This is a genomic window from Arthrobacter sp. 10L430 (assembly GCF_056395245.1).
Window position 1 is genome coordinate 1 of the sequence record NZ_JBFTJD010000004.1, and the last position, 110,424, is coordinate 110,424.

The window sequence follows — 110,424 nt, forward strand, 5'->3', positions numbered from 1 at the left end:
CCATCCAACGCCAGATCCAGGCTCTCTGCACGGAGCTACTGACCCTGACCACCGCGAAACAAGGCCCAAAAAAGCAGCCCGCCATCCGGGCAAAATCAAATGAGTCCACGAATCAACCCAGGCGGGCATCTTGACATGATTCCTCGGGGCGTTCTTTCAATATCCGGTGAGAGACTGCTGGCCGGCGCAGCCTCCGTGAAGCTGCCGTGCTCGCGCCCGCATAGCCTGTGCCTGGCGCACCGCCCAGTAAGGAATGACATGAAGCAGCCTCCAACCTCGGTGACTCCCCTGCACCTGCCCGGACGCTCCTGGTGGCTGCTTGCGGGATCTGCGTTCCTGTACGCCGCAGCGATCACGCTGGGCAGCGTGGCGAAACTATACGGCTCGCCCGGCCCGGACCTCCTCTGGGACGAAGGCATGGCGAGAGATCGGACCACCGCACGGACCGGCCTATCGCTGGCCCTGAACACCCTGTTCTCGCCGGCGGGCAACATCACCATCCTGCTGCTCGGCTGCGCCGTTTTGGCGTTTGTCTTCCGCAGGCCGCTGGCCGCGCTGGCCTTCGGGTCCCTCACCAGCGTCGGCTGGCTGTCCTCGGAAATCGGGAAGCTCACGGTCTCGCGGCTCAGGCCGCCCTCCGGGGCCACCCATGCGCTGCTCCTCGAGTCCGGCCACACCAGCTTTCCCAGCGGGCACACAGCGTTTGCAGCGTCCCTGGGCTGGGCCGTCCTCCTGGTGCTCGCGCGGACCCGGGCACAGCGCGTATTTGCCGCCATCGGCGGGACGGTCCTGACCGCCGTCGTCGGGCTCTCCCGCCTTTACCTGGGCGTGCACTATCCCAGCGACGTGATCGGCTCCTTGCTGATCGGCACAGCGGGCATTCTGCTCTGGCTGCCCCTCTGGAACAACGTCATCGAACCCCAGCTCCGCGGCAACGCCCTGATCCGGAAACTGACGGCTCCCGGGCCTCTGGAGCACCGGCTGACCGTCCCCACGAGGCGCTGACCCGGAGGTTTCATGGAGCACCCAACGCTCAATCACCCGTCACCCGGCCGCCAAGCAGCCTCCTGCCATACCGCCGGGAACAGACCGCCTATGAAAAATCGGGGTTTTAGGTGCGCCACCGGCGGCAAACAAGCTGGTGGCTGGGGTGTCCGCGTAACCAAGTAGTGGGCGAGGCCGAAATTCGAGTATTCATTGAGGGTGCGCTCATGTTGTATGTCCCATATGGTAGGTAGATCTCAAGTCCTCTAGTTACTAGGGGCAAAATCGCGGCAAGGCTGGCTGGAGCCTTTGCGTGGATCGAGTGCCGATTCCGCGCCTTCTCCCTCTTAGACGTACATCTGCACGCTCAGGTGCAGTCACAATAAAAGCAAAAGCATGAACGTTCCGAACCTACGACGTTCGGATACTTGCCTCCTTTACTACGCCGCTTTCACCGAAAAAACCGAAGGTGGCGGGGGTGCTGTTCAACCCATTGGCTTAGGTCAGCATTGACCACTCCACTGCTCTTGATCAGATATCCCGTCGGGCACGCGATTGTGCTCACTCGAAACCATTGCTCTTCAAAACAACAGGCATCAAGTTGTTGCCCGACGTTTGATGGGGGCATGGGAAAACTATCCAAGTGCGGTGTTGAAGTGCACCGTAATAGAGCGCGATAAATTGAGCGCCGTGATCAGGCTTGGATTAACAAAGGCAGACAGCACCTACAGGGTGAAGTGCGCCCAGATGACGCACGCCGCAATGATGCACCCTTCTGCTCTGCGCCTCCTTTTGTATAACCACTCCCTAGGAAAAATTCCCATGAATACAGCATCTCGCGTTATCAGCACCACCGTTCTAGCCGCAGGCTTGACCTTCGGCGGCGCGGCACTCACTGCCGGAGCCGCTTCTGCGGACACAGGGTCGAAGACGACCCAGAGCTATTCGTCCACGCAACACAGCGGGTACGACAGGGACGGCTACGACCGGCAGGGTTACGACCGCCAGGGTTACGACCGCCACGGTTACGACCGCCACGGCTGCGACCGCCGGGGTTACGACCGTCATGGCTATGACCGCCACGGCTACGACCGGCATGGCTATGACCGCCACGGCTACGACCGGCATGGCTATGACCGCCACGGCTACGACCACCGGGGCTACGACTGCCACGGCAAGGACCGGCACGGTCACGGCCATGGCTGGGGCGACGACCACAACAAGGGCAAGGGCCACGATCACAGCAAGCCGGTCCATCCCCGCCGTCCCTAGTCCCTCGTAGCGAATTGGGCATGGCACGGCAGGTTTTAGACCGGCAGGCCTGTTCGCACCACCGTTCCCGCCGAATCAAATAAAGAGAAGCGGGCGCCGCCGAGATCAACTGCTCCCCGAAAGTTGGACTAAGAATTTAGTTCTGACTTTCGGGGAGCAGTTTTATCTAAGAGGGCAGTTCGTCAGGTCGAGTCGACTGGTTTCGTGGCCGTCAGCGCCAGAATTCAGTGAGCTGCCCGGCAAGGGCTCTGCCTTGGGTGTAACCAGCCCGCGCAGCGGGCGGACGCAGCGACAGATCCATCGCATTGGCGAACATGTGCGCGCACTTCGTCGACCTGTGTTGCGAGCGCCCCCGCAGTGCCGACATTCTGGGGGTTGGACCCCAGCTTTTTCCAAGCATGGAATGTAAAAGTTGAGTGTCCGGCAGCCAGAAAATCCTCACACATTTTCGCTGCAGGACTGTCGGGTCCGGCCGCATTCCCCCCAGAACTGCCGGACCCGGCGCACCAATGAGGCCGGGCCGTCCGGCAACTCCCGTGATTCTCCCGGGAGGCACGACGGCGGCCACTACTCCCAGCCGCCTCTCACCGTTTTCCGCACGGCGGGCTGTCGCGGGCACCTTCTTGATGAACGTCTGCGTGGGCGCCTCGTCTTGATCAGATCTTGATCAAGTGCTGATCCGTTTTTGACCCGAAGCAGCCCTTTTCCTGAGCAGCCCCGGGCATCGTTGGTCCTGTTCCACCCAACGGTCTCGAAGGAAACGGAAAACGTCCCCATGGGCAATGCATCCAGCTCAGCCACCGCCACCGGCACCACCAAGCCGGTCACGGGCCGGTTTGCTGCGGTGCGCCGAGCGGCAAACATCGTCCTCGGCACGGCAGCCACGCTGCTGTTCGTGGGCGCGTGCATCGCGGCCCCGCTGCTTCATCTCGGGTTTTCCCCCGTGCTGACCGGGAGCATGCGGCCCGCCTTCGCCCCGGGTGACCTGCTCATCACCGCCCCGGCGGCCGTGAGCAGCCTGCGGCCGGGACAGATCGCGGTCTTCACGCCGCCTGGTGAAAGCACTCCCTTCGCACACCGCATCACCGCCGTCGTCGGAAATCCTGACCATCCGGTGATCACCACCAAGGGTGACGCGAACCCTGCTCCCGACCACTGGCGGGCCACGCTGCACCAAGACCAGGTGCCGGTGGTGGTCACCACAGTCCCTTATGCCGGCAACTTACTTCTCTGGACGCAGAATCCGGCCCAGCGGGCCATCTTCACCGCCCTGTTCGGGCTGGCCGTCACCGGGGCCAGCGTCCGCTGGATCCTCCGGGCACCACCAGCAATGACCAGCCCGTCCCCCACTGCTTAAACCTTTTCCCCACCCCTCCAAGTAAGGATCTGTCATGTCTGAAACCCCAGCCCGCTCCGTCCGCCGCCCCAACCCGCGCCTGCTCGCTGCCTTCGCAGTGGGCGCCGCGGGCCTGGCCATCACCGGCGGCGGCGTGTTCGCCGCACTGAACGCGACTGCTTCCAACACCACTGCCCAGAACGCCACCAGCGGCATCCTCAGTCTGACCATGGCCAACAACGGAACCGGCTTCAGCCAGGCGGTTTCCAACCTCGCCCCCGGCGACGTGGTGAACCGGTACGTCAACCTGACCCAGGGAGCGGACCTGGACGGCAAGGACCTGACCCTCGCCGTCGCCGACGCGACGCCGACGCTCCTCACCACCAGCGCCACCAAGGGACTGCGCGTTACGGTCACCCAGTGCTCTGGCGCCTGGACGCCCGGAACCGGAGCCGGCTCCTGCAGCGGCACCGCCACCCCGCTGCTCACCAACACGACACTGAGCGCACTCAGCACGGCGCCGGTATCGATCAAGGCAGGCGCCAACGCGGTGAACAGCACCGTGAACCTGCAGATTTCCCTGAGCCTGCCGGACCAAGCTGAGACCACGGTCAACGGGGCAGCGCCAGTCGGTACTGTCCAGGGCCTGTCTTCGTCCCTGACCTGGACCTTCGGCGAAACCCAGCGCACCGCCACCACCACCGGAAGCTGAGTGCAGTGAGCGTGCACGCTCCAAGCGGCAGAGCGGGGGCCGCTGCGGCGGCCACCGCCCTGCTGCTGTGCACCTCACTTGCACCGGCAGAGGCGGCGGGCGCCGCACACGCGGCGTCGCCCGCCAGGACCGTCAGCAGCGCCCACTGGGGAGCGGTGGCTACAAGCAGTGTGGCGGCTCCCTTCGGCACCGGCCAGCTGGTGCTGACATTCTCTAACACCGGCAACAACGGAAACCCGGTTTACCCGGCCAAGTACTTCACGGTCGCGAACACGGGCACCCTGAGCATCGCGGGTGCGAGTTACTCGGCAACGGCACCTACCGGTTTCACCTTCCGGATTGAAGCCTGCTCCGGCGGATGGAACGAGGCAGCCGACACCTGCGCGGCAGGCCGCACCACCGTTCTGGACACACCAGCGGCGAATCTACTTTCCTCCACGGTCCCCGCGGCCGCCGGATCCAGCATCCGGTTACGTGCCAGCGTTACAGCCTTTACGAAACACCAGCCCGACCCGACGCTGACCGTGGACGTAGGCGTTCCCAGGGCCCAGGTCCGCGCAGCCACCGTCACCGGAAGCTGATCCCATGCCGGCCGGACTTCGCACACTCCAAGGAACCCGACGCACCATTCTCATCGAACGGAAAGACCATGGCACTCCAAGGCAATGAAGCCGTGTTCTCCGCCGCCCGGCTGCGTCGGCTCGCTGAGGACGTCGAGAGCGATGCCGTCGCCATCAGCTACGCCGCCACGTTCCTGCGGATGCTGCCGGGAAGGGTCGGGCGCGTCCTCTCCGCCGTCCGAGACGAGGACATCCCCGCGGCCCTTGACGCTGCGCTCAGCCTCAAAGTCCGGGCCCACATGGTGGGCGGGCTGGCGATGGAACGGGACTGCCGCGCCCTGGAGGAGTGCCTCCGCCACGGAGATTACGATGCCGCAGCCAGGTCCGCCGGCGAAGTGGCAAAGGACTGCCTGCCGCTGACCCGGGCCCTGGAGCAATTCCTTCAAGGCTGGCAGGACCTGGAGGACTCAAAGAGTAAACAGCCGTGATTCGGGCTGCGCGCTTCGAGCCCTTCACGAGAAGACCGCATTTCTACCGGTGGATCTGTCCTTACCCTGTGCTGGGCCGGAAGACGACCGGGCCGGCTGACGACGTCGCGAGGTAGATTTCCGCTGCGCTCCCGGCTGCGGCCACCCGCAGGGCTGATACCTTGAATTGCCCGTCAGCCGAGCTTCCCGCAACTGCGGCACTGACGGGCGCGCCCGGCTGGTCTGGCCGGACATTCACGGTCAGCGACAAGGTGTCCGCCAATGGGGTCAGCGACGCTGTCGCGGCAGTCACCACCGGAGTGACAGCGGACTGGATGGCGGCTGACGCGGTGGGCAACAATGCCCCGGGGCCTAAGAGTGCGCCATCGAGCGCACCCGCCACAATCTTTCCTGTTCCAGAGAGCAGGGCTCCGGTGATGGGACTGAGCAGTCCCTGCAGGCCGGAGAGTTCGGCACCCAACACCGACGCGGTAACCGACGGCGACGGCGGCGTCGTCGACCGGAAGGCTCCGACGGTGGTGGCGTAGCGGACGGCTACTTCAGCCACATCGATTTTTCCGACGACAATACCGAGGAGAAGAACCTCCGTCCGCAGGATCACCTTCGTGTCCACGGTGACGGCGGTGGCGGCGAGCGCCTTGTCGACCTCGGCGGTGACGGCCTTGCGCCAGGTATCCAGCAAGGCCGCCGTCCGTTGCGTGAGACTTTGAACCGTCCCGGCGTCGAGGATAACGCGGGTGTTCGGTGGCAGGTTGTTGAGGCCCGCTGGCCCGGAGGTGAGCTTGGCCAGATCGAACAGGATCCGGGAGTTGACAAGGTCCACCGTGACCACGCCGTCCGTCAGCGGTGTGGTGAGCAGCGGCTTCACCGCGGAAAGGTCTGGGGTGCCGAGGGTGATCTTGGTAGTGATTGGCCCCACAAGCAGGCCTGTGGTCGCTTTCGAGACCAGATCGGTGACGCCGCCGGTGACCGCTGTGGTGAGCGAACCCGTCGGCGTGGCGATAGCGGCCAGGTTCCCAGCGATGCCGTCCACTGTGGCACCCACCCCGGATGTCATGGTCCGCACCGAGTCCGCGGACATGTTCAGCCGCAGCCCCGCAATCCCGTAGCTTCGGGCCACAACAGGACTTGCGCTCTGCGTCGGCCAGCCGTTACGGAGCGTGCAGGCATCCACCGCGGAGGAGCTGGCCACAGCTCCTACGTCCAGGGTCATCGCCGCACTCGACGACGGGACAAAGGACGCGAGGTTGATGCTGGCTGCTGTAGGCGAGGTGGTGGACCCGTTGGCCGTCCCCGTCCCATCGATGGCGCCGGACTGGTCACTGACCAGGCCGGCGGCTCCGGCCGCCCGGCCGCTGGCGGTTGCCCGCGCCCACTGGGTGTAAGCCCCGGCGGTTCCAGCCGGTTGGTTCAGACCCAACGCCGCCGAGAGCAGCGGAGAGCCGAGGGCTCCTGCCTCCACAGCCGCCGTGTAGGTTACCGGGTCCACCTGCGTGGCGGTTGCCGGTTCCACTGCCACGCTGCCGCGGGTATTGCGGACGGTCAGACCCTGGACGGCAGCCAGGGTGTCCAGGTCCTGCCCGCCCACGGAGCCGGACACCTGCCGCGCCGCGGACTCCGTCTGGAACAGGGTGGAGGTGCTGCAGTCGCCGGCCACCATCACTCCGGCGGACGCGCTGACGTATTCATCGTCGGTCCACGCGGCGAGCGTGCCCGCGGTTGAGCTGAGCAGGGCAATTGACGCCGCGGTGAGCGCTGCCACCGGCGCCAGTATCCGGAGCCGCGGGCCAAAGCGTTTCACGTCAGCCTCCGACGGCGGCCCACGAGTATGCCTGCGCCGGCGGCAACCAGCGCGAGGCCGCCCGCGACGTAACCGAGGAGATCGGCACCGGTGTAGGCGAGCGGCTGACCCGCAGGCTCGTCCCCGCCGCCGGCCACCACCCCGATGCCGAAGTTCAGGGTACCGGTCTCCGGGCCGGCGGAAGGCGGGCGTTCCAGGGTGAACAGCACCCAGGGCGCGTCGCGGGCGGTGAAATCGCCGAGGGGATAGCTCAACGTGCCGGCCGCCGAAAAGTTCTCGGCCGCCAGGATCCGGCGTTCGGCAGCGGGACAGCTCAGGGCAGCGTTCCTGCCGCTGGTTCCCAGCCATTGGACGTGACACGAGTGTGCCGTGATCCGGTAGGCATCGGGTCCAGCCGCCAGGGAGCCGGCAGCCTGCACTTGGAGAGTGGCGGAGGCGCTCTTTGGACCGTCCAGCAGCACGCCCACCTGCCAGCTGAATGATTCGCCGGCAGAAAGGGGCGGAATGTCCAGCGGGTAGACCGACGACGTAAGCCGCAGCATGCCCTCCCCGCCCGTCTCGGGCACGGGCACCACGGGGTCGGCGGCAGCCGTGCCCGCCCCTGCCTGAAGCAGGATCTGGAGCAGGAGCAGGACCGCGGCGGCAAGCACGGCACTCCGACGGCGTTCCCGTCCCATCACCCTCACCCCTCCCGTGGCGCCGCTTGACTCTCAAGGGGCGGATCGACGTCGTACTCGGCGGCCTCCTGTCGCGGCCAAAAAACCCAGCCCACCAGCGCGGCCAGCAGCACAGTGCTGGCCCCGATGGCCCAGGGTGAGCGCAGTCCCATGACCCAGGAACCGACCGACGGAAGGGAAAAGAGCACCCTCCGTGCTGACTGGACCCGGTATTCCACCGGGTCCTCGGAGCTGTTGGCGTCGCCCTTCAAAATCAGGACCGCGCCCTCTTTCGACGCCGGGTCCAGCGTCACCGACACGACGCGGTGCGTGACCGGCATGGCGCCTGCCGTCCGCTGCACGGTTGCGACGTCCCCGGGCGTTAAGGACGACGCCGGGACCTCCTGCACCGCTGCCATCGCACCAACGGGATACACAGGTTCCATCGAACCGGTACGGAAAACCACGAAGGTGACGCTGAAGATCGCCGCGGCAGCGATGCTGGCGATGCAACCGGCACCCAGCACCGCCAGCAGCGTCAGTCCCCAGGAGGACGCCCTGCCGAAGAATCGGTTCACCGGAACGCGCTAGGACCCGTTGATGCTGGTGAAGCGCCAGAGTGGAACCACGTTCTTACCCTGCAGCGTGACGTCGACGGTGGTGGCCGGCAGGGTCATGGCGAAGCAGATGTTCACCGGGGCACCGGCTGCGCCGGATGCGCCGGCGGCGAGCGAGAATTCGTTCAGACCGAGGGTATCCAGCTCGGACCCTGCCGGGACCAGAACCGTTCCCGCGGTTTTGTCTCCCAAAGCACTGCAGTCCGCGGCGTCCAGACCGACCCACGCCTGGTAGCGCATGGCGGCGTAGAGTGCCGTGCTGTTGGCGTTGCCGACGGCAGGATTCGTGGCCTGCCTTGCCTCGGTCAGCGACACGTCAAGACCTTCCGACCCGGCCTTGGCACGGAGTTGGAAGGGTGCGTAGACCGTTTCCCCCGGCAGCAGGTCAGCTGCCTCCATGGTGAAATCCAGCCGGCCGCCGTTCGCGTTCGGCTGGTCAGTCCAGGAGCCGTCAGCGAATGGAGCGACCGTATTCTGTTCCATGGCGTAGGTTTTGGTGCCCGGGTTGTTCGCGGGGCCGGCGCCGCCGAACACCCATTCGTTGTCGGTCCACGCGGCGAGCGTGAAGGCAGCCCCGACGCCGAGGACCAGGCCTGCCGCCAAAACGGCGCGGACCTTCCCGGGACGAGAAACGGATTTTGTGGCAGTGGTATTGCGAGCAGACATTTATCCCCCAGGACAGTCCGCTGCCCGGGCGCCAAGCGCGGTGCGTGGGGCACCGCGCTCAGGCAGGCGCGCCCACGCAGGGCAGCGGATAGACGACGTTGAATTTCCAGTGCAGAAACTGTAATTAGCCTATTACTTCCTATTTGCGACTTGAGGCGCTTTTGATCAACGTAGGCCAAGGATTTGCGCAGGAATGATGGGAACAACAAACGGGACCCGTTATTCAGGACCGAATCGGCCGGAGCAGTAGCGTTCCGCTCTGCGGCCGTCACATCCTTGACCTTGGACGCCGGCACGGCTCATGCTGGGTTTCTGTTTTGCCGAGACACGACCGGAAGGCCGACGATGTCACACAAGTACCCAGCCGCCCCCACGCGGCGTTTCCGGTTGGTCCTTGCCGCGGCCGCCGCCGCAGCCCTTCTGACGGTGGCAGCCCTGCCGGCCCAGGCAGCCGCAGCTCCCGGCGCCGGCAACGACGTGTCGTGGCCCCAGTGCGGCAAAGCCTTGCCGAAAGCTCAGACCTTCGGCATCGTCGGCGTGAACAATGGCCTGGCCAACACCACGAACCCGTGTCTCAGTACGCAGCTTTCATGGGCGGGCACATCGACAGGCGGTGCAGGCCAGCCGTTGGTGGCCCTGTACGCCAACACGGCAAACCCGGGTGCAGCCGGGTCATGGTGGCCCACCAGCAATACCTACGGCGGCACCACTGTAAGCAACCCCTACGGCCAATGCACCCAGGGATCCTACGGAGCGGCCTGCTCCTACATGTACGGATACGCCAAGGCCTACGACAATGCGAACATCCGGGGCGTCAGCAACCCGTCTTCCTACCTGTGGTGGCTTGACGTGGAGACCGGCAACAGCTGGTCAACGGACACCACGGCGAACCGTGCCGATCTGGAGGGCATGGCAGCCTATTACGCCAGCATCGGAGCCCGGACCGGCATCTACTCCACCGCGACGCAGTGGCGCCAGATTGCCGGTACGGTGCCGTCGTCCAGCAACCTGTACAGATTGCCCAGCTGGCTCGCCGGCGCCAACTCCCTCGCCGTCGCCAAGCGCAAATGCGCCGACGCCCCGCTGACCGCCGGCGGCACGGTCACGCTCACCCAGTACGTTTCAGGCGGATTCGACTACGACCACTCCTGCATCTAAAAGGCGACGGCGCCAGCCCGCCTTGGCAGTCCGACGGCGGCAGCCGGCTTTCCGCTGTAAGGCGCCGGAGGCCGGGCTGCTGGCCGCGCTGAAGTGTCAACTCTGTTTGACTCCCCCCGCTCACCCAGTCAGGAACACACCTGACTCTGGCGCGGGTTACCCTTCTTCGGCAGAAGCGGCGTCAGCGGTTGCTGCCTCGATGATCCAGGCCGACCAATCCAAGGGATGCACGGAAGGCCGTCCCAGTAAGTAGCCTTGCGCGGCAGTCATACCGGCCCCCGTGACGGCGGCCAGTTCCTCCTGGCTTTCGATGCCTTTGGCGAACAGCACTGCTCCTGTCTGCTTCGCGAGCTCGACCATGTCCGTCCCCAGGGACTGTGCCGGGTTGGGATGAATGATTCCTTCAATAAAGCTGCGGTCGAGTTTGATGATGTCGGGGACCAGCTGCAGGATTTGGTCCGGGGAGGTAGCATCGGCGCCGGAGCCGTCAACCGCAATGCGCACACCCAGCTGCCGCAGCCTGCCCAACACACACATCAGATCATCCAGCTCCTGGCTCGCAAGCTGACCCACCAAATCGATGACGACTCTGTCCAGGGCCACATCTCCGCTCTCCAGCAGCGCCAGGACCCGCGGGTCCGTGCAGGATGCCGGGCTGAGGTTGAAGGCAACGAACAAGTGGGCGGGAATCTCCCGCGCAGCCGACAGGGCACAATGCAGGGCGGCAATTTCCAGGTCCGGGCCCAACCCGAGGGCGGCGGCTTCCCGGAACCAGGTGTCGGCGCTGGCCCCGTCACGGCTGACGAAGCGTGCCAGCGCCTCGAAGCCGGCCACGTTTCCTGCCGGCAATTCCCGGATGGGTTGGAAAGCAGTCAGCAGCATCCTGTTCCCCAAGACGGCCCTGATTCGTTTTCTGCCCCTCCGGTCGAGGGGCCCGGGCACCGCCCGGCGCTTCTCAGGCACAGACGGGTGCTGACCCGGTTCCAGCCGCTGGTGGGGTGTTGGGCTTTCAGCTGGGGGTTCTGTGTGATCCGCGGTCGTGACCGTGATGAGGTGCTGCAGCAGCGCGCGCTCGGGCTCGTCCGGGTTCGCAGCCAACAGATCCCGCAGCTGCGTCCTGGCCCACTCCCCTTCCGGCGCCGTATCTGTCAGGACGTCGTTGATAAGCTCCAGCACTTGGCGGCGCAGCGTCATCCCGTCCACGTCCTGTGGCGGTGAGTCCGTGCCCCCCGGCTCCGGACTTTGTTCTGCGCCGGTGCCTGCCGGAGGAGAGGACTCGTCCTTGGACATCGGCTATTCCTTTATGTCGGCGCACCGGCTGAGCCCGGCGCTGGCCAAGAACCCCTTCCCTTGGGCGGTATAAGGCCCTGACCTGCGAAAAGACTACAACGCGAAGTACGCATCGTGGCCGTTCCGACAATTAAATTTCATTTCCCCCGGCAACGTGCTCGGTAATGGCCCGGGGGCTATGAGAGTCGTTTAGCCCGCGGCGCTTGGAGGTAACTACCTTCCGGAGCGTCGTCCGGGGCACGACGAGCGTGGAGTTTGCCGTTTTCCTCGGCACCGGCGCTTAGACCCACCCGCGGGCTTGCCTGTTGGACGTTTCGAGGTCAGGTGCGCCGAAGGACGGCTGTGGCAGGAAATATCGTGCGCAGAGCTTGCCGAAGTCCTGCGGAAACTGTGCAGTCATCCGTCGCGAGTCTTGATCAAAGCCGCCCATCCTTGACTCAGCAGACAGCGACACACCAATCGACAGTGAAAGTGAAGGCAGTCAAAGTGGCAACGAGGGCAGAAAAATCCAACTATCGCTACGGTGACTTTTACTGCTTTATGTCACTGGCGGACTTCACCGCATACATTTCCGTTGATGACGGCGAGGGGGACGGCTGCGTTTCGATCAGCCACCGCAACGCCCCTGTCACATAAGGCACGCACGTCGAAGGCTCGCAACGGATAGTCCCACCGGTCTTCCGCCAACGGAAACATCGGTTTCCATACGGTCACGCTCGAAAGTCCGACGACAGCAATGCCGTTCCTACTGTGCGGGACTCCGTGATCGCCGGAGCCGGGTTCGAGGAACCCTAACCGCCGCGAAAAGGTCCCGTCTGGGCTACTTCGCTGCCAGACTTTCCTCGGGCTCATGGGCGTCCGCCACGGGGCCGCGACGCAGGAACATGCTCCTCAACCGCGCCTCAATGGGCCGTTCAAACAGCGTGAAGAGGGCACCCGAAATCGGGATGGATACCGCAACGCCGACGGCGGCGAAGGCCGCGCGTTCGGCTAGGGTCACGGGGCCGAGCTCTAAAGCTGTCCGCAGAACCAGCTCGTGAACCAGGTAGAGGGCGAATGACCATTCACCCAACCTCACCATGGCAGGAGAACTGGCGAAGGTGGGGCGGCCACGGCTGCGGTCGCGGTTGGCGAAAGCAGAGATCAGGAGGGCGAAGCCTGGAACGCAGAGCGTGCTCGCCAGCGCCGGGCCGATGTGCCACGGGACGTTGGCGGCGACGACTTCGAGCAGGAGAACAGAACCGATCGCTGCGGCTGCTCCGACGCCCACACCGAACTTGGGCTTCCAGCCTTTCCTGAACGCGACGGCCAGGCAGACACCCACCATGAACTCTGACACCCGGTACGCCGGGAAGGTGTACAGCAGGGCTCCCCAATCGAACCCCGGCACCAACGCGAGCAGTGCCGACAAGAGAGCCGCGGCGACGACAACAAGCACGCAGATGCGAAAGAGTCGTTTTGCTCGAAAACGCGAAAGCCAGACGGCCAGGAACGGGAAAACCGCATAGAAGAAGGCTTCGCAGGAGAGCGACCAGGACACCCCGTTGTAGGCATAGACCCAGCTCGGGTCCGCCTGCCAGGACTGTACGAGAAGAAGCGAGGCGATGAGCTGGGGAACGGACTGCTCCCTCTGGGTGGCCAGAATCAGCACGAACGCAGCAGCCGTGGTGAGCGCATGCAGCGGCCAGACCCTGGCGAACCGGCGCCAGTAGAACTGCCTTTTGGGAATATTAGGCTTCATGGACCAGGCGAGCACGAATCCAGAGAGTACGAAAAAGAATGTCACGCCGGTCTGTCCCATGGACACCAGCCGGAACATTTCCGGCACCAACGTCACAGACGCGTGATACACGACCACGAGCATGGCGGCCAGAAACCGCAATCCTGTCAGCGAATCCAGCCGAGTGCGCGTAACGCTCATCCTTCCCCCCAAGTGAAGCGGCGATGAGCGCCCATCATACAAGGTCAGTGGATTCCACCTGCAGATGCCGCAAAGTGCCGCTTATTCGGCGTCGCCCCCCCACGACCGTCAGCAGCGCCTGCTGGGGGCCGTGGCTACAGCCAGCGCAACGGCCCCCATCGGTACTGGCCAGCTCGTGTTGACCTTCACGAACACCAGCAACAACGGTCAGCCGGTCTTTTCCGGCAAAGCTCTTCACTGTCGCGAACACGGGCACCCTCGGTGTCACGGGCGCGATCCACCCGACGACCGCAACGCAGCTGTTCACGTTCAGGATGGAGGCCTGTGCCAGCGGATGGAACTAGGGCAGCGGACGCCTGCGCGGCGGGCCGCACCACCGTCCTGGACCCCCCGGCGAATCTCGCCTTCCTCTACCGTCCCGGGGACGGCGGGTCCGGTATCTGGTTGGGAGCTGGCGTCACCGCCCATCCTAAGAGCACGATCAACCCGACGCTGATGGTAGGCGTGGACGTTCCCCGGGCCTAGGTCAGTTACGCCGTCATGTTCCTGCGAATGCTGCGGAAACGGGGCGGGTGCATCCTTTCCACCGTCCGCGAGGATGACACCCCGCGGCCTTTGACGCAGCGCTCAGCCTCAAGCTCCGGGCCCACATGGTGGGCGGGCTGGCGATGGAACGGAACTACCGCAGCCTGGAAGAGGACCTTTTGCAACGGAGATCGCGTTGTCGCAGCCCGCTCCGCCGGCGAGGTGGCCAAGGACTGCCAGCCGCTGACCCGGGCGCTGGAGAAATTGCTTTAAGGCTGGCAGGACCTGGGGGCCTCAAAGAGCAGGTGGCTGTGATCGAGTCAAGGGCCGGTGGCGGAAGGGGTCCTCTACCTCCTCCGAACCGGACAGGAAACGGCCGCCGCGTGACTCACGCGGCGGCCGTTTCCTGTCATGCCCTGGGCTACGGCTTCAGTTCCAGCCGGTTCCTGCCTGCACGCGGCCGAGCCAGCCACTAGTGCCGTTACCTCGGTAGAGCCACAGGAACCGGCCATATCCACCGCCAGGACGTCGTTCCTGCCATCGCCGTTGAAATCTCTGACGCCAACGATGGAAGTCATGGCGCTCCAGCTGGGGCCTGCGCTAGTCCGTGACAGGAATCCAGGGCAGGGAACGCCGAGGCCTTCGGCACCGGCACGGCGACAGAGGTATCTGTCCAGTCGCACCCGCTCGCGCACCCAAACACGCACGGAATTTGGGCCGCCGATCTCATCGCCTTCGTGAAGCGGTGCTTCGCCTAACGCAATGCGTTCAGCGCGGCCACGAGATCGGCAGCAAGGGTCTTGTGGCCCGCAAGGCTCGGGTGATTCGTCCCCGCGTCGATGATAGTTTCGACGGTTTCGGGCGTAGTCCATTCGAGGTCCACAGGTGAGATGTAGTTGATGGAACGCTCTCGGGCGACCTGCTGCATGAGCGAGTCAATGTGGCCGATCATGCCCGGGTCTGTCTTGAGATTCTTCGTCGGGCCAACGACAACGATCTGCGCCCTAGGGAACTTCTTCTTTGCCTCATCAAGTGTCTTGCGCATGGCGTCCGTCAGGTCCACCGGGTTTTGGTTCTGGTCGTTCAGGCTCCCTTGGATGACCAAAAGGCCGGCGTCGGAGCCAGCAAGCTGTCGCATGCGGGTCAGGTACGTGCCCTGGTTCTTGATGCCAGTGTTCAGATACCCCGTGCCCGCCTCGCCGAACACCTCGGCGTCAAGCCCGAGAGTGCTCGCCGTGACGTACGGGAAGGCTTGTAGCGGATCAATTCCAAGACCAAGTGTCCACGAGTCCCCGAAGAACACCGCCCTCGTTCCCTCGCTAAATGTCAACTTTGGAGCTTTTGTGTACGTCGGAGCGGGCGTCGGCTTCGGTGATGGCGGGAGCGTCGCCCCGGCGCGGTACGCCGCTGCGATCTTTTCGGAGACGGGAGGGGGCTCAGGAGGATTCATACCAGCAAGCACAGCTGCGGCCGTAAACCCAACTAAGGCGACGCCGGCAAGCGAAAGGCCAGCGATCCTGAGACGGCGGCGAGTACGACGGCCAAGCTTCACGAATCCCCCAATATGAGTGCAAAAGTCAGGCCCAATTCTACGGCCAGTTGAAGGCACAGTAAGACCGGCGGGTTTCAGTCGTCGTCGCATGCAGGCTTGTCGAAGCCTTCCAGGTGCATCGACGCTATCTCCTGCAGTGTTCCGATTTCCAGCTGCTCCGAGTTCTCATCGAGCGGCAGACGGATTGTCTTCTTCTCCTCGGTCCCATGGCCCGGAGTTTAGGGGCCGGTAAGACCGGCCAGGTGGCCTAACTGGAAATGTCTGTTATTCATTTCGGGGACGCTAAAACCGGCCATTTTCAGAGCATCTGGAGAGGTTGGCTTTATGCCTACCAAGGCTATATCCGGCTAGCTTCTGTCTCACCGTAGGGTTATCAGGAGCGGGCAATGGGCCGCCCGTGGAAGGGACTCTACCGGTACCCGTCCACAATCGCTGCAGCAATCTCCTTGTAGGCCCGCCGCGTCTCAGGCTTCAGATGGTCGAGGGTCACCAGGTCCCCGTCGGCCACTCCCCTGTCATGCGGCACGGCGATGAGCTGGCGGCACATCCCGGCGAGGTGCTCCTCGATCGCGTCCTTGTCCACGCGGCTGGACACCTCGTCCTTGTCCGTGATCACCACGATCGCGTTGCGGGCCAGGTCCTCGTAGCCGTGGCTGGCGAGCCATTGCAAGGTGCTGCGGGCGCGCTTGGCGCCGCTCACCGCGTAGCCGGCGGCGATGATCAGGTTGTCCGCCGACTGCAAGATGCCCTTCATCGCGTTGTGCGTCACGCCCGTGCCGCAGTCGGTAAGGGCTACGGAGTAATAGCTGGAGATCAGCTTGCGGATCCGCAGGTACTCCTCGGCGGTGAGCGAGTCGGAAACCTCGGGGTCCTGCTCCCCCGCGATGAGGTGCAGCCGGCCGGAATGGTGCATGTACCGGGACAGCCCGGTCAGCGAATCGATCGAGTCGATGTTCTTGAGCAGGTCCGTGATGGTACGCGGCGTGGCCTGCTGGTAGATCCCCTCGCCAAGAGCGCGCTCCACAAGGTCGCCGGAGTCCGGGTTTGCGTCGATCGCGCATGGCGGGTCGCCGCGGAATTCGGCGAGGGTGAGTCCCACGCCCACCGTAGTGGACGTCTTGCCGATGCCGCCCTTCAGGCTGAGCACGGCCGTGTTGAAGCTGCCCTGCAGCTGGCGGGAGATGCGCCGGGCCAGCTCGTCCTCCTCGCGCTCCTGCGCGCTGGGGCCCATGTTCCAGGAGCCGCCGGTCGCTCGGTACAGGAAACCGCGGAAGCCGCCCTTGGGGCGGGGCTTCTGCTCGCGGACGAACGACGTCGGCATGGCAGTGATGTCCGACCCCGGAACTTCTGTCTTCTGCGCAGGTTCCGGAGCGTACGACGGCGGTGCTCCCGCCGGCTTGCGAGCCGGAGCCGGCGGGGCGGGGGTTTTGTCGGCAAGGGCGTCCGCAACGGCGGCCGCTTCGGCCCAGGATGAGCTGCGGACCGGGAGCGCGGGCGCGGTGGTGGTGTCGGGAGTCACGGCGTCGAAGGATCCTGTCCAGTCGTCGGAGGAACCGCCGTCGCGGCGGCGGGAGCGGCGGCGCCGGAGCTCGGGCTGCTCCGTGTCGGTGTCTGCTTCAGCCAATTGGTTATCCGCTGGTTTGGGCATGTTTGGTCCCCCAGGACTCACAGCAGGGTGAGCTGCGCTTCTCGATTGGATTGGTTCAAACAGCCATTCTAGGCGCTGCGGATACTTCGGCCGATTTCAGCCCCGGATCAGGGCGGCCGCCACCACTGCTGCGGTGAGGACCAAGAGGACGCCCAAGATCACGTAGCTCCACCATTTGGGGCGGTTGCGGTGGGGGTTGATGTCGACGTAGGGCACGGCTATTTCACGCGGACCGCAGCAACTGGAGGGAGAGTGCGCCGCTTGAGGCGGAGCATCCAGTAGAGCCCGGCGAAAGGAATGAGCAGGCTGCCCAGCAGGCCGGACAGCGAAAGCACAAAGTCGGTGACAGCCACGTTTGAACCTCCAGGAAACGGCGACACTGTCGGCGCGTTGCAAAGCGTTCAGCCTGGCCACGTCGTCAGTAACTAGCGGTGGAATCCCCCATTTGGATTTCCCACGACCCTACCCAGAGGTCATGCATTCAACAAATCCTGTCAAAGCACGGCGCGTCATCAGATTTGCAGCAGCCTCAATGCTGGAGGGCGAGCACCACTACAACTACCGTGGCCGCCGCAAGCACCGCCAGCCCTACGTAGGACACAACCCGAAGCCGTCGGCGGCGGATCTCCCGGCGAGAGTCCCTGGCGACTTGACTACCTGCATAGCTACCCATGGCGGCGATGATACACACTCAAACTTGGAGCAGGATCAAGTCACGTCCTTTATGTCGGCCAGCGTCCCCTGAACAGCTCATCCGTGGGCCGGTCCGCAAGGTCACTGTCGTCATGAAGCGCGGGCATCGTCTGGCGCCCGCGCAGTCGGTTGAAGGGGTGGGCCCAGCGGTGCCCGAAATGCCTGCCAAGCAGCGGCCACAGCGGCACGACCGGCAGTCCTGACGCAGCCTCGGGGACCGGCACTGCCGGCCGTGGCATGTCCCGCGCATCCAGCCAGGACCGCTCTGGGTGGGGATCGTCGGCGACGATGTTCTGCTCGATGAAACGGCGGATAGCTGCGCTGATACCGGTCTTCATGACCCCAACCTAGAGCGGGCCGCCCGCCTCCCCCAGAGTAGTCAGTACCTGTATTTTATACGGCGTACAGCGGGCTACTTGGATTCAGTGCTGCGGCCGGGTCTCCCGCAGGCGCTTGATGAACCAGCGGGACTGCTCCGGACCATAAGGCAGGACCGGAATAGCCTTAGTGGCGTCGCTGGGCGTGTCCCGGATGGACTGCCGGGCCTGCCGCACAGCGGTGGTCATGGTGTCAGCCATCGTCTTGACGAAGCGGTCGCTGCACGGCTCCCCGTGCCCAGGAACCAGGAACTCGTAGCGGTGTCGCAGCGCGGACAGGTGGCGAAGGGCGCCGGCCCATTCCTCCGGGTAGGAGTCTTCGAAGGACGGGTGAGACCCCTGCTCCACGAGGTCGCCGGCGTAGAGCGTCGTGGTTGTGCCGACCAAGAGGTCGCCGTCGGTGTGTCCGCGGCCGAGGTAGAACAGGGTGGCGGTCTGCCCGCCGAGGTCCACCAGGACCGGCTGGTCCCGGACGATAGCGTTAGGTACGACGAGTTCCACGTTGTCGCCTTCGCCGGCAGCCATCTCGGGCTCCAGCCCAGTCACGGCGGCGCGCTGCGCATCACCGTTTTCGCCGATCTCCTCGGCGCAGTTTTCGTGCGCCCAAAACTCGATGGATCCTTCGTCTGCGAACACTGCGTTGCCGAAGAAGTGGTCGTAGTGCGCATGCGTGTTAACTACGACCAAAGGCAGCGGGGTCTTCTCCCGGACAGCATTGAGGATTTCCTGTCCCTGCCTGGGTCCGCATCCGGTGTCGATGACCATTGCCCGCTCCGTTCCTATGATGAGGCCGGTATTGAGCTTCGAGCCTTCGGTGGCCAGCACATGGTTGCCTTGGCCGACCTCCATCCATCGCGACATTCTTTTCTCCGTATTCATACGTTCCGGCGATCTTAGGCCTCGATTCTACCCACGCCTTGCTGCCAGGACCCTGAGCAAAGGCCGGCGTCCACGGAGCAAAACGGGTCAAACGGGGCAGCCATCGCCTTGTCCGGCACAGCGAGTAACGGTGACTTCAGTTGCCCTGTCGCGGAAACGTAGGTGCCCCATGGAATCCGGCACGTCACTGGAGCGGATGGTGTTCTTCAGCGAAGCCGTTTTTGCCATCGCCCTGACCTTGCTGGCCCTCGACCTGGAACTGCCCGAGGGCATCCCAGCACTGCAGCTGGACGCTGCCTCGTTGTGGGCCCTTCCACCAGCTCTTCGCCTATGCGTTGCCGTTTGTGATCATCGCCAAGAGGTGGCTGTCCCACCATTCGGGATGTAGAGCTGGCGTGACCGGGCATCGTGTGGTCGGTGCAGTACTGGCGCTGTGCTCTCCGGAGCGTCGGCCGGTTCGAGCGCGACGGCTGGAAAGTAGCGACCGCACTGACCGCCGTCACGTTCATCGTTTGGTCCGCGCAGCTCGTGGCAACGGGCGTGGCGCTCCTTCTGCGATGACGCTGTTTGACGTCCTGTGGATCTGTGGACGGCAGCAACGGCATCTCGGTGAAACGAGGCAGGGGGCTGAGCACCCGGAACTAACCGTCTAGACTTCAAGCGCCGGAGCACGGCAGACACATGCGAGCTCCATGACTAAATGGATCGGGGTCTTAGACGCGGCGGGAGCAAGCCTCGGTTTTGTGCCTCTGTGCGCGTCATATCCAGATACCGCCTCTGACCCTTCGGCGTGTAACGTTGCGTCCCATGGGGAACTTAAGTGCGTTGGCTGTTGAAGTAAAGTCAACTGCGAGGCGAATCGACTCATGGGATCTTTTGCGGGGCTTTGCCGTGGGATTCGTTCTGTTGCGGCACGCATGGCCCGATGTGTTTGCTGGTGCAGGCGTCACGGGAGTGACCATGTTTTTTGGTCTGTCAGGATTCTTGATAACCGACATTATCCGATCCGAAATCCGAAAGACCGGGAAGCTGTCGTATAAACGGTTCTACCTCAACCGCGGGTTCCGCCTTCTTCCCGCATTGGTTGCAGTCCTGCTCGTTTACGTCGTCGTGGAACTCATAACGGGGCGCATGGGTGACACCAACCCGGTCCTTAGCTTCTTCGTGGGTCTCGGGTACATTGCAAACGTGCCGGGGGTCCACCTCGGGCCGGGTCTCGGGCATCTGTGGACCCTAGCCGTAGAGGAGCAGTTCTATCTCTTGTGGCCTCTGCTCCTTATTTTCGCGCTGCGCAAGTCTAAGGTCGGCCTGGTTGTTGCATCCGTCCTGGTCGGGTGCATGTTCCTGACGGTCGCTGCGCTACTTGTGGCTCCCACCACCGCCACGGTGTACACATTGCCGACATCATGGGTGCCCGCTCTCATCATTGGTGCGGCTTCCCGTATGTACCTGGAACGGGTTCGCCGTCTCGCCAACTGGCGCTGGCTTCAAATCATCGCGGCCGCAATCCTTACCGGATTCTGTTTCGTGCCCCAAGCGAAAGACCTGCCACTCACGTACTTGCTTTTCGGGCCGATCATTGCAGCCAGCGTCGCAACCCTGGTGGTGGCGGGAATCTCCTGCCCACGCATACCGCGGATGCTCATGCCATTGAAGTTCCTGGGGCGCATTTCCTACGGCACCTATCTTTGGAACTTTGTTATCGTCTGCTGGTTGCGAGGCAGCGTTGACGGGGAAGGCTACGCGCTTGAGGGTATGTTCCTCACCCTGGCCGCGGCGGTTACTTCGTGGTTCCTGATTGAGCAGCCTTCGCAGAAGCTCAAGAAGGCGATCATCAACCGAAGTCAACGAGACTCCAAAAGAGAGTCGAGTCTGGCATGACGAGACTGACCGGAACGAATTCAGCGCTCACTCAACCCCGGCAATTCGGGGGGTGGCCCGTCGCCATTATTCTGGTGATGCTGCTTATCATTGGCGCCGTTCCTGCGGCCGTCCTGTTGATGCCGCATCCGGGACCATTGATCCAAATACTGGTCGGGGTATTCCTCGTCGTGCTCTGGTTGGGCGCTGACTCCAACGCGACGGTGATCCCAACCATCCTGAGACCCGCTCCGATCGTCTTCGGATCCTTGACAATCGCTTCAGTTTCCGCAGGGTCGCTGGGTGCCGATCAATACGAAGAATACTTCGTCTTATGGCTTCTCCAAGCGCTCGGAATGGCAGCGGGCTTCCTTCTTGCCGCGAACCTCACTCGCTCTTCTGCGAAGGCACCCAGGCCCCTATCCGTAAAGCGCTATTGGTCCTCGGCAAGAATATTCTTTTTCCTGTTTCTGCTCGCGGCGCTGGCCTATTTCGCAACTCAGGGAGTCCCCGCCTTGCAGTCAGACCTTGAGCAAGCCCGCGTGGACGCGGCGGAAGGCGGGCCTGGTTTCATCCGAATGTTCGCCTTCCTCCTGCCTACGGCCACGGCCGCGGCTGTAGCAATCAAGGGATGGCGCAAGACCTGGCTGCTCGTGGCAATAACACTGGTCATCATGCTCGGCTACGGCAACCGCGTTCCCTTCATCTACTTCGTGTTCCCCCTCGCGGTCATGGTCGCTGTGACAACAAAGAAACTTGGATCCGGCAGGATCATCGCCATCGCCACATCCCTACTGGGACTCATGGGTGCGCTCGCCGCGTGGCGCGTATACAACACCGACGATATGGCAAGCTCCTACCAGTACCGCGACGCTGTCGCGAGCGGAGACAGCCTAGCTATCGCATGGTCGGCGATCTCGCATTATACGCAGGTCGTTCCCGAGAATGCGATGCTGGTCAAGGATGTTATTGATTCCGGCGCCATGCCATTGCAGTTCGGTAGCACGTACTTCACCTTGTTCGCTTCCGTTCTCCCAGGCAAGCAGATCTCGCCTGACATGATGCTTAAGGAGCTTAACGGCGTCCAGTTCCTCGGGGGCGGGATTCCTCCGACTCTCGCGGGCGAAGGGTACATGAACTTTGGCTACTTCGGGGTATTCCTAAACGCTCTGCTCGCGATGCTTCTGCTTCGCTACTGGGCATCGGTAGTCATTCGCACGAGCGAGATTCGTGGCACAAGCCAGACTCGGGTTGTTGGTCTTATCTACGGATATGCGTTGACCTGGGTTTGCTTGGCGCAGATCTCAGGTTTCGCAGGTTCCGCAACCGTATCGCTCGCTGGCTTCCTGCTTCTCCTAGCCATCACATGGTTCAGTCGGGATAACGAGCCGCTACCACCTGGGCTGTCGGTTGCCCGTACTTCTCGAGTCGGTCGAACTGCGGTCCCCTCAAATGAATCGGCTTCGTAGACCGCCCGTTGCACTCGAAGCCCCTCTCTCGACGCCTCATGTCCGCGACAGGTGCGTTTCTTCTGCGTTTGGAGATCGCTGACACCGCCCAACGGTTCCCGCTCAAGACTTAGATCGGGCCGGTGTGGCCGACGGGTGTCCCGCCGGTGGCCAGCACGGGTAGGTCTGAGCCGTCTCACTCATCACCGCTTGCCATCCAAATACGTGGGGGAGCCGACGCCAGCGGGACCGTCCGGCAGTTCGCCGGGGATTCGCTGAGGGCAACCGTGGCTTCTGACGGCGGATGGCTCAGCGTTACGGTGTCCGGAATCGTCGACGAGCGGTGGGCCGCTGATCTCGTGGACCTCACCGCGAGGGCCGGGTACGAAAAGACCGACTATGTGTGCAAGTCTAGGGGCAAGGCCTAAACCCAACTCGCTCCTTCCTTCATACGCGGCGTCATGACCAGCCCCAAAGCGAGTGGTTCGGCGTGCGACGCTCATCATCGAAAGACCACACGCCGGGTTATTTCCTGGTGTGATTCGACTTGCAGCCTTGTCGTGGAAGTAGAGGCCCAGGTACCGCGAAGTGACTTTTCCAGTGTTCCGGTTTACTTCGAGGAAAACGGCCGTCAGTCTCCGTCAACCTCCACCTCACAGTCCGGATTATGAACCCTGGACACGCTTCCAGCTCACCCAATGTCGATTCCCACTGCGTGCCCTGGTCACATATCAGCCAACGCAGACCCTGGGTTCTCGATGGCGTCGGCAACAAACCGCAGGAATCCACCTGCCGTGCCTCCATCGCACACCCGATGGTCGAAGGTGAGGGTCAGTTCGGTGACCTTGCGGACTCCGAGTTCGCCGTTTACAACCCAGGGCTTGTCGATGATCCGGCCCACACCCAAGATCGCCACCTCGGGGTAATTGATGATGGCTGCCGAACCGTCGACACCGAACACGCCATAATTGTTCAGCGTGAAGGTGCCGCTGCCCAGTTCTGCTGGCGTCGCCTTGCCGTCGCGTACGACGGCGGTGAGCCGACGGATCTCCGCGTCCAGCCCTCGGGTGCTGAGTTTGTCCGCGTTGCGGACCGAGGGAACCATTAGCCCTCGGTCGGTTTGGGCGGCGAACCCGAGGTTGACGCCGTCGAAGGCGACAATCTCCTGGCTCTCCCCGCCGGCAGGGTCCTCGGTGGTGACGATCCGTGTATTCAATTCCGAATACCTTTTTAGCCCGGCTGTGATAAAACGCGCGATGAAAGCCAAGAGACCAGGTGTGTTGTGAGGATCGGTCTTCTTGAGCGCGGCACGCATGTCTACTAGCGCTGTCGCGTCTACGTCAACCCAGACGGTGGCTTCCGGGATTTCGGAGCGGCTGCGTGTCATGTTGGCGGCGACGGCTTTGCGTACGCCCCGGATGGGAGTGCGGCTTGCTATTCCGAGGCCGGTGCGCGGGTCGATGGCGTGAGCGCGAGTTTCGACAGGTGCAATCGACGGACGGGACGTGGTTTCGACAGGCTCAACCACCGGGCGTGGATTTGTTTCGACAGGCTCAACCGGCGATGTTTCGGCGGCCGCGGTCAGCAGGGGTTTCGTGATGGCAGCTTCTACGTCTCGGCGCATGATTAGCCCGCTGTCGCCCGAGCCCTGCAGGTGACCTAGGTCAACGCCGTGCTCTTTGGCCATACGGCGGACTAGGGGCGAGATGACCGCTCCTAGTTTGCCGGGTACGCGGGTGCGCATCAGGAGGAGGTCGTCGGCGGAGGTGGTCAGCTTGGGTTCGGCGGTCCTGGTTGCAGCGCTTTTGGTCTCGACAAGCTCGACCGGCGCAGTACGCCGGGGCCTGGTTCGGCGAGCCTGGCCGTGCCCGCCTGGCGTGCCGTAGCCGATGAGCACATTGCCGGAGCCGGCCTTTTCTTGGGTGCGGTAGGCCTCAGACTCGGTGTCGGCGGGCTCGACCGGGGGCGTCTTGGTTTCGACAGGCTCAACTACCGGCTCCTGTTCGGCCAGCGACCCTACCGGAGTCACCGAGATGAGCGGCTTGCCGACGTCCAGCGTCTGGCCGGGCTCTCCGTGCAACTCCGCCACGGTGCCAGCGTATGGGGACGGGACCTCGACCGTGGACTTGGCAGTCTCGACTTCGGCGATGGGCTGGTCCACGCGGATTTCGTCGCCCACGGCTACGAGCCAGTTCACAAGCTCGGCTTCTGTGAGGCCTTCGCCGAGGTCGGGCAGCAGGAACACTTTCGTTTCAATCATCTGATCAGTCTTCCCACTGGAGGTCGTCCACGGCGTCGAGGATCCGGTCCACGCCGGGCAGGTAGTAGTGCTCGAGTTTCGGGGCCGGGTACGGGACGTCGAATCCCGTGACCCTGCGGATCGGCGCGACCAGATAGTGGAAGCAGCGCTCCTGGACCCGGGCCACGATCTCGGAGGACACGGACGCGAAGCCATGGGCCTCCGCTATCACAACGGCACGCCCCGTCTTGCGGACCGAGGCGCAGACGGTCTCGTCGTCGAAGGGCACGATCGATCGGACGTCGATGACTTCCAGCGAGCGCCCTTCCTGTGCCGCAGCGGAAGCGGCGGCGAGCGCCGTCGGCACGGACGGGCCGTAGGCGATAAGCGTTGCGTCCGTACCGGGACGGGCGACAGCGGCGCGGCCCTCGGTGGATGTCCCCCGCGCGGCGTTGACTTCGTGTTCCTTTCGGAGCGCTTCGAGGTCCACCAGGTCCTTGGACCAGTAGAGCTTCTTGGGCTCCATGAACATCACGGGGTCATCGGAATCTATGGCTTCGCGGAGCATCCGGTAGGCATCGGCCACGGTGGCCGGCGTGTACACCTTCAGGCCGGCAGTGTGGGCGTAATAGGACTCCGAGGAGTCGCAGTGGTGCTCCACTCCCCCGATCCCGCCGGCATAGGGAACACGGATGACCATGGGCAGCTTGAGAGCGCCCTTAGTGCGGTTGTGCATCTTGGCCACGTGGCTGACGATCTGCTCGAACGCCGGGTAGGCGAAGGCATCGAACTGCATCTCAATCACGGGACGCATGCCGTTGATCGCCATGCCCACCGCCATGCCCACGATGCCGGACTCTGCGAGCGGGGTGTCGAAGCAGCGCTGCTCGCCAAAGGTCTTGGTCAGACCGTCGGTGATGCGGAATACGCCGCCCAGCATGCCGACGTCCTCGCCAAAGACCAGGACGGACTCGTCGGCGTGCATGGCATCGGCCATCGCCGTGTTCAGTGCTTTAGCCATGGTGACGAGCTGCGGACCGGTTGCTTCCGCGGTCGCCGCAGCCGAAGCGGCTGCGCGGGCAGTGGCGGAGCTGACGTTGCCGTTGGCTTCGGAGGACGTGGTGATGGTGGGGCTCATTTTGGGGCCTCCGTGGTGGTTGAGGTGCCCACGCCGGCGTCGCGTGCAAGTTCGTCGGCGAGCAGGGCGGACTGTTCCATGAGCTGCGGCGTTGGTTCGGCGAACACGTATTTGAAGAGGTCCTGCGGGTCTACCGGGACGTCCTCGCTGAGGCCGTTGCGGAGCTGCGTGGCAACTGCTTCCGCTTTCTCCGCGATGCGGGAGTCGCCATCGTCGTCCAGCACGCCCTTGTCGGTGAGGTAGGTCTTCATCCGTGCCAGCGGGTCACGGGCTAGCCACTGGGCGACTTCGCTGTCCTGGCGGTAGCGCGTGGCGTCGTCCGCGTTGGTGTGGGCCTGCATGCGGTAGGTGTGGGCCTCCACCAGCAGAGGTCCCGAGCCTTCGCGGGCCAGTTTAACCGCGCGGTCCAGCACGGCGAGGAGGGCGACAATGTCGTTGCCGTCCACGCGTTCGCCGGCCATGCCGTAGCCGACCGCCTTGTGGGCGAGCGACGGCGCGACTGACTGATGCGCCAGCGGCACCGAGATGGCGTACTGGTTGTTCTGCACGAAGAAGACGACGGGCAGGTGGAAGACAGCCGCGAAGTTCAGGGCCTCGTGGAAGTCACCTTCGCTGGTGGCGCCGTCGCCGCACATGGCCAGGACCACGGTGTCCTCCCCGCGCAGCTTGGCAGCATGAGCGACGCCGACGGCGTGGAGCAGCTGCGTGGTGAGCGGGGTGCACTGGATGCCGACCTTGTGCTTGGCGGGGTCGTACCCGCTGTGCCAGTCGCCGCGGAAGAGCGTCATGGTCTCGACAGGGTCAACGCCGCGGGCCATGACCGCGACGGAGTCACGGTAGGTCGGGAACATCCAGTCGTCGTCCGAGAGGCAGAGAGCGGCGGCGACCTGGCACGCCTCCTGGCCATGGCTGGACGGATACACGGCCATGCGGCCCTGGCGGACCAGGGCGGAGTTCTGATCGTTGACGCGGCGGCCGACGACGAGCTGCTCGTAGGCGGCCAGCAGTTCCTCATCGCGTGGCAGCGGGTACTCGTGCCCGGGCTCGGCACCCTGTTGGGAGTGTGGCTTGAGGTTGCCGTCCTGGTCGACCATCTGGATCTGGTGGCGGGCCGGCAGCATGTAATCCTCGACCGTTATGCCGAATTTGCGCACAGCCTCGGCAACGGGGCCTTCTATTCGCGGGTCCTGGGGCTGGTCCGGCGCCTGCCGGCCCTGCGCTGCCTGGTCCCGGGCAGTGTGGTCCGCGGAGATCGTCATTGTCCATCCTTCTGTAGCCACTATTCGATTTCAGTATCGTCCTGAAAGATGTTTCGTATCCAGTCCCAGTGAGAATCGTGGAGAAGTTTGAGTTATTGCCCTAGCCTGAAAGACGAAACGTAAGTGTGAGCTGGGTTACCGACGGGAGTTGTGGACAAATGGCAAGGGCCGAGCCAGAGCAGGCTGCAGTGCCACTGGACGATGTGGACCGCAAAATCATCGCGGAGCTGACGCGGGACGGCAGGATGTCGGTGACGCAGGTGGCAGAGAACGTCCACATTTCCCGGGCGCACGCCTACACGCGGATTGCCCGGCTGACCGGCGAGGGGGTGCTGACCAAGTTCACGGCGCTGGTGGACCCCATCAAGGCCGGCCTGAAGTCGTCCGCCTACGTGACGTTGAAGGTGCGTCAGCACTCCTGGCGCGAACTTCGGGAGCTGCTGCGGGCGATCCCCGAGGTACATCACATTGCTTTGGTGGGTGGCGACTTCGACGTCATCCTGCTGGTACGGGCTGTGGACAACGTTGACCTGCGGAGGGTGATTTTTGATCAGCTGCAGTCCATGCCTGGCGTGCTGGACACGCAGACGTTCCTGGTGTTTGAGGACGTGGACACGCGCTGAGATACGCAGTGTGAGCCCGGACCTCTTACCAGAGGCGAAGGGCAACTCGAGGCCGCCCGGTGGCGGGAGGACCTGGATTCATCCAAGCTGCTTGGCACGGTACTCTTCGCCCGCCGTGGAAAAGCCGGATCCGCAAAGATGCACGTGATCCCCATCCAGAGAACAGCAGAGTATATCCGTTCCGGTGACTCTGAAATCGCACCATTACCACGGCGGCGTCGTGTACGGGCGTTTTCCTCCGGACAGGTAGAATGAACGAGACCGCACGAATATTGCCGTTCCGGGGCAGGCCGTTTCGCGGCCCCGGTAATTTCACCACAGGGGGACCCCGGCTTGGACATACGCGATTACCTGCGCATTCTCCGTCGCAACTGGATTTTAATTGTCGCTGCGGCTTTGACGGGCCTGCTGTTAGCGGGGGGCTCCTCCATGCTCACCAAGCCGATCTACACTGCAGAAACACAGTTATTTGTCGCAATTCAAAGCTCGGGTTCAGTTCAGGAGCTTCAGCAGGGGAATACTTTTAGTCAGGCCCGAGTGCAATCCTATGTAAAGACCGTGGACTCACCCGTCGTGCTTCAGCCCGCAATTGATGTCCTTGGGCTGGACATGACAGCAGAACAACTGGCAGCCAACGTGGTGGCGACCACGGAACCGAACACAGTGCTGATCGATATTTCTGTCGTGAACACTTCGCCAGTACAGGCCGCAGCCATTGCGCAAGAGGTAGCAGGAAGCCTAATAAAAGCCGTTGACACCTTGGAAAAGCCCAAAAACGGAGGCACCTCGCCCGTTAGCCTCTCCGTCATAAAGCCGGCCGTCGCACCAACCATTCCATCGGCGCCCAATACACGGATGAACTTACTTCTTGGCCTGATACTTGGCATCGCAGCCGGAGTCGGCATCGGCGTACTCAGGACGGCCCTTGACAATAGAATTCGGGGAGAAGCCGATCTCCGTCACATAACAAATGCGCCGCTATTGGGCAGGATTTCTTTTGATCAGGACGCTACTCGCAAGCCGCTCCTGACTCAAGTTGCTCCGCAAAGCCCCCGCGCCGAGTCGTTCCGGCAACTGAGAACTAACCTCCAATTCGCCGACGTTTCGGGGAAGGCAAAGACCGTACTCGTGACCTCGTCACTCCCAGGCGAAGGCAAGAGCACAACCGCCACTAATCTGGCTATTGCACTCGCTCAGGCTGGCAAGTCAGTATGTCTTGTGGATGCAGACCTCCGTCGTCCGATGATCAATGAATATCTGGGGTTGGATCGGTCAGTCGGCTTGACGACGGCCTTGGTCGGCGCAGCCGACGTCAATGACCTACTTCAGCCGTGGGGCGACGACAACTTGTACGTACTAGCGTCGGGACAGATCCCGCCGAATCCCAGCGAGCTACTCGGATCGGGTGAAATGAGACACCTAGTCGAAAGACTTGGCCATGCATTTGACTCCGTCATTATTGATGCTCCGCCACTGCTCCCAGTAACGGACGCAGCCGTACTGTCCCAACACGTTGGGGGCGTGGTTCTCGTTGTGGGCTCACAGAAACTCAAACATCAGGATCTTCAGAAATCTATCCATGCACTGGAGATGGTCGGATCGAACATCCTAGGGATTGTACTTAATAGGCTTCCCGCTAAGGGCCCGGATGCTTACGCCTATAGCTACTACAGCACTGACGAGAAGCCCCAATTGAAGGCCGTCAGCTCGAAGGAACGCGCCTCGAAAGTCGATAACCGTGACCCTTCGGAAGCCATGGATGAATTTGGACAAACGCTATTTGAATCGGACGCCCAACCAGCCAAAGTGTTTCCAGCGAGCCGTTTTGGACGCCAGTAGCCCGCAACATGTCCGTCCTGCCGTGGTGTTTCAAGTCAAGATGCTCGCGGAACGGGGGACGCCCCACGAACTTTCGCTCGCGTGGGAGACTGACACATCACCTGGGTCTTTATCGGCGGCGAGGCTCTTGAGTCGGAGCTGGATTCCGTGATTCCGCGGGTGTAATCGGCGGGATTTTTCGGGTTGAACAGAGCCTCGAGTTCTACTGACTTCGGGGGGTGAGCACACCGGCGTCGTTGACCCGCTGATAGGTGGCGGAGTCTGTCCCAGATGCGGGTGTTGTGCCCGGACCAACAGGGGCCGGTGGTAATGCCCAGCGGCCTCGATGCCAGCTTCACCTGCGCATCTGTCCCGGCCAGCCTGCTGCGGATCAGAGCAAGGACACCCTTCAGTCCGCATCCGGTCATCTCGAAGTCCACCGGGCCCAACGGCCGCCGCCGACCGGCATCGGTGACCGACAATGGGACCAACTTCTTGCCGACATCAACAGCAACAATCACGGGTAAAACTGCAGTCACCGCACCTTGAACAGGGCCTACAGACCAAACCGGCTTGTATCTCTTAAGTACCCCCTGTTGAGGTGGGGTGGTCGTCGTTTACGGTGGCCTTGGGAGGGGCCGGGGTGGTTCCGGTTTTCGGCTGGGCGTCATGGCTCGTGAAAGAGATCGTCGCCCCCGGCCTGTCTTCCAAGCAGACCCGATTGAGGGAATTGGTGGCCGGAAGAAGACGGTGCGCAGCACCGGGTTTCGTCCGGGCGGGCACCGGATGACTCTCAAGCGCGGGAACTGTATCCGACGCTTCCTCAGCAGTTGCGGGCGTGTGAGGGAGGTCGCCGCTGGCGCTCGGGTTAGCGCATGACGGTTCTCCCCAGGGGTGGGAAGCCCGGCCTGGTGACTCGGCTGGTGGACCGGCAACGACGGGTTGTCCCATCGCACGTATTCGATGCGAGGAGGAGAACCATCATGCAAAATCAGGATAAACCCGCCGGAGTCGTGCGGGCAGTGGCAGGTATCGACGCCGCCATCACGGCACGGCACCATATCGCGGTGCGGGAGTTTTTCGACGACGGAACAGAACATCTGAGCCGTTTCACGATCGACCCAACACTGGCCGGGCTGGAGAGACTCTCGCAGCGGCTGGCCGCGGTTCCGGCACCTGTGACAGCGATTGTGGAACCGACCTCGATGACCTGGCTGGCGCTGGCCCTCGCGGTCGAACGGGCCGGCGGCCAGATGGAAATGATCGGCGCCCGACACTCCTCACGGCTGCGCGGAGCCATCATGGGCAAGAACAAATCCGACGTCATCGACTCCGAAGTGCTCACCCATGCCGGGGAGATCTTCGACCCGCCGCCCTTGGTACTGGCATCTCCGGGACAGCTGGCGCTACGGCGGGCCGTGGTCCGACGGGCAGGCGCCGTGATTGACGGCAACCGCTACTGGCGGCGGCTGCTGTCGCTGGCACGTTGGGCCTTTTCCGATGTGTGGACCGCGTTCGCCGGATCCGAATCAACAGCCCTCGCCGTGCTGGGCCGGTGGCCCCACCTCCGTTCCCTGGCATCGGCGCGCGCGGCGACCCTGACGGCTGTGGTCGCCGAGCACACCCGCGATGTCGCCGACACACCCGCCCGTGCCACGGCGATCAAGACCGCGGCAGGGGGATGGGCGGACTTCTGGGACGGTCACCTGGACCTGGACGCGCTGGCCGTCGACGTCACCGAACACCTCGCTGACCTGCAGAAATCCCGGGCAAGGGTGGATCGCTTCACATCGCATGCACGGCAGTGGTGGGAACATCTCTACGGCGATGACCCGCTGATCCTTTCCCTGCCTGGTGTGGGCCCGGCAACCGGTCCCTGTATCCGGGCCTACTTCGGCGACGGAACCGGGTTCGACAGCGCCAAAAAAGCAGCGAACTATGTCGGCATCACCCCTTCGAACTGGTCCTCCGGGACGATGAACCAGGCACGCCGGGCCATCAGCAAGGAAGGGCCTGCACCGTTGCGCCTTGCGTTCTACCAGGCCGGCAGCGTCGCCCGGACCTTGGATCCCCAGCTGGCCGCGTTCTATCACCGGCTCATGACCGAACACGGCCACTGCCACACCCAGGCCACTATCGCGGTCGCCAGGAAACTGGCCGAAAGGACCTGGAAAACCCTCACGACAGGGCAAATGTATGAGCTGCGGGACCTCGAGGGGCAGCCACTCACCAAACGGGCAGCGAAAGAACTCATTGCCTCCCGCTATACCGTCACGTCCAAGCAACGCAGCCAGTCGCGGTCCCACACGATCGAAGCGAAACGGGCACGCCTGACACGGTAAATATCGCCGATCACCGCTACCGTTTGGCCCACCCGGCGCCAGAGGCCACTGACCGCTCTTCCGCCCACCAGCCCGGGGATGTCAGTCAACGGCCCCCAACGACGGTCCCGTCCCGGATCGACGGCACTTTCCGTCACTGCACAACACGCGGTGACGGTGCACTCACCCTGCCTGCCGTCCAGAGCTAAAAAAGCGTTGACAAGCGTTAGGGAATCTCTTCCACTTTTAGCGTGGCGGCAGGTGTTCAGCAGGCTTGTTGGGCTGCCGTGTACAACAGTAAACGGAGCCTGTAATGGTCGTGGTTCCGGTATCCGCGTGCCGCCCGTTTCAGGTTTTTCGCGCTGAGGTTCGCCGCTTCGCTGCGGACGTTCGTGACCCGTGTCCGGCAGAACGTGAGCAGCTCCCTGCGCCACATCTTCAGTGTCAGAAACACTGATTTGGCCTCGCGCATCCTGGTTGCCTTTACGGCGTGTTCGAGTTCGGCCCAGGCGCGGTGGAACGCGTCAATGTGCTCGGTCTTCAGCAGCTGACGGACGTGTTCTTTGATGCCCCAGACGACGCCGAGTTCGATGTCTGATCGATGATTTCCAGCATCCGTCCGCGCTGGGCGCCGGACATGTTCTCCTGGTTGCAGGTCAGCAGTTTCCGGTACTTCCAAGCCGGATCCGTGGCCCGGCCGCGTCGGCCATACAGGTCGTGGGCGCGGCGCCGACAGACCTCGGTGACCATCTGGTTCGCCCGGGCGACCACATGCCAGTGGTCCACGGTGATCGCCGCCTTAGGCAGGGCCTTGCGGACGGCCCGGCGGAACTCGGTGGACATGTCCATCGCCACCAGTTCGACCCTGTTCCGCCACCACCGCGGTCGGGCCCTGATCCAGTCCCGCACCGCCTGGCCGCGGCGGCCGTCCACAATATCGAGGATGGCCCCGGTATCCAGATCCGTGAAAACAATCGACCAGGGCTCGACCCGGGTGACCTTGCCAGCATCGTCTTTGAGATACCGGACCCGCCGGAAGCGGTGTTCATCCACACCCAACCGGCGAACGAGTCTTCGGTCTACGCCGCCGTCCAGGACAGCCGTGTCCGCCGTGACGCGCATGACGGCTGTCCAGGACACGCCGGCGGCTGCAGCGACACGGGAGACCGCACGAAGCTCAGTGGACAGCCCGGCGACAATGCCGGCCACGAGCCTGCTGGTCAGGCGCGAACGCAACGGAATTTCATCGGAGGTCTGCACGAAGGACCTCCGCACACTCCGGTTCCAAACAGGCCAGACGCCGCTTCCGGACCCGGACTTCCACGGGCGCTCCGCCGCACTGGACGTCGCGGACGCGGTGGACCGGGCGGGCCTGGACCCGGGAAGACAGCACACCGCAGTCCGGGCAGGCGCCTTCCCGTTCGACGGGCTCGACCAGCACCGTCCGGGTCTCGCCAGCACGCTCCGCAGAGAGCACAACATGGCCCTCCAAATTGAACAGAATCGACGCGGCATCGCACGTCTGCGTAATCTGTAACAAGGCTCGTAGTCCTCAGCAATAGATGTCTCGACAACACCTATGCTCGCAGGGCTACGAGCCCCTTCATTTGAAGGACACCACGCTAAAAGTTGATGAGCCACCAAACCCAGGTCCTCAACGGAATCTGATACATCCGACCTGACATCTCCGGAGTGTTTGGGGAAGGACTAACTCAACATATATCAGCTGACCGTCTGCCTGCGGTGGAAGAATTTGGACCTCCTCGTCGTCGCCGGCGCCACCACTGCGACAGTCGAGGGCAACAACACTACGGTCAACCACGTCAAAGGAACAGGCCGGGGATTCACCAACCTGGACAACCACAAAACACGTATCCTTTAGCGGAGCACCGCAGGCACAGCGGCATAAACTTCCGGCAGCAGTTCGTTCGCCACGAAAATTGAAGAGCGAATAGACTCACTTCGCCGCATTGACCATTTCACAAATAGCCATATTTGGGTTGAATGCCTCGCTCTCACAACCAAACCCGACGGTTCTTTAGCCTCGTCGTAGCGGCTAGTTGACCTTCCTGCCGGCAATTCGGCGCCAGTTACGACCGCGGTAGCTCGCGTATCGCCTAATGGCAAAAGCGTCCCTAAGTCCTGGAAAGCTGCTACGTTCTACCAGCAACGATGCCAAAATCACAAGACCGTCGCGAGCCCCCGCCATGAGACGGTTCCCAGGACGGAAACCGCCCAATGACCAACGCAAGAGGAATCGGTTGCGAACGCCTAGTAGGTCCGCAAGCCTATTGCCCCGCGCATAGCCCCTTACGCTCCTCACATGCGCAAATCCTTCCAGATGGACTACGGCGGAAGGAATCCCCAACTTGTTGGCCCGGATACCAAGCTCAGCGTCTTCACGATAAGCAAGGAACAAATCGTCGAAGAAGTGGCCAGACTCGCTACGGATCTGGTCGAATGAATTCCTACCAACTACCAAGCAAGCTCCCGTGACGCCGCTGACGACATCCTGCTGGCCGCTGCGGATCTTCCAGTGATCACCCTGAAACTTATCGAAGTGGCGTCCCGACCTCGTCCAATCGATTCCGGCGCTGTCAAAGGTCTGAGTCGAAACCCCAAGCTCTGTAACTCGACTGAGAGTGGGCCCGAAAAGGATGGCTTGCTCTTGCAGTTCAGTCGTGGCCGCAAGTCTCCTGAGCGACCCTGGCTGCAGCACAACGTCGGGGTTCAAGACTAGTACGGCGTCCGCGCCAAATTGAAACGCATTTTCCAGGAGATAGTTGTGCCCAGATGCAAATCCAAGATTGTCGAATCTATGATGCAAAAAGCATTTCGTTGCTCTACTCAATTCCTCCGTCAAAGACTCAATGGCAGAGAATTCTGTTCGCGTGCCGGACACCAGGATGTGTACTGAGGCGACATCATTCGCGTTTGTCAGAAGAGACTCCACCGTTCTGCTGAAATCATCTGATTTGGGCCTAAATAGTACGATCGTTACGCTCAGCAATGAACTTCACCAATCAGTCCGGCAACCTGTACTGCGCGAGTCTGCCAAGAGTGCTCGTTTCCGATCCGCTGCCGCCATTCCAGGCTGGGACCAGGGTCATCAAGCCACTCCGCGAGCGTGTCCTCAAGCTTTACCCCGTAGTCCAGAAGGTACGCGAAATCCTTCGGCAACGCGTGTGGCCAGAGCAATCGCGGGCAAATGACTCTCATGCCCAAGGCCGAGAGTGTGTACACCTTCATCAAATCCTGGCTCAAGGTATAGTCGCTTACCACGTGAGGCACAATAGCTGCGGTCTGCCGTCCGGCGAGTGCGGCCAAATCATCAACGGAAAGCCAGTCATAGACCTGCAATGCTGAACCTAATCGGTGCCTGAGACGGTCTAACAAGGCCAGCATTGTCGGATCCGATCCGGGCGCACCTATAACTACTTGGTCGAAATATTCCCGCGTACAAATTCTTTCGATGAGACCAAAGTCCGTGCGCCCCGCGAAAAAGTGGCCCAAAAGGATAAGCCGACGAGTCGGATCGTCGGCAGTTTCCAGTGCGGCGACGTCGGGATCAACCCCATTGGGAACTATGGCTGAGGATGGCAACCCTAATTTTGCGGCCATATAAGGGCTATTACACGTTACTCCGGATACTGTTACGCCCCCCCTCGCCACAGCCCTGTAGGATAAAGCACTAAGCGTTCGGTGCCATACATTGATATCTGGCGCGAGTGACCAATCATCGTAAAAGTCAATCCATTTTGAGCTTGGTTCGATCAGGGAATAAAAGACCGGCGAGAGCACCGCTCGCGTACTTCCGGCCCCGCGGAATCGACCTCCCGGCCACCACCTGCCGGCATTGACGTGTCCGGAAGCTGATGTCTGCCGCCCATGGAATAGGGTCTCATAGCTTTCATTAATGACACCAAGCTTAACCAGCTCGCGGGCCAATAGCACCGGCCTGGTATTTGTTTTGCCCCCCGGCGGTACCGCCCAAGCAACTTGATTAATCACGCGAAACTTCCCCTCTGCGGAAACTGCTGAGACTGATACACATGCCGAACGAGCCAGAGCGTTAGCGCCCCCGCCCGCGGGAATCTGCATGGGCCGGCCAACTCTGCCCCCTGCAATATGCAAGCCGAAGTCAGCATGCGTCCGCCGATTGCTGAGGGCCGTCGGAACCAAGTTGCAAAGCGGTAATTGAGCCGATAATTATTGAAGGGGCAACCGCCATTCCCGGCGACATGAGAAATGGAACCCCGCTATTTCGCTTCCATTCGAGAGCGCTAGTTAGGGTAGAAAAAACAAACATCGCAGGCAAAGGACCTGGAAGCAATATGCTTGGCAATGCCAGATCCCAATGGACTGCCAGTCCGCATACGATCAGGCCGAGAACGAATACAATAGCTCCCTTGAGGCGCGAATCCCGCATCTTTCGTGACAATGGCTGCCGCCTATCAAAGTTAACTGACATACGCAGGCGCATCCTTGCGGAAAAATAGGATGCACAGGAGCAAGACAAGTATCACTGTCTCTGCCAAGACTATTGTTGTCGCGGCCCCTTCAGCGTGCCACGAATTGATAAACGGTACCAGGGCCAGAACCCCAACGACTGCCCCTGCGAAGTTGGCCGTTATGGGCACCCACAGTCCCTTCCTCACTCTCAGCGTTGCCACCATCAGTGGATTTATCCAAAGAGGGATCGCAGACGCAGATAAAACAAGAATCGTTGACAGTACGTTTGACGCGATCAAGGTGTCCAGGGGAAGCGCCATGGCAACGAGGGCGCTTCCGCCGATCACACAGGTGCAAACAAGCCCTGCAACTGCTCCATTTCGAACCGTAGAGAGGGGGTTTGAACTATGGGCTCCTCCCTTGACGAGCAAGAGAGGGGCGCTAAGAACCGGAATCGATGTCAGGAGGATGATGGGATAGGAGGCCAGAGCCAGATATCCAGCTTCTGCCAACTGTCCAGTCTGTCCAAGGACAAACGTCGGAAGGCGCCAAATTAAGGCACTACATGCAGTTGTGGCCACAAAGGGGAATGTCGCCGACGCTAGTCGACGGACATCCGACCACGATGTTGACCACTCCCCGCGATTCGGGGACCGGCTAGCCACAAGTCCACCGATGACAGTAGCAATGCCGTAGCCGACAAGAATCCACTGAGGGTCGGCTGGCACCATCCAGGTCAGAATCATAAACAGAATTCCGATACCAGCCTTCTCCAGCAAGATGGACCGTTTTTCGCCAGTAGCATCAATCCTCAATACGATTCGATTGCTACTGTTCCTGGCGCTAAGCATATTGCCCAAGCAACACAAGATCACGATGATCGCGTTCCAGGGATCGTCGCCATCGATAACTTGGATCTGAGTACCAACCAGAATGGCCGTAGCACCTCCGGCCACTAACCCCCTATAGTAGGTCAGCGCAGAAATGACGGGGGCGCGACCTTTGGCGACGGTCCTGGACAAGAGCCACGTTGCAGCGCTATCAGTGCCGGAGTCAGCAAAAAGTGCTGCCGTCGCTGCAGCTGTTACCAACACAGCCACTTGTCCAAATTTATCGTGTTCTAGCCGCAGACTCGCAAAAAGTAGCGCCAATATCGGCAATCCGCGAGCAAAAGCTAGGACTCCACCATAAACGAGAGGGGATGACTTACTCATGCGGGTTTACAATCTGGTGCCCAAGATGGTTGCAATGTAGTTCCAAAGTTTCAAGCCTCTGTCTGTTTTCCCACATAGTCACATGCCGGAGCATCGGAGAAGTTCGAGCGGAGCGTCGACTCATAGCTCGAAAAAGCATTGGCCGTCATGATGCTCACGATCGCGCCAGATACGGGGTTGTCAGCACGATGACCCACTTGCGCAAGATGCAAACATATCCCTGCAAATCCAACGTTCAACTCCCCCGTTTTCCCAGTGACGCCCCCGCGGGCGGCAAGAGATCATTTCTTATACTTTAATGGACGGACCAGTTCTAAATGTCCAGATCGGCTTTGCCTCTAGTATCGGATCTTACGAGGACATTGCAATGGCCAAACCGGTGTGCTGGTTATCCTCGTGAAGGACCTCGTCATCATTGGTTCGGCTTGTGGCCGAGCGCAGGCTCTGCGACCTGGACTTCCAACCGTTCACGGGCGTGCCCTTTAGTCCAACGCCCAGCTAGCGCTTCATATCGATCGCAAACATCAGCCCAGGAATATTCAGATCGGGCCCGCCGTACCAAGTCCGCTGAGACATTTCCTTGGTCCACATCAATCATCGCACTGCGGATTGTCGCCGCTATGCTGGGCGCATCGGGTTCGACAAAAATACCCAGGTCCCCCAAGACTTCCCGATTGTAGACAGTGTCCCTAGCGACGACAGGTGCTCCGCAAGCCATGGCCTGGACTAAGGCCGGGTTAGTGCCGCCGACACTGTGTCCATGGAAGTAGACTCCAGAGTGCTGCCAGAGTGAGAGCAGCTTTTCGTCGTCGTTGACGTGCCCCATCCACGTCACATTCGAATACCTGCTCGCGAGGTCGGCCGCAGCCTCGTCGAATGCTCCTCCGTATCCGGAAGAGCCAACAATGACGACTTGATGATCGGCTGCTATATCAGGAATGGCTTCGAAAAACTCTCCAATGGTGTTTTCAGGAACAAATCTTGCCACAACTAGAACATAGTCGCGGCGCCTCAGGCCGGGCTCGATCGGGAGTGTTCCTGGGACGTCGCCACCATAGGGAATGAAAACGGAGTCGCGTTTAAACTCGCTTTTCCATATCCTCCGTATTTCAAGGGAGTCCGAGACTAGTTCATTGGCAAACCAGCCCGTGAACTTTGCACCCAGCCTAAATACCCTCTTGGCCGCACGGCCCCATTTCGCGCGGTTCCATTCAATACCGTCAACATTTACAATGGTCGGGACACCCCGCAGTCGCAATAGCGGCAGCCAAAACCCATTAGCCACGTTCATGACAATCGCTACATCGGGTTTGTGCACCAAGGCGTGAAGCACGGCGGTAAGTCCATATGAAAGTGTGCTGAGAGACTTAGTTTCGAACCCTCGAGTCGTCACACGGCTGATTCGCTCGTCCGTATCTGGGTCATCGTCCCGAGTCGAACCTGGCCGGCCGTAGACAGTCGTATTCCAGCCTGAATCAGCCAAATGGGGCGCCAACTTGCGTACTGCGGTCTCAAATCCCCCGTAGTAACTCGGGTAGCCTCGCGTTCCAATTATGGCCACCGACTTTGAAGTGCCCGTCCGTTTCTCAGGTTTCATAGTTCCCCACGCTTCCGAATTGTTATTCGATCATCCGCAAAAGCAGTCGCAAATAAAGTGCCAGGTTTCTCCATTCGCTGCGATCCCTCGACAGCGCGCACACTGAGTGGGAATCGGGCGGGCCGGCTCCTCATCAGGATGACATTTCGTCAAGTCAAACTGCACCTGCAGGACACTCCATTGGGCACGCCAGCGGCCCCACCCTAACACAACACGTAACTCGACACCGGTTCAGCGACGCCATGCACTCAAGGACTTCTCGGCTGAACGAGTCAGGCCGGGAGCCCGAGGAGGCATGCCACGGAACCACTCTTGACCAACGGTTCAGCCCGTCGTCGCACGTCATCGTCAGTAAGAAATCCTTGGCGTCAGGCGCGTTCTTTAGGTGCACCCACTTATTGACCTTTTCGTGCTCGGGTCACTTCCGCAGACCGGTAAAGTCATACTTCATGGGGAACGTGTTAGTCATAGGCGGCACCGGCTTCGTCGGTTCCAACTTTGTCCACTACGTTCTCTAGAGCACTGAGGATCACGTTACTGTCCTGGACGAGCTGACATAAGCGGGCAACCTGGAATCCGTGAGCGGTCTCCCGGAGGAGCGCTTCCGCTTCACGCCGGGCGATATCTGCGACGGGGGACTGGTTAGCGGGCTCGTTGCCGCCTGTGACGTCGTGGTTCCATTACGCGGCCGAGTCATACAAAGACAACTCCCTGCACGACCCACACCCCTTCTTGGACACGAACGTCATGGGCACCTACACTCATCGAGGCCGCCCGGAAGCACAACAAAGGCTTCCACCAAATCTCCACAGACGAAGTGCATGGAAGACCTGGAGGTCGATGACCCCGAAGTGTTCACCGAAAGGACCCCATTCAATCCATCCAGCCCGCACACTTCCATGAAGGCCGGCTCGGACTGTGATGCACGCTTGGGCCGCTCCTTCGGACCGCAGGCCAACGGTAACTGCTGCACAACTACGGCACATACCAGACCGTGGAGAAATTCGTCCCGCGCCAGATCACCAACGTGGTCAACGGAACCCGCCCCACGCTCTACGGCACCGGCGTGAACGTCCGCGACTGGATCCATGCCAACGACCACTCCTCCACCGTCCTGGCCATCCCCGCCAAGAGCCGCATCGGCGAGACCTACCTCATCGGCGCCTATGCGGCGAAATTGCGAACCGTGTCGCGGCCGGCTGTATCCTAGCGGTGGAACGCGCGCGGCGATTCATGACTTACTACAAATGGGGAATCTAATTGGGGACGATGCCGGATTGGCGCGTGCGGATATCCCGCAGACTGCGTGTTGTTGACGCTTTCGTCATTATTTGGGCTATTGCTGGAGCCTACATCGTTAGATTCGGGCTGGAGCCTAACTCCGTTGTGCAGGGCCAAGAGATAACGTACGTGTGGCTGTCGGTGGCTCTGGTCCTGGCTTGGTGGCTCATGCTCGGGGCTTGGAACTCAAGGCAGAGTCGTATCTTGGGCTCCGGTGCTGACGAATACAAAAGGGTTGCCGCTGCGTCCCTCTGGCTATTTGGGCTTGTGGCGATAGTTTCGTATGTGTTGCGAATCGATACGGCTCGCGGCTACGTGGGCATAGCCCTTCCTGCCGGTTTGTTCGGACTTATTCTCGCGCGTTGGCTACTCCGTCAACATCTAAGTGTCGACCGGCAAGTCGGAGACAGCATGTCGCGGCTTATCCTGCTCGGAGGCCCAAGCGCGGTCGCCCACCTGGCAACAACTCTGGCTGGAGCTAAACACGCAGGTTACCTACCTATAGCCGCCTACACTCCGGGCGTAGCGGACACGCTGCCTTCAGAGACCGTATCCGGCCTTCCGGTTCTCGGCCATGATCCAGACATCCATGCAATTCTTCGAGCGATCGACGACAGCATGGCGGACGCGGTTGCCGTATCCGCTGGCGTCCAACTTCACCCCCAGACACTCCGGCATCTTGGTTGGGAGCTGGCAGCTCGAAACGTGGGCCTGATAATGGCCCCCGCCCTAACAGATATTGCCGGCCCACGAATTCACACGCAGCAAGTCGCCGGCCTGCCTCTTATCCACGTGACTACCCCGACGCTGGAGGGCGGACAACGGGTCGCCAAACGACTATTTGACGTCGTCGTGTCCGGGATCCTAATTCTTCTGGCGGCGCCGCTTATGGCGGTCCTAGCCGTCTTCGTAAAGCTTGACAGCCGTGGGCCCATACTCTTTAGACAGGAGCGAGTGGGTATCGAAGGCGCCCATTTTGGGATGCTCAAGTTCCGCTCGATGGTCGTAGACGCAGAACAGCGCCTAGCCGAACTCGCCCATCGCAACGAAGGCAACGGTGTGCTGTTCAAGATCAGGAATGATCCCCGCGTCACGCGTGTGGGCGGATTCCTGCGGAAGTACAGCTTGGACGAACTACCGCAACTCTTCAACATCTTTGCTGGTTCGATGAGTCTCGTTGGGCCCCGTCCCCCTTTGCCCCACGAAGTAGAGGCTTATGAGCACGACGTTCGGAGGCGGTTGTTGGTCAAGCCTGGGCTTACCGGCCTTTGGCAGGTCAGTGGACGTTCCAATCTGTCATGGCAGGATTCGGTTCGTCTCGACCTCTACTACGTGGAGAACTGGTCCTTGGCCGGGGACCTCGTAATCATTCTTCGGACAGTCCGCGCCGTGTTTAACAGCACGGGCGCCTACTAAATACTTTCAAAGTCGGACGACTGCCCTCTTGGGGAAGGAACTAGAACAATGCGTATTTCAGTAATCGGCTGCGGTTATCTCGGAGCAGTACATGCAGCCTGCATGGCCAAACTTGGCCACGAAGTGGTCGGCATAGACGTGGATGCTCGCAAAATTGCTGAGCTCTCTGATGCCACGGCGCCTTTTTACGAGCCTGGTCTGGAAGAACTTCTGCGCGATGTTCAAGACACAGGCCGATTGACATTTACAACGGATATGTCCGCTGCCGAGGGGAGCGACGTCCATTTTATCTGTGTTGGAACACCCCAGAAGAAGGGCGAAAATGGGGCTGACATGACATACGTAGACGCCGCAACCCTGGCGCTCCTACCTCATATCTCGTCAGGAAACATCGTAGTTGGCAAGTCCACAGTTCCCGTCGGGACGGCATCACGCTTGGCGGGCCTGGTCCACGCACAGGAAGCGACAGCCCACTTAGTGTGGAATCCAGAGTTCCTCCGCGAGGGTCACGCTGTGTCTGACACGCTGAGTCCGGACCGCTTGGTCTACGGAGTGGCTGACGGGTCAGAGGACCACCCGGCAGTTGCCGTATTGGACGAAGTCTACGCTGGCTCGCTGGCTGGGGGGACGCCTCGCCTGGTTACGGACCACGCAACCGCCGAGTTGGTGAAGGCTGCCGCGAATTCGTTCTTGGCCACAAAAATATCCTTTATCAATGCGATGGCAGAAGTGTGCGAAGCCACCGGCGCCGATGTAACGAGGCTTGCTGACGCTATAGGCATGGACGACCGAATTGGACGCAAATTCCTGCAAGCAGGCATCGGCTTCGGCGGAGGTTGCCTTCCGAAAGACATACGCGCGTTCATGGCACGAGCCGGTGAACTCGGCGCAGACCAAGCCCTCACTTTTTTGCGGGAAGTCGACGCCATCAATATGCGACGTCGTTCACGGGTAGTGGAACTGACACGCGAAATCTGTGGCGGGACGTTACTCGGCAAACGAATTACAGTTTTGGGTGCAGCTTTCAAGCCAGAAAGTGACGACGTCCGCGATTCCCCTGCTCTCAGCATTGCTGCGCAGCTTCAGCTTCAGGGTGCCGTTGTCACAGTGACCGACCCCAAGGCCCTTCCCAACGCTTCGAAACGGTTCCCGGAACTTGATTATGAAGCCGACCTCGAGAAAGCAATCGACAAGGCCAACGTATTGCTTCTCCTCACGGAATGGCAGCAATACCGGAGCCTGGATCCGTACGAGCTTGGCTCCCTTGTTTCGTCGCTGCACATTCTCGACGGACGTAATGTGCTCGACGCTGCCAAATGGCGCGCCGCGGGCTGGACGTACCGCGGTATGGGACGGCCCTAACTATGGCGCGCACTGATGATGCATCAGCCACAGAACCCAAGAACCGCGGTTTGACAGGCGACTCGCGGTCCACGGACATCCAAGTTGGCCGAAGAGAGAATCGTCGTCGTCTGGTGACCGTGGCAGCATGGCTGGCGGCCGCTGCCATCTTGATTGTTGCCTCCGCAATTTGGCTGGGCGCAAAGGCAAACATTGTTAGAAACGAGCTCGACGCTGCGACGCGACTGATACCAGTACTCAAAGCGAACATCGCAGAAGATAAACCAGAAGCGGCTAACGACACAGTCGATCAGTTGCGTTCACACACAGCAGCGGCGCGCGATGCAGCAGGAGATCCACTTTGGACTTTAGCCAAAGCCATTCCAGGACTGGGGGCAAATTTTAGTGCGGTCGCGGAGGTAGCGCGCTCCGCCGATGATGTCGCCACACTTGGTGTTTCTCCTCTCGTCAAGGTGTTCAACTCGCTCAACTGGGACAGTCTTCTTCCCAGCGCCAGCGGGACCGACTTAAAGCCGCTTCAGAATGCCTCTCCGAGCGTCATGTCTGCGGCACATGCGGTGCGGGTCTCAGCGGAAAGGCTAGACAGGATAGATATCAACACCTTGTTGCCTCAGGTTGCCGGGCCACTGACAAGTGCCAGAGAGCAACTGCAGGCGGTGACGGGTGCTCTGGATGCGGCGGCAGACGCCTCCAGAATCGTCCCCGGCCTGATGGGGGCGGAGGGTCCGCGCACCTATCTTCTTATGATCCAAAACAATGCCGAAGCCCGGGCGTCAGGAGGCATCCCTGGCGCACTGGCGGTGCTCACCTTCGACAAAGGAAAGCTGACGCTGGGAAGCCAGCGTACAGCGGGCGACTTGGGGGTTATGTCTCCACCCGTGCCTGTGGATGCGGAACAACAGCAGATCTACTCCGGGCGCCTCGGTACGTTCATGCAAGATGTCAACCTGACCCCCGACTTCCCCACCACCGGCAGAACTGCACAGGCCATGTGGGAGAGGAAAACGGGACAAAGAGTCGATGGCGTGATTTCAATGGACCCGGTCGCGTTGGGCTACATATTGGAAGCCACTGGTCCGGTCAAAGTAAGCAACCCGGAGCTATTGTCGTTGGCTGCCGGAATGCCGACAGAATTGTCCGGCAAGAATGTTGTACAGACGCTGCTCTCCGACGTCTATGCGAGAATCGAACAACCCAAGCTGCAGGACGCCTATTTTGCCGGCGTGGCACAGGAAATTTTCTCGGTTCTGTCCAGTGGCAAGGGGGACTCAAAAGGTCTCATCGACGGCATCACGCGCGGTACGGCTGAGGGACGAGTGATGGTTTGGTCCGGAGCGGACGACGAACAGTCCATCATTGCGAAGTATCCCTTGAGCGGCTCAATCGCTGGTGTCAGTGTCCATCCTGCCCAGTTCGGCGTGTACTTCAACGATGGCACCGGCGCCAAGATGGACTACTACGTCAAGCGAACTGTCCAGCTCGTTGAAGAATGCACGGCTGACGAGTATGACCAGATCAAAGTGCGCATCACCAGCACGAACACAGCACCCGCAGATGCGGCAACTTCACTGCCGGCCTACGTGACCGGAGACGGCGCCTTCGGTATCCCGCCTGGCACTGTACAGACCAACATCACGTCCTACGGTCCGGTGCAAGCCAACGTTGAAACCGCTATGCTGCAAGGCAAGAGGATCCCGTTGGCTGTCGGTCGGCACAGCGGACGACCGGTCGGAACTGTGACGGTCATCTTGGCTCCCGGTGAGACAAAGATCGTCGACATGACCTTTAGCAAGATCGTCCAGCATACTGAGCCAGTGTTGGTTTCCACGCCCACAGTTCAGGCGGTGAAAGACGTCGTATTGAAGACAAAAGCCGCAGACTGCTCGCCCGCTAAATAGACAGGGTGTTAACAGTATGTAAAGCGTCTGGATTCACTTTGGTCACACCCGCCTCCAGGTGCTATCGTCTACGTGGGCAGGACAAATGAGATTTCAACCTACGGTCACTCGGGGGGCCAGAAATCTCCAACATGATGTGACACTCGCATAAACGGTCTCAGGGGGACAAATTGAAGAAGTCTATTGCTGCGCTCGCGCTCGCAGGCACCATCGCACTCACCGGTGCAGTTCCGGCTATGGCCGTCAACGCACCGTACCCGGCACCGAGCACCGGCACCGGCGGTCAGGGAACCGTCGACGACGGCACAGTAACGCCGGGCCAGACGTTTACATTCTCGGGAACTGGCTTCCTTGCCGGTGAAACGATTACCATCACCATCACCATCACGAGCACGCCTCAGGCGCTGGGGAACGGCGTGTCCGGTGGGGCAAGCCTTGCCGTTCCGTCCAAGATCAACATTGTAGCTGCTCCGCAGACCTTCACCACGACGGCAGCGTCCGACGGATCGTTCGCTTTTCCGCTCAGCCTTAGCGAAGCGGGAACCTACACGCTCACGGCCGTTGGAAATACCTCGGGCCACAGGGTTTCCGTTCCGGTGACCGTAGCTGCTGCAGCAGGGACCGGTACGGGTCTGGCAAACACCGGTGGTAACACGGCTGCCGGCGCTGGCCTGGCCAACACAGGCGCTGACTCCAGCCTCATCCTGTGGTCGCTGGTTGGTGGCGGCGCACTCGTAGCAGGCGCTGCTTCGGTAGTAGTAGTTCGCCGCCGCGCCAACGCAGAGGCTTCCGCATAGGCGCTAGGTACCAAAAGCTCTAAAAGAGGCGGTTGATTTCCMGGATTTCCGGGAAATCAACCGCCTCTTTGCTTGTTCCGCCCCGACAGCTCCGGGCTCGCGCAAAAAATGCCCAAGGCGAAACTCGCGTCGGGCATTTTTCGTACGTTCTTTCTGGCTCAGCCGTTGAATTCCTTCATCCACGACTTCAGGTCTTCGCCGAACTCGGCTCGTTCAGAAGCAAGAGTAATCACAGCCTTCAGGTAGCTGAGCTTGTCACCGGTGTCATACCGCCTGCCGCGGAAGACGACGCCGTAAACTCCGGAACCCTCCCCCTCGCCGGCCGCCAGAGTCTGCAAAGCGTCCGTCAACTGGATCTCCCCGCCGCGGCCAGGCTCGGTCTCTTCAAGCACATCGAACACAGCGGGGTGCAGGACGTAGCGGCCGATCACGGCCAGGTTAGATGGGGCCTCCTCAACAGAAGGCTTTTCCACCAGGCTGTTGACACGGACGTAGTCCTCACCTTCGATCGCTGAGATGTCAGCGCAACCGTAGGCGCTGATCTGGGAGGACGCCACCTCGATCAACGCTATGACCGAGCCGCCCGTCTTCGCCTGGACCTCCACCATCGTCGTCAGAAGCTCATCCCGCTCGTCGATCAGGTCGTCACCAAGAAGGACGGCGAATGGCTCGTCACCGACGTGCTGGCGGCCGCACAGGACCGCATGGCCCAGACCCTTCGGCTCACCCTGGCGCACGTAGTGGATCGGTCCTAGACCGGAGGCGTGCTGGACGGCATCCAGGCGGACCTGGTCTCCCTTGACCTCGAGTGTCCGCTCCAGGTCCGGGGCGCTGTCGAAATGATCCTCAAGCGCACGTTTGCTGCGGCCGGTGATCATCAGGACGTCGGTCAGGCCAGCTGCGACAGCCTCCTCAACGACGTACTGGATGGCCGGCGCGTCTACTACCGGCAGCATTTCCTTCGGCATTGCCTTGGTGGCAGGCAGGAAGCGCGTGCCCAAACCTGCTGCCGGAATAACGGCTTTACGGACTGATTTCCCCAACGTTGTCATGACTGAACCCTACAAATTGACTTGCAAAATGCGAAATTTGCGCCGCAGATTTCGGCCCTATTCGAGGCTCGCGTAAGTTCGTATGTATGGGGAAATGGCGTCAGGCAGGAGCAGTGCTCCCGGCACGAGCGCTTTTGGCCCTGTACCTGGCCGGACTCGCTCTCGTGGCGTTCTGGCCAACCCCTGTTGACCGGCCGGTCGCGGGCCGCCTGCAGATGGTGCTCTTTGCCCTCCACACGGCCGGGCTGCCGGAGTTGATCAACTACAGTTTCGTGGAGTTCTCTTCCAACATCCTCATATTTGCGCCGATTGGCGCCCTTGCCGCGTTGGCATTTCCGTCTTTCCACCGCGGACGGATTGTCTTGGCCGGATTCGCGGCCTCATGCGGCATGGAGTTGGGGCAACAGCTGTTTCTGCACGACAGGTTCCCGAGTGCGATGGATATCGTTGCCAATACGGCGGGCGCGATGTTGGGGCTCTGGGTTTTGCGTGTGCTTGAGGAGTGGTTGCGGCAGGGTGGTTTCGACAAGCTCAACCAGCGGTAGGTTTCTTGATTTCGACAAGCTCAATCAGCAGATTACGACAGGCTCAATCAGCGGCGGATTTCTTGATTTCGACAGGCTCAATCAGCGAACGGTTTCGACGGGGTCAATCAGCCCTTGAACTTGGGCTCGCGCTTCTCCTGGAACGCCCTAAAGCCCTCGGCATAGTCTTCGCTCTTGCAGAGCCTCGCCTGCTCGGCGTTCTCTTCCTTCATCGACGCCCACAGCCCCAGGCGCTGGTCGCGGATGTGCGCCACCAGCTCCTTGCTCGCCTTGAACGCACCCGTCGCCCCGGTTGCCACCTTGGCCACGATCGCCCGGGTGGACTCCAGCAGCTCTTCCGCCGGCATCGCCCTGCTGAACATCCCCTTCGCCACGGCCTCGGCGCCGCTCATCAGCTCCGCCGTGTAGATCAGGTCCAGCGTCCGGTGCATGCCCAGCCGCTCCGTGAAGTACCAGTGCCCGCCCGAATCCAGCGTGGCCCCCAGCTTGGCGAACGGCGAGCCAAACTTCGCGTTCTCCGCCACGTACACCACGTCCGTCGCCAGCAGCAGGCCCAGCCCCACGCCCAGGCAGGCCCCCTGGACGGCCGCGAACGTCGGAGCCGGGAACGAGCTCATCTTCTGCAGCAGCGGCTGCACCAGCCTACCCAGGTATGCCTCGGCGTCGTCGCTCTCCGGCGTCACGCCGGCGATGTCCCGGCCCGCGCAAAAGGCGCGGCCCTCTCCCCTGAGCAGCAGCGCCCGCACCTCATCGCGCGAGGCAGCGGCAGCAGCGTCGTCGTACGCCTGTGTTAAATCCCGGAGCGCCTGCTCATCAAGGGAGTTCAGCTTGTACGGTGCGTTGAGGACGACTTCGGCGATGCCGTTGGCGATGGAGAGGGAGATCATTCGGTCCTTCTTTCGGGTTTCGACGGGCTCGGTTTCGACAAGCTCAACCAGCGGTTCTTGGTTCGCTGGCTCAACCAGAGGGTCTCTTGGTTTCGACAGGCTCAACCAGCGGTTCTTGGTTTCGAGGTCTCGACAGGCTCGACCGGCGGTTCGGTTTGTTGGTCTCGACAAGCTCGACCGGCGGGTCTTTGCTTTCGACAGGCTCGACCAGCGGGTCCTTTGGTCTCGACAAGCTCGACCGGCGGTGACTACACGTCGAAGTCGACGGTGACTTCCTTGCTCGTCGGGTGGGACTGGCAGGTCAGCACGTAGCCCCTGTCCAGTTCATCCTGCTCCAGCGCGTAGTTTTCGTCCATGGTCACGGTGCCGGTGACCACCTTGGCGCGGCACGTGCCGCAGACTCCCCCGGCGCACGCGAACGGCACGTCCGGGCGGACGCGCAGCGCCGCGTTGAGGATTGACTCGCGGGCGTGCGTGGGGCTGGCCACGTCGCCCTGCAGGCCGTCCAGCTTGAACGTGATCTTGTACGTCTCCTTGGACTCGTCCTCGATGACGGGACGGCCGGCGTTGCCCTCGGGCCGGTCCGGTTTGCCGGAAGTGAACAGCTCGAAGCGGACGTGCTCCGGCTTCACGCCGCGCTCGGCCAGGGTGTCCCGGCACAGCTGCACCAGCTCGAACGGCCCGCACAGGAACCACTCGTCCACGTCGTCCGCGTGGATGGCCGTGCCCAGCAGCGCCCGCAGCTTCTCGGCGTCGATCCTTCCGCTCAGCAGCGGCGCGATCCGCTGCTCGCGGGACAGCACGTGGTGCAGCGCCAGGCGCGACGGGTACCTGTCCTTCAGGTCCGCGAGCTCCTCCAGGAACATCACGTCCATGGCCGCCTTGTTGGCGTAGATCAGGTCGAACCGGGTCTCCGGGTTCGCGGCCAGCAGCGTGCGGGCGATCGCGATCACCGGGGTGATGCCCGAGCCCGCGGCGATCGCCACAAAGCTGCCCGGCTCCCCCGCCAGCTCGCTTGCCATCTGCTGGGGGCGGTTCATGGAGTTCATGACATTCTGGTCCACGGCCCGGCCGTCCCGGCCGTGCTTGGAGACGAACGCGCCCATGGGGCTCATCACGTCCAGGGTGTCCCCGGCCTTCAGCTCGGCGTTAGCCCACGTGGAGAACAGCCCGCCCAGGTCCTTCTTGACGGCCACCCGGATCTCGCTGGTGCCGTCCGCGAAGCTCCGCGGCTCGGCGCAGATGGAGTAGCTGCGGCGGATTTCCTTCGGCTCGCCGTTCTCATCCGGCAGCGTGGTGCGCAGGGCCACGTACTGGCCGGGCAGGTAGTCGAACTGGCCGGCCAGTTCGGCCGGCACCGCGAAGGTCACCTCGATGGCATCCTCGGTGAGCCGGCGCACCTCCGCGACGGTGAGGGTGTGGAAAGACGGACGACGGCGGCCGGTGGCCTGCGCCGATTCGGCGGCGGCCTGGCGGACAACAGGCATGGGAGATTCCTTACAGGACTTTGAAGTAATCGAACGGTTCCTTGCACTCCTGGCACACGTACAGGGCCTTGCAGGAGGTGGAACCGAAGCGGGTGAGTTCCTTGGTGTTCAGCGACGAGCACTGCGGGCATTTCACGGCCAGGCTCAGCCTCACCGGGCCGGAGTGTCCCCCGGCGGCGGCGCGGCCGCTGGGCGGGGCGATGCCGTACTCCTGCAGCTTGGCCTTGCCGGCGTCCGTCATCCAGTCCGTGGTCCAGGCCGGAGCGAGCACCAGCTCCACGTGGACGCTGGGGTAGCCCTCCTTGCGGAAGGCGGCCTTGAGGTCGTCACGGATGGCATCCATCGCGGGGCAGCCCGAGTACGTCGGCGTGATGGTGACCTGGACAGCGGGCACCAGCCCGCCGTCGTCGAACAGCCGGACGCTGCGGAGGATCCCCAGATCCTCAATGCTGAGCACGGGGATTTCCGGGTCGCACACCGTGGCGGCGACGGCCCATGCCTTCTCCTGGGCGCTGACCTCCGCGATCCGGGTGCCCGGTTCCTGAACGTACACGGCGGTCACCAGCTTGCTCCGGGATGCTCCCGGGCCAGCACCTGCATCTCCGCGAGGATGTAGCCCAGGTGCTCGGAGTGCTTGCCGCGGCGGCCGCCGCCCGGTGCGAACGGCACCTGCGGAACCTCCAGCTCAGCCTCGGCGAGGATTTCACCGGTGAGGCGGTCAAAGTCCGCCTTCAGGCTGGAAGGCTCGACGGCGGTGCCGGCTTCAGCCAGGCGGCGGGTCAGCTCGTCATCAACGAAGAGCTCGCCCACGTACGGCCAGATGAGCTTCAGGCCGTGGATGATCCTTGCCCGCGACTCCTCGGTGCCGAGGGCGAGGCGGAGGATCCACTGGGCGCTGTGGTCGCGGTGGTAGTCCACTTCCTTCACGGCCTTGGCGGAGATGGCGGCGAGCGTGGCGTCTGTGGACTTGGTCAGCCGGCTGTACAGCTCGAACTGGTAGTAGCTCACCACGAACTGGCGGGCGATGGTGACCGCGAAGTCGCCGTTGGGCTGCTCGAACAGGTGGGCGGAGCGGAATTCGTGCTCGCGGCGGAAGTAGGCGAGATCGTCCTCGCTCTTCTCGTTGAGGCCGCCGGCGTAGCTGAGGAACGAGCGGGCGTGGCCCAGCTGGTCCAGGGCGATGTTGCCCAGGGCCACGTCCTCCTCGAGCTCGGGGGCCCGGGAGATCCAGTGGCCCAGGCGCTGGGCGAGGATGAGGGCGTCGTCGCCGAGGCGCAGCGCGTACTCGGCCGCGTCCTCGGAGGGCTTCACCAGGCCGGTGCGGACCTCGAGGGCGATGTCCTCCGGGCGGAGCGCGTTGCCTGGCGTGATGCGGGTGGCGCTGGCGGACGAGTCTCCGCTGCCTGCGACCCCGACCGAGATGTCGCCGTGGCCGGTGGTCTCTTCGGTGTGGGTTTCGGTGTTCGTTGCGGGAGTGGTCAAGCTTTCAGAATTCACAGGTGCTTCACTCCTTCGCTCTTGGTGTAGTACGTGGCGTGCCGGTAGTCCTTGCCCTGCGGGGACTCGAAGAACGAACCCTTCGCATCGGGATCGCTGGCGGCGATGGCGTCGGCCGGGACCACCCAGATGGACACGCCTTCGTTGCGGCGGGTGTAGAGGTCGCGGGCATTGCGCAGGGCCATGGCCGCATCCGGCGCGTGCAGGCTGCCCGCGTGGACGTGGCTAAGCCCGCGGCTGGACCGGACAAAGACCTCCCAGAGCGGCCAGACGTTGCCGGTGGAGCTGGTTGAGCTTGTCGAAACCGAGCTGGTCGAAACCCCGCTGGTTGAGCCTGTCGAAACCGAGCTTGCCGAAACCGGGATTTCGACAGGCTCAATCACCGGGGCAGCTGAAGGCTCAATCACCGGGGCCACCGGGCCGGCCGGGACCTTGGCGGCCGAGCTTTCTACTGCTCCGGCGGAGCTGGCCGGTACTTCCGGGTTGCCGTGGGGGCTCATGCTGCGTATTCCTTTTCTGCGTGCTTGCGTGCCTGTTTTGCCGCATAAGCTGCGGCTGCTTCGCGAACCCAGGCGCCGTCGTCGTGCGCTTCGCGGCGGCGCTCAAGCCGCTGCGCGTTGCAGGGGCCGCGGCCGGCCAGGACTTCCTTGAACTCTTCCCAGTCCAGCGGGCCGTGCTCCCACTTCCTGGTTTCCTCGTTGAAGCGGACTTCGCTGTCCGGGAGGGTGAGGCCAAGGACGCGGACCTGCTCCACCATCATTCCGACGAAGCGGCTGCGCAGTTCGTCGTTGCTGAAGCGCTTGATGTTCCAGGCCATGGACTGCTTGGAGTTGGGTGAATCGTCGTCCGGCGGGCCGAACATCATCAGGGCCGGGGCGTACCAGCGGTTCACGGCGTCCTGGGCCATCTGCTTCTGCGCGGGGGTGCCGTTGGAGAGTTCCAGCAGGATCTCGAAGCCTTGGCGCTGGTGGAAGGACTCTTCCTTGCAGATGCGGACCATGGCACGGCCGTACGGTCCGTAGGATGCGCGGCAAAGGGGCACCTGGTTGCAGATGGCGGCGCCGTCAACCAGCCAGCCGATCGCGCCCATGTCCGCCCAGGTCAGTGCCGGGTAGTTGAAGATCGAAGAGTAGCGGGCCTTACCGGCGATGAGGTCGTCCATCATCTTGTCGCGCGGCTGGCCGAGGGTCTCGGCGGCGGAATAAAGGTACAGCCCGTGGCCGGCCTCGTCTTGGACCTTGGCCATAAGGATGGCCTTGCGCTTCAGGCTCGGCGCGCGGGAGATCCAGTTGGCCTCCGGCTGCATGCCGATGATCTCCGAGTGCGCGTGCTGCGAGATCTGGCGCAGGAGGGTCTTGCGGTACGCGGCATGCATCCAGTCCTTCGGCTCGATCCGGGAATCCTGGGCCATGACGTGGTCAAAGTACGCCTGCCCTTCCGCCTCGAGCTGTGCCGCCCGCTCCTGATCCTCTGGGGACAGTGCCTCCGGCACTGGCTGCAGATTCTGCGCTGCCATGGTTGCTCCTATGCATTCACGTGCGTCCTCGGAAATAATTACCGACCGTTCGTTCAGGATATGCGGAAGGTTTGGAGGGCGTCAAGCACGGGGCGCACACAAAAGCGCCGCTGGCTTCTCTTGAAGACAGCGGCGCTTGAGTGCAACCACAGGGTTTTGCAGGGGTCGTACTACTTGAGGTAGACGGCCAGCGCTTCACCGGAGTTACGGGGTTCAAAACCAGCTCCGCGAATTTTCTTCAAATCCAGTGCGCTGTTCAGGGGCCTGGGAGCGGCTGGTTTGCCCTTGAAGTACTCCGCTGTGCTGACACCGGTTACGTGGTCCCTGGACGAGCCGGTGAGCTCGTAAACGTCTGCGGCAATATCCGCCCAAGACTGTGGCTCACCGTCGTTGCTGAGGTTGTAGGTGCCATATGCCGACTGGGAGTCGAGCAGGTGCTTTATGCCGGCGGCAATATCTTCGGTGAACGTGAGCCGGCCGATCTGGTCGTTGACCACCGATGGCCTGATGCCCCGTTGTGCCAGAGAGGCCATGGTGCGGACAAAGTTGCTGCCTTCACCGATCACCCAACTCGTCCGCACGATGTAATGCTTGGGGACCACACTGACCACTGCGTCTGCAGCTGCCTTGGTCTGTCCGTAGACACCAAGAGGAGTGAACGGTTCGCTTTCATCGTGGGGCCCCCGGGCGCCGTCGAAAACGTAGTCGGAAGAGACATGCACCAGGGCCAGGTCATGCTCAACCGCAGTCCGAGCAAGACGCGCTACCGCTCCAACATTGACTTCCCATGCCGCTGCCCGGCCATCAGCGGTCTCAGCTGCATCTACAGCTGTATAGGCAGCTGCGTTGATGATGGTGCTGTAGTTTTTCCAGTTTCGGCTGCTGAAGGCTGCGTCGCTGGATAAATCGAACTCCGCCCGACCTGCAAATTCGACCGACTCATCGCCGTCGTAGGCTGCACGCAGGGCCTTACCAAGCTGGCCATACGCACCTAGGACGAGGGTTTTCTTGGGCGCCATGGGGACGACTTCTGCCAGACGCGGGTGCGCCTTGTCCTTGTCCGAAAGCTCCGCCTGGTCCAAGGGAATCGGCCACCTGATTCCGGCGGTTTCATCGGCGAGATTAAGGAACGTGTATTGACCCTGCCCATCTGCTGACCAGTGGTCGTTGACGAGGTAGGTGTATGCCGTGTCGTCCTCTAGGGTCTGGAAAGCGTTGCCCACTCCCCGCGGAATGAAGATTGCCTGGCTGGGGTCCAATTCGGCAGTAAACACGGCGCCAAAAGATGGGCCCTCGCGCAGGTCCACCCACGCACCGAAAATCCTGCCGGTCGCGACGGAAATGAACTTGTCCCACGGCTCGGCGTGGATCCCGCGAGTGGTTCCGGCCTTTTCGTTGAAGGAAATATTGTTCTGGACCGGCCGGAAATCCGGCAGCCCGAGGGCGATCATTTTTTCGCGCTGCCAGTTCTCCTTGAACCAGCCGCGGTTGTCGCCGTGGACCGGAAGGTCGTAGAGGACGACGCCGGGAATTGGAGTTTCGTGTGCTGAAAGAGGCTTGGAGAACGCGATCGGCATCGTCTACTGGCCCTGTTCCTTGTACTTTGCTTCCGTGGCGGCCTTCTGAGGACGCCACCAGTCCTGGTTGTCCCGGTACCAGTCAATGGTGTTCTCGATGCCCGAATCGAAATCCGAGAACTCCGGCTGCCAGCCCAGCTCGTCGCGGAGCTTGGATGAATCGATGGCGTAGCGCAGATCATGGCCGGGGCGGTCCACAACGTGGTCGTACGCGTCCGGAGCCTCTCCCATGTGCTTAAGGATCAGCTCTACGACGTCCTTATTGTTCTTCTCACCATCGGCGCCAATCAGGTATGTTTCCCCGATCCGGCCTTTGGCGATGATCGCAAGGACTGCTGAGGAATGGTCGTTGGCGTGGATCCAGTCCCTGACGTTCTCGCCCTTGCCATAGAGCTTGGGCCGGATACCGTCGATCACGTTGGTGATCTGCCGAGGTATGAACTTTTCGACATGCTGGTATGGACCGTAGTTGTTCGAGCAGTTGCTGATCGTCGCCTGCAGGCCGAAGGACCGCACCCAGGCGCGCACCAGCAGGTCCGAGCCAGCCTTGGTGGAGGAGTACGGGCTGGACGGGTTGTACGGCGTCTGTTCCGTGAAGCGTTCCGGATCGTCCAGTTCGAGGTCGCCGTAAACCTCGTCGGTGGAGATGTGGTGGAACCGCTTGTTGTGGTTCCGTGCGGCCTCGATGAGTGTGTAGGTGCCGATGATGTTCGTGTCCAGGAACGGGCGAGGGTCATGCAGTGAGTTGTCGTTATGTGACTCCGCAGCGTAATGAACCACCACGTCGCAATCAGCAACCAGGCCGTCCACGAGAGCTGCATCCGCGATGTCCCCTTCGGCAAGCTGGAATCGGCCTGGGGGCAGCCCAGCCAAGGAGGCCCGGTTTCCTGCGTAGGTGAGCTTGTCCAAGACCGTGACGGCGTCATCTGTGTGATTGAGAACGTAGTGGACGAAGTTGGAACCAATGAAGCCGGCGCCACCGGTCACGAGGAGTTTCTGCATGATTTCCATAGTTCCATAGCGCCACTGATTTGGTTGAACTTCGAATTGCCCGGAAACTTGGACTTATGCGCGGAATTATCCTCGCCGGGGGGACCGGTTCAAGACTTCATCCAATCACGTTGGGGATCAGCAAGCAGCTGGTCCCCGTCTATGACAAACCGATGATCTACTACCCGCTTTCTACGCTGATGCTCGCGGGCATTCAGGACATCCTGATTATCACCACGCCTCACGACGCCGACCAGTTCCAGCGGCTTCTCGGCGACGGCAGCCAATTCGGCGTCAACATCACGTACACCCAGCAGCCGTCCCCGGACGGATTGGCCCAGGCCTTCGTCCTCGGCGCGGAACACATCGGCGACGGACCCGTTGCGCTGGTGCTAGGGGACAACATCTTTTATGGCCAGGGCATGGGTACGCAGCTCCGCCGGTTCGCCAACATCGATGGTGGAGCGATTTTCGGTTACCGGGTCGCGGACCCTACTGCCTACGGAGTGGTGGAGTTCGACGCCACGGGCAGGGCCATCTCCCTCGAGGAAAAGCCGGAACACCCCAAGAGCCATTACGCGGTACCGGGACTCTATTTCTACGACAACGACGTTGTGGAAATCGCCCGGAATCTCAAGCCCTCGCCCCGTGGAGAGCTTGAAATTACGGATGTGAACCGGGAATACCTCCACCGCGGCAAACTGCAGGTGGAGATCCTTCCCCGCGGTACAGCATGGCTGGACACCGGAACATTCGACTCCCTCAACGAAGCGTCCGAATTTGTCCGGACCGTCCAGAAGAGACAGGGCCTCTCAATCGGCTGCCCCGAGGAAATTGCCTGGCGACTCGGCTTCCTCAGCGACGATGAGCTCCAGGATCGGGCCGCGCCCTTGGCCAAGAGCGGCTACGGCCGCTACCTTCTGGACCTGCTCGCCGAGGATGCTGCCGAGAACCCGGAGCGTCTGGAACTGTCTCTCCGCTGATTGACGTTCGGTTGCGGCGTTCATTCGTCGTGGGCGCTAACAGACATGCCAGATGTCGATGCCGGGCATTCTCTTCAGATCTCAGTGCCCTTGAAGGGGCAGACGTCCCTTCGACGGATCATGGGAGCAGCACCGCGAAGAGGTCCGTCTCAACCTGGCCTCTTCCCGCCAGTGCGAGGAACTTGGCAGCACCCTAGCGTTTTCCCAAGGTCTGGAACCCACAGTTGTTGCTAGGGGCAACCGTTGCAGAAATTCTCACCCCATGAGGCGAAGGAGTTCCTCGTGGTCATGTTCGGTCTCGGAATCACACCTATAGGTTGACGACCGGGGCGGCTGAATTGGCTTGCGCCCCCACGCCAAGGAGGCCAGAGCATGTCTGAGGAATCTGCAAACACGGGCGCGCTGCCACGCCGTACGCTGCCACGCCGTACGCTGCTGCGCCTGGGGGCGGCCGGAGGAGCCGCCGCCGCGCTCGCGGCCGCACAGACCTGGGCCGCTCCGCTACTGGCTCAGAGAGGACTGCTCTCCCCCGACGGCGCCTTCGCCGCCACCTCCACGGCACTCAGCGACGGCCTGTTCTACATTGAACAGTTCCCTACGAGCCCGCTGATCATCTCACCGTTCAACGACCCGCTGCCCATCCTGAAGGCGCTGGCCCCGGTGCCGAAATCGGTCTACAGCGCCTGGCGGAATCCGCCGGGCCCGGGGCCGGGCCAGCAGAACTCGCTGCGAAACCAGCAGCACCAGATCTGGCCCAACAAAATCGGCTATCCGGACCCGATCGTCTACAAGATCGATCTGCTGCTCCGGACCCATGCGTTCACCACGTCCCAGGTGCTTCCGATCGATGTGCACGGGCGGCCGGCGATCTCTTTTGACGCGAAGCGCAAGACGTACCCCGCCGGCACAAAACGGACCTTGCCTCCCAGCGCGATTTACGGCTTCAACGGCGGCTTTCCGGGAGCGAGGATTAACGCGGAGTACGGCAAGCCGGTCCTGGTCCGGTTCGAGAACCACCTGGCCGAGAACCCGCTGAACCTGGACCGCCAGGACTTCGGCGCCCCGGACCTGTCCTTCCTCACCCACCTGCACAACGGCCACACCGCACCGGAAAGCGACGGCAACCCCCACTACTCGATGATCGCCGGGCCCAAGCACCGGGGCTACCGGCCGGGAATGTTCGTCGACAACCTGTATCTGAACTACCCCTCCGGCGGGGACGACCGCGAAAAGCAAAGCTTCTACTGGTTCCACGACCACGCGATGGACCACACCGGCGCAAACGTGTACAAGGGCATGGTGGGCGTGTACCCGCTCTACGACCCAAAGAACGGCATCGACACCGGCGACGAGCGCCGGGGACTGCGACTGCCAGGGGTCCGCACCAACAACCCGGACGGATCCTTCGACGTCAAATACGACATCCCGCTGGCGTTCTTTGACTGCCGGCTCGACGACGGCGTAACCACGCATCAGGACTTCCACGACGGGCTGGGCGAGTACCCGGCCGCCAAGAACCCGGCAACCCACCCCGAATGGTGGGGCAAGACGTTCTACAAGCACTTCCCCAACCACGGGTTCGTCGGCGACCTTTTCACCGTCAACGGGACGGCCTTTCCGGTGCTGGAGGTGAAGCGGCGCAAATACCGGCTTCGGTTCCTGGACTGCTCCGTGGCCCGCATCTACGAATTCAAGCTGATGACCTCCACCAAGGGACCGAAGTCCTCGGCGTCGCTCGGGTACAACGGCGACGAACTCCAGGGCCAGTACCGGATCGAGGACGGCCAGCAGTGCATGCAGTTCACCCAGATCACTGCCGACGGCGGCCTTCTGCCCTTCCCGCTCACACGCAACTCGTTCGAGCTGTGGCCCGCGAAGCGCCGCGAGGTGATCGTTGACTTCACCAAGTACCAGGACGGCACACCCACCACCAAGGGCGACGTCATTTACCTCACCAACATCATGAAGATGCCCGACGGGCGGATGTGGTCCAAGTCCTCCCGGTTCTCGCCTGACCCGAAGTACAAGGTGCCGGTCCTGAAGATCGTGATCGGCGATACCGCGCCGGACGACAGCCAGATCCCCGCCGCCATCTTCCCCCTTCGTCCACTTCCGCCGCTGCCCAGCAACTGGCAGAGCATGCTGGATAACCGGATGATCTTCGAGGTGCAGCGCGGCAGCGCCGGCGGGGAGACCGAGTGGCTGATCAACGGCAAACCCTTCGATCCGAACCACGCGCTGGCAAGTCTGAAAAACCCTGCCGGCCGGACGCCGCTGGCCCAGCAGAAGAAGGGAAGCTTTAATCTCTGGGAGCTCCGCAACGGTGGCGGCGGCTGGGTGCACCCGGTGCACCTTCATCAGGAGGAACACCGGACGGTCATGCGCAACGGCAAGGATGTGACCCGCACTCCGGATCCCGGGCATCCCGATGACTCCTCGAAGGAAGACACGGCAGCGCTCGACCCTGGCGAGTCGGTAATCGTCTACCGGGGGTTCCGGGACTTCGTGGGGCCGTACGTGGGGCACTGCCACAACCTGGCGCACGAGGACCACGCCATGATGTTCTCCTGGGACATCACGCCCTGACCGGGCCCGTGGTTGCCAATTCAACGGCCTGCCACTGTGACTGTCTAGACTGTGACCGTGCCCGCGAACCCGCTTGACCCAAGCCCCGGACCGACCCCCGATCCGGGCTCACCCCGGAGAAGCCGAATCGCCGAAAGGCTTCTCCCCGGCGGGACCGAGCCCGACCCGCGGTTCACCCTGGCCAATGAACGGACGTTCCTGGCCTGGATCCGCACCTCGCTGGCGCTCCTGGCCGGCGGCATCGCCGTGGAAGCCTTCACCTCGGACGTCTTCCTGGAACCTGTCCGTCGGGGGCTCTCGGTGCTGCTGCTCCTGCTCGGCATGATCCTCAGCGCCGGAGCTGCCGTTCGGTGGCTCCGCGTCGAAGGCAGCCTGCGCACCAACCGGCCGTTGCCTCTGCCGCTCATTGCCCCGCTGCTCGCCGCCGGCTGCGCCGTCGCAGCGGCGGTGGTGATCGCCGTCGTCGTCCTGGCCTGACAACATGACCCGCAACCCGCCGGACGGTCCACTGCACGGTTACCCTAGCCACGGCGATCCGGGGCTGCAGCCCGAGCGCACGGTGCTGGCCTGGGGCCGGACGATGCTAACGATGGTGACCGCCACCGCCATCTTCCTCCGCTGGATTCCGGAACACGGACCGCTGGTCCTGCCGCTTTTTGCCGTTTCGGCAGCAGCCGCAGCGGCCATCTACTTCACCCAGCGGGTGCGCTACCGCCGGGGCATCCACGGCATCACGGCGGGGCAACTGGCACCGGACATCGCCGCGGTTCTGTGGACGGCAAGTTCATGCGTGGTGCTTGGCGCCCTTGGCCTCTGGGTGGTGCTGGCGTGACAGCACGCAGTACCTGTTTAGCCGACGGCGTTGGCCCGGGCCGATTCCACGACGTTTTCCGTCGCGGCCCAGGATGCGAGGAGCCGGAGGGATTCGTCGGAGGGGCTGCCGGGGACGGCGGGATACACCGTAAGGGTGTGTCCCGGGTCGTCTTCGAGTTCCATGGCCTGATAGTTCAGTTCGAGGAGCCCAACCACCGGGTGCTGGAAGGATTTCGTACCTGAGTAGTGGCGGCGGACGTTGTGCGCGGCCCACCGCGTGCGGAACTCATCGCTGCGCATCGAGAGTTCGCCGACGAGTGCGGCGATTCCCTTGTCGTGCGGGTTGCGGCCGGCGTCGCGGCGCAGGATCGCGACGTTGACGTTGGCTGCGCGGTCCCAGTCGGGGTAGAAGTCGTGGGCGCGCGGGTCGAGGAAAATGAACCGTGAGTGGTTCGCGGGTCGGGCGGGGCTTCGGTACATCTCGGAGTAGAGGGCGTAGCCGAGGAGGTTGGCCGCGACGATGTCCATGCGGTTGTTCCCGATGAAGGCGGGCGCTCCGGTGATCGCGTCGAGAAGGTTCTGCATCACGGGCCGCACGCTTGACGGCGCCGCGGTGGTGGGACGCTTCCGGGTTGATGTGTTCGCTGCGCGTGCGAGGTCGTAGAGGTGGTCGTGTTCGGCGCGGTCGAGTTCCAGTGCCCGCGCGATGGAGTCGAGGACGCTGTCCGATACGCCGGAGAGGTTTCCGCGTTCGAGGCGGGTGTAGTAGTCGACGCTGACGCCGGCGAGGCGGGCGACTTCTTCCCGCCGGAGACCTGTCACGCGGCGCCGCCCTCCGATCGGTTCGATGCCTGCCTGCTCGGGGGTGATGCGTCCGCGCCGGGAAGCCAGAAACTCTCGTGTCTCGGCTCGGTTATCCATACCGCAACGTTACGACGTAACCGGGAACGGTTGGGAGGGTCTGCCATAACCCGTTTCAGCAGGGCCCTCGCTACACGCGCCCGTTGCGGGTTTGATGGAAATCAGCCCCCCGCATTCAACGAATTGGAGCACCAGCCATGCGCGCAACCATCCTGCACGCCCCCGGAGACGTCCGCGTCGAGGACCGGGAAAACCCCGCCATCCAAGAGCCGACCGACGCGATCATCAAGCTGGTCGCGGCATGCGTGTGCGGGTCGGACCTGTGGCCCTACCGCGGCGCCGACGATGTTGAACTCCCGGGCCTGGAGATGTTCTTCTCGCACGTCCACCTGCACGGCGGACCGGCCCCTGTCCGGGACTACCTGCCCGAACTGATTGACCTCATCCTCCGCGGGGAGATCAATCCGGGGAAGGTCTTTGACCTGGAACTGCCCCTCGACGAGGCAGCCGAAGGCTATAAGGCCATGGACGAACGCCGAGCCATCAAGGTACTCCTGCGGCCATGACCACGTCGTCGACCACAACACGATCGCGGCCGTCAGGAGCCGTCCCGGCGGCACTCGTCGCCACGGTCATCTTCCTCACCGCCGTCGCTCCGCTCGCCACCGACATGTACGTCCCGGCGTTCCCGCGCGTGTCTCAGGAATTTGGCACGACGGCGTCCGCGGTGCAGTTGACCCTGACGACGTTTTTCGCTGGGATGGGGCTGGGGCAACTTGTCGGCGGCCCGTTCAGCGACCAGCGCGGCCGGCGCATGCCCCTGGTCGCTGGCACGATTCTGATGGCAGTCGCGTCCGTCGCCTGCGCCCTGGCCCCGGACGTGGGCGTCCTGATGGTCGCTCGGTTGTTGCAGGGTTTCGGGGGTGGGTGGGCGATGGTGATCGGCCGTGCCGTCATCGTCGACCTCGCACACGGTTCGCAGCTGGTCCGGGTACTCAACCTCGTCATGGGTATTGGCGGCGTGGCCCCGATCATCAGCCCCCTGCTCGGGGCGGTCATCCTGCAGCTGACCGGCTGGCGGATGACGTTCTGGGTACTCGCCGCTCTGGGCATCCTCATGACGCTGTGCGCCCTGTTCGTGGTTCCCGAGTCGCTGCCGCCTGCGAAACGGCACGCGGGCGGGCTGCGTGAATTCGGGCACGCCGCACGCACCGTGCTGTCAAACCGCCGGTTCGTTGGGTACGTCGTGGTGGCGTCCTCTGCGTTCATCGCACTCTTCGCTTACGTCGCCACGTCCGCATTCATCCTGCAAAACATGAACGGTCTGTCACCGGTGGCGTACTCAATCGTCTTCGCCGCCAACGCAGGCGGCATGACCATCGCCGCCCTCGTCTCGGCGCGACTGGCCGGCCGCGTGCCCACCCGCCGGGTCATCCTCACCGGACAGGTCATCGCCCTGGCCGCCGGCGCGGCCATGCTCGCCGGAGCCTTGTGGTGGGCCACTCCCCTGCTGGTGGCCATGGGCAGCTTCTTCGCCCTCATGGTGGCCCAGGGCCTCATCAACACCAACGGCGGCGCCCTCGCTTCCGCGGAAGTACCCGCGCACCCGGGTACCAGTTCAGCGGTTCTCGGCCTCGTGCAATGGACCACTGCCGGCATCGTCGCACCGATCGCCGGCCTCGGCGGCTCCGACACCGCCGTCCCCATGGCGGCGCTCATGATCGCCGGGGCCCTGCTCTCCCTGTTCGGACTCCTCATCCTGGCCCGCCCGAACGCCTCACGGCCGGGGACATCTCCCCGGGACACACTGGCGCATCCACAGTGACTGCACGGATTTCCGCACCTTCGTAGCACCCGTCGACTGAGGCTGCTGACGGAAAAGTCCAGCGTGTTTCTTGGCGCCCTTGGCCTGTGGGTGGTGCTAGCGTGACAGCACGCAGTACCCGTCCTGCCATGCGGTAACCGTCCTGCAAGGAGCCATCTGTGTTCATGATCGCCGGCCTTCCGGCCCACATTCTTCTTGTCCACGCAGTGGTGGTCTTCGGGCCGCTAGCCGGGCTGGGCGCCGTCGTCTACGGTCTGGCGGCCCGGACGCGCAACTATCTGGCGTGGCCGCTGGGAGTCCTGACGCTGATGCTGGCTCCCCTGGCCCTGATCACCGCGCAGGCCGGCGAACAGCTGCAGGCAATCCGGGGCGCCACCGACGCGATCCAGGCGCACGCCCGGCAGGGTGACATCTTCAAATACACCGCGGTGGTTTTCCTGGTGGTGGTGGCGCTCATGCTCGCAGCCACCTACGCGCCGCTGGCCCGGCGGGTGCCCGCGCTGGCAGGCTTCCAGGAATCCCGGCCCGTCCGGATCGCCCTCCTGGCCGTGGGCGTGCTGGCCGGGCTGTTCCTCATCTACCAGAGCATCATCACCGGGCACTCCGGCTCGTCCTCGGTCTGGGGCGGGTAGGGCGCCGTCGCCGCGCTGCTGGCGTGGCCGGCTGCGCTGCTTGCGGCTCTGGCGGGCTCGGGGCAGTGAAACTAGGCTCGATTGCAGGAGCCTTCTGAAGGGAACGAACATGAGAACAATGAGCCATATCCCTCTTCGCCTGACCACTGGGGCGTTCATTCTGAATGCCGGTTACGGCAAACGCAACCTGGATAACGACAGCGCAGCTGGGCTGCAGGCAATGGCGGCCAGGGTCATTCCGCCTGTCAGCCGGATCAAGCCGGAAACGTTCGGCAAGTTGCTCAGCTATTCGGAAATGACGCTGGGCGCGGCATTGCTGGCACCGTTCCTGCCCAGCCGCCTGGTCGGAGTGGGTCTCGGGATCTTCTCCGGGTCCATGCTGGCCATGTATCGGAAGACCCCGGGCATGACCGAGGCGGATGGCATCCGCCCCACCCAGAAAGGGACACCGCTGGCAAAGGACGTCTGGATGTTCGGCATTGCCGTCGCCCTCATGCTGGACCGTAAGCGCAGGCCCGGAAGCACAGCGCAGCGAACCGGGAACGGGGTTTAGTCGTCGCTGCCGTGGCCGCCGCTGCCGCCGCCGCGGAGGCCGCCCTTGTCGTCACCTGGCGGAGTGACGATCAGGCCGCCGACGCCGGGCGCTGGTTGCGCCGTGACGGGACCGCCCTGGTTGCTCCCCGGAGCAGGAGCGGGGGACGGCTTCCCTGATGGTGACGTTTTCGTGCCGTCCGCCTTCTTGCCGCTGCCTGCCTTGCTGCTCGCTTTGCTCGTCGCCTTCGGTGTCGCTTTGGGGCTGGCCACCGTGTTGGTTGGAGTCCGGTCGGGGGCAGGGCTGGTGGTGACCGGAACGTCCGGCAGCAGGACGTTGCCGGCGTTGCCGAGGGTTGACGTGTGCGAGCTGTTGAGCGTGTAGGTATTCGCGGCCAGGGCGGCGGAGCCGGTGACGAGGATCCCGGCAATTGAAAGTGCGAGTGCTGCCCTGCTCTTCATGATCCAACTGTAGGACGGCTATGGAAAAGATAGGTGCAGGGGAAATCCAAGATCTGTCAAAGTCTGGCTCACGCTTGGACGCTGCGCAGCACGTTGGCGAACGCAAAGGCGGTCCTCCTTTATTGGGAGGACCGCCTTTGCGTTCCAGGAAGTGGATGATCAGCCAGATCAGGGGTCAGTCGTCGCTGCCGTGGCCATGGCCGCCGCTGTCATCTCCCGGTTCCGTCGCCTTGCTGGCACCGCCCTTGTCATCGCCTGGTTCGGGCGTGGTGCGCAGCCCGCCTTTGTCATCGCCGGCCTGGGCCGCCCGGGGCGCCTGGGCTGACCGCAGTCCGCCGTTGTCATCACCCGGCTCGGGCGTTGTCCTCAGTCCGCCCTTGTCATCGCCAGGTTCTGCCGTGACGGTGGAGCCGGCGAACGTTTGAGCGGTGGCCATTCCTCCGTTGTCGTCGCCGGGTTCGGGCGTTGTCCGGGTTCCGCCGTTGTCATCGCCTGCTTCGGCGGGGCGGGCGGCTTTCTTCGCTGCTGATGCCTTCTTATCGTCGGCCTTCTTGTCGTCGTTGGCTTTGGTTGCCGCCTTCGGTGCTGCCTTGGCGACGACTTTGGCGGTGGCGGGAGTGGCGGTTCTGGTGGCCGAATCGTCCGTGATGAGGACGTTTTTGGCGTCGTCGCTGGTGCCCGGGTTGGAGCTGCTGAGGGTCTGGGCGTTGGCGGCGAGAGCGGCGGATCCGGAGAGGAGGATGCCGGTGAGGGTCAGTGCGAGGGCTGCTTTTGTTTTCATATTTCAACAGTAGGAATCCGTTGGAAAGGATAGGTGCAGGACAAATCCAAGAGTTAGCCAAGATTGGTGCCGCACTCGTCCCGTTTGCCTGTTCAGTCGGCTCCCTGCCCGTGAATGGGCACCGCCGCGTCGGGCACCATTGACAACCCGCGAGTCGAGGTCTATTGGTTGGCATGTCCGCACAAACCAGACCATTCAAGGAGCAGACATGGACGCCGCGCCCTACGGAATCGTGCATTTCTTCGCAGGAGGCACGAAGGACCAGTATGAGGCCTCAATTGCCGCTGTTCACCCAGGCGAAGGGCGCCTGCCCGACGGTCAGACCTTCCATGCCGCAGGCCCTTCTGAGGGCGGCTGGACGATCATGGCCGTCCATGAGTCGAAGGCGAGTTGGGAGAAATTCCGTGACGGCATCCTCATCCCCCGAATGCAGCAGGGCATCGAGGGCGGATTCACGTCGCCTCCGGAAGAGACCGTCGTCGACCTCTACAAGGTCCTGCCCTAGAGCCTCGGGAACATGCCGCGGAGGGGTCCGCAGTGCGGCCCCCCCAAGCGCTTGTGTTGATACGGAAAGGAGACGGCGATGTCCGCCATAGTGAACTACTTCGAGATCGGCTCGGCCGACCCGGATGCCGCACGGAGCTTTTACGGCTCACTGTTCGACTGGACCTTCGGTGAGCTCTCGCCGGCCGGATACCGGACGGTCGACGGCGACAAGGGCGGTCTGTGGGACACCACCTCGCTGGGCGGAAACGCCTGGGCGATCTTCTACGTGCAGGTCGACGATGTGAAGGCCGCGATCGCCCAAGCCGAGTCGCTCGGTGCGAGCGTCGCCATCCCGTTCGTTGACAACGGCGCCATCGAGTTCGCGCATCTCCTTGACCCGCAGGGCAACCGCTTCGGCGTGTGGCGGCCGAAACAACAAGTCTAAGCCGACGGCGGCGCCGGCCCCGCGATCAAGTCTCGGGACCGGCGTCGGCAACCCCTCGTCGTCGTCCTCTGGCCGAACCGGTGCCGCACAGCCCGTCCTCCCGCCGACGGTTACCGGCGGGTAGAATTGATGCTATGCCGGTCACACTCAATGTTGCCTGGGATGGACGTTTGGAGCCCTATAAGGGCAGGGACACGACGCGCTACGTGGCTACCGCGGCCGCCGTCGCTACCACGTGTGCCGAGTGCCGACGGCCGCTGCGGGCCGGTGAACCTCTCTCGCTGATAGTGGATATCACCGAAAGCAATGCCCCGGACGGGACCGAATACCGGACATTCAGCGACTGGGTCTGCCACCGTCATTGCGGAGAACCGGCAGTGACGGTCCATGAGTCCCCCTACAGGCCGGAAGGGCTGGCGCCTCTGGCAGCACGGGTGATGCTCACACACGGGACGGAAGCGGGGGCTTCAAGAATCGTTCCGGTGCTGGCCTACACCGTGGTCCCGGTGGTGAGCTTCCGGGAAAAGGGCGGCGAGCTGACCTCCGCGCTGGTCGCGATTCTGCTTTCCCACGGCTTCCAGCTGGCGATGAGCGGTGACTACTCAGACATTCTGGGCCAGGCCCGCCAAACCGGGCACGCCTGCAGTTTCAGTGTGTCGCGCGGGGGCCTGATCGCCCTGGATGTCGGCGGTGAAACCATGTACCGCGAGCAGCTTGACCCAGAGAGTCCGGATGATGCCGAGTGGCTTCAGGCGGCAGGGAACGGCAGCGTCCTGGTCATCGGCGGGGACAACCTTCTCATCAGCGATTCTTCTGTGGACATCGTCGCGGCCGCGCGGTTGGGCACGCTGGTGATCGGGAACGTAAGCGTCCGGTCTGGCGGCTGAGCCGGGCTGGCTGGGGAACTTCGGGGCGGTGCCGGATGTGCCCGGGCAAGGTGCCCCGCGGTGCGCGGGCCGGCGCCCGGGAGTCCCGGGCGGGCGGAGGCGGCTACAGCGGCCGGGCCAAGGGGCATTGGGACCGGCGACGGGCTGGGTGTCCATCCGGCATTGGGGGAATCCAGTGGACCGACCGCCGCCGGCCTGTGTCTCAGCCTACGCCTCTGCGCGGCAGCGGGTGCTGCCGCCCGGCGTCGTTCCTCCCTTCGTCATTCCAATGACCGGCTCTCCCGCGCCTGCCAATCACGGAGGTGGGCCAGCAGCGCCTGTTCGGGGCGTCCGGGGTTATCGTCCAGATGCTGGTGCAGGCCCTGCCGCACCTCCGGCTCGGTATCCGGTCCGTTGATGACGTCAATGATGATGCCCAGGACCTGTCGCCGCAGCACGGAGGCTGGCCAGGCGGGTGGACGACGCCCGCCGGGTGCCGGCGGGGTGCGCGGCCCCGATTCCTTCCGGCAGTCCTCGGCCGCCGGATGGGCCTCCACGGCAGTCACCGGATGCCTCGGCCCTGTGCGGTGTACCCTCCAGTGCCGGTCCAGATCACCGGCGACACTGCCGGCATTTCCCGCTTCACCATCGTGACCACGCTCCTTGTTTCATGCACGCATCTACTTTCATGCCTGCATCCTGTCCCGGCGGCGTCGGGAACACCCGAAGCCCGCCGGGGCTGTTAGGGGTGGTCGGGCCCCCAATAGGGGGCCTCGTCCCTGCGCCCGCCCGTGGAGGGGGTCGTATGTGAGGAGGGGGTCTTGGATTTCATAGGGTCCCGCAGGGTTTCCTGAAGGTCGGGCCGCCACGATCTGGGTATCTGGTCGCTAGGTGTCCTCCAACCGATCAGTCCGCCGGACCCGGCAATGCACTCCCCCCTCGTCAATGCCGGGTCCGGCGACCCCCTGCACCGGGCAGGAAGGTCCCTTTGCCACCGTCGTCCTGCACCTTGAGGTTTTCACGTGTCATCGCTGGTCAGGGTGTGCCGTCGGGTTCCTGGCTGTGTTCGGCGTCTTGACCTTCGCTGAGTGCCTGGTTGGCGATCAGGTCCACGCGGTCGGCTGCGGTGAGACGGTCGTCGTTCTGGATGGCGGCTACGTCCCGGCTATCGACGGCCCCGGCGGTTTCCTGTCCGGCGTCGTGGTCGTGATCGTCGCCGTCTACTTGGTCGTGGTGTGGATCATCTTTGTGGCGGGCTTCCTGGAGATGGTGTTCCAGCTTCTCTTCTGCGTCGCGGCGGCGTTGGCCCACGGTACGCATTTGCTGCGTCGTCGGTGCGGCGTGGGCGTGCTGGTGGGGACTATGATCCGCCGAAGTCCCGCCTGGTTTCTCGCTCATAGTGGAATCGTCCCACGGGACCTCAACCTTCGGAAGGTCCGCCAAACCGTGGTCCAGAAGGGCAAGTTTCTCATTGACGACCGATACTTACCGATATATCGTTAGGTATCGCCGATAATCGGCGTGTTGATTCAGATTGAAAGGACGTGCCGCCATGAAAGGCACCCACGACGACAACAGATTCACAGAAAACAGTTTCACGCCGGAGGGGCCAGGCAAGGGCCGCTTCGAACGCGGAAGGGGCCGCCGCGGACCCCACGGACACGGCGGCGGATTCGGTCCCGGCGGATTCGGCCCCGGCGGTTTTGGCCCCGGCGGCTTCGGGCCGCGGGGTTTCGGACCGGGCGGTTCACGCCGTGCCAACCGGGGCGATGTCCGCGCTGCAATTCTTTCGCTGCTGGCTGAAGCGCCCTCCAACGGATACGGGCTGATCAAGACCATCGCCGAAAAGACCTCCGGCACGTGGCGCCCGAGTCCGGGATCTGTTTACCCCACGCTCCAGCAGCTCGTTGACGAGGAGCTCATTGCCCCCGTGGGCGAGGGCCGCCGCACGGAATTCACCCTGACGGAGGACGGCCGCGCCTACGTTGCCGAACACGCCGAAGAGCTCGCCAACGCCTGGAACACCGACCCGCACGGCTCCGGGACTGCGTTTCACCACAGCGTGGGAAAGCTCATGGGAGTCATCCAGCAATTCCGCGTCGCGGCAACCGAAGAGCAGCGCCAGGCAGCCATAGAAAAAATGGATGAAACCCGGCGCGCTCTGTACCTCATCCTCGCCGATTGACCGGACTTCGATTACCGGACGGCCGCCACCCGGCAGTGCGGGCCACTGTGCGGGCGGGCCGCTGCGGGTCGTGAAAAGCTGTTGTTTATCGAGACACCATTCGGCCGGTAGCGGAACGGGTTCCCGTGCTGCCGTCGTAACGGAACCTGCTGGTTCTTGCGGCGGAAGCGGAGCATACTCAAAGGACAGCCGCACGCGCTGCTTCGCCGTCCTCCGGTGCCCCCTGTCAAGGGTCGTTGTTAGGGCCCAAATGAGGAATGTGCCCAGTTATGGCCGACGATACACATCTGCTGTTCCCGGTTCTCCTCGTCGACCACATGCAGGATCTTGTCCTGAAAACCGAGGGCGTGAAGGAGATGCTGGACGAACTCGCGGAGTTCTCCGCCGTCACCTTGGCCGACCCGGCCATCGCCTTCTGCAGCATCACCCTGATTCAGCGAAAGAAACCAGTGACGGTAGCCAGCAGCGAAGAAAGGGCGAGCCGGCTGGATGAAACCCAATACAGTACTGGCGATGGGCCATGTCTAACAGCGATCCGCCAGCAGGTCGTCGTGCATATCGCCGACCTGACGAACGACGACCGCTGGCCCGCATACACTGCGGCCGCACTGGAGGCGGGAGAAGGATCCAGCCTGTCCGTACCGTTGATCCTTGAAGGGGAAGCGGAAGCGGGCTTAAACCTGTACTCCACCCGGACCCATGGCTTCGGCGGTGAAGACATCAGCATGGTCGAAACATATTCGTACCATGCCTCCAAAGCACTCCGCCTGGCCGTGCGGATCAGCCAGCTGGCCGACGCGAAAGCCCACCTCATTGCTGCCATGGAATCCCGGACCACCATCGATCTGGCCACCGGTGCCATCATGGCGCAGAACCGGTGCGGCCAGGAGACGGCCGTGAAGATCCTCAAAATCGCTTCAAGCACCAGGAACGTCAAACTCCGGGATATTGCCGCGTCAGTGGTTGCATCAATCTCACAGGACCCGAGAGTCCGGACACACTTCGACGCGTAACGACGTCTTTCAGACGGGCTGAAGAGCACCCTCTTCCTTTGACCACCAGCTGCCGGACATATCCGCAACAGTGGCGGAATTCCGCGCCCGAAAAAGCGGTCTATGGACCCTAGGGTGCTGCGCCCAGAAGTGCTATACCAGTGAGTAACTGCGGAATGTGGCCCCGCACGCGGCGACGCGGGATAGCCGCAGTGGCGCCGTTCCGTTCTGTTCTGGGCAGGAAGGACCAGTTTCGGGTCGGGTTTGCTCAGAAGAGGGAGGCAACGATGAGAGCCGGAGATGCCAGCCGAAGAACCGACGGTTTCCTGTTACTCCCGGCGGTGGGGCTGTGTCTCCTTCTCGGGGCTTGTACCGGCGGCGTCCCCCAGACTGTGTCGCAGGCGGTCGATGAGAGCATTTCCGCTGTTGGAACTGCACGCCTGGCGGCCACCATGGACTCATCCGGGCAGCTGACAGATGCGGCAGCATCCACTGCCCTTGATGATGCGCTGATGGAGCTCGGAAAAGCGCGCACGACCATGGTGCAGCTTTCCCCCACCGGGCAGGAGGACCGGGACCTGCGAGATACGGCCCTGGCGGTCATGGATGACTGCACCATGGCTATGCTCGCAACTGCCGAAGCCCTGTCCAGCGAGAACGGCCGGCCCTCTCTGGCCGAACCCCAGAATCGATTGGAGTCCGCCGCGGACGCCCTGTCGAAGCTCAAGAACCGGCTGGGCGGGCCATGAAGCGGCTGCTGGCCGTCGCCCTGGGCGTCCTGACCGCCATCGGAGGCTTTGTCGACATCGGCGACCTCGTGACCAACGCCGTCGTCGGTTCCCGCTTTGGCCTGTCCCTTGTCTGGGTGGTGATCACCGGAGTACTGGGCATTTGCCTGTTCGCCAACATGTCCGGGCGGGTAGCGGCCGCGTCAGGACGCGCCACGTTTGAAGTGATCAGGGAACGGCTTGGCCCGCGGGCCGGCCTGGCCAACCTCGGAGCATCGTTCTTCATTAACCTGATGACGGTCACGGCTGAACTCGGCGGGATCTCCCTGGCCCTCCAACTGGCCAGCAGTGTCCACTATCTGCTGTGGATCCCGGTGGCCGTCCTGGCGGTGTGGCTGGTCATCTGGCGGGTGAAATTCTCCATCATGGAAAACGTCACCGGCCTGCTAGGGCTGTGCCTGATAGTTTTCGCCGTCGCACTGTTCCTCCTCAAACCCGACTGGGGCGACCTGGCCGGGCAGGCCCTCACCGCGGCCGTCCCCGCAACCGAAACAGCGTCCTCATACTGGTATTACGCCATCGCCCTGTTTGGGGCCGCGATGACACCCTACGAAGTGTTCTTCTTCTCCTCCGGCGCCGTCGAGGAGGGATGGTCTGTCAAGGACCTCACCCAGTCCCGCATCAACGTGCTGGTCGGATTCCCTCTCGGCGGCCTACTCTCCGTGGCCATAGCAGGATGCGCCGCCGTCGTGCTGCTACCCGCCGGCATCGCAGTCACGTCCCTGTCCCAGGTGATCCTGCCCGTGGCGCAAGGAGGAGGCAAGCTCGCCCTCGCCTTTGTCCTGGTAGGCGTCGTTGCGGCCACCTTCGGCGCAGCGCTGGAAACCACGCTGTCCAGCGGTTACACCCTGGCACAGTTTTTCGGCTGGTCATGGGGCAAGTTCCGCCGGCCCGTCCAGGCCGCCCGTTTTCACCTGGCCATGATCATCTGCCTCGTGATCGGCATCGGCGTGCTGGCCACCGGCGTCGATCCCGTACTCGTGACCGAATACTCGGTGGTGTTCTCCGCCGTTGCCCTGCCCTTGACCTACCTCCCGATTCTGATCGTGGCCAATGACCCGCAGTACATGGGAAAACACGTCAACGGCCGCCCGGTCAATGTGCTGGCCATGATCTATCTGGTCATCATCCTGGGCGCCTCCCTGGCGGCCATACCGCTGATGATCGTGACAGGAGCCGGTTCATGAACATTCGTCCTCCTTTGCAAGCGGCACCCCGATTAGCCGGAAGGACCCTCGATGCGCAGCTTCACTTGCTCGACCGGCAGGTGCTCGACACCAATGGCACACCGGTCACCACGGTCGACGATCTCGAAATCAGCGGGCTTAAGTCCGGCGAGCCCATTGCCGAAGGAACTCCGGCCCCGGTCCTCACCGCACTGCTCACCGGCCCGGTCCTGGGGACGCGGATCTTCGGCGGCAGGCCTCCGTCCTCCCGGCTGATCCGCATCCCATGGAGCGACGTTGCCGACGTCGGCGTCGTCATCAAACTCGGCGTGCGAGGCGAAAACCTCGATGTCGGCTGGGTGGAACGCTGGATCCGCGACAAGATCATCGCCCGCATCCCGGGAGGCCGCCATGATCCTCGGTGATCTCCTGGGAACCCCCGTCCACGACGCCAACGGAACCCGGCTCGGCCGGGTCGCCGACGCCCGCTTCGTCGTCGACGGCGGCCACCACCAGTTGCTCGCGGAGGCACGCCTGCTGGGGCTCGTAGTCAGCCCGCACAGCGCGGCGTCCTTCCTCGGATACGAACGGACCGGACTCACCCAGCCCTGGCCACTTGCCGGCCTACTGCGGTGGAGGCACCGCGGCTCGTTCCTCGTGATGTGGGCCGACATCGCCCGCATCAGCTCCGGTTCCGTCCAGCTCAAGGATCGATTCACCGCCTACAACCCGGCGCTGGATAAATCCGGCCAAGAATGACCACCACCGTCTGCCCTCGCTGACGGCCGCGGGCTGCCTGAGGTCTCCCCCGGTGGCGCCGAGGACTTCGGCGGCGAGGACGGGGCCGAAGCCGGGCATGCTCAGCAGGGCCTGCGTGTGCCGGTGTTCGGTGACCTTCTCCCCGATCAGCGCGTCCAGCTCGGCCGTTTTCCCCTCGCCGCGCTAGAGGCGGGCGGCGTGGTGGACGATCCGGCCGGGGATGTAGAGGATGGTCTTGCCGTGGGCGACGAGCAGGGCGGGTTCGTCGTTGGGAATTCTCTGCGAGAGCAGCCGGTTTCCGTCGGAGTCGATAACGACAAGGACAGCATGCAAAAATAACCAAAAATGCTTGTGCCGCCGCAGCGGTATACGTCGTGCGACCACTGGCCCTCCATCGAAGATAACTCATCGAGTGGACCAAGGATGAAGCGGGGCCACCTTTACCTACCGCAGTCAGGCCAGTGGGTTTAGACTGGCCACCCTCGGGACACTTGAACTGCTCGTACTGGTTGGTTCGGTCCGTCCGGGTAGGGGCCTCCGTGTACCAATGGAAGGGCGACTGTGGACTCTGACGACAACAAAGCGCTCGTGCAGCGCTTCTACACAGAGATCGACGCCGGCAACATCGATGCGATGGACGATCTGGTCGCTGAGGGCTACCTTGACCACAACCCGCCATTTCCCGGACTTCCGGCCGGACGGGAGGGCCTGAAACAGGCTTTCCGCATATTCTGGAAGGCGACGCCAGGGCGGCACGAGATCGAAGACCAGATCGCCGAAGGGGACAAGGTGGTGACCAGGTTAACGGCCTACGGTCGACACGAGGGTGAGCTCCCCGGACCCCTGCCTCCCACAGGTGCCGACCTGCGGGAGACCGGAGTTGCCATCCACCGAGTCGAAAATGGAAAGATCGCCGAGCATTGGTCAGACCGGGACGACCTCGGGCTGATGCGGCAGCTCGGCGTGATCCAGATGCCCGGCGACTGACCCGGCATCCACGTATTGTTCATGACTGCACAGCCCGTCGCCCTGTCATCGGCCAGATTTTCCTTCTTCGGTGAGAATGGCGATGGCGATTTTGCCGCGCACGTCTCCGGCTTCGAGATGGCGCATCGCATCCGGAACCTCATCGAGCGTGTACGTCCTGTCGATGCTTGGCGTCACCTGGCGGCTCTCGATGAGAGGGGTGAGCCGTTCGAGGTCGCTGGCGCGTTCCTTGGAAGCGAGCATGGTCAGGCGCTGATGCACGAACAGGGACACCAATGGTGCCCGCAGGCTCCGGCCGAAGCCGCCCGTCCACCTGCCGCCCTCCTCGCCTCCGACGATGACGGCCGTGCCGGTGGGTGTGAGGGCGCGCCGCAGCCGTGAAAGCGGCGGGTTCCCTCCGATGTCCAGGATCAGGTCGTAATGACGCGTTCCGTCGGCGAAGTCATCCTGCGTGTAGTCCAGGACGTGGTCGGCCCCGAGGGAACGCACCAGATCGGTCTTCGCGGTGCTGCTGACGCCGGTGACCTCCGCTCCGAGGGCCTTGGCCAGCTGCACGGCGTAGGTGCCGACGCCGCCCGAGGCGCCCAGGATCAGCACCTTCTGCCCGCGCTCCGCCCGCCCGGCGTCATGCAGGGCCTGGAGGGCGGTGCCGGCCGAGATCGGAACCACCGCCGCCTGCTCGAATGACAGGTTCGCCGGCTTGTGGCCGAGCTTGTCCTCCAGCGCCGCGGCGTACTCGGCGAACGAGCCCCGGGCCATCCCGTACACCTCGTCCCCCACGGCGAACCGGGACACCGTGGAACCGACGGCGGCGACCGTGCCGGCGACGTCGAACCCGGGCACCGGATTCTTCGGCGCACGGAATCCGAACCCCATGACGCGCATGAGGTAGGGGCGGCCCGTCATCATGTGCCACGTCCCGCGGTCCATGCCAGCCGCGTGCACGCGGACCAGGACTTCGTTCTCAGCGATCTCCGGCCGCGCGATCCGGCCGCGTCGGAGGACGTCGACGGGGCCGTATCCGTCCTGCACGATGGCCTGCATCGTGTCGGCGGTTGCCGGGTTGTCCGCAGACTTCGCGCTTCTGGGATTCGTCATGGCGGTTCCTTCCATCAGTTTGCCGTACTTAGTACGGTCAATGTATCGTACTAAGTACGAACGGTCTATGGCCCGAACGAAAACTCTGGAGTCTGGATGCCTGCACGAATGAACCCGAGCCGCCCCCGGCTCAGCCGGGAGCTGGTGCTGCGCGCCGCCGTCGCGATCGCCGATGCCGGCGGCATTGGATCACTGACGATGCGCTCGCTGGCCACCGCGCTCGAGGCCAAGCCAATGTCGATCTACCACCACGTTGCCAACAAGGACGAGGTCCTCGACGGCATCGTGGACATCGTCTTCAGCGAGATCGAACTGCCCGCGATCGGCGGCGATTGGCAGGCCGAGATGCGGCGGCGGGCCGCCTCCGCCCGTGAAGCGATGCGGCGTCACCCCTGGGCGATCGGTCTCGTGGAGACGCGAATAGGCCCCGGCCCGGCGACACTGAAGCACCACGACGCCGTCATCGGCACCCTGCGTGAGGCGGGCTTCTCGGTGGAGATGACCGCGCACGCCTTTGCCTTGATTGACGCGTACGTGTACGGGTTCGCCCTCTCCGAGGCCACACTGCCGATCAACGGTCCCGAGACCGTCACCGAAGTCGCCGAGCAGATGATGGATCGGTATTCCGCCGAGGACTACCCCCACCTCGCCGAGTTCTCGATTGAGCACATCTTGAAGCCGGGTTACGACTACGGTGCGGAGTTTGAGTTCGGGCTTGACCTGGTCCTCGACGGCCTGGCGAGGTCGCTTCAGCGCGCCGGTGGAGCCCGCCGCACCTGACCACCTGCGGAATCATCTGCGGTCGCCGAGGCCGTCGCCGGTTGCGCGCCAACAAGGCCCGCTATTACCGGAACAATTCATCGGATCCCGCCCGCTAGAAGCGACCGCCTTCGACGTCGACGGTTTGCGGATGGCCTACGTTTTCTACGAGTCGGGGCTGTCGATCAACGTCATGTACAGCATCGAGGCCAACCAGCTGGAGTCGCTCCGACTACGAAGCCGGGTGCGTGAACGGGATCCGGTCGAACGACATGACGCTCTCTGAACCCTCCGGATTGACGGTGACTTTGAGCCAGTCCTTTGCATTGTTGGAGCCATCCACAGTCACCCGTGTCAGGTTCTTCGCCGCTGTGGCCTGCCCGTAGAAGGATAGCCACGCCGAGCCAGCCGCGAGGGGATGGTCCTGGTTGTAGACGTGGCTGTCGCCGTTGATCAGATAGACCGGGCCGCTGAACGAGTTCGATTCCTCGATCAAGGTCTGCACCAGGGCCCTGTAAGCACCGAAGTCAGCCTGGGACGGAGCCGCGATTGTCGGGTCGAACATGTCGGCCTGCGTCATCACGACGACGGCGCGGTCACCGCGGTTCTGCGCCTTCCGGAACGTGGCCTTCAACTCCTCGATATCCGCTCGGGTCCGCTGCTGGACCTCATTCAGTTGGGCGGCAGTGGGCTGAGTTTGACCGAGTCCGGTCCAAGGCAGCATCGAGTTGTTGCTGCCCGGAATGTTGACGGCCGTGAAGGCGACCTCATGCTTGCGGAAGCTGACGTTCTCCGGGAAGCCTTCCTTGACCTGCGACTTCACCTTCATGGGTGCACCGAGTGTGAACCCGGGCTTGGGGAAGAAGAGTTCCCGAACCTTGGCTAGTCTTTCCAAGGGGTTGTAGGCTCCGTTGTTCGAGCGGTGGCAGTCTGTCCACTCGTTGTCGCCCGGGGTGTAGACGAGCGGTGCGGTGAAGCTGTCAAAGTTCTTCCTGATGGCTTCGAAGTACTGGTCAGAGCACTGGGAAGATCCATCCTTAATGTCGCCGGCGTGTGCGACAAAGCTCAGTTCCTTGTGCGCGTTGAGGTCCTGAATGTAGGACGGGAACGCCTGGATTTCAGCGTCACCGTAGGGCACGTCGCCGATCACGCCGAAGCTGAAGCCATTGGTGTTGCCTTGGTGCCCGTCGCCATTAATCTGGCTTGCGTCGTTGCCGTTGTTGGCCGCCAGCGCGGGCGGAGCCAGCAACGTGGTCGACAGCAGGACGGCCCCGACCGTTGCGATCGCGAATCTTGTCATTGAACCCATGAAAACTCTCCTCGTCGTTGGTCTCTGAATCCCCGGACGAGGCTATTGCCACGAGCTGAACTCCAAGAGTCGGCGACATGAATCTTCGCTGCCAGAATCCCGCCCGGCTTCGGTCGGTGCTGTCAGATCACCCCTTCCCAGACGCGTCGTGCTCTTCACCGAGGCGGGCCACGGATGGATGGATTTTGAGGGAAGGCATACTGCGTACATGAAAAGAGCCGATCGCGGATGCCAAAACGGAAGACACACGCTCACGCCGGATCATCAAGGTGGTGGCCGACCTCAAGGCAGGCAAGAAGTAGGCCGGCCGAAGCGGCCGGAGCCCGTGTCCTGCGCCAAGGGCTCCGATTCAATCGGCACATGCCACTTCCCTCAGGCCGGGCGCGCAGGGTGGTAGTGCGGGCGCCCGGCCGGTCGGTAGACCTGAATCGTCACGCCCTTCGTGTCGGCTCGCGAATCAACGAGGTCGAGCGCGACGTCCAAGCCCGTTTCGGGGAACAGCCGTGTGCCCTGACCCAGGACCACCGGGACGATCAGCAGCGTGAGCTCGTCGACGAACTCGTGCTCGAGCAACCATCGGACGAGGGCTCCGCTGCCGTGCACCTGCAGTTCACCTCCTGGTTGGGCCTTCAATTCGCCGATGGCCGCCGCAAGGTCGCCCGAGAGGACGGTCGTGCCCGCCCAGTGCGGATCGGTTATCGTGTTCGATGCAACGTACTTGGGTGCCTTGTTCAACGCCACACCGATCGGGTGTGCCCGCATCTGCTCGTTCGAGCCCCACGTGTCCGCGAAGATCTCATAGGTTCGCCGGCCAAACAGGAAAGCATCGGCGCGCCGGTACGTCTCGGTGATTAACGCCCCGGTCTCGTCATCGAAGACCCCCATGGCCCACCCGTCGCGCTCGAACCCGTCTCTGCGCTCATCTTCGGTCGCGTGGCCGTTTCCTTGCACCACTCCATCAACGGTGATCTGCGTCATTGTCGTCAGTTTCATTGCCGCCGCTCTGTTCCCTCGGAGACGCTTCATCGGCGATCCCGGACCGTGCTCCGAAACTTTGCCCGGAACCGAGCCATGCCGCTATTCTTGGGTACCTCCCGCGGAGATTGTGGTCAAGGGCGGGCTACCGAATAACGCACATGGACCACTCCCTAGCCTTAGATGACCACCTCCGGGTCAAGGAGCATCAGGGGCCGTTAAGCCTGCCCCGGCTCAAAGGGATTCGCACCAGACGCTCGTCACTGGCCCGTCGGCCGAGTACACAGAACTCGTTCCCTTCGGGGTCGGCCAACACGACCCAGGATTGCTCACCCTGGCCGATATCGACACGCTTTGCGCCATGAGCCACGAGACGAGCCACCTCGGCGTCCTGGTCATCCGGCCTGAAGTCCAGATGCAGTCGGCTCTTGCCCTTCCTGGGCTCGTCGAGCCGGACGAAGTCCAACCCCGGCAGGCGATCCGGCTCGGCGCGGATCTCGAATTCGTCATTGGAGGAGTGGACCACCACCCAGCCGAGCGCCTCGGCCCACCATTGCCCCAAGGTCATCGGATCGAGCGAGTGGACGATCACCTGTTCCCATTCCAAGGTCATCAGCCCAGCCTATTGGTCAGGAGCCGGGCCGGGGTCTATGACACGAGCCCTTAAGCGGGTCCACATCCGGGACCAGGGCGTAGATCCGGCCAGCGAGGTAGGTCAGCTTCTTCCCGTAGAGGTCCTGGCTGCGAGGGCCGTACTCGCCTCCCGGGCGGAAGAAGTTCTCCAGATTCCACGTCGTAATTACCGGGATTTCAGGGCTCCTTCAACGGCACGTCACCAACGGAAGCCACGCTACAGCCGCACGGTGAACGGACGGTGCCTCAACGGCTGCTGGACACGAAGCCGGCCAACTAAGGGCAGCGCCAAACGGCCTCGGCGCCGGTTTCTTGAAGAGGCAAGCCATCGGACATCCTGATCAGGTCAGCCTCGGCCGGTCCTGCATTCCGGTTCCCTGGAACTCGGACAGTGGGACAGCTAAGAGTTGGAACACACGGAACACTCACCTGCATGTTGAGTACCCGCGCGGACCTATCGACGGAACCTCTTAGTTTCTTGTCTAATAGTTGCGAAAACATCACGCGATAGAGTCCAGCCGTGGCCTCGCCAACCCAGCCTTGTCTCAGGGAGGATTCAACCGTTGAAAACGCTGTTTCCCGCCTACCGGGTCTCCGATCGGGCGGCTTCGCTGACCTTCTACTCCATCCTCGGCTACCGGGTCCTGAGTACCGTCGAACTCGATGGTGAGGCGACTCTCTCCCTGCTCAAGCTTCCTGAGGAGCAGGCTGTCTCTTTGGAACTAGTCCATCGCCCGGCTGCGGGACCGGTGGACCCCGGCGGCTTCGAGCACCTGGCGGTGCAGGTGGACAATCTAGGGGCAACCTTGGACCGGTTGACCATCGCGGGCCTGAAACCGGGGCCGGTGGTTCGACACGGTGATGCCGACGGGCCGCCGTTTACGGCGATTCTCACTGACCCCGACGGATACGAAATCGAGCTGGTCGAGTGGCCTCCCGGACACCCGGACGGCATCACGGAGGCAGACATCGTCACTGGCTGACACGGAAGCGTCCCACTTCGTTGAACCCGGGACACTGCTGGATTTCACCGGGCCCGCTCAGGTTTTCTCTAAGTTTCCGGACACTGAAGTTCACCTCGCTTGGCATGACTGGAACCCGTCACCACCGACGCCGGCTGGTGCATTGTGCCGACCACGACCCTTGACGACTGCCCCCAGGCTGACGTCCTCTTTGTTCCCGGAGGCGCAGGGGCGTTCGACATGTTCGACGCCCCTGAGGCTCTTGAGTTTCTCCGCGTGCAGGCAAAGAGGGCCCGGTGGATCACCTCCGTTTGCACAGGATCATTCACACTTGCCGCGGCCGGTCTCCTCACCGGCTACCGAGCCACCAGCCACTGGGCCTCCCTGCAGATGCTCGACCACTTCGGCGTCGAACCGACGTCTAAAAGAGTCGTCCGCGACCGAAACCGGATTACAGGCGCCGGTGTTACCTCGGGTATCGGCTTTGCATTCACGCTGGCGGCTGAACTCTTTGGCGACGATGAAGCCCGGAAGATTCAGCTGGCCATCGAATACGACCCGGACCCCCCTTTCGACCACGGCTCGCCAGGCAAGGCAGACCCCGAAACAGTAAAGAGCATCATCGCCGCCACCGAGAACCTCCGCATGGCGACGGTCCCGAACCTCTGCCCGTGCCCTGGCGACCGCGCAGCCATCTGCATAACCGGAACTGTGTGGAAGGACCCAAACACGCCAACAGCTCGGCGTAACCGGTGTACGCCGCCGCCTCCTCACAGGAGAGCTCGATAGCTTGAACAGCTGAAGCTCGACTCAAACGTCGCAGTCCGGGTCGTCGAGCGACTTGCCACTTCGTCTGGGGCTGCCGAGCCAGCGAGTTTGCGCGTCAGCATCCAATGGGGTCAGCCGTGCGTGGTCTCGCCGGGCTGGCCCTTCTTGGCTCGATTCTGCACGCCGATGATGAGGAACGTTGCTCCCATTGTGAGGAAGGCGATCCACGCGAGGTTTCCCATAATCGCCATGGCCAACCCCAGTACAAGAAAGACGATGCCGAGCGGGAGGAATGCCGAGCTCCGGGATTTGTCGGCTCGGTTATTCGGCTCTGACGTGGGCTTTCTGTCACCGTTCATCTACGCGACGCTACGTGGGCGGGCGGACGCTGCGCAAACGTGGACGGGGAGCTGACCATCAAGCGTCCCCGGCTCGAACACAGGAGTGTGAGGCTGCTCGCCGAAAATCCTCACTACCCCGACATCATGGTCCCGGAGCTGGCCTAGGTGAGCAGAAACCAGGAACGCCCACGACGCAGGGTATCAGCCAGTTGGCTAACCGCGTGATGTGACTCGGCGGTTCCGACATCCGAGAAGGACCCGGCCCCGCCGTACAAACTGAGTGCACTTGCTGCGGCTTCACGGAGACTGTGCACGTCTGTGACATCAACGAACAGCCCGACGAGCCAGTCGGCAGTATTGGTGCGCTGCTCGTCGTGCTCTGATCGAGCAACCGCGCGGACCTCGGCAATCGCAGAAAGGATTTCATCCCGGACGGATTCCATGGTCTTTGGCTTGCTACTCATGGACCAATCGTACGGACGGTTCATCGCGCTTCTGCGTTTGCTTCTGCTTCGGCCGCGGTCGACGTTTGCGCCGACGCCGGCCTGGACCTTGAAGGACGGGCCGGGCATGGCCGCTGTCCTGCCGGGTCAACGGTTTCAGAACGGGCGAAGATGATGTACCGGGGATTCCCGGCGGATCTCGCTGCCATCGACGAGAGCGTGCACGCCCACGCTTACCGCCCACAATGGGCTGATTTTGGTCAAACCGCCACGTTTCGACCACCAAAAACAGGAATGACCGACAGCGGTCATGTGGACCGCAGCTATAAGTGTCACCCCCGGCCGCCCGTTAGCCGATCGGCCAACGGACAGACAGTGGCGTCTCGCCACTGGAGCTAATAGCTCCGCTTTGGTAGCTTTCAACGCATGGCCATCAAATTTGAGAACGTGGGTATCGCTGTTCGCGACATCGAAGCAGCAATCGCCTTTTTCACCGATCTCGGTCTTACACTCATCGGCCGTGACACGGTCAGCGGCGAGTGGACCGATACTGCCGTTGGACTTGATGGAAACCATGCCAACATCGCGATGCTCCAGACCCCAGATGGTCATGGTCGGCTTGAGCTTTTCGAATACATCCATCCCGAGGCGATCGAGTCGAACCCGACTCGTCCCAACGACATTGGCATGCACCGCGTGGCCTTTTCGGTAGACGACATCGACAAGGCCCTCGAGGTAGCTGCAAAGCATGGATGCCATCCGCTACGCGGTGTGGCGACCTATAAGGACGTCTATAAACTCACGTACCTCCGCGGCCCCAGCGGAATCCTCGTGATGCTCGCCCAGGAACTGAAGAAAGACTGACACCCGAATCGGCCCAATTGGCCTGTATTGCCAGGCCTCAGGGTCCAGAGACTGTCCGGTGAAGGACCGGCTTGCGGACACTCACTCGCTCTCCTCGTTGCCGGGCAGGCACCCCACGTGAGGCGGCCCCAACCCGGTATCAGGGCGATGTGAATCAGAGCTGGCCAGTGGCCTTCCGTACCAGCTCCGCGATGACCTTCTCATCGGCCGATGAGAGCTCGGTGATGGCGTAGGACGTGGGCCACATTGTGCCATCGTCGAGCTGTGCCGGCCCGAAGAACGTGAGGTTGCCGTAGCGAGCCTTGAACCTCGCGCGCTCCTGGTAGAACAGCACGGGCTTGCCGTCCGCGTTGGCATAGGCGGGGCTGCCATAGAGCAGCTTCGGGGCCAGCGACGGGGCGACCCCCATGACGATCGAGTGAATGCGCTCAGCGTTTGTCTTGTCCGGCTCGTCAAGTGAGGCGATTTTGTCGAGAACCGACTGTAAGGCCTCGGCGGCGCTCTGCTGCTCCTTTAGCTCCTTGGCGCGCTGCTTCATTGCGGCCCGCTCCTCGGGGGTGAACTTGGACCCAGAACCTTTCGACTCAGCCATGCGCCCATTCTTGCAGGCGAGGGTGAACCCAGCGCTCCGTAGCGGCGTTCCGCAGGGCTGCGTGTCACGCTTTCTCGTCGCTTAAGGGGGATCGGTTGGCGAGCCGTGTGTACGGTACTGATATGGCTTCTCCGCAGACGCTAAGCGAGGCCGAGCGCCGCGTCGTCGCGACTTGGGCCGCAGACTGCGCTGAGCGAGTCGTGGCCTTATTTGAGGCAGAGGCGCCGGCAGATGGTCGCCCCCGCGACGCCATCGCCCGAGCCCGGGCCTTCGCTCGCAGTGAGCTCAGTGCCGCCGAAGAGATCCGCCGGCGGTTTGTTGCGGGCCGTGCCGCACGCGAGGTGAATAGCCCTGCTGCGGTGGCTGCCGCCCGGTCTGCCACGCAAGCCGCAGCCGTCGCCCACATGGGCGCGCACGCCTTAGGGGCAGCCGCGTATGCCGCGAAAGCGGCCGGACTGGCGGCGCCCGATCGGCCCCAGACGGTCGACGACGAGGTCCACTGGCAACTCGAGCACATGACTGCCGAAGTCCGGTCCGCGCTTCGGCGCTTGCCACCGCTGGGTGGGAATTCCGCCGGTCCGCTGGGGTCAGGACTTCTCGCGTCCGGAATCCTCGCCTCGATTATCCGCGCGATCCAGGCCGACTTGGCCCGCCCTGACCAGTCTGCCTCCTCCAGCTGAATCTGCCGCCCGCAGGCCGGTCGATCACCGTACTGTTGGTGCCCGGTGGCCGAACCTTTAGCGGACGGCGGCGCGTCGGAGCCTTTCGGATGCTTGCTGGGTGAGCGCCTGCAGAGCGGTGGGCGGGGATTGGAAGAGGCTCTCGCCCCGGCATTGTGTAGCGCCGGCCAGAGGCTCGCAGCCCAGGCAACTTCGCGCTCTTCAGTGGTGAACACTTGGCCTCTTGCCCGTTCATAGCAATCAATGAATTCTTCCGAACCTTCCAAGGACGCAAGTGTCGGGACAGTTTTGCTGGCGAATGCTCCCGATGCTGCCCCGACGATAGCCGCTGCCGGAAGGGCCACGAGGCTGTCCCAGTCGTGGACCGCCCGAGGGCTGGCATCTTTCCAGCAAAGATTCTGGCTCTCCCAGTCTCCATGGCCGGCAACCAGCGGAAGCGTCGCTCGGGCGAGCCGATCGGAAACGGTGGTCCTGGTCCCTGGCGTCGACAACCGGATTTGGCGGCCAGAAGCTACCTGTCGGGGGACTCCAATGCATCCACGGTGGAGGTGTGCCAAGGCCGGTCGGTAACTGCACTTCGCAGGATTCCTGCCAGGTCCGCCAGGAGTGAAGCCGATCGACCAGCGAAGGGCAGGTCTCCACCGGTGTGCATCTTGCCGCCACGGCGCCTTCCCCTCGCGGGCGGCAGCCCCGGCAACTGCCACACCCGGAACGCCCCCGGTACGGACCTCCCCGCATATGAAACGCACCCCAGAGGGCTGGCTGCTAGAGCCGCTAGAGGCCGGGGCGCTGTGGGGACGAGCCGTCGGGGCGGCTATGCGTCAGGCGACCCACGAGGTCCAGTCAGCGGGGTTCGCCGACGGCCGCCCCAGCAGGAAGCCCTGCCCGGCTGTCACGCCCGCTTCGATGACTGCGTCGAGTTCGGCCTGCGTTTCAATTCCTTCAGCGACCAGCACCGCTCCTGTGTCACGGGCCAGACCGCGCACCGCGGCGGTGGCCTCCCCGGCCTGACCGTGAACCAACCCACTGATGAAATCCCGGTCAAGTTTGATGATGTCCGGACGGATTTCGCGGATGCGCAGGATGGAACGGTCCTCACTGGAGAAGTCCATGGACAACCTCGCGCCGTTGCGGCGAAGCAGATCCAGGGCGACGCTAATGGCTTCCCAGTCTTCCCCTGCACGCTGTCCTTCGCTGTCATGCCCGGTGAAATCGATGACCATCCTCTCCGGCGGCAGGGCGGATGTGAGCAGCAGGTATTGGACCCTGGGATCGGTGATAGCGGCCGGGCTGAGGTTGGCGGCGATGAACAGCGGGGAAGGGATCTCCTGCCCGGCAGTGATCGCACTTTCAAGGGCTGCTATTTCCAGGTCCATGCCGAGTCCGAGGGCAGCTGCGTCCCGGAACCAGGTGGCAGCGCGGGAGCCGTCGGTGCTGACGAATCGTGCCAGTGCCTCGAACCCGATGACGTTTCCGGCAGGCATGCTTCGGATGGGCTGCAGGGCCGTCAGCACCATCCGATTCTCCAACACGTCTTCAATCCGGTGTATGCGGCCGGCATCCAAGGAGCCCTGGGCAAGGTCATGGGTGTCGAACGGGAACGCCGTCTCGGCGGAGCCCTCCCCCGGGCGGGGTGCGGTCGCGTCCTCGGCCGCACCCGTCAGGCTTCTGGTCAGGATCAGATGTTCCAGCAGCGCCCGCTCAGGGTGTCCCGGGTAGGCGGCGAGGCGTTCACGCAGCTGGCTTCTGGCCCACTCGCCTTCAGGATCCGGATCCTCCAGCACATGGCGGATGACCTCCGCCACCTGCCTTTGCAGACCACTGCCAAGACCCCTTGGCAGTGATCCTGGCCCGCCCTGATCCGGTACGGATGACGCGCCAGGAGTCGGCGGGAAGGTGAACTCGTCGTTCGACATCGGCTATGTTCCTTGCTCCGGTGTTCGTACCGCTGCTGGCTGGTGTTCCGGATCCGTGGAGGCCACCGGGTGTGATGACCATACCGTCAACAGTGGGCAAGATGGCGGTGAACGGCAAATAGCAGGGAGCGTTACCTATAAGCCGGAATGAGTTCCTGGCGGACCAAGTGGCCGCCGTCGAGGGGGTCGACCTCGTACCAGCGTTCATCGAGCAAGCGACAGCACGATTTCCTGGTATCCCGTTCCGTGTCGCATCCCTAACCAGCCACACGCCTGACCCCCGGATACTCATGGCCCATTGAAAAGGCCGTTCAGATGCTCGCTGCGGCAGGTAATGAGCACAGTGAAGCAACAAGCCGCTATAGATGGGAGAGACTAGCCTAGGCCTGCCGGCGGTACACGGCTTCGACCACTTGGTACGGATCACGCCCGGGCACCAGGTTGTTCATGGTGATCCGTCCGCTGTTGCCGTCGCCGGGCTCGATGTGGATCTCCCAGCCCCAGTCGGGGCCGGACGGGGCGGCGTACCAGCCGGTCAGCCTGACCACGCCGTCATCGCCGATGTCCCCGGCAAAGTTCATCCATTCCGGCCCGGAGTGGAAAGAATCAACCCACACCGCCGCCGCGCCGGTTCCGGAGGCAGGGCCGGAGCCCAGGAGCAGCAGGCCGCTCTGCGGCTTGTCCTCATGCGACCATGTGTACTCGATGGTCACGAACTCCCGGGCGGTGACGGTGACGGTCGCAGTCGCCAACGATTCCTGGAACTCATCCGTGGGCATGATGCGCAGCCGGTTGTGGCCCTGCCAGGTTCCCACGAACGGGGCCATGGTTTGGATAATCGTCATACCGGCAGTCTGGCCGGGATGCGCCGGCGCCGCCAGTAAGCGCACGCCTTTGGTTACTCGTGTCCTGCGCGTTGACACAGAACGACGCTTCGCCGTCGTCGTCGGCGTCAGACAGTCAGCCCGGCCTGCGGTGGCCGGTCAGGCCGTGTTCGTAGGCGAAGATGACGGCGTGCACGCGGTCGCGCAGCCCGAGCTTCATCAGGATGCGGCCCACGTGGGTTTTCACCGTTGATTCGGCCACGAACATTCGTTCCCCGATCTCCGTGTTGGTCAGTCCCCCGGCGATGGCCGAGAAAATTTCCAGTTCCCTCGGTGTCAGGGCCGCGACAGCTTCATCACCCCCTGAGGAGCGACCGGAGGGAAGCCTTTGGCTGAAGAGGTCCAGCATCCGGCGGCTGACCCTGGAGGAAATGGCGGCGTCGCCCCCGGCGACGGCTCGGATGGACGCGAGCAGCTCAGCTCGTCCCACATCCTTGAGCAGGAAGCCGCTGGCACCGGCCCGGAGCGCCGCGAAGGCATACTCGTCGAGATCGAAGGTCGTGAGGACAATGACGCGTGACTGCGGGCACTCCTGGGCGATTAGCTCGGTCGCGGCAATGCCGTCCGTGTCCGGCATCCGCACATCCATCAGCACCACGTCCGGCGTCAGGGTGCGACACATGTCGATGCCAGTCCTGCCGTCAGCCGCTTCGCCAACGACTTCGATCCCGTCCTGGGCATCCAGCACCATGCGGAATCCCATTCGGACGAGGGTCTGGTCATCAACCAGCAATACTCGGATCGGGCGCGTGGGTGGGATAGCTACCGCTTCCATGGGGCTCTCTCCTGCGACGGAAACCGTGCGGTCACGGACCATCCTCCGCCGGCCAGAGGACCTGCCTGCACCGTGCCGCCATACAGTGCGACGCGCTCACGCATGCCCACGATGCCACGCCCGGCATGTTCGGCAGGAACGCCCCCTGGCTGCCCGTCGTCGGTCACCGAGACCATAATCGCCTCGGCGCTGAACTGCATGCCAACCGTGATCTCTGTGGCGCCTCTCGCGTACTTAAGGGCATTGGTGAGCCCTTCCTGGATGACCCGGTAGATGACCAGCTGTATCCCGGGACCGGCCGGAGGAACACCGGCCGACTGCAGGACCACGGGAAGGCCCGTAGAACGAAAAAGCTCTACCAGCGCCTGGACGTCCTCCACCCCGGGCGCAGGCGCTACTGCGCCCGGTGACTCCCCCGTGTCGCCTTCGTTCAGAACTCCGAGCATCCGGCGCATGTCCGCCACTGCAACGCGGCCCGTCTCGGCGACCTGGCGCATGGCTTGGACGGCGCGGGCAGGATCAGTAGGGGCGATCGCTGCCGAACCATGGGCCAGGGAAATCATCACTGCCAGCCCGTGCGAGACGATGTCGTGCATCTCCCGGGCGATCGCGTTGCGCTCAGCGGCAGCGGCAATGCTGGCCAGGTGCTCCCGTTCACGCATCAGCCGGTCGGCGCGGTCCACGAGGGCGGCCACGTAGCCGCGGCGCGTGCGTACGTTCAGGCCGGCCAACGCCGCGATCACGAGTAAGACGATCGCCTGGCCGGCTTGGCCAAGGTCCACCGTCGACCCGGGCAGGAGGACGGTAGCGAGAAGGAGGATTCCGCCGGTCCCCAGCAGGCCAAGGACGGCGCCTCGCACTGACCGGTAGACGGCGACGGCGTACAGCGCCATGGCTGTCGCCACCGCGGCGAAGCTTGCCGGAACCGCGAAGGTGGCGAGCATGATCCCTGCCGTGGCGGCCAACGAAAAAATGGGAGTTCGACGGCGGATCAGCAGCGCAGTGCCCGAACCCAGAACAGCGAGCACTGGGAGCATAAATCCCTGGCCGCCGTCGGTCCCGCCGGCGTGAAAGGCGATAGCTGCCACCAGGGCCGGCACTGTGTACGAGGCAGCGACCAGGACGTCTGTGGTTCGCGGGCGAGAACGCCATCCGCCTCGCAAAATCGGTTCGTTCGACGGAACCGGCGCCGTCAAGGCCACTTCCGGCACCGCTGCCCGGCGCTCAGCGTCCCCCGTCCCGGTCATGCTCCGGACTCTACCCGTCGTGCAGTGCATCAGGGCCCTTCTGTCTTCACTTATGTAGGTGCTGTGTACCGCTGTGGCTGAACACAGGTGGCCGGTGATGCAGCACGCCGTCGAAAACTAGTGGAGTGCAAGGACCAGGTAGAGGGCTGCAAGGGCAGCTGTGGTAGGGGCCATGATGAGGCGTTCGGGTTTGCTGCGGGAGATCCCGTTCATGACGACGCCGAGGGCGAAGTACGCGGTCATCACCCAGATGCTGATGGAAGTAAAGGATTCGCTGACCAGCGCCGGGACGAGGCCGGCCTTGGCCAGCGCGGCATAGGCGAAGAGAGCATACACGCCTATGGATACCGCGCTCCCGATTCTGAAGTTGGTCGGGAGGACACGGTGTTGTCCGCCCCAGGCCATCCTCCCGAGCGGAGCCCCGGCGATAAGCGCGCCCTGGAAGATGGTCAGGCCGGCCAGAAGCGCGCAGGCGAGTATTGCGGGTGCTGCGATGGTGATCATTATTTCCCCCTGAGTGCGCGGATGTGGTGCTTCCTCCAGTTGCTGACCTTACGGCGTCATGTCATCTGCCGCTGTGCCCGGCGGCGGACAAGGGTTCCTACGATCGCCGGCAGGGAACCGGCGAGAATGGCGAGCAGCAGGCCGAGCGCGAGCAAGACAGGAACCCGGGCAGGCGTCCCTCCGGCCGGAAGCTTCAGATGCGCCGTGGGATAGTCGATCATCTTCGCCGCGGACAGCGCCGTGGCACGGTCGGTATGCCGCGCCAGGTACTCGAGGGCACCGTCGAATCCGAGCACCCCATCGGTGCCGGGGAGAGCATCGACGGGCACGTCGCGGGACGCTGCCCAGTCCCTCAACTGCGGGTCGATACCCCGGTCCCCCACCGCCCCGGGAGCAATGACCCTGTCCACCGGAGGTGCCTGCCGTTCCGGGACAGTCAGCAGAACCAACCCGTGTTTGGTGGTGACCGTGTTCGTGGCGCCGACGGCCACCGCCCGGGCGGCGAAGGACATGTTGTAGACCTCGAATGCGCTGGCGACGTCGATTTCGCCTACGCCACTGAAGAGCCCAACGCCGATCGTCGGCCGGAACCACGGAATGAGGGCGTTGAGTCCGACGGGAATGTCCGCGGCGTCGAAGGACTGGACGGGTATCTCAGCTGCCGCCCCGATGGACCAGCCCGGGTAGTCCACCAGCCGGCCGACCCGGTCGGCCTCCTCAGCCCCCGCCAGATCCTCCATGACTTTCAGCGCGCCCGGGATACCGGACGTAACACCGGCAGTGGTGGTGATCATGCCGTCCTGAACGTATCGCAGACCTCCCGTCCATTGGACCTCCGGATGACTCTTCTTCAGAGCACCCAGACGTGACCAATGACTTGTCGCCGTTCGTCCGCTCAAGAGGCCGGTCTCGGCCAGTACGCTCGATCCGTTGCAGACGCCCAGGACCCGGGCTCCCCGGCCTGATTGCTCCACGATCCACTCCCGCATTGCGGTTTCCTCTGGCCCCTCCGGGGCACCGACGGCCGGGACAACGACGACGTCGGGCTGCCGGGCCATGCCCGATGTAATGTCCTCGAACGTGTACGTGGGCACTATCGCCGGACCTCCGTCAATTGGCGCAGGGGCAGACTGCGCTGCGACTGTGTAGACGGAGAAATTCAGGGAGCTGGCAAACACTTCGTAGGGAGCCAGAACGTCGCTCCCCACGGTGCCCGACGAGCCCAGGACAACGGCCACAACCATCGCGCCGGAGGAAGAGGGCCGATTCCCAGGGACTTCGTTCAGGCCTTGCACGGGCGGCACTACATGGCTTTCTGCCTCCGCCACCCCTGCGCCGGCGAATGCCAGCGCGGCTATCGTGAGGAGGGACAACCCGACCGAGAGGGCGGCATACATAACGCGTTTTGAACGGGAAACCATGGATGTGTCTCGATTCCGGGGAAGGTGTGGGGCCGTCAACCTGTGTGGCTGGTTGCTCTTTCACGCTACGGATTGCCGTTCACACCTACATCAGCCCACGGGACATCCCCCAGCCGGTACAACCTGTACCCAGGTACTACGCGTGGCAGCCCGACGAACCCGCCGGCGGCGGAACCGCCCACATCCGACGGCGGGTTCTGCCGGCAGCGCCAGGACTAGAGCACGGCAGACAAGAACGCCCGGGTCCGCTCATGCTGCGGGTTGCCAATGACGGCCTCTGCGGGACCTTCCTCAATGATCCGGCCGCCGTGCATGAACACCACGCGGTCAGCCACGTCCCGCGCGAATCCCATTTCGTGCGTCACAACGATCATGGTCATTCCCGTTCGGGCCAGGTCCTTCATGACCCTGAGGACCTCGCCCACCAGCTCAGGATCCAGCGCCGACGTCGGCTCGTCGAAAAGCATCAGTTTCGGTTGCATGCAGAGCGCCCGGGCGATCGCCACGCGCTGCTGCTGCCCGCCCGAGAGGTGCCGCGGGTAGGCATCCGCTTTCTCCGACAGGCCTACCTTTTCCAGCAAATCCAATGCTCGACGGCGGACATCCGCCTTGCGCTGCTTGAGCACCCTGAGCGGGGCTTCCATGAGGTTCTCCAGCACGGTCATGTGCGGGAAGAGGTTGAAGTGCTGGAAGACCATCCCGATATCGGTGCGGTCGGCGCAGATTTCGTTGTGGGACTGTTCGTGGAGCTTGTCGCCCTTCATCCGGTAGCCCACTGCCCTGTCCGCGACCCACAGCAGGCCGCCGTCGATCTTCTCCAGGTGGTTCACACAGCGGAGGAAGGTGCTCTTTCCGGAGCCCGAGGCTCCGATGAGGCAGACCACTTCGCCGCTTTGGACGTGGAGATCGATGCCCTTGAGGACCTCGTTGTCCCCGAAGCTTTTCCGTACGCCCTCGGCGCGCACCAGCGGGAGCCGCTCCGGTGACGATGGCAGGGGCATGGTTGTGTTGATGGTCATGATTGCCCGGCCTTTCCTGAGCCTTGTGCGGAGTGAACGGTGAAGAATTTGCGCAGCCGCGCAGCTGCGGTCAGCGGGACGGACCGGGATGTGCCCCGCGCGAAATGCCGCTCCAAGTAGCCTTGGCCCACCGTAAAGACCGTGGTGACGATGATGTACCAGATGCTGGCTACCAGGAGCAGAGGGACCACCTGCAGATTCTTCGAATAGATGATCTGGGCTGAATACAGGAGCTCGGGGACTGCCAGCACACTGACCAGCGACGTCATCTTGAGCATGCCAATGAACTCGTTGCCCGTGGGCGGGATGATGACGCGCATGGCCTGCGGCAGGATCACCCGGGTGAGGGTCTGGATGCGGGACATGCCGAGGGCACCCGCCGCCTCGCCTTGGCCTTGGTCGATGGACTGGATTCCAGCCCGCACGATCTCCGACATGTAGGCGGCCTCGTTGAGGCCCAGGCCAAGGATCGCCGCGGCGAGGGGCGTGATGATCTGGTTGGCGTCCAGGCTCACGCCCGGGATGCCGAAGGTGATCTCCGGATACAGCGCCGACAAGTTGAACCAGAACAACAACTGCACCAGGACAGGCGTGCCGCGGAAGATCGTCACGTAGGCGCTTGCTGAGGCCTTGACCACGGGGTTTGCCGACAGCTGCATGACCGCAAGCACTACGCCCAGCCCAACGCCGGCCGCCATGCAAACGACCGTCAGAAACAGCGTGATACCGATCCCGTTGATGATGGCGACGTCGCGGAAATACAGGGCCACTTTGTCCCAGCCGAAACGGGGATTGCTCACCGCTGAAACAAGCAGCAAGACGACGACGGCGGCGACCGCAGTACCAGCCACCCATCGCCACGGGTGCCTGGCTGGCACCACGGTGAACTGTCCGCGGGAGGTCCCCACCTTGGGAAGACTCATCAGGCTGCTCATTTCACTCCGCTCGCGTCCACGGCGTCAGCGCTGATGGTCACGGAGTCCGGGATGCCGTACTTCGCGTTGATCGCCTTATAGGTGTCGCCTGCGATCAGCGCCCTGACGGCCGCAACTATTGCTTTGGTCAGAGCCGAACCCTTTGGCATGGCTATACCGACCGGGGTTGGTTCGAAGTCCTGATTGCTGGCGAGCTCGAAGGCACCGCCGGAAAGCTTGCTTGCGTAGCTCATGCCGATAAGACCTGACAGGACGCTATCTACGCGCCCGGAGATGAGGGCCAGGTTGGCTTCGTTCTGGGAGGGAAAGAGCTGAATGTCGATCGGCGCCTTGCCGGCGTCGACGCACTGCTTGGAAAACGCCGGAAGGGTCTCGATCCCTTGCGTGGTTCCCTTTTCGCCGCCCACCTTGGTGCCGCACAGCTTCATAGCGTCGAGGGCCAATTTCTTGGGATTGCCCGTCTTGACCGCGAGGCCGGAGCCACTGCTTTGGTAGGAGGCGAAATCGGCGTTCAGCTTGCGCTCGGCTGTAACGTTGAAGCCCGAGATACCGACGTCGTACTTGTTCGAGCTCACGCCCGGGAGGATGGTGTCAAAGGTCGCCGGAACCATTTTCGCTTCGAGTCCCAGCGTCTCGCCAACGGCTTTCGCAAAGTCTGCGTCCCAGCCGACAACCGTCTTGCTGTCAGCCGCGTAGAACTCATATGGGGAGAAGGTGGGGTCCGTGCCAACCACCAGCGTGCCTTTGGCCTTGACCTCCGCGGGCAGGAGATTCGCTGCGGCCTGGTTGAACGGCGCCGTTGGAATGGCTGCGTCTTTGCCGGGAATGGAATTGACCGCGGCTTCTTTGCCGGCGTCGAGTGAAGCAGTGGTGCAGCCGGTGAGCCCGACGGCGGCCGCCAGTAGGAGGGTGCCTAGGGAGATGAATCTAGGACGGTTCATGATTGCCTTCCGGATAGGTTGTTCCGTGGTCAACGGCGATGTTGACCACTGTGGTGCCGACATTGACGAGAGCGGGATGCCGAACGATTGCAACTACCCCGTCAATGGGTGCAAAGAAGTCTTTTGAGGGCCGGTCGAGTTCTTCAACCGAGTGAACCCGGGCCACGAGATCGCCAGCCCTGACCTTCTGGCCAAGGTCGACTACCGGTTCGAAGAGGCCGGCCATCGTGGAATGGACCGGGGATTGTGCGGTGAGTTCAACCCACCGGATCGGGGCTTCGGCGTCGGACGAACCGCCGGCGGAGGATGCGTCCTTGAGTACTCCCCAGTGGCCAAGCAGCGAGTGAAGTCCCGTCCTGGCCCTGTTGAGGATCGGCAAGGATACGGTTCCCCTGCCACCGAGTTCGGTCGAGATCATCGGTACGCCCGCCTGGTCGGCGGCGCCGCTGATGGAGCCTGCCTTCAGCATGGGCTTCACCACCACCGAATATGGGGGGTTGAACGCGGCCACGGCCGCTGTCTTCTCGGCCCATAGCTCCGGCGTCGGTCCCTGGTAGACGAACGCGGACGGAACATATTCGGAGGCGATGCCCCCTGAGTGGATGTCCATGACGAAGTCCGCCATGGGGATGAGTTCCCCGGCGATAAGCGAGGCGATCTGCTCCGCGGGTCCGCCGTCTGCGCGGCCCGGGAGGGCGCGGTTGAGATTGACCTTGTCCACGCTGGAAACGCGGCTTCCTTCGCGGACGGCTGCAATGTTGAGGGCGGGCAGAATGATCAATCTCCCGGTGACGTCGTCCGGGTGCAGGGAACGAATGAGCTCCTGGAGCAGGATCTGGCCTTCATATTCGTCACCGTGCGTGCCGGCGATCAGGAGGACCGTGGGGCCGTCTCCGCCGCTCAGGACGGCGATGGGCGAGGGGATGACTGCAGCGTCATTCTCGTTGTCCGAGTGCTCAATCTCCAGGTAGCCCAACTGTTTGCCGGCGGCGGCAAAATCGATGCCGCGTATGCGGGGAATGTGCAGGCTCATTGGGCAACTTTCGTCGGGGTTGGTAGGATTGGATTCACTGTATACAGTGAATCCTGTGATGTAAAGCACGTAGGATTAAATGAGTTTTGATACCGGTGAGGGGATGAGGCGAATGGCTGCGCAAGCTGCCAAGGGGATGCGGCCGCTGAGCGAGCACGTCTACGACAGGATCAGCAATGAGATCGTCAATGGCGTGGTCGAACCTGGCGCTGCCCTGGTCCAGGAACAACTGGCTGAAGAATATGGTGTTTCCCGCACCCCGGTCCGCGATGCGCTGAACCGCTTGGTCCATGAAGGGCTCGCCACCCTGGTCCCGGGGGCCGGCTTTTTCGCGACCACACTGACCCGCTCAGCCGTCGAGGAAGTTTACGAAGTCCGCAAGGCTCTTGAGGTTATGGCCATCAGGCAATGCGGTGCCAGGTACACGGACCTTCAGCTTGCACGGCTTGAGTTGCTCATCGCGGAGGGCGCGGCAAGCGCCGATCCAGAGCAACTGTTTACCGCCACGCGGGCGTTCCACTTGGGCCTGGCGGCACCGGCGCCCAACGGGTTTCTGCTGAAAACACTCGAATCCGTGTGGGATAACCCGGTTCAGCGGCTCATCAGCCGGTCGTATCCTCTGGACGCGGCCAAGCTTGAGCGCGTGGCAGGCGCCCACCGGGAGATCCTGGCCGCGGCCCGCGCAAACGACCTCGAAACACTGATCCCCTTGTTGGATCTGTGCCACGAGAAAGACTGACCGGGAAGTCATTCCAGCCTCAGTTGTAACTGCTTCGATGGGGTGACCCTGCAGAAGTGGGCCTGGCTAGTTCCCGGCGATCTCCGCATAGAGCTTCTGGACTCGGGCCTTGATATCGTCTCGGACCAGGCGCATCCGTTCCATTCCTTCGATGCCGCGTTCGGAGGGTTCGTCTGTTTCCCAGACCTCAAAGCGGGTACCGTCGCGGGGTTCGAGCTTCGCCTCGGTTCCCAGCACCACCACCACGTCGACGGCGTCCAGCATCTCGTCCGCGACCGGCTTGGGGTGTTCGCCGGTGATGTCGACGCCGAGTTCGGTCAGGGACTCCACGGCCTGCGGGTTGAGGGACTTGCCGGGCTTGGTGCCTGCCGAGTAGACGCTGACGGCCCCGTTGGCGAGCTGGTTCATCAGGCCGGCGGCGAGCTGGGATTTGCCGCCGTTCTTGCTGCAGACGAAGAGCACGGCAGGGGTCTTGTGTGTACCGGGTGTTTCAGGGGTCATGAGTGCGTTGTTTCCTTTGTGTGTGAGTCGGCCAAGTGGGTGGAACGGGTTTGCGTCAGTTGATGCCGGAGCGGCCGTGGGTCAGGCCGGTGGGGAAACCGACCAGCACCGGTTCGGGTGTGCCGCAGCAGCCGCTCTCCCCGGAGGCCGCTCCTAACATTGTCCCAGTGGCCGGGACCTCGCGGATGGTGCCGGCGTCGGTGGAGCAGACGCCGGTCTCAGGGAGTTCCAGCTGGACGGTGCCTGCGGCTTCGTGGTCCCCGGCCAGGGCGGCCACGACGGAGCGGACCTGTTCGTAACCAGTGGCCAGCAGGAAGGTCGGTGCCCGTCCGAAGGACTTCATGCCCACGATGTAAAAGTCCGTCTCCGGGTGGGCCAGGACCTTGGCGCCGTGCGGAGGGACTGTGCCGCAGGAGTGGAATTCGGGGTCGATCAGGGGGCCCAGCTCCACCGGCGCCTCCACAGCCGGGTCCAGGTTGAGCCGCAGTTCGCGCAGGATGTCCAGGTCCGGGCGGAAGCCGGTGCAGGGCACCACGATGTCGGCGTCGAGGGTGCGGCCGTCAACGGCTTCGACGGTCACGCCGGAATCCAGTGTTTTGAGGGCAGCGATGCCGAAGCCGGTGTGCAGCTCGATTGTTCCGGCCTCCACGAGCCGCCGGACCCGGCCGCCGAGCTGGCCGCGTGCGGGAAGCCCGTCGGCGTCACCGCCGCCGTAGACCTTCGCCGCGGAGTCGCCCCGGAGCGCCCACAGGATCGTGGTGTCCGGCTCCTCCTTCGCGAGGCCGGCCAGGCTGATGAGGGTGTTCGCGGCGGAGTGCCCGGCGCCAACCACCAGGACTCGGCGCCCCGTGAAGGCGGCGCGGTCGCGGCCGGTGACGTCGGGAAGCGGCGCGGAGATCCGGCCCGCTGCGGCGTCCTCGCCGATGGCGGGCAGGCCGGACGTGCCCAGCGGATTGCGGCGGGACCAGGTTCCGGAGGCATCGATGACTGCAGCCACGGCGTGGTCGCGCGTTTCGCCGTCGGCGTAGTGGACCCGGACGGTGAAGGGTGTGGTGTCACGGTTGCGGGCGTGGGTCTTGTCCAGGCCCTGCCGCGTCACAGCGACGACGCGCGCGCCGATTTGCAGCCGGGAGGCGATCTCCGGCAGCGCGGCGACGGGCTCGAGGTAGTTGTCGATGAGTTCGCCGCCGTACGGCAGGGCGGTGGGCCGGGGCGATTCCCAGCCGGAGGCTTCCAGCAGGCGGACGGCGGCGGCGTCGAGATTGTACCGCCATGGTGAGAACAGCCGGATGTGGCGCCACTGCTCGATGGCGGCGCCCGCCGTCGGGCCTGCCTCGAAGACCAGCGGCTCCAGGCCGCGCTCCAGCAGGTGGGCCGCAGCGGCCAGGCCCACCGGGCCGGCGCCGATCACTGCAACGGGAAGGCTGTTTGTCGAATCCATGCTGTCCTCTTTCGTTCAGCGGGTGTGGCGGTTCAAGTACGGGCGGGGCCTGCCGGTCCCATCGCTTGAAGGGACCGGCAGGCAGCGGGGCGTCAGCAGCAGTCGTGATCGTCGTCGCAGCAACCCGAGTCGCCGCCGCAGCATCCGGTAGTCATTCAGCTCACCTCCTCCCCTTGTCCGGGTTTCAGGCGTGGGTGGGTTCCTCCACCAAGGCCGCGGCGATACTGTCCGCGTTGTCCCGGGCCGGTTACTTGGCAGCTGGGATGAGGGACTCGATTAGGCCCTCGATGCGGGTCTTGATCTCGTCACGGATCGGACGGACGGCGTCGACGCCCTGGCCGGCCGGGTCTTCCAGCACCCAGTCCTCGTAGCGTTTGCCCGGGAAGTACGGGCATTCATCTCCGCAGCCCATGGTGATCACGACGTCCGATTCCTTCACGGCCTCGGTGGTGAGGACCTTCGGGACCTCGGCGGACATGTCGATGCCCGCCTCGGCCATAGCCTCGACGGCGGCGGGGTTGATCTTGTCTGCAGGCTGGGATCCGGCGGAACGGACTTCGATGGCCCCCTTGGAGAGGCTGGTCAGGAAGGCGGCGGCCATCTGGGAACGGCCGGCATTGTGCACGCACACGAAGAGGACGGAGGGCTTCTTGGCGGATTCGGTGCTCACTGTTTTCTCCTGGAATCAGTTAGGGGATGGGCGAGAGGGTCTGCTTGAGGTCGTCGCGCCCGCAGCATTTGCGTCGCTCATAAGATATTGATGCTGATCGATATATGGAGTATCGGACAATAAATTGATGATTGTCAATATTCACGGCGAAGCGGGTTTATTGCCGGTCCTGCCCGCCAGAGTTCGCCGTTCGGCGCCGGAGACCGCCCGGGGCTAGGCGGCGTGCATCCGGGGTGCTAGGTCGCTAATGCGGTGGGAGATATCGGCGAAGGCGTTCTCAAAGGCTTCCTCGGTGTTGATCCGCAGCGGATCCGGCACCGACCAGTGGACGCCGCCGAGGCCGGTAAGTTCCTCGTGGGCGTTGTCGCACACGGTCACGACGAAGTCCCCGTCACCGACCACCTGGTCCAGCCTCCGCGGAGAACGCTTTGCGATGGTGAGCCCATGCCGGCCTGCGACGTCGATGGCTCCCTGAGCGATGCTGTCCGCGGGGTGCGTTCCCGCCGAGGCCGATGGGATTCCACTGACCTGCGGCCAAAGGGCGGCGGCCAACTGGGACCGGGCGCTGTTCCGGGTGCAGACGAACAGCACACGCCTGGCGCCGTGTTCAACACCGGGCGCGAGGCCTTCCAGTGCACCGGCGGCAAGCCGGATATAGCTGCGGCGCCTGTCGGCCTCCGAGCGGTGGCGGGTTGCCAGGCCCGCTCCTTCCAGGGTGCGCAAATGGTGGGAAAGCAGGTTCGAGGGCATCCCCAGCTCAGCCTGCAGTTCCGTCGGAGAGAAGTCCCCCAGGGTCAACAGGTCGACGATGCGCAGCCGCGCAGGATCCGCGAGGGCCGCATGCTTGGCCACCCGCGCCTGAAAAGCATCCACTGACTCAGTCTTCATTGACTCAATTTTGACTGAGTTAATTTCATCGGTCAAGCTTGGTGCCATGACTTCCAACCAGCCGCCGTTGTGGCGCCGTGCCGTCGCCGAACTGCTTGGCACGAGCTTGCTCGTGATGATCGTCGTGGGCTCGGGGATCGCGGCGCAGCAGCTCTCCCCCAATGACGTGGGCCTGCAGCTGCTGCAGAACAGCACCGCCACCGTGCTCGGTTTGACCGTGCTGATCCTGATGTTCGGGCCCGTGAGTGGGGCGCACTTCAATCCGGTGGTCTCGCTCGTGGACTGGATCCTGGGCCGGCGCAGCGGCTCGGGACTGACTCTGCCGGAGTTCGGCACATATGTGGTTGCGCAGACGCTGGGTGCGATCAGCGGCAGTGTCCTCGCAAATGCCATGTTTGAGATGGGGACCTCCATCTCCTTCAAGGACCGCGCCACCGGCGGGCATCTGCTCGGGGAAGTTGTGGCGACCGCCGGGCTCATTTTGCTGATCTTCACACTTGCCGCCACGAAGCGGGGCGTTCTTGCCGCGCCGGCGGTGGGCGCCTACATCGGAGCCGCATATTGGTTCACGTCCTCGACGTCGTTCGCGAACCCCGCAGTGACAGTCGGCCGCATCTTCAGCGACACCTTCGCCGGCATCGCGCCGGCCTCCGTGCCAGGCTTCGTCGTCGCGCAGCTCATTGGCGCGGCAGCAGGCCTGGGCCTCCTGCTCCTCCTGTTCCCCTCGGCAGCCCGCACCGCCGACGACGTCGTGCTTCCGCACGAAGCAGAAAAGACCAGCCCCTAGCCCTGGCCGCGGCAGGCATGCGGCCGGCTCCAGGATCGCTACATTGATGAACGTCTATATTGGCGCATAATGGGTACATGAACTTGCTGCCCATTCTCGAGCCGGCCACGGATGAATGCTGCGCGCCGGCAGCGGCGCCGGCCCTGGGCCCTGAAGAGGCCAAGCAACAGGCCGTGGTCTTCAAGGCGCTGGCCGACCCGAACCGGCTCCGGCTGCTCTCCATCATCAAGGCCTCATCCTCCGGGGCGACCTGCGTGTGCGACCTGACCGATCCGCTGGACCTGAGCCAGCCCACCGTGTCCCACCACCTGAAGGTCCTGGTCGAAGCCGGACTGCTGCACCGCGAAAAGCGCGGCACCTGGGCCTACTTCTCCCTTGCCCCCGGCGCCCTGGACGACGTCGCCGGCATCCTCGCAAAGCTATGACCTTGCAGGTGACGATCCGGGCCATGGAACCAGCCGGCTGGCCCGACGTACGCCGCTCCCCGGCCCTCTGAACGAGGCACTAGCCCGGTTCCCTGCCACCTACCGCTGATTTCTTGCCTGGTGTCAGGTCACCGGGTCGATCCGGCGTACCTCGATCGGCCACAGTTTGGCCTCTCCGAATTTGCCGGCAATTTCCACGGCGCGGTCCATGTCCACGCAGTCGACGATGTAGTAGCCGGCCACGATTTCCTTCGACTCGATGAACGGACCGTCGGTCACAGAGCGCCTGCTGCCGTCCATTTTTACGAACTTCGCCTCTTCACCGAGTTCATGGGCTTCCACGAACTCTCCGGAGGCTCTGAGTTCCTTTTGCAAAGACGTGTGCGCCTGCATGATCGCTTCGATCTCGGACGCCGGAAGTGCGTTCCAGGTGTCAACGTTGTTGGGGATCAGCATCAGGTATTTCATTCTCGCTCCTCCGATGCCCGTGGCGGGCACTTGTTCTAGCTGGATTCAGATGACGGCGGGGACCCGGCAGTAGTCTCCGCCAGACGTTTGGTAAGGTAGCGCCGCTCGACCTCGGACGGTGCGAGTTCCCGGGCCCGCTGATATTCGCGGCCGGCCTCTGTCTTTCGGCCAAGGCGCCGCAGAAGATCGGCTTTCGCGGCGGGCAGAAGGTAGTAGCCCTCCAGTGACCGTGTCCGGTCAAGCTGGTCGATAAGGGCAAGCCCTGCCTCCGGTCCTTGGGACATCGCGACGGCGACGGCCCGGTTGAGCTCGATGACCGGTGACGGTGCAATCTGGGCCAGATGGTCATAGAGCAAGGCCACCTGGCCGAAGTCTGTTGTGCCGGAACTGCTGGCTGTCATGTGGCAGGCAGCAATGGCCGCCTGGATGCGGTAACTTCCGGGCCGGGAACGGCGTGAAATGGCCATTTGATCGGCGGCCGCCAGCAGTGCCACAGCTTCTACAACCGCGGCCCTATCCCATGATTGGCGGTCCTGCTCCTCCAGCGTCACCAAGTCCCCCGCGGCGTCTGTTCGCGTCCTTCGCCTGGCATGGTGGAACAGCATGAGCGCCAGGAGACCCAGAGCTTCTGGTTCTTGTGGGGACCCGTCGAGCAACGCAACCAGCAACCGGGTCAGGCGAATCGCTTCCCGGACAAGCGGCTCGCGGATTAAAGAGTTGCTGCCGGTGGCCGAATAGCCTTCGTTGAACATCAGATACAGCACGGCCAGGATCCCGGCCGTGCGTTCGGATATCAGCTCCGGCGGCGGCACGCGATACGGGATGCCTGCATCCCGTATCTTGGCACGGGCCCTGACGAGCCTTTTCGACATGGTGGCTTCGGAGACAAGGAACGCGCGCGCGATCTCACCGGTCGTCAGTCCCGCGACGGTGCGCAAGGTCAACGCCACCCGGGCATCGAGCGGGAGGGCAGGGTGGCAACAGGTGTAAATCAGCCGCAACCGGTCGTCGTCGGCCGCCGGGTCGCTCTCGGCCTCGCCTTCCAGCCCTTCGAGCGCAGTGAGAACCGCGAGCTCACGCACCGCCCTCTTTTCGCTGGCCGCACTCCGCATCCGGTCGATCGCCCTGTTCCTGGCAACGGTTGTCAGCCACGCCGCGGGGTTCCTCGGAATGCCGCGCACCGGCCAGTCAACCAGGGCGCGCGCGAACGCATCCTGGACACAATCCTCGGCCAGGCTCCAGTCGCCCGTCACGCGAATGAGGGTTGCGGTGATTCGCGCGGTCTCCAGCGCGGAGGCGGTTTCGATGGCGGTCTGCACGTCGGAGAGCTCTGGCACCACTTCATCCCTCCCTCGATCATCAGTACAGGCCACCAGGCGGATGGCTACTCCCCGAGCGGCCACACCGGCCTGATCTCGATCTTGCCAAATCTTGCCATGGGGTGTTTGGACGCCACCTCGATGGCCTCATCGAGATCGGTACAGGCGATGATGTCATAGCCCGCGATCCATTCCTTCGTCTCGGCGAACGGCCCGTCCGAGACGACCACTTCGCCCGCGCGCACCGTGACGGTGGTTGCGTCCTCGACAGGGCGCAGCCTGTCACCGTGACGGCTGATACCCCTTGCCTCCATTTCGGCCCCCCATTCGACGATGTTGTCTTCGGCGGCCACATATTTCGGCGCTGTGGGATCGCTACAGATAAAAAGCATGTACTCCACGATGACTCCTTCTTTAGAGGTTGATACACCAGTACGACGACCGGGATGTCGCCAAAAGGACAGTGGGTGAGAAATTCTTTTGAGGTCCGGCTACGGGATGTCCGGCCGACCAGGCAGCGCCGGACGGTAGATCATCTACGCAGTCGGGTGCAATAGTGGCGGGATGATCAACCAGCAACAGCTCTGGGACGACGACGCCGCCAAACAGTACGACACGCCCGGAGAGGGGATGTTCTCCCCGGAGGTGCTGGGCCCCACCGTAGAGGTCCTGTCAGAGCTCGCCGGCGACGGTCCAGCCATTGAGTTCGCCATTGGGACGGGTCGTGTCGCCATCCCCCTCTCAGAGGCGGGGGTCCAGGTCAGCGGTATCGAACTGTCTCACGCAATGATCTCCCGTCTACGTGAGAAGGTCGGAGAGGACCAGATTCCCGTCGTTCAGGGCGACATGACCCAGGCAGCGGCGGGCGATAACTTCTCGCTTGCCTTCCTGGTGTTCAACACCATCGCCAACCTCTTGACACAGGACGAACAGATCCGGTGTTTCCAGAACGCTGCCCGTCATCTTGCACCTGGCGGGCGCTTCGTCATTGAGCTCTGGGTGCCACAACTGCGTTCGCTGCCACCCGGACACGGCGGGACAGTCGAGGTGAGTCAGCCCGGGTACCTCCTGGTCGATACCTATGACGTGCTGCACCAGCACGTCATCTCGCACCACGTGCGATTCGGCCCAGAACTATCGGATGGGCGGGATGCACGGATCGGACGGACACCACACCGGTACATCTGGCCCAGCGAGCTCGATCTCATGGGGCGGCTAGCCGGGTTTGAATTGGAATCCAGGTGGGCGGACTGGGACCGCAGCGACTTCACCGCGGAGTCTTCCAGTCACGTGTCTGTATACCGGCTCTCCGCACGCTGAGGGTGCCTACCGGGAGTGGTGTTCGCGTACGCGGTCGAGCCACTCCGTGGTCAGCGCCTTGATGAGGCCGGGCTGTTCGTGCGGCAACGCATGGCCGGCTCGGTCGAGCACGGCGAATGTGGCCCGCGGATAGTGCTCGAGCAGATCCCATTGGCTGGCGTATCCCACCGTGGAGTCCTGGCGCCCGGTGACTATAAGGACGGGGCAGGGGTACGGTGGGCCCTCCTCAGGACTGGTGCTGAACCGCCAATGTTGGCCGATCCGCTCGAGGCCGGCTTCGTCGACCAAACCAAGGGCGGGGACCACGTACTCCTTGTATCGCTCCAGCGTGGCCTGCGTCTGCACGACGAAGTAGTCGCGGAACACACTCTCCTCGGCCGGGCCGAGTGTCCGGCCCGGATCCACCGAGGCGTGCAAGACCTGGTGCGCAGGCAGATCCCTCACGTTCTCGCCCAGCGGACAGATCAGCGCGAGCCCTGCCACCTGCTCCGGGCGCCTGCCGGCGATGGCTCGGGCATAGTACGCGCCGGCGGAATGGCCCATGAGCCGGAACTGCCCGGCACCGACCACACCATCGACGAACGCGAGCAAGAGGTCCAGAACGTCCTCGGCGCTATTGAGCGTGACCGACGCCGGCGTCTGCCCCATGCCCGGCAGGTCCGGGTAAATGCGCCGAAAATTGGATAGCCCGCCAAATATCGGCTCCATGGCACCGACCATCTCCCGGTGATCCACGCCCGCACCATGCAGCATCAGGACCGGAACCCCGTCACCGTGCTCGACGTAATGGACCGGTATTTCACGTGCTTTGTACTCCACAAAGTCAGCTTAAGCCGGGCCCTTCGCTAAAGGGCGTCGTTGAGTCAGCCTGGGAACCGCTTCTGCCCGCCGTTGGTAGTCTGTAGCCGACTATCGCCTTTCACCAGACATCACTCGAGGTGCGAACCATGACCGCGACGACACCCCCTCGGGGCACCGTCCTTCTTGCCGGTGCCACCGGCGATCTCGGCGGGCGGATCCTGCGGAATCTGGTCGACCTTGGCGCCACCGTTCGCGTCCTGACACGACAAGAGACCAGCACGGCTCGGATTGCAGAGCTGCGCGCCCAGGGCGCCGAGGTGATTCAGGCGGATTACGACGATCCGGACGGGCTCCGAAGGGCCTGCACGGATGTTGACTGCGTGGTCTCTGCGATCAACGGTCTCGGCAGCGCAATCCTTGGTTCCCAATCGCGCTTGCTGGAGGCGGCGGCCGCGGTGGGTGCGCGTCGCTTCATCCCTTCCGACTTCTCCATCGATTACCGTGGTATCCGGCCTCGAAGCAACCGGAACTTACAGCTCCGCAGAGACTTCGCACAGGAACTGGACGCGACCGAAATCCGGGCCACATCCATCCTTAGCGGCGCCTTCACCGACATGCTCTCCGGGCAGGCACCAATGATCCTGTTCTCCCTGCACCGTGTGCTCTTTTGGTCCGACCCCGACCAGGTGCTCGATTTCACTACCAAGGACGACACGGCCACCTACACTGCCGCCGCCGCCCTCGACGAGCGGGCGCCCCGTGTCCTCCAGATCGCCGGGGACCAGGTCACGGCAAGGACCTTGGCATCGACGATGACCGACCTGACTGGCACACAATTCCGGCTCCTCTACGCGGGCAGTGTTGGTTCCCTGACTACTATGAGCCGGGCTGTCAGAACCCTCATGCCGGCCTCTACCGAGCCATTCCCGCCGTGGCAGGGCATGCAGTACTTCGCCAGTATGTTCAGCGGCGACGCGAATCTGCGTTACATCAACAACGACCGGTACGGCAGCCGGAGATGGACGACCGCCCGGGACGTCCTGGAGCAGCACCGCCAGCAGAGTTGACCGGATCCGAGGCGCGCTGGGCCAAGTGTCCTGGTGGTCCTGGTTCAAGCAGTCACACCGATCCTGAACCGGACTGCACATTCACCCGCTGGTCCCCGGCGCGCGTAAGTCCACCGGGAATCCCTGGCGTAGGCCGATAGAGTAGGTCCAGAATTGGTCGGGGGGACCACATGAATTCACGCCATTGCCTTGTTATCGAAGACGACCAGGACATCCGTGACCTGCTCTGCATGATCCTTACCGGAATGGGGTTCGTCGTTCACGCCGAAACCACCGGCACGGCAGGACTCCGGGCAGCCGGAACACTGGACCTAGCCCTCATCACGCTGGATCTGGGCCTTCCGGACCTCAGCGGCCTGGACGCGGCCCGTGGCCTGCGGACACTCTCGAAGGCACCGATCCTCATGATCACCGCGTGGGCAGAACCCGGTGATGAGATCGACGGCATGGCTGCCGGCGCAGACGCGTACCTCGCCAAACCCTTCCGCCCTCACATGCTCAGAGAACTGGTACAGCGGCTCTGCCCACCAGAGCACCACGATGCCCCACCGGCGCGAGCCGAAGACACCGCCACGGGATCACCGGCCTAGGTTAGGGGCACACTTGGTGTCATGGCTGATTCTGAAGCAGTGACAACTCAGCGTTCGACGGTTGAGGATTGGACGCGCGCATTGGCGGAATCCGCCGGTTCGCCGGGCGGCGGGGCCGGGGCGGGATTGATGCTTGCCATCGCCGCGTCACTGACATCGATGGTGGCCGGATATACGGAAGCTGAGGAGCACCAGCGCGGGGAACTCGCCAATGTTCACGCGCGGGCGCGCTCACTCCGGGAAGTCGCCCTTCGACTGGCCGATGACGACGCGTCAGCCTCTAAAGCTTTCGGCGCCGCGTTTCGGCTGGAACCGGGGCCGGAACGCGAGGACGCGATACACCGGGCATCCGTCGTCGCCGCCAAGGCATCTGCCGTGCTCGGCAAGCGAGCCATCGATGCCATCGGAGATCTGGGGTGGCTTGCTTCCAACGGTAACCCGGCGCTTATCGCCGATATCGTCGTCGCGTTCGGTGCCCTGAGGGCAGCGGTGACAGGGGCGCGCACAAACGTGAGTTTCGATCTCGGGGCGCTCACCTCCGCGGGCTCCACGCTCGAGGAGGTTCGGGAACAGCACCCGGCCCTGTGGGAGACCGTCGAGCACCTCAACGCCGCGCTCGATCGGATAGACGGGCTGACCGCCGAGATAGACCACAGGGCCGCGCCAACCGACGCCGTCTGACGCGGCGCACGCCCGGGCGTCTGGCCCGACGGCGTGACGGAGCCGGACGCGACGTCGTAGCTGAAGTGGTTTCCGATCGCGCAGTTGTTGGCACCGGCGACATGGAGCAGGAAGTGGTTGGAACCGATCAGGTTCTCCGTGACCTTGGATGCCTGGCCGGAACCGATGAGCTCCACGCGGGATCCGCATTCAGCCAGGAAGTTCCCAACCCGAGGTTCCCCGACTGAGCGTGCGAAAGCTTGGGAGAGGCACGAACGCCAAGGATGGTCTGCGGGGCGCACAACATGCGGCGTTTTGCCAAAATGTGCCAAAACGATTTGTCGTCAGTTGTGGCTTACTGTATGGCGGCTTCCATAGCGTCGTCAAGGGTCCACAAGGTTTCAAATGTGATGCTTGACACGCATCCGCCGCCGGCCCTAATCTGATGCCAAGTCGATTTGGCAAAACGGTTTTTCACCGAGACTTGAAGTTTCCAAGCCACCACCCCAACCGTAGATTCCGTTCAAAAGAAAGGGAGTCGACAGCGATGTCCTCTCGAACCACGATTTCCCGGATCACCGCCATTGGCGGCCTGTCCACCGCGGTGCTTCTGGCAGCAACCGCCTGCGGCGCGGGGGGCCCGGCAGCGACGTCGGGTAGCGCCACGAGCACCGTCAACGTCCTCGTCGAGGCCGGCGGCCACGCCGAACTGACAGGCGTCGCCGAACAGTGCAAGAAAGATACAGGCGTTAGCGCCAACTTCGTCGAACTGCCTTATGACGGCATGTTCAACAGGCTCTCAAGCGAGTTCTCGTCCGGCAACGTCTCCTTCGACGTCGCCGCGCTCGACTCCGTCTGGCTTCCCAGCTTCAAGGACGCGGTCCAGCCCATTGACGAGCTCTTCACCGACGAGGCGAAGAAAGACATCTTCCCCGCGCTCGTGAAGGAAGCGAACGTGGACGGGCACTTTATCGGCATGCCGGCCTGGACCAACGCGGAAATCATCCTGTACCGCAAGGACCTGTTCGACGATGCCAAGAACAAGGCCGACTTCAAGGCCAAGTACGGTTACGACCTCGCCGCTCCGACCACGTGGAAGCAATACCAGGACATCTCCGAATTCTTCACGAAGGACGGCATGTACGGCACTGACGTGAAGGGCGGCGTCGAAACCGAATGGCTGGCCCACGTCCTCCAGGCCGGTTCCCCGATGGTCCTCGATGAGAACAACAACGTCGTGATCGACAACGCCGCGCACAAGGACGCCCTCGACTTCTACACCAGCCTGGTCAAGTCCGCCCCTCCCGGCGCCGCTCAGGTCGACTGGGCAGCAGCGCAGAACCTGTTCAACCAGGGCAAGACCGCGATGACCCGGTTCTGGGCCCACGCCTACCGCCAGATTCCCAAGGATTCCCCGGTCGCGGGCAAGGTCGGCGCCGCTCCGATGATCGGCGGCTCCGCCGGCGTTGCCGGTGTTCCAGGCCCCTGGTACCTCTCCGTGCCCAAGGCAACCAAGAACAGCGACGCTGCCAAGAAATTCATCAAGTGCGCCTATGACCACAACGACCTGGGCATCGAATCCAGCCTCGGCCTGGCCTCCCGCATCTCGGCCTTCGAGAAATACCAGGACAAGGCCGGCTACGAGAGCTTCAAGCCGCTCATCGAGACCCTTAAGGGCCAGGCAACGGCCACGCGCCCTGCCACGGCCAAATGGCAGCAGATCGTGGACACCGCCTTGGTGCCCATGCTGCAGAAAGCCGTAGCCGGAGGCGACTCCGCCACTCTCCTGGCCGCAGCGAAAAAGCAGATCCAGGACCTCCTCAAGTAAGATTCCGCGGCCGGCGCTCGAACACAAGTGCCGGCCGCGGCCCCAACCATCGGAAGAGAAAACCGTGCGTATCTCCGATCGCCGCTTCGCCCTGTATCTTATGGCGCCGGCGGCCCTGTTCCTGGCAGTATTTGTGGCCTACCCGCTGTTCCGCCTCGTGGCAGACAGCCTCTTCAAGATCTCCCCGATCGCCGGGGGCCCCCGCGACTTCGTCGGCCTGGACAACTACGTCCGTGCCTTCGCCTCCGAAGCATTCGTGGGCGCCGGCTGGCGCACCCTGGCCTACACCTTCGTGGTGGTCGCCCTTGAGTTCGCCCTTGGGCTTGGAATGGCCCTTCTGTTCACTGCCCTTGGCCGTAAATCCGAGGTCTGGCGGACGGTGTTCCTCTACCCGCTGATGATCGCGCCCATCGTCGCCGGCCTGTTGTGGAAATTTCTGATGATCGACAACTTCGGGCTCATCGGCACCCTCCTGCACCAGGCGGGAATCCTGCAGAACCCCAACCAGATCGGCTGGCTGTCAGACCCAGGAATCGTCCTCTTCTCGGTAGCCGTCCCGGACATCTGGCTTACCACCTCCTTCATGTGCCTCGTCCTCTTCGCCGGCCTCCAGAACATCCCCGGCGACCTTATCGAGGCGGCCCGGCTCGACGGCGCCAAGGCCCCCACCCTCCTGTTCAGCATCATCCTGCCGCTCCTGCGCCCCGTCATCGCAGTGGCATTGGTTGTGCGCGGCATAGACGCAGCCAGGGCCTTTGACACCATCCTTATCCAGACCAACGGCGGCCCGCAGTCCGCATCCGAAACCATGAGCCTGCTGATCTACCGCACCATGATCCGCTTCGGCGATCCGGGACTGGCCAGCGCCATGGGCACCATCTACCTGCTGGCCATGCTCAGCGTCGCGTTCTTCGCCGTCGCTACCATCTGGCGCCCAGGGAAGGACAACTGATGAGCACCGCCGAAACCCCCATCAACGACCGCTTTGCCGCTGAGGCGGCAGCCTCCCGCCCCCGGCACGCAGGCGTCGTCTCTGCCATCCTGGCCACCGGCACCAAGTCGTCCGGTGCCACTGCCGGCGCTGCCCCCACCAGAGCCCTCCCGGCCGAGCCGGTGTTGCCCACTCCGGCAGCCTCGGGCACGGGCCGTCCCCGCCGCAGGAATCACCACGCCGAAGGCCTGGAAGCCGGCAAACGCAGCACCCGCATCCTGCTGTGGATCGTCCTTGCAGCGGCGATGGTCCTCTACGGGTTCCCGTTCCTATACCTGCTGTTTACGTCCTTCAAGACGCCGATAGACACCATCGCGGTGCCGCCCACGATCCTGCCAAAGGAATGGACGCTGGAGAACTACGCCAACGCCCTGGGCCGCAACGGAGTTCTGGCCTCGTTCATCAACAGCGTGCAGACGGCCGTCATCAGCACGGTCCTGTCCCTCGCGCTGGCCATTCCGGCCGCGTACGGCATCACCCGCTACAAGACGCCGAGCGGGCGGGTGTTCATCATGGCAGCGCTGGTGACCCGCATGGTGCCACCGGTAGCCATCGGCATCCCCTTGGCGTCCATGATGGCCTCCGCGGGGCTGGCCGACACCCCTATCGCCCTTTCCATCGCCCACACGACGATCTCGCTGCCACTGTCCATCTGGCTCATGTCCAGCTTCTTCGAAGCCGTTCCCAATGATCTTGAAGAGGCCGCGACGGTGGATGGGTGCAGCAGGCTCGGGGCCCTGTGGCGGGTCGTGATCCCGGTGGTTTCCGGTGGCATCGCGGTCACCGCGATCTTCGCCTTCCTCGCCTCCTGGAACGAGTTCCTGTTCGCCCTCCTGATGACCGCCATCCGGTCCCAGACCACCCCGGTGGTCATCGCTAACTTCCAGACCCAGTTCGGCCTGGACTGGGGATCCATGACGGCACTGGCCGCCGTGTACTCCATCCCGGTCATCCTCCTCACGCTTCTCTTGCAGCGCAAGATCGTCGCAGGCATGACGCTCGGCGCCGTCAAGGGCTGAAAACCCAACTGGAAAGGCACTAGTACCAGACCGGAAGGCACGCGGACCATGCCGAACTGCCGCCGGTGGAGGAGCGACTTCCGCGCCGCTGGCCGGAGCACGGGCTCTGGGACGAAGAAGCCGCACGTAGAATCAGCACCAACACCATGAGGACGTGGGAGAGCAATGACCAATAGATCAGTCGGCATCAAGGACGTGGCGGCCGCAGCCGGGGTCTCTGTCACGACCGTCTCCCACGTCCTCAATGACGTTGCCTACGCCCGAGTGGGCGCGGGAACGAGGGAACGCGTCCACGAAGCGGCCCAACGGCTGGGTTACGGGCCCAACCGGCTCGCCCAGGCCCTGCGCACCCAACGCTCCGGGATGATCGGGTTCATCAGCGAGGAAATCGCCACCACCCCCCACGCAGGCAGGATCATCCTCGGAGCCGAGGAAACGGCGCGGGCCCGCGGCTACAACATCATGATCATCAACTCCACCAGCACCAGCTCCCAAGACTCCAGGGAAAGCGATGTCGCCGATCTGCTGGACAGGCAGGTGGACGGCATCCTGTACGCCACGATGTATCACCGGAAGCTGGAAGTCCCCAAGAACCTGGCCGCACTGCCAGCAGTCCTGGTGGACTCCGAAGACATCAGCCAAACGGTTTCCTCCGTCATCCCCGACGAACTGGGCGGTGCAAGGTCGGCCGTGCGGACCCTGATCGACGCCGGGCACACCCGGATCGGCATGCTCAACAACACCGACGACGTGCCGGCAACCCACTCCCGGCTCAAGGCCTTCAAGGACACGCTGGCAGATGCCGGGCTGCCGTTCCACCAAGAACTGGTCCAGTCCGAGCATTCGGAGGTGCCCGGGGGCTACCAGGCGGCTCTGCGCCTCCTGAAACCCCAAAGCCGGCCCACGGCGGTCTTCTGCTACAACGACCGGATGGCCATGGGCGCCTACCGGGCGGCGGCGGAACTGGGCCTGAAGATCCCGGAGGATGTTTCCTTCGTCGGTTTTGATAACCAGCAACTCATCGCCGAAAACCTCTACCCTGCTCTGACAACAGTCGCGCTCCCCCACTACGAAATGGGCGCGTGGGCAACCGAAAACCTGATCGACGCCATCGAGGGAAAAGCTGACCTGCAGCTGTTTGCGGCTCACCCGACCGTTTTGCCATGTCCCTTGGTCCTTCGCGATTCCGTCGCCGCCCCAAAACATGAGGACGCTTCCAGTAGAGCGACACGGGACTCGCCTACACACGCCAAC

The 110,424-nt window shown here is 63.2% G+C and carries 115 protein-coding genes and 5 pseudogenes (1 of these 120 only partly in view); 61 read left to right on the plus strand and 59 right to left on the minus strand.

Going from position 1 to position 110,424, the window contains the following annotated elements; translation table 11 throughout:
* Window positions 1–258: 258 nt before the first annotated feature.
* Complete coding sequence (locus tag AC1DDG_RS05330; protein WP_476875210.1) at window positions 259–1,005, plus strand: phosphatase PAP2 family protein; 747 nt, start codon at window positions 259–261, stop codon at window positions 1,003–1,005.
* An 801-nt stretch (window positions 1,006–1,806) separates the two neighbouring features.
* A complete protein-coding gene (locus AC1DDG_RS05335; protein WP_476875211.1) occupies window positions 1,807–2,256 on the plus strand; it encodes a hypothetical protein in 450 nt (149 codons plus the stop codon).
* Window positions 2,257–2,467: 211 nt separating this feature from the next.
* Here the strand turns inward: AC1DDG_RS05335 and AC1DDG_RS05340 are convergent.
* Window positions 2,468–2,569: pseudogene (locus AC1DDG_RS05340) on the minus strand (patatin-like phospholipase family protein); the annotation flags it as partial.
* A 462-nt stretch (window positions 2,570–3,031) separates the two neighbouring features.
* Here AC1DDG_RS05340 and AC1DDG_RS05345 point away from each other — a divergent pair.
* The 4 genes from AC1DDG_RS05345 (at window position 3,032) to AC1DDG_RS05360 (ending at window position 5,352) form a co-directional block, all read left to right on the plus strand.
* Window positions 3,032–3,613, plus strand: coding sequence for a signal peptidase I (locus AC1DDG_RS05345; RefSeq protein WP_476875212.1), 582 nt, complete (start codon window positions 3,032–3,034; stop codon window positions 3,611–3,613).
* Between the two features lie 34 nt (window positions 3,614–3,647).
* The gene (locus AC1DDG_RS05350; RefSeq protein WP_476875213.1) at window positions 3,648–4,304 is read left to right on the plus strand and encodes a TasA family protein; all 657 of its coding nucleotides are present in this window, start codon (window positions 3,648–3,650) and stop codon (window positions 4,302–4,304) included.
* Between the two features lie 5 nt (window positions 4,305–4,309).
* Entirely contained in the window at window positions 4,310–4,885 is a 576-nt protein-coding gene (locus AC1DDG_RS05355) for a hypothetical protein (RefSeq protein WP_476875214.1), read from the plus strand.
* Window positions 4,886–4,953: 68 nt separating this feature from the next.
* Entirely contained in the window at window positions 4,954–5,352 is a 399-nt protein-coding gene (locus tag AC1DDG_RS05360; protein WP_476875215.1) for a hypothetical protein, read from the plus strand.
* Between the two features lie 61 nt (window positions 5,353–5,413).
* Here AC1DDG_RS05360 and AC1DDG_RS05365 read toward each other — a convergent pair whose 3' ends face one another.
* The 4 genes from AC1DDG_RS05365 to AC1DDG_RS05380 are packed head-to-tail and all read right to left on the minus strand — an operon-like array spanning window position 5,414 to window position 9,092.
* Complete coding sequence (locus AC1DDG_RS05365; protein ID WP_476875216.1) at window positions 5,414–7,153, minus strand: choice-of-anchor G family protein; 1,740 nt, start codon at window positions 7,151–7,153, stop codon at window positions 5,414–5,416.
* Window positions 7,150–7,830 carry a hypothetical protein gene (locus AC1DDG_RS05370; RefSeq protein WP_476875217.1) on the minus strand — a complete coding sequence of 227 codons (681 nt, stop codon included), beginning with the start codon at window positions 7,828–7,830 and terminating at the stop codon, window positions 7,150–7,152. Before AC1DDG_RS05370 ends, AC1DDG_RS05365 begins: the two co-directional genes overlap by 4 nt.
* Window positions 7,831–7,835: 5 nt before the next feature.
* Complete coding sequence (locus AC1DDG_RS05375; protein ID WP_476875218.1) at window positions 7,836–8,387, minus strand: signal peptidase I; 552 nt, start codon at window positions 8,385–8,387, stop codon at window positions 7,836–7,838.
* A 9-nt stretch (window positions 8,388–8,396) separates the two neighbouring features.
* On the minus strand, window positions 8,397–9,092 hold the full coding sequence (locus AC1DDG_RS05380) for a SipW-dependent-type signal peptide-containing protein (RefSeq protein WP_476875219.1): 696 nt from the start codon (window positions 9,090–9,092) through the stop codon (window positions 8,397–8,399).
* A 345-nt stretch (window positions 9,093–9,437) separates the two neighbouring features.
* Between AC1DDG_RS05380 and AC1DDG_RS05385 the strand changes: the two genes are divergently transcribed.
* A complete protein-coding gene (locus AC1DDG_RS05385) occupies window positions 9,438–10,250 on the plus strand; it encodes a glycoside hydrolase family 25 domain-containing protein (RefSeq protein WP_476875220.1) in 813 nt (270 codons plus the stop codon).
* Between the two features lie 156 nt (window positions 10,251–10,406).
* On the opposite strand, the gene AC1DDG_RS05390 is transcribed toward AC1DDG_RS05385, so the two are convergent.
* Complete coding sequence (locus AC1DDG_RS05390; RefSeq protein ID WP_476875221.1) at window positions 10,407–11,540, minus strand: EAL domain-containing protein; 1,134 nt, start codon at window positions 11,538–11,540, stop codon at window positions 10,407–10,409.
* Between the two features lie 486 nt (window positions 11,541–12,026).
* Here AC1DDG_RS05390 and AC1DDG_RS05395 point away from each other — a divergent pair, with 486 nt between their 5' ends.
* Window positions 12,027–12,176, plus strand: a complete 150-nt coding sequence (locus AC1DDG_RS05395; protein ID WP_476875222.1) for a hypothetical protein — start codon at window positions 12,027–12,029, stop codon at window positions 12,174–12,176.
* 184 nt (window positions 12,177–12,360) lie between these two features.
* Here AC1DDG_RS05395 and AC1DDG_RS05400 read toward each other — a convergent pair whose 3' ends face one another.
* Window positions 12,361–13,461 carry an acyltransferase family protein gene (locus AC1DDG_RS05400; protein WP_476875223.1) on the minus strand — a complete coding sequence of 367 codons (1,101 nt, stop codon included), beginning with the start codon at window positions 13,459–13,461 and terminating at the stop codon, window positions 12,361–12,363.
* Between the two features lie 324 nt (window positions 13,462–13,785).
* On the opposite strand from AC1DDG_RS05400, the gene AC1DDG_RS05405 reads away from it, so the two are divergent.
* A complete protein-coding gene (locus AC1DDG_RS05405) occupies window positions 13,786–13,986 on the plus strand; it encodes a hypothetical protein (protein ID WP_476875224.1) in 201 nt (66 codons plus the stop codon).
* A 754-nt stretch (window positions 13,987–14,740) separates the two neighbouring features.
* Here AC1DDG_RS05405 and AC1DDG_RS05410 read toward each other — a convergent pair.
* The 5 genes from AC1DDG_RS05410 to AC1DDG_RS05430 form a co-directional block, all read right to left on the minus strand.
* Window positions 14,741–15,316, minus strand: coding sequence for an SGNH/GDSL hydrolase family protein (locus AC1DDG_RS05410; RefSeq protein ID WP_476875225.1), 576 nt, complete (start codon window positions 15,314–15,316; stop codon window positions 14,741–14,743).
* A gap of 631 nt (window positions 15,317–15,947) precedes the next feature.
* Window positions 15,948–17,186 (minus strand): MinD/ParA family ATP-binding protein, encoded by a 1,239-nt coding sequence (locus AC1DDG_RS05415; RefSeq protein ID WP_476875226.1) that lies wholly within the window; start codon window positions 17,184–17,186, stop codon window positions 15,948–15,950.
* Between the two features lie 218 nt (window positions 17,187–17,404).
* Window positions 17,405–17,539, minus strand: coding sequence for a hypothetical protein (locus AC1DDG_RS05420; RefSeq protein WP_476875227.1), 135 nt, complete (start codon window positions 17,537–17,539; stop codon window positions 17,405–17,407).
* 369 nt (window positions 17,540–17,908) lie between these two features.
* On the minus strand, window positions 17,909–18,217 hold the full coding sequence (locus AC1DDG_RS05425; RefSeq protein ID WP_476875228.1) for a hypothetical protein: 309 nt from the start codon (window positions 18,215–18,217) through the stop codon (window positions 17,909–17,911).
* A gap of 84 nt (window positions 18,218–18,301) precedes the next feature.
* Window positions 18,302–19,117 carry an MBL fold metallo-hydrolase gene (locus AC1DDG_RS05430; RefSeq protein WP_476875229.1) on the minus strand — a complete coding sequence of 272 codons (816 nt, stop codon included), beginning with the start codon at window positions 19,115–19,117 and terminating at the stop codon, window positions 18,302–18,304.
* Window positions 19,118–19,304: 187 nt separating this feature from the next.
* On the opposite strand from AC1DDG_RS05430, the gene AC1DDG_RS05435 reads away from it, so the two are divergent.
* The 5 genes from AC1DDG_RS05435 (at window position 19,305) to AC1DDG_RS05455 (ending at window position 22,871) form a co-directional block, all read left to right on the plus strand.
* Window positions 19,305–19,523 (plus strand): TMEM175 family protein, encoded by a 219-nt coding sequence (locus AC1DDG_RS05435; protein ID WP_476875230.1) that lies wholly within the window; start codon window positions 19,305–19,307, stop codon window positions 19,521–19,523.
* A gap of 29 nt (window positions 19,524–19,552) precedes the next feature.
* Window positions 19,553–19,696, plus strand: coding sequence for a hypothetical protein (locus AC1DDG_RS05440; protein WP_476875231.1), 144 nt, complete (start codon window positions 19,553–19,555; stop codon window positions 19,694–19,696).
* Between the two features lie 246 nt (window positions 19,697–19,942).
* The gene (locus AC1DDG_RS05445; protein WP_476875232.1) at window positions 19,943–21,016 is read left to right on the plus strand and encodes an acyltransferase family protein; all 1,074 of its coding nucleotides are present in this window, start codon (window positions 19,943–19,945) and stop codon (window positions 21,014–21,016) included.
* Entirely contained in the window at window positions 21,013–22,464 is a 1,452-nt protein-coding gene (locus tag AC1DDG_RS05450) for an O-antigen polymerase (protein WP_476875233.1), read from the plus strand. Before AC1DDG_RS05445 ends, AC1DDG_RS05450 begins: the two co-directional genes overlap by 4 nt.
* 266 nt (window positions 22,465–22,730) lie before the next feature.
* Window positions 22,731–22,871: a hypothetical protein gene (locus AC1DDG_RS05455; RefSeq protein ID WP_476875234.1), complete on the plus strand. Its 141-nt coding sequence runs from the start codon at window positions 22,731–22,733 to the stop codon at window positions 22,869–22,871.
* A 296-nt stretch (window positions 22,872–23,167) separates the two neighbouring features.
* On the opposite strand, the gene AC1DDG_RS05460 is transcribed toward AC1DDG_RS05455, so the two are convergent.
* From AC1DDG_RS05460 to pdhA, 3 genes are read right to left on the minus strand one after another with little or no spacing between them, the layout of a single operon-like run.
* Window positions 23,168–24,703, minus strand: coding sequence for a dihydrolipoamide acetyltransferase family protein (locus tag AC1DDG_RS05460; protein WP_476875235.1), 1,536 nt, complete (start codon window positions 24,701–24,703; stop codon window positions 23,168–23,170).
* A gap of 4 nt (window positions 24,704–24,707) precedes the next feature.
* Complete coding sequence (locus tag AC1DDG_RS05465; protein WP_476875236.1) at window positions 24,708–25,820, minus strand: alpha-ketoacid dehydrogenase subunit beta; 1,113 nt, start codon at window positions 25,818–25,820, stop codon at window positions 24,708–24,710.
* Window positions 25,817–27,079 (minus strand): pyruvate dehydrogenase (acetyl-transferring) E1 component subunit alpha, encoded by a 1,263-nt coding sequence (gene pdhA / locus AC1DDG_RS05470; protein WP_476875237.1) that lies wholly within the window; start codon window positions 27,077–27,079, stop codon window positions 25,817–25,819. Before pdhA ends, AC1DDG_RS05465 begins: the two co-directional genes overlap by 4 nt.
* Window positions 27,080–27,237: 158 nt before the next feature.
* Here pdhA and AC1DDG_RS05475 point away from each other — a divergent pair, with 158 nt between their 5' ends.
* The 3 genes from AC1DDG_RS05475 (at window position 27,238) to AC1DDG_RS05485 (ending at window position 31,862) form a co-directional block, all read left to right on the plus strand.
* A complete protein-coding gene (locus AC1DDG_RS05475; RefSeq protein ID WP_476875238.1) occupies window positions 27,238–27,702 on the plus strand; it encodes an Lrp/AsnC family transcriptional regulator in 465 nt (154 codons plus the stop codon).
* A 333-nt stretch (window positions 27,703–28,035) separates the two neighbouring features.
* Window positions 28,036–29,541, plus strand: a complete 1,506-nt coding sequence (locus AC1DDG_RS05480; RefSeq protein WP_476875239.1) for a tyrosine-protein kinase domain-containing protein — start codon at window positions 28,036–28,038, stop codon at window positions 29,539–29,541.
* A 962-nt stretch (window positions 29,542–30,503) separates the two neighbouring features.
* Window positions 30,504–31,862 carry an IS110 family RNA-guided transposase gene (locus AC1DDG_RS05485; RefSeq protein WP_476875240.1) on the plus strand — a complete coding sequence of 453 codons (1,359 nt, stop codon included), beginning with the start codon at window positions 30,504–30,506 and terminating at the stop codon, window positions 31,860–31,862.
* A 244-nt stretch (window positions 31,863–32,106) separates the two neighbouring features.
* Here AC1DDG_RS05485 and AC1DDG_RS05490 read toward each other — a convergent pair.
* Window positions 32,107–33,381: pseudogene (locus tag AC1DDG_RS05490) on the minus strand (ISL3 family transposase).
* Between the two features lie 213 nt (window positions 33,382–33,594).
* Between AC1DDG_RS05490 and AC1DDG_RS05495 the strand changes: the two are divergent.
* A complete protein-coding gene (locus AC1DDG_RS05495; protein ID WP_476875241.1) occupies window positions 33,595–33,723 on the plus strand; it encodes a transposase in 129 nt (42 codons plus the stop codon).
* A 441-nt stretch (window positions 33,724–34,164) separates the two neighbouring features.
* On the plus strand, window positions 34,165–34,305 hold the full coding sequence (locus tag AC1DDG_RS05500) for a hypothetical protein (protein WP_476875242.1): 141 nt from the start codon (window positions 34,165–34,167) through the stop codon (window positions 34,303–34,305).
* 539 nt (window positions 34,306–34,844) lie between these two features.
* On the opposite strand, the gene AC1DDG_RS05505 is transcribed toward AC1DDG_RS05500, so the two are convergent.
* The 3 genes from AC1DDG_RS05505 to AC1DDG_RS05515 form a co-directional block, all read right to left on the minus strand.
* Window positions 34,845–35,462, minus strand: a complete 618-nt coding sequence (locus AC1DDG_RS05505; RefSeq protein ID WP_476875243.1) for a glycosyltransferase family protein — start codon at window positions 35,460–35,462, stop codon at window positions 34,845–34,847.
* Window positions 35,463–36,301: 839 nt separating this feature from the next.
* Window positions 36,302–37,507, minus strand: coding sequence for an MATE family efflux transporter (locus tag AC1DDG_RS05510; RefSeq protein WP_476875244.1), 1,206 nt, complete (start codon window positions 37,505–37,507; stop codon window positions 36,302–36,304).
* Window positions 37,508–37,919: 412 nt separating this feature from the next.
* Window positions 37,920–39,104 (minus strand): glycosyltransferase, encoded by a 1,185-nt coding sequence (locus AC1DDG_RS05515; RefSeq protein WP_476875245.1) that lies wholly within the window; start codon window positions 39,102–39,104, stop codon window positions 37,920–37,922.
* A 449-nt stretch (window positions 39,105–39,553) separates the two neighbouring features.
* Between AC1DDG_RS05515 and AC1DDG_RS05520 the strand changes: the two are divergent.
* From AC1DDG_RS05520 to AC1DDG_RS05540, 5 genes and pseudogenes are all read left to right on the plus strand, one after another.
* Window positions 39,554–40,281: pseudogene (locus tag AC1DDG_RS05520) on the plus strand (dTDP-glucose 4,6-dehydratase); the annotation flags it as partial.
* Between the two features lie 92 nt (window positions 40,282–40,373).
* A complete protein-coding gene (locus AC1DDG_RS05525; protein WP_476875400.1) occupies window positions 40,374–41,801 on the plus strand; it encodes a sugar transferase in 1,428 nt (475 codons plus the stop codon).
* A 48-nt stretch (window positions 41,802–41,849) separates the two neighbouring features.
* Window positions 41,850–43,163, plus strand: a complete 1,314-nt coding sequence (locus tag AC1DDG_RS05530; RefSeq protein ID WP_476875246.1) for a UDP-glucose dehydrogenase family protein — start codon at window positions 41,850–41,852, stop codon at window positions 43,161–43,163.
* Between the two features lie 113 nt (window positions 43,164–43,276).
* Window positions 43,277–45,061, plus strand: coding sequence for a DUF4012 domain-containing protein (locus AC1DDG_RS05535; protein WP_476875247.1), 1,785 nt, complete (start codon window positions 43,277–43,279; stop codon window positions 45,059–45,061).
* A 170-nt stretch (window positions 45,062–45,231) separates the two neighbouring features.
* Window positions 45,232–45,858, plus strand: coding sequence for an LPXTG cell wall anchor domain-containing protein (locus AC1DDG_RS05540; RefSeq protein WP_476875248.1), 627 nt, complete (start codon window positions 45,232–45,234; stop codon window positions 45,856–45,858).
* A gap of 158 nt (window positions 45,859–46,016) precedes the next feature.
* Here AC1DDG_RS05540 and galU read toward each other — a convergent pair whose 3' ends face one another.
* A complete protein-coding gene (galU, locus tag AC1DDG_RS05545) occupies window positions 46,017–46,910 on the minus strand; it encodes a UTP--glucose-1-phosphate uridylyltransferase GalU (RefSeq protein WP_476875249.1) in 894 nt (297 codons plus the stop codon).
* 134 nt (window positions 46,911–47,044) lie between these two features.
* Between galU and AC1DDG_RS05550 the strand changes: the two genes are divergently transcribed.
* Complete coding sequence (locus AC1DDG_RS05550) at window positions 47,045–47,455, plus strand: VanZ family protein (protein ID WP_476875250.1); 411 nt, start codon at window positions 47,045–47,047, stop codon at window positions 47,453–47,455.
* Between the two features lie 107 nt (window positions 47,456–47,562).
* Here the strand turns inward: AC1DDG_RS05550 and AC1DDG_RS05555 are convergent, their stop codons facing one another.
* The 8 genes from AC1DDG_RS05555 to rfbB form a co-directional block, all read right to left on the minus strand.
* Complete coding sequence (locus AC1DDG_RS05555; RefSeq protein WP_476875251.1) at window positions 47,563–48,342, minus strand: enoyl-CoA hydratase/isomerase family protein; 780 nt, start codon at window positions 48,340–48,342, stop codon at window positions 47,563–47,565.
* A gap of 248 nt (window positions 48,343–48,590) precedes the next feature.
* Window positions 48,591–49,829 (minus strand): 1,2-phenylacetyl-CoA epoxidase subunit PaaE, encoded by a 1,239-nt coding sequence (gene paaE / locus AC1DDG_RS05560; RefSeq protein WP_476875252.1) that lies wholly within the window; start codon window positions 49,827–49,829, stop codon window positions 48,591–48,593.
* A gap of 10 nt (window positions 49,830–49,839) precedes the next feature.
* Window positions 49,840–50,391 (minus strand): 1,2-phenylacetyl-CoA epoxidase subunit PaaD, encoded by a 552-nt coding sequence (paaD, locus tag AC1DDG_RS05565; RefSeq protein WP_476875253.1) that lies wholly within the window; start codon window positions 50,389–50,391, stop codon window positions 49,840–49,842.
* Window positions 50,388–51,311, minus strand: a complete 924-nt coding sequence (gene paaC / locus AC1DDG_RS05570; RefSeq protein ID WP_476875254.1) for a 1,2-phenylacetyl-CoA epoxidase subunit PaaC — start codon at window positions 51,309–51,311, stop codon at window positions 50,388–50,390. Before paaC ends, paaD begins: the two co-directional genes overlap by 4 nt.
* Window positions 51,312–51,322: 11 nt before the next feature.
* Complete coding sequence (paaB, locus tag AC1DDG_RS05575) at window positions 51,323–51,826, minus strand: 1,2-phenylacetyl-CoA epoxidase subunit PaaB (protein WP_476875255.1); 504 nt, start codon at window positions 51,824–51,826, stop codon at window positions 51,323–51,325.
* Entirely contained in the window at window positions 51,823–52,842 is a 1,020-nt protein-coding gene (gene paaA, locus AC1DDG_RS05580; protein ID WP_476875256.1) for a 1,2-phenylacetyl-CoA epoxidase subunit PaaA, read from the minus strand. The genes paaB and paaA overlap by 4 nt, the downstream gene beginning before the upstream one ends.
* A 170-nt stretch (window positions 52,843–53,012) precedes the next feature.
* On the minus strand, window positions 53,013–54,419 hold the full coding sequence (locus tag AC1DDG_RS05585) for a sugar nucleotide-binding protein (protein ID WP_476875257.1): 1,407 nt from the start codon (window positions 54,417–54,419) through the stop codon (window positions 53,013–53,015).
* Window positions 54,420–54,422: 3 nt separating this feature from the next.
* On the minus strand, window positions 54,423–55,421 hold the full coding sequence (rfbB, locus tag AC1DDG_RS05590) for a dTDP-glucose 4,6-dehydratase (protein WP_476875401.1): 999 nt from the start codon (window positions 55,419–55,421) through the stop codon (window positions 54,423–54,425).
* A 65-nt stretch (window positions 55,422–55,486) separates the two neighbouring features.
* Between rfbB and rfbA the strand changes: the two genes are divergently transcribed.
* The 4 genes from rfbA (at window position 55,487) to AC1DDG_RS05610 (ending at window position 59,810) form a co-directional block, all read left to right on the plus strand.
* Complete coding sequence (rfbA, locus tag AC1DDG_RS05595; protein ID WP_476875258.1) at window positions 55,487–56,392, plus strand: glucose-1-phosphate thymidylyltransferase RfbA; 906 nt, start codon at window positions 55,487–55,489, stop codon at window positions 56,390–56,392.
* A gap of 372 nt (window positions 56,393–56,764) precedes the next feature.
* Window positions 56,765–58,978 (plus strand): multicopper oxidase family protein, encoded by a 2,214-nt coding sequence (locus tag AC1DDG_RS05600; RefSeq protein ID WP_476875259.1) that lies wholly within the window; start codon window positions 56,765–56,767, stop codon window positions 58,976–58,978.
* Window positions 58,979–59,035: 57 nt separating this feature from the next.
* Entirely contained in the window at window positions 59,036–59,455 is a 420-nt protein-coding gene (locus tag AC1DDG_RS05605) for a YidH family protein (protein ID WP_476875260.1), read from the plus strand.
* 4 nt (window positions 59,456–59,459) lie between these two features.
* Window positions 59,460–59,810, plus strand: a complete 351-nt coding sequence (locus AC1DDG_RS05610) for a DUF202 domain-containing protein (RefSeq protein WP_476875261.1) — start codon at window positions 59,460–59,462, stop codon at window positions 59,808–59,810.
* 17 nt (window positions 59,811–59,827) lie between these two features.
* On the opposite strand, the gene AC1DDG_RS05615 is transcribed toward AC1DDG_RS05610, so the two are convergent.
* The gene (locus tag AC1DDG_RS05615) at window positions 59,828–60,712 is read right to left on the minus strand and encodes a helix-turn-helix transcriptional regulator (RefSeq protein ID WP_476875262.1); all 885 of its coding nucleotides are present in this window, start codon (window positions 60,710–60,712) and stop codon (window positions 59,828–59,830) included.
* 284 nt (window positions 60,713–60,996) lie between these two features.
* Here AC1DDG_RS05615 and AC1DDG_RS05620 point away from each other — a divergent pair.
* The 4 genes and pseudogenes from AC1DDG_RS05620 to AC1DDG_RS05635 form a co-directional block, all read left to right on the plus strand.
* Window positions 60,997–61,218, plus strand: a pseudogene (locus tag AC1DDG_RS05620) (IMP dehydrogenase); the annotation flags it as partial.
* On the plus strand, window positions 61,215–62,477 hold the full coding sequence (locus AC1DDG_RS05625; RefSeq protein ID WP_476875263.1) for a multidrug effflux MFS transporter: 1,263 nt from the start codon (window positions 61,215–61,217) through the stop codon (window positions 62,475–62,477). The pseudogene AC1DDG_RS05620 and the gene AC1DDG_RS05625, both read left to right, overlap by 4 nt.
* 164 nt (window positions 62,478–62,641) lie before the next feature.
* A complete protein-coding gene (locus tag AC1DDG_RS05630; RefSeq protein WP_476875402.1) occupies window positions 62,642–63,109 on the plus strand; it encodes a hypothetical protein in 468 nt (155 codons plus the stop codon).
* A gap of 118 nt (window positions 63,110–63,227) precedes the next feature.
* Window positions 63,228–63,662: a hypothetical protein gene (locus tag AC1DDG_RS05635; RefSeq protein WP_476875264.1), complete on the plus strand. Its 435-nt coding sequence runs from the start codon at window positions 63,228–63,230 to the stop codon at window positions 63,660–63,662.
* Here AC1DDG_RS05635 and AC1DDG_RS05640 read toward each other — a convergent pair.
* On the minus strand, window positions 63,659–64,102 hold the full coding sequence (locus tag AC1DDG_RS05640) for a hypothetical protein (RefSeq protein ID WP_476875265.1): 444 nt from the start codon (window positions 64,100–64,102) through the stop codon (window positions 63,659–63,661). The genes AC1DDG_RS05635 and AC1DDG_RS05640 overlap by 4 nt on opposite strands.
* Before the next feature lie 175 nt (window positions 64,103–64,277).
* Window positions 64,278–64,883: a hypothetical protein gene (locus AC1DDG_RS05645; RefSeq protein ID WP_476875266.1), complete on the minus strand. Its 606-nt coding sequence runs from the start codon at window positions 64,881–64,883 to the stop codon at window positions 64,278–64,280.
* 208 nt (window positions 64,884–65,091) lie between these two features.
* Between AC1DDG_RS05645 and AC1DDG_RS05650 the strand changes: the two genes are divergently transcribed.
* The 3 genes from AC1DDG_RS05650 to AC1DDG_RS05660 all read left to right on the plus strand — a co-directional run bounded on the left by AC1DDG_RS05650 (window position 65,092) and on the right by AC1DDG_RS05660 (window position 66,701).
* Entirely contained in the window at window positions 65,092–65,388 is a 297-nt protein-coding gene (locus tag AC1DDG_RS05650) for a hypothetical protein (protein ID WP_476875267.1), read from the plus strand.
* 78 nt (window positions 65,389–65,466) lie between these two features.
* Window positions 65,467–65,814 (plus strand): VOC family protein, encoded by a 348-nt coding sequence (locus AC1DDG_RS05655; RefSeq protein ID WP_476875268.1) that lies wholly within the window; start codon window positions 65,467–65,469, stop codon window positions 65,812–65,814.
* A 134-nt stretch (window positions 65,815–65,948) separates the two neighbouring features.
* Window positions 65,949–66,701 carry a hypothetical protein gene (locus AC1DDG_RS05660; protein ID WP_476875269.1) on the plus strand — a complete coding sequence of 251 codons (753 nt, stop codon included), beginning with the start codon at window positions 65,949–65,951 and terminating at the stop codon, window positions 66,699–66,701.
* 260 nt (window positions 66,702–66,961) lie between these two features.
* On the opposite strand, the gene AC1DDG_RS05665 is transcribed toward AC1DDG_RS05660, so the two are convergent.
* Both AC1DDG_RS05665 and AC1DDG_RS05670 read right to left on the minus strand, forming a co-directional pair.
* A complete protein-coding gene (locus tag AC1DDG_RS05665) occupies window positions 66,962–67,246 on the minus strand; it encodes a hypothetical protein (protein WP_476875270.1) in 285 nt (94 codons plus the stop codon).
* Between the two features lie 469 nt (window positions 67,247–67,715).
* Complete coding sequence (locus AC1DDG_RS05670; RefSeq protein ID WP_476875271.1) at window positions 67,716–68,078, minus strand: hypothetical protein; 363 nt, start codon at window positions 68,076–68,078, stop codon at window positions 67,716–67,718.
* Between the two features lie 154 nt (window positions 68,079–68,232).
* Here AC1DDG_RS05670 and AC1DDG_RS05675 point away from each other — a divergent pair, with 154 nt between their 5' ends.
* The 6 genes from AC1DDG_RS05675 to AC1DDG_RS05700 all read left to right on the plus strand — a co-directional run bounded on the left by AC1DDG_RS05675 (window position 68,233) and on the right by AC1DDG_RS05700 (window position 72,570).
* The gene (locus AC1DDG_RS05675; protein WP_476875272.1) at window positions 68,233–68,865 is read left to right on the plus strand and encodes a PadR family transcriptional regulator; all 633 of its coding nucleotides are present in this window, start codon (window positions 68,233–68,235) and stop codon (window positions 68,863–68,865) included.
* A gap of 269 nt (window positions 68,866–69,134) precedes the next feature.
* Entirely contained in the window at window positions 69,135–69,878 is a 744-nt protein-coding gene (locus AC1DDG_RS05680) for a GAF and ANTAR domain-containing protein (RefSeq protein ID WP_476875273.1), read from the plus strand.
* A gap of 431 nt (window positions 69,879–70,309) precedes the next feature.
* Window positions 70,310–70,606, plus strand: a complete 297-nt coding sequence (locus AC1DDG_RS05685; protein ID WP_476875274.1) for a hypothetical protein — start codon at window positions 70,310–70,312, stop codon at window positions 70,604–70,606.
* Window positions 70,603–71,832 carry an Nramp family divalent metal transporter gene (locus AC1DDG_RS05690; protein WP_476875275.1) on the plus strand — a complete coding sequence of 410 codons (1,230 nt, stop codon included), beginning with the start codon at window positions 70,603–70,605 and terminating at the stop codon, window positions 71,830–71,832. The genes AC1DDG_RS05685 and AC1DDG_RS05690 overlap by 4 nt, the downstream gene beginning before the upstream one ends.
* Window positions 71,829–72,236, plus strand: coding sequence for a PRC-barrel domain-containing protein (locus AC1DDG_RS05695; protein WP_476875276.1), 408 nt, complete (start codon window positions 71,829–71,831; stop codon window positions 72,234–72,236). Before AC1DDG_RS05690 ends, AC1DDG_RS05695 begins: the two co-directional genes overlap by 4 nt.
* Complete coding sequence (locus tag AC1DDG_RS05700) at window positions 72,223–72,570, plus strand: PRC-barrel domain-containing protein (RefSeq protein ID WP_476875277.1); 348 nt, start codon at window positions 72,223–72,225, stop codon at window positions 72,568–72,570. The genes AC1DDG_RS05695 and AC1DDG_RS05700 overlap by 14 nt, the downstream gene beginning before the upstream one ends.
* A gap of 183 nt (window positions 72,571–72,753) precedes the next feature.
* On the opposite strand, the gene AC1DDG_RS05705 is transcribed toward AC1DDG_RS05700, so the two are convergent.
* Entirely contained in the window at window positions 72,754–72,903 is a 150-nt protein-coding gene (locus tag AC1DDG_RS05705; RefSeq protein ID WP_476875278.1) for a hypothetical protein, read from the minus strand.
* A 228-nt stretch (window positions 72,904–73,131) separates the two neighbouring features.
* On the opposite strand from AC1DDG_RS05705, the gene AC1DDG_RS05710 reads away from it, so the two are divergent.
* The gene (locus AC1DDG_RS05710; protein ID WP_476875279.1) at window positions 73,132–73,557 is read left to right on the plus strand and encodes an ester cyclase; all 426 of its coding nucleotides are present in this window, start codon (window positions 73,132–73,134) and stop codon (window positions 73,555–73,557) included.
* A 45-nt stretch (window positions 73,558–73,602) separates the two neighbouring features.
* Here AC1DDG_RS05710 and AC1DDG_RS05715 read toward each other — a convergent pair whose 3' ends face one another.
* Window positions 73,603–74,655 carry an NAD(P)-dependent alcohol dehydrogenase gene (locus AC1DDG_RS05715; protein WP_476875280.1) on the minus strand — a complete coding sequence of 351 codons (1,053 nt, stop codon included), beginning with the start codon at window positions 74,653–74,655 and terminating at the stop codon, window positions 73,603–73,605.
* 96 nt (window positions 74,656–74,751) lie between these two features.
* Here AC1DDG_RS05715 and AC1DDG_RS05720 point away from each other — a divergent pair, with 96 nt between their 5' ends.
* Both AC1DDG_RS05720 and AC1DDG_RS05725 read left to right on the plus strand, forming a co-directional pair.
* A complete protein-coding gene (locus tag AC1DDG_RS05720) occupies window positions 74,752–75,435 on the plus strand; it encodes a TetR/AcrR family transcriptional regulator (protein WP_476875281.1) in 684 nt (227 codons plus the stop codon).
* A 79-nt stretch (window positions 75,436–75,514) separates the two neighbouring features.
* Window positions 75,515–75,622, plus strand: a pseudogene (locus AC1DDG_RS05725) (phage tail protein); the annotation flags it as partial.
* A gap of 24 nt (window positions 75,623–75,646) precedes the next feature.
* On the opposite strand, the gene AC1DDG_RS05730 reads toward AC1DDG_RS05725, so the two are convergent.
* From AC1DDG_RS05730 to AC1DDG_RS05740, 3 genes are all read right to left on the minus strand, one after another.
* Entirely contained in the window at window positions 75,647–76,723 is a 1,077-nt protein-coding gene (locus AC1DDG_RS05730) for a hypothetical protein (protein ID WP_476875282.1), read from the minus strand.
* 372 nt (window positions 76,724–77,095) lie between these two features.
* Window positions 77,096–77,701, minus strand: coding sequence for a dihydrofolate reductase family protein (locus AC1DDG_RS05735; protein ID WP_476875283.1), 606 nt, complete (start codon window positions 77,699–77,701; stop codon window positions 77,096–77,098).
* A gap of 205 nt (window positions 77,702–77,906) precedes the next feature.
* A complete protein-coding gene (locus tag AC1DDG_RS05740; protein ID WP_476875284.1) occupies window positions 77,907–78,311 on the minus strand; it encodes a VOC family protein in 405 nt (134 codons plus the stop codon).
* A 583-nt stretch (window positions 78,312–78,894) separates the two neighbouring features.
* Here AC1DDG_RS05740 and AC1DDG_RS05745 point away from each other — a divergent pair.
* Together AC1DDG_RS05745 and AC1DDG_RS05750 are read left to right on the plus strand one after the other, a co-directional pair.
* The gene (locus tag AC1DDG_RS05745) at window positions 78,895–79,314 is read left to right on the plus strand and encodes a VOC family protein (protein ID WP_476875285.1); all 420 of its coding nucleotides are present in this window, start codon (window positions 78,895–78,897) and stop codon (window positions 79,312–79,314) included.
* A gap of 144 nt (window positions 79,315–79,458) precedes the next feature.
* Window positions 79,459–80,082, plus strand: a complete 624-nt coding sequence (locus AC1DDG_RS05750) for a DJ-1/PfpI family protein (RefSeq protein ID WP_476875286.1) — start codon at window positions 79,459–79,461, stop codon at window positions 80,080–80,082.
* A gap of 110 nt (window positions 80,083–80,192) precedes the next feature.
* On the opposite strand, the gene AC1DDG_RS05755 is transcribed toward AC1DDG_RS05750, so the two are convergent.
* Window positions 80,193–80,420: a hypothetical protein gene (locus AC1DDG_RS05755; RefSeq protein WP_476875287.1), complete on the minus strand. Its 228-nt coding sequence runs from the start codon at window positions 80,418–80,420 to the stop codon at window positions 80,193–80,195.
* Window positions 80,421–80,459: 39 nt separating this feature from the next.
* On the opposite strand from AC1DDG_RS05755, the gene AC1DDG_RS05760 reads away from it, so the two are divergent.
* Window positions 80,460–80,567, plus strand: coding sequence for a S24 family peptidase (locus AC1DDG_RS05760; protein WP_476875288.1), 108 nt, complete (start codon window positions 80,460–80,462; stop codon window positions 80,565–80,567).
* On the opposite strand, the gene AC1DDG_RS05765 is transcribed toward AC1DDG_RS05760, so the two are convergent.
* On the minus strand, window positions 80,564–80,866 hold the full coding sequence (locus AC1DDG_RS05765; RefSeq protein WP_476875289.1) for a hypothetical protein: 303 nt from the start codon (window positions 80,864–80,866) through the stop codon (window positions 80,564–80,566). The genes AC1DDG_RS05760 and AC1DDG_RS05765 overlap by 4 nt on opposite strands.
* Before the next feature lie 405 nt (window positions 80,867–81,271).
* Here AC1DDG_RS05765 and AC1DDG_RS05770 point away from each other — a divergent pair, with 405 nt between their 5' ends.
* Entirely contained in the window at window positions 81,272–81,709 is a 438-nt protein-coding gene (locus AC1DDG_RS05770) for a VOC family protein (protein WP_476875290.1), read from the plus strand.
* A 154-nt stretch (window positions 81,710–81,863) separates the two neighbouring features.
* Here AC1DDG_RS05770 and AC1DDG_RS05775 read toward each other — a convergent pair whose 3' ends face one another.
* A complete protein-coding gene (locus AC1DDG_RS05775; RefSeq protein ID WP_476875291.1) occupies window positions 81,864–82,301 on the minus strand; it encodes a hypothetical protein in 438 nt (145 codons plus the stop codon).
* A gap of 122 nt (window positions 82,302–82,423) precedes the next feature.
* Between AC1DDG_RS05775 and AC1DDG_RS05780 the strand changes: the two genes are divergently transcribed.
* Window positions 82,424–82,981, plus strand: coding sequence for a putative immunity protein (locus tag AC1DDG_RS05780; protein ID WP_476875292.1), 558 nt, complete (start codon window positions 82,424–82,426; stop codon window positions 82,979–82,981).
* Between the two features lie 821 nt (window positions 82,982–83,802).
* Here AC1DDG_RS05780 and AC1DDG_RS05785 read toward each other — a convergent pair.
* The 10 genes from AC1DDG_RS05785 to AC1DDG_RS05830 form a co-directional block, all read right to left on the minus strand.
* A complete protein-coding gene (locus tag AC1DDG_RS05785) occupies window positions 83,803–84,897 on the minus strand; it encodes an EAL domain-containing protein (RefSeq protein WP_476875293.1) in 1,095 nt (364 codons plus the stop codon).
* 380 nt (window positions 84,898–85,277) lie between these two features.
* Window positions 85,278–85,742, minus strand: coding sequence for a DUF1579 family protein (locus tag AC1DDG_RS05790; protein ID WP_476875294.1), 465 nt, complete (start codon window positions 85,740–85,742; stop codon window positions 85,278–85,280).
* A gap of 115 nt (window positions 85,743–85,857) precedes the next feature.
* On the minus strand, window positions 85,858–86,556 hold the full coding sequence (locus tag AC1DDG_RS05795) for a response regulator transcription factor (protein WP_476875295.1): 699 nt from the start codon (window positions 86,554–86,556) through the stop codon (window positions 85,858–85,860).
* A complete protein-coding gene (locus tag AC1DDG_RS05800) occupies window positions 86,544–87,803 on the minus strand; it encodes a sensor histidine kinase (protein ID WP_476875296.1) in 1,260 nt (419 codons plus the stop codon). The genes AC1DDG_RS05795 and AC1DDG_RS05800 overlap by 13 nt, the downstream gene beginning before the upstream one ends.
* 117 nt (window positions 87,804–87,920) lie before the next feature.
* Complete coding sequence (locus AC1DDG_RS05805) at window positions 87,921–88,307, minus strand: hypothetical protein (RefSeq protein ID WP_476875297.1); 387 nt, start codon at window positions 88,305–88,307, stop codon at window positions 87,921–87,923.
* A gap of 56 nt (window positions 88,308–88,363) precedes the next feature.
* Window positions 88,364–89,728, minus strand: coding sequence for a DJ-1/PfpI family protein (locus tag AC1DDG_RS05810; protein ID WP_476875298.1), 1,365 nt, complete (start codon window positions 89,726–89,728; stop codon window positions 88,364–88,366).
* Window positions 89,729–89,943: 215 nt separating this feature from the next.
* Window positions 89,944–90,747, minus strand: coding sequence for an amino acid ABC transporter ATP-binding protein (locus tag AC1DDG_RS05815; protein WP_476875299.1), 804 nt, complete (start codon window positions 90,745–90,747; stop codon window positions 89,944–89,946).
* Window positions 90,744–91,670, minus strand: a complete 927-nt coding sequence (locus AC1DDG_RS05820; RefSeq protein ID WP_476875300.1) for an amino acid ABC transporter permease — start codon at window positions 91,668–91,670, stop codon at window positions 90,744–90,746. The genes AC1DDG_RS05815 and AC1DDG_RS05820 overlap by 4 nt, the downstream gene beginning before the upstream one ends.
* 8 nt (window positions 91,671–91,678) lie before the next feature.
* Window positions 91,679–92,623, minus strand: coding sequence for an ABC transporter substrate-binding protein (locus tag AC1DDG_RS05825; RefSeq protein WP_476875301.1), 945 nt, complete (start codon window positions 92,621–92,623; stop codon window positions 91,679–91,681).
* Entirely contained in the window at window positions 92,610–93,656 is a 1,047-nt protein-coding gene (locus AC1DDG_RS05830) for a succinylglutamate desuccinylase (RefSeq protein ID WP_476875302.1), read from the minus strand. Before AC1DDG_RS05830 ends, AC1DDG_RS05825 begins: the two co-directional genes overlap by 14 nt.
* 112 nt (window positions 93,657–93,768) lie before the next feature.
* Here AC1DDG_RS05830 and AC1DDG_RS05835 point away from each other — a divergent pair, with 112 nt between their 5' ends.
* Window positions 93,769–94,395 carry a GntR family transcriptional regulator gene (locus AC1DDG_RS05835; RefSeq protein ID WP_476875303.1) on the plus strand — a complete coding sequence of 209 codons (627 nt, stop codon included), beginning with the start codon at window positions 93,769–93,771 and terminating at the stop codon, window positions 94,393–94,395.
* 66 nt (window positions 94,396–94,461) lie between these two features.
* Here AC1DDG_RS05835 and AC1DDG_RS05840 read toward each other — a convergent pair whose 3' ends face one another.
* From AC1DDG_RS05840 to AC1DDG_RS05855, 4 genes are all read right to left on the minus strand, one after another.
* Window positions 94,462–94,896: an arsenate-mycothiol transferase ArsC gene (locus AC1DDG_RS05840; RefSeq protein WP_230118878.1), complete on the minus strand. Its 435-nt coding sequence runs from the start codon at window positions 94,894–94,896 to the stop codon at window positions 94,462–94,464.
* Window positions 94,897–94,951: 55 nt separating this feature from the next.
* Window positions 94,952–96,337, minus strand: a complete 1,386-nt coding sequence (locus AC1DDG_RS05845) for an FAD-dependent oxidoreductase (protein WP_476875304.1) — start codon at window positions 96,335–96,337, stop codon at window positions 94,952–94,954.
* Window positions 96,338–96,584: 247 nt separating this feature from the next.
* Window positions 96,585–97,007 (minus strand): arsenate reductase ArsC, encoded by a 423-nt coding sequence (locus AC1DDG_RS05850; RefSeq protein ID WP_230118880.1) that lies wholly within the window; start codon window positions 97,005–97,007, stop codon window positions 96,585–96,587.
* A gap of 213 nt (window positions 97,008–97,220) precedes the next feature.
* Complete coding sequence (locus tag AC1DDG_RS05855; RefSeq protein WP_476875305.1) at window positions 97,221–97,895, minus strand: arsenate reductase/protein-tyrosine-phosphatase family protein; 675 nt, start codon at window positions 97,893–97,895, stop codon at window positions 97,221–97,223.
* A 46-nt stretch (window positions 97,896–97,941) separates the two neighbouring features.
* On the opposite strand from AC1DDG_RS05855, the gene AC1DDG_RS05860 reads away from it, so the two are divergent.
* Window positions 97,942–98,682 (plus strand): aquaporin, encoded by a 741-nt coding sequence (locus tag AC1DDG_RS05860; protein WP_476875306.1) that lies wholly within the window; start codon window positions 97,942–97,944, stop codon window positions 98,680–98,682.
* 77 nt (window positions 98,683–98,759) lie between these two features.
* A complete protein-coding gene (locus tag AC1DDG_RS05865; RefSeq protein WP_476875307.1) occupies window positions 98,760–99,107 on the plus strand; it encodes an ArsR/SmtB family transcription factor in 348 nt (115 codons plus the stop codon).
* 123 nt (window positions 99,108–99,230) lie between these two features.
* Here the strand turns inward: AC1DDG_RS05865 and AC1DDG_RS05870 are convergent, their stop codons facing one another.
* The 3 genes from AC1DDG_RS05870 to AC1DDG_RS05880 are packed head-to-tail and all read right to left on the minus strand — an operon-like array spanning window position 99,231 to window position 101,286.
* Entirely contained in the window at window positions 99,231–99,575 is a 345-nt protein-coding gene (locus AC1DDG_RS05870) for a YciI family protein (protein WP_476875308.1), read from the minus strand.
* A 35-nt stretch (window positions 99,576–99,610) separates the two neighbouring features.
* The gene (locus AC1DDG_RS05875; RefSeq protein WP_476875309.1) at window positions 99,611–100,915 is read right to left on the minus strand and encodes an RNA polymerase sigma factor; all 1,305 of its coding nucleotides are present in this window, start codon (window positions 100,913–100,915) and stop codon (window positions 99,611–99,613) included.
* A 44-nt stretch (window positions 100,916–100,959) separates the two neighbouring features.
* On the minus strand, window positions 100,960–101,286 hold the full coding sequence (locus AC1DDG_RS05880; RefSeq protein WP_476875403.1) for a YciI family protein: 327 nt from the start codon (window positions 101,284–101,286) through the stop codon (window positions 100,960–100,962).
* 172 nt (window positions 101,287–101,458) lie between these two features.
* On the opposite strand from AC1DDG_RS05880, the gene AC1DDG_RS05885 reads away from it, so the two are divergent.
* Complete coding sequence (locus AC1DDG_RS05885; RefSeq protein ID WP_476875310.1) at window positions 101,459–102,214, plus strand: class I SAM-dependent DNA methyltransferase; 756 nt, start codon at window positions 101,459–101,461, stop codon at window positions 102,212–102,214.
* A 6-nt stretch (window positions 102,215–102,220) separates the two neighbouring features.
* Here the strand turns inward: AC1DDG_RS05885 and AC1DDG_RS05890 are convergent, their stop codons facing one another.
* Window positions 102,221–103,033 (minus strand): alpha/beta fold hydrolase, encoded by an 813-nt coding sequence (locus tag AC1DDG_RS05890; protein WP_476875311.1) that lies wholly within the window; start codon window positions 103,031–103,033, stop codon window positions 102,221–102,223.
* 128 nt (window positions 103,034–103,161) lie between these two features.
* Between AC1DDG_RS05890 and AC1DDG_RS05895 the strand changes: the two genes are divergently transcribed.
* From AC1DDG_RS05895 to AC1DDG_RS05925, 7 genes are all read left to right on the plus strand, one after another.
* Window positions 103,162–104,082: an NmrA family NAD(P)-binding protein gene (locus AC1DDG_RS05895; protein WP_476875312.1), complete on the plus strand. Its 921-nt coding sequence runs from the start codon at window positions 103,162–103,164 to the stop codon at window positions 104,080–104,082.
* Between the two features lie 170 nt (window positions 104,083–104,252).
* Entirely contained in the window at window positions 104,253–104,672 is a 420-nt protein-coding gene (locus AC1DDG_RS05900) for a response regulator transcription factor (RefSeq protein WP_476875313.1), read from the plus strand.
* A 21-nt stretch (window positions 104,673–104,693) separates the two neighbouring features.
* Window positions 104,694–105,353, plus strand: coding sequence for a cyclodeaminase/cyclohydrolase family protein (locus AC1DDG_RS05905; protein ID WP_476875314.1), 660 nt, complete (start codon window positions 104,694–104,696; stop codon window positions 105,351–105,353).
* A 526-nt stretch (window positions 105,354–105,879) separates the two neighbouring features.
* Window positions 105,880–107,160 (plus strand): ABC transporter substrate-binding protein, encoded by a 1,281-nt coding sequence (locus AC1DDG_RS05910; RefSeq protein ID WP_230118891.1) that lies wholly within the window; start codon window positions 105,880–105,882, stop codon window positions 107,158–107,160.
* A 64-nt stretch (window positions 107,161–107,224) separates the two neighbouring features.
* Window positions 107,225–108,112 (plus strand): carbohydrate ABC transporter permease, encoded by an 888-nt coding sequence (locus AC1DDG_RS05915; RefSeq protein WP_476875315.1) that lies wholly within the window; start codon window positions 107,225–107,227, stop codon window positions 108,110–108,112.
* Window positions 108,113–108,276: 164 nt separating this feature from the next.
* Window positions 108,277–109,170: a carbohydrate ABC transporter permease gene (locus AC1DDG_RS05920; protein WP_476875404.1), complete on the plus strand. Its 894-nt coding sequence runs from the start codon at window positions 108,277–108,279 to the stop codon at window positions 109,168–109,170.
* Between the two features lie 165 nt (window positions 109,171–109,335).
* Window positions 109,336–110,424: the 5' portion of a LacI family DNA-binding transcriptional regulator gene (locus tag AC1DDG_RS05925; RefSeq protein ID WP_476875316.1), read on the plus strand. The gene runs 6 nt beyond the window's last position; 1,089 of the gene's 1,095 nt are visible here — the first part of the coding sequence; the start codon lies at window positions 109,336–109,338; the stop codon falls past the right edge of the window.

Bases quoted from the DNA above. Each gene is read 5' to 3' on its own strand.
- AC1DDG_RS05390 (WP_476875221.1), bottom strand. From the start codon at position 11,540: ATGTCCAAGGACGAGTCCTCTCCTCCGGCAGGCACCGGCGCAGAACAA.
- AC1DDG_RS05785 (WP_476875293.1), bottom strand. From the start codon at position 84,897: ATGTCGAACGACGAGTTCACCTTCCCGCCGACTCCTGGCGCGTCATCC.
- AC1DDG_RS05350 (WP_476875213.1), top strand. From the start codon at position 3,648: ATGTCTGAAACCCCAGCCCGCTCCGTCCGCCGCCCCAACCCGCGCCTG.
- galU (WP_476875249.1), bottom strand. From the start codon at position 46,910: ATGACAACGTTGGGGAAATCAGTCCGTAAAGCCGTTATTCCGGCAGCA.
- AC1DDG_RS05415 (WP_476875226.1), bottom strand. From the start codon at position 17,186: ATGCCCAAACCAGCGGATAACCAATTGGCTGAAGCAGACACCGACACG.
- AC1DDG_RS05765 (WP_476875289.1), bottom strand. From the start codon at position 80,866: ATGAGTAGCAAGCCAAAGACCATGGAATCCGTCCGGGATGAAATCCTT.
- AC1DDG_RS05460 (WP_476875235.1), bottom strand. From the start codon at position 24,703: ATGATTGAAACGAAAGTGTTCCTGCTGCCCGACCTCGGCGAAGGCCTC.
- AC1DDG_RS05435 (WP_476875230.1), top strand. From the start codon at position 19,305: ATGGAATCCGGCACGTCACTGGAGCGGATGGTGTTCTTCAGCGAAGCC.
- AC1DDG_RS05630 (WP_476875402.1), top strand. From the start codon at position 62,642: ATGATCGCCGGCCTTCCGGCCCACATTCTTCTTGTCCACGCAGTGGTG.
- AC1DDG_RS05585 (WP_476875257.1), bottom strand. From the start codon at position 54,419: ATGCCGATCGCGTTCTCCAAGCCTCTTTCAGCACACGAAACTCCAATT.
- AC1DDG_RS05675 (WP_476875272.1), top strand. From the start codon at position 68,233: ATGAAAGGCACCCACGACGACAACAGATTCACAGAAAACAGTTTCACG.
- AC1DDG_RS05670 (WP_476875271.1), bottom strand. From the start codon at position 68,078: ATGAGCGAGAAACCAGGCGGGACTTCGGCGGATCATAGTCCCCACCAG.
- AC1DDG_RS05450 (WP_476875233.1), top strand. From the start codon at position 21,013: ATGACGAGACTGACCGGAACGAATTCAGCGCTCACTCAACCCCGGCAA.
- AC1DDG_RS05465 (WP_476875236.1), bottom strand. From the start codon at position 25,820: ATGAGCCCCACCATCACCACGTCCTCCGAAGCCAACGGCAACGTCAGC.
- AC1DDG_RS05895 (WP_476875312.1), top strand. From the start codon at position 103,162: ATGACCGCGACGACACCCCCTCGGGGCACCGTCCTTCTTGCCGGTGCC.
- AC1DDG_RS05360 (WP_476875215.1), top strand. From the start codon at position 4,954: ATGGCACTCCAAGGCAATGAAGCCGTGTTCTCCGCCGCCCGGCTGCGT.
- AC1DDG_RS05635 (WP_476875264.1), top strand. From the start codon at position 63,228: ATGAGCCATATCCCTCTTCGCCTGACCACTGGGGCGTTCATTCTGAAT.
- AC1DDG_RS05835 (WP_476875303.1), top strand. From the start codon at position 93,769: ATGGCTGCGCAAGCTGCCAAGGGGATGCGGCCGCTGAGCGAGCACGTC.
- AC1DDG_RS05720 (WP_476875281.1), top strand. From the start codon at position 74,752: ATGCCTGCACGAATGAACCCGAGCCGCCCCCGGCTCAGCCGGGAGCTG.
- AC1DDG_RS05905 (WP_476875314.1), top strand. From the start codon at position 104,694: ATGGCTGATTCTGAAGCAGTGACAACTCAGCGTTCGACGGTTGAGGAT.
- AC1DDG_RS05865 (WP_476875307.1), top strand. From the start codon at position 98,760: ATGAACTTGCTGCCCATTCTCGAGCCGGCCACGGATGAATGCTGCGCG.
- paaE (WP_476875252.1), bottom strand. From the start codon at position 49,829: ATGCCTGTTGTCCGCCAGGCCGCCGCCGAATCGGCGCAGGCCACCGGC.
- AC1DDG_RS05910 (WP_230118891.1), top strand. From the start codon at position 105,880: ATGTCCTCTCGAACCACGATTTCCCGGATCACCGCCATTGGCGGCCTG.
- AC1DDG_RS05615 (WP_476875262.1), bottom strand. From the start codon at position 60,712: ATGGATAACCGAGCCGAGACACGAGAGTTTCTGGCTTCCCGGCGCGGA.
- AC1DDG_RS05810 (WP_476875298.1), bottom strand. From the start codon at position 89,728: ATGGTTTCCCGTTCAAAACGCGTTATGTATGCCGCCCTCTCGGTCGGG.
- AC1DDG_RS05780 (WP_476875292.1), top strand. From the start codon at position 82,424: ATGGCTTCTCCGCAGACGCTAAGCGAGGCCGAGCGCCGCGTCGTCGCG.
- AC1DDG_RS05425 (WP_476875228.1), bottom strand. From the start codon at position 18,217: ATGAAGACCGGTATCAGCGCAGCTATCCGCCGTTTCATCGAGCAGAAC.
- AC1DDG_RS05735 (WP_476875283.1), bottom strand. From the start codon at position 77,701: ATGACGCAGATCACCGTTGATGGAGTGGTGCAAGGAAACGGCCACGCG.
- AC1DDG_RS05475 (WP_476875238.1), top strand. From the start codon at position 27,238: ATGGCAAGGGCCGAGCCAGAGCAGGCTGCAGTGCCACTGGACGATGTG.
- rfbA (WP_476875258.1), top strand. From the start codon at position 55,487: ATGCGCGGAATTATCCTCGCCGGGGGGACCGGTTCAAGACTTCATCCA.
- AC1DDG_RS05600 (WP_476875259.1), top strand. From the start codon at position 56,765: ATGTCTGAGGAATCTGCAAACACGGGCGCGCTGCCACGCCGTACGCTG.
- AC1DDG_RS05815 (WP_476875299.1), bottom strand. From the start codon at position 90,747: ATGACCATCAACACAACCATGCCCCTGCCATCGTCACCGGAGCGGCTC.
- AC1DDG_RS05755 (WP_476875287.1), bottom strand. From the start codon at position 80,420: ATGAACGGTGACAGAAAGCCCACGTCAGAGCCGAATAACCGAGCCGAC.
- AC1DDG_RS05800 (WP_476875296.1), bottom strand. From the start codon at position 87,803: ATGACCGGGACGGGGGACGCTGAGCGCCGGGCAGCGGTGCCGGAAGTG.
- AC1DDG_RS05345 (WP_476875212.1), top strand. From the start codon at position 3,032: ATGGGCAATGCATCCAGCTCAGCCACCGCCACCGGCACCACCAAGCCG.
- AC1DDG_RS05740 (WP_476875284.1), bottom strand. From the start codon at position 78,311: ATGACCTTGGAATGGGAACAGGTGATCGTCCACTCGCTCGATCCGATG.
- AC1DDG_RS05715 (WP_476875280.1), bottom strand. From the start codon at position 74,655: ATGACGAATCCCAGAAGCGCGAAGTCTGCGGACAACCCGGCAACCGCC.
- AC1DDG_RS05730 (WP_476875282.1), bottom strand. From the start codon at position 76,723: ATGGGTTCAATGACAAGATTCGCGATCGCAACGGTCGGGGCCGTCCTG.
- paaB (WP_476875255.1), bottom strand. From the start codon at position 51,826: ATGAGCCCCCACGGCAACCCGGAAGTACCGGCCAGCTCCGCCGGAGCA.
- AC1DDG_RS05790 (WP_476875294.1), bottom strand. From the start codon at position 85,742: ATGACGATTATCCAAACCATGGCCCCGTTCGTGGGAACCTGGCAGGGC.
- AC1DDG_RS05500 (WP_476875242.1), top strand. From the start codon at position 34,165: ATGCGCAAATCCTTCCAGATGGACTACGGCGGAAGGAATCCCCAACTT.
- AC1DDG_RS05695 (WP_476875276.1), top strand. From the start codon at position 71,829: ATGAACATTCGTCCTCCTTTGCAAGCGGCACCCCGATTAGCCGGAAGG.
- AC1DDG_RS05870 (WP_476875308.1), bottom strand. From the start codon at position 99,575: ATGAAATACCTGATGCTGATCCCCAACAACGTTGACACCTGGAACGCA.
- AC1DDG_RS05445 (WP_476875232.1), top strand. From the start codon at position 19,943: ATGGGGAACTTAAGTGCGTTGGCTGTTGAAGTAAAGTCAACTGCGAGG.
- AC1DDG_RS05690 (WP_476875275.1), top strand. From the start codon at position 70,603: ATGAAGCGGCTGCTGGCCGTCGCCCTGGGCGTCCTGACCGCCATCGGA.
- AC1DDG_RS05770 (WP_476875290.1), top strand. From the start codon at position 81,272: ATGGCCATCAAATTTGAGAACGTGGGTATCGCTGTTCGCGACATCGAA.
- AC1DDG_RS05380 (WP_476875219.1), bottom strand. From the start codon at position 9,092: ATGTCTGCTCGCAATACCACTGCCACAAAATCCGTTTCTCGTCCCGGG.
- AC1DDG_RS05370 (WP_476875217.1), bottom strand. From the start codon at position 7,830: ATGGGACGGGAACGCCGTCGGAGTGCCGTGCTTGCCGCCGCGGTCCTG.
- AC1DDG_RS05640 (WP_476875265.1), bottom strand. From the start codon at position 64,102: ATGAAGAGCAGGGCAGCACTCGCACTTTCAATTGCCGGGATCCTCGTC.
- AC1DDG_RS05840 (WP_230118878.1), bottom strand. From the start codon at position 94,896: ATGACCCCTGAAACACCCGGTACACACAAGACCCCTGCCGTGCTCTTC.
- AC1DDG_RS05555 (WP_476875251.1), bottom strand. From the start codon at position 48,342: ATGATCTCCCTCTCCATCGCCAACGGCATCGCCGAAGTCGTCCTCAAC.
- AC1DDG_RS05505 (WP_476875243.1), bottom strand. From the start codon at position 35,462: ATGGCCGCAAAATTAGGGTTGCCATCCTCAGCCATAGTTCCCAATGGG.
- pdhA (WP_476875237.1), bottom strand. From the start codon at position 27,079: ATGACGATCTCCGCGGACCACACTGCCCGGGACCAGGCAGCGCAGGGC.
- AC1DDG_RS05385 (WP_476875220.1), top strand. From the start codon at position 9,438: ATGTCACACAAGTACCCAGCCGCCCCCACGCGGCGTTTCCGGTTGGTC.
- AC1DDG_RS05645 (WP_476875266.1), bottom strand. From the start codon at position 64,883: ATGAAAACAAAAGCAGCCCTCGCACTGACCCTCACCGGCATCCTCCTC.
- AC1DDG_RS05655 (WP_476875268.1), top strand. From the start codon at position 65,467: ATGTCCGCCATAGTGAACTACTTCGAGATCGGCTCGGCCGACCCGGAT.
- AC1DDG_RS05525 (WP_476875400.1), top strand. From the start codon at position 40,374: ATGCCGGATTGGCGCGTGCGGATATCCCGCAGACTGCGTGTTGTTGAC.
- AC1DDG_RS05680 (WP_476875273.1), top strand. From the start codon at position 69,135: ATGGCCGACGATACACATCTGCTGTTCCCGGTTCTCCTCGTCGACCAC.
- rfbB (WP_476875401.1), bottom strand. From the start codon at position 55,421: ATGCAGAAACTCCTCGTGACCGGTGGCGCCGGCTTCATTGGTTCCAAC.
- AC1DDG_RS05485 (WP_476875240.1), top strand. From the start codon at position 30,504: ATGCAAAATCAGGATAAACCCGCCGGAGTCGTGCGGGCAGTGGCAGGT.
- AC1DDG_RS05885 (WP_476875310.1), top strand. From the start codon at position 101,459: ATGATCAACCAGCAACAGCTCTGGGACGACGACGCCGCCAAACAGTAC.
- AC1DDG_RS05625 (WP_476875263.1), top strand. From the start codon at position 61,215: ATGACCACGTCGTCGACCACAACACGATCGCGGCCGTCAGGAGCCGTC.
- AC1DDG_RS05880 (WP_476875403.1), bottom strand. From the start codon at position 101,286: ATGCTTTTTATCTGTAGCGATCCCACAGCGCCGAAATATGTGGCCGCC.
- AC1DDG_RS05700 (WP_476875277.1), top strand. From the start codon at position 72,223: ATGATCCTCGGTGATCTCCTGGGAACCCCCGTCCACGACGCCAACGGA.
- AC1DDG_RS05830 (WP_476875302.1), bottom strand. From the start codon at position 93,656: ATGAGCCTGCACATTCCCCGCATACGCGGCATCGATTTTGCCGCCGCC.
- AC1DDG_RS05820 (WP_476875300.1), bottom strand. From the start codon at position 91,670: ATGAGTCTTCCCAAGGTGGGGACCTCCCGCGGACAGTTCACCGTGGTG.
- AC1DDG_RS05775 (WP_476875291.1), bottom strand. From the start codon at position 82,301: ATGGCTGAGTCGAAAGGTTCTGGGTCCAAGTTCACCCCCGAGGAGCGG.
- AC1DDG_RS05400 (WP_476875223.1), bottom strand. From the start codon at position 13,461: ATGAGCGTTACGCGCACTCGGCTGGATTCGCTGACAGGATTGCGGTTT.
- AC1DDG_RS05610 (WP_476875261.1), top strand. From the start codon at position 59,460: ATGACCCGCAACCCGCCGGACGGTCCACTGCACGGTTACCCTAGCCAC.
- AC1DDG_RS05805 (WP_476875297.1), bottom strand. From the start codon at position 88,307: ATGATCACCATCGCAGCACCCGCAATACTCGCCTGCGCGCTTCTGGCC.
- AC1DDG_RS05660 (WP_476875269.1), top strand. From the start codon at position 65,949: ATGCCGGTCACACTCAATGTTGCCTGGGATGGACGTTTGGAGCCCTAT.
- AC1DDG_RS05855 (WP_476875305.1), bottom strand. From the start codon at position 97,895: ATGAAGACTGAGTCAGTGGATGCTTTTCAGGCGCGGGTGGCCAAGCAT.
- AC1DDG_RS05825 (WP_476875301.1), bottom strand. From the start codon at position 92,623: ATGAACCGTCCTAGATTCATCTCCCTAGGCACCCTCCTACTGGCGGCC.
- AC1DDG_RS05795 (WP_476875295.1), bottom strand. From the start codon at position 86,556: ATGGAAGCGGTAGCTATCCCACCCACGCGCCCGATCCGAGTATTGCTG.
- paaA (WP_476875256.1), bottom strand. From the start codon at position 52,842: ATGGCAGCGCAGAATCTGCAGCCAGTGCCGGAGGCACTGTCCCCAGAG.
- AC1DDG_RS05430 (WP_476875229.1), bottom strand. From the start codon at position 19,117: ATGTCGCGATGGATGGAGGTCGGCCAAGGCAACCATGTGCTGGCCACC.
- AC1DDG_RS05335 (WP_476875211.1), top strand. From the start codon at position 1,807: ATGAATACAGCATCTCGCGTTATCAGCACCACCGTTCTAGCCGCAGGC.
- AC1DDG_RS05900 (WP_476875313.1), top strand. From the start codon at position 104,253: ATGAATTCACGCCATTGCCTTGTTATCGAAGACGACCAGGACATCCGT.
- AC1DDG_RS05330 (WP_476875210.1), top strand. From the start codon at position 259: ATGAAGCAGCCTCCAACCTCGGTGACTCCCCTGCACCTGCCCGGACGC.
- AC1DDG_RS05510 (WP_476875244.1), bottom strand. From the start codon at position 37,507: ATGAGTAAGTCATCCCCTCTCGTTTATGGTGGAGTCCTAGCTTTTGCT.
- AC1DDG_RS05530 (WP_476875246.1), top strand. From the start codon at position 41,850: ATGCGTATTTCAGTAATCGGCTGCGGTTATCTCGGAGCAGTACATGCA.
- AC1DDG_RS05685 (WP_476875274.1), top strand. From the start codon at position 70,310: ATGGACTCATCCGGGCAGCTGACAGATGCGGCAGCATCCACTGCCCTT.
- AC1DDG_RS05650 (WP_476875267.1), top strand. From the start codon at position 65,092: ATGGACGCCGCGCCCTACGGAATCGTGCATTTCTTCGCAGGAGGCACG.
- AC1DDG_RS05515 (WP_476875245.1), bottom strand. From the start codon at position 39,104: ATGAAACCTGAGAAACGGACGGGCACTTCAAAGTCGGTGGCCATAATT.
- AC1DDG_RS05845 (WP_476875304.1), bottom strand. From the start codon at position 96,337: ATGGATTCGACAAACAGCCTTCCCGTTGCAGTGATCGGCGCCGGCCCG.
- AC1DDG_RS05860 (WP_476875306.1), top strand. From the start codon at position 97,942: ATGACTTCCAACCAGCCGCCGTTGTGGCGCCGTGCCGTCGCCGAACTG.